Raw genomic sequence first — 115,343 nt, 5'->3', positions numbered from 1 at the left:
GACCAGGGACGTACGGTGGCCGTACTGGATGGTGTACATCCGCTTGCCGCCGAAGACGACCTTGGTGGCGGCGGACGGGAAGTAGTCGGTGGTCAGCCGGGGCGGCGCCGTCGTGACGTAGGCCTGGCCCGCCGGCACGGTGTACATGCTCAGGGGCGCCTGCGTCGACGGTGAAAGGCCCGCCGGGATCTCGGCGGGGTCCGGGTAACTGGTGCCGTAGACCTTCACCGGTTCGACGCCCACGGGGCCGACGACGGTCGCGTCGGGCGCCGGAACGGTGTGCGCACCGTGCGGGTTGTGGAACCACACCTTGCTGCCGCTGAACCAGATCGCGGTCCAGTCGCCCTTCTTGTCCGCGACGACGAACTGCTGTCCGGCCTGCGCGGTGCTGCCCCAGTCGTCGACCCGGGTGGTCCCGGGCTCGTCCGGGTGCAGGGCCTGGTCGCCGAAGAGCGGTGCGGACGCCCGGGGTGCGGTGCGCAGGTGGACGAAGTTCGACGCCCGCCGCACGTCGGCGCACTCGGGGGTGGCGCCGCTCGGGTCGTCCTCGGGGCAGATCCGCACGGTGTTCCGGTTGTGGGCGAACCCGGGCGCGATGGTGACGGCGGTCCCGATGTCACCGACACCGTGCCTGCCGTCGACGGGCGCGCCGAGCAGGTCCATGAAGTGGTCCCAGTCCCAGAACGGTCCCGGATCCCAGTGCACCCCGGACGCGAGCGAGGAGTTGGGCCCCACGACGTTGTCGTGCCCGACGACGTGCTGGCGGTCGAGCGGTACGTCGAAGCGTGCGGCCAGGTACTTCACCAGGTCGGCCGTCGCCCGGTACTGGGTCTCGGTGTACCAGGTGGCGCCCTGGGCGGCGAAGCCCTCGTGCTCGATGCCGACCGAGTGCATGTTGGTGACGTAGTTGCCCGCGTGGTACGCGAGGTTCTGCGTGGGGACCATCTGTGTGACCGCGCCGTCGGCGGAACGGATCACGTAGTGCGCCGAGGCCGTGCCCGCGAGTTGGGCGTTGGCGATGGCGGACGCGTAGGAGCCCTCCGTGTCGTGGAGGACGATCTGGTCGATGACGGTGCCGTTGGCGGGCCGGTCGGCGGCCTGGCCGTTCGACGGGTGGGCGGGAACGAACGCGCACGCCAGGGTCGGTGGGCACTCGGTGGCCGTGGCCGCGGCGGCGGGCAGCTTCAGCTCGCCGCGCTGCGTGGCGGCCGGCGCGACCGCGGGGTCGGCGGCGAGCCGGACCCGCTGTCCGTCGGACGTCCTGCGGGCGGTGCCCTTCTTCATCGTGGCGAACACGTGGTTCGCGTAGGCGGCGGCGCCCCGCTGGTCGCGTGCCTGGGCGTAGCGGGCGACAGCCGCGTACCAGTCGTCCGGATCGTCGGACAGCCTGCCGTGGAGCTGCTTCTCGTACGACGCGAGCAGCGCCGCTCCGCCACGGATGTTCGCCGCGGGGTCGTCGCGCAGTGCACGGGTCGACCGGCCCGTCAGCTGGGCCGCGGCCCGGAGCGTGTGCAGCGCGTCGTCCGCCGCCAGCTTCTTCACGTCGGACCGGCCGGCCGCGCCCGCCGCCCCGCCGGCCATCATGTCGGCGGTGACGTCGGTCAGGTGCATGGGGCCGTATCCACCGGAGGTGCTGTGTCCGCCCTGGTGGGTCTCCCAGGCCGACTGCTGGTAGGCGACAGCGAGCAGGACGTTCCGAGGGACCTGGTACTCGTCGGCCGCCTGCGCGAACTCCTGTTGCAGCGTTGTCTCTTGGGCCGGATCGTCCTGCGTCGCCCGGGCCACCGCCGGGACGGCTATCGCGCCCGCCACCACCAGGGCCGCCGCGCCGAGCGCGACCGGCCTGCGGCGCAGGGCGTGTTTGCGGCGAGATGCCTGAGTAGGCGATCTGTCTGTCATGTCAGTCCCACTGTTGAACGAGCCGAATGATGTCTTCGTCACGAGGCGCGGCGGGGCGGTGATACGCCCATGAGGGGCCTGCGCCAGGGGAGTTGTGCGGTCGCCGGGGCGAGGAGGCCCGAACCCCGGCGTTCACACTGTTTCGTGTTGAACGTATCAGACGGGCCACTCGGTCAACACAGTGGTAATTCGGCCAGTGCGGACCGTCCCTGTGGTCGTCAGTCGGCGGCGTGCGCGCTCCAGTGGCCTTCCAGCAACTCGGCGACCTCGGCGGGACGTTGGAGCACCGGCCAGTGGTTGCAGTCCATCTCGACCACCGAGGAGGCGTGCAGCGAAGCGCCGAGCTTGCGTCCGAACTCAATCTGGCACGCGGGGTCGAGCGCTCCCCAGAAGACCAGGCAGGGCGCCGACACGGCCTTCAGTCCCGGTTCCCACTCCGCTCCCATGGTGACGGCGGAGCGGTACAGCTTGAGGACGGAGTCCTTCATCGGCTCGTCCACGCGGCTCGCCATCTCCTTGGCCGGCCGGATGGGCACGTCGAAGCCTGCCGCCAGGTCCTGGGCGAACGGCTCGGGGCGCAGTTCGCGCATGAAGCGGTCGCCCTCGACCCGGTCCTGCCAGATCTTGGCCAACGGGTGCCACACATATGCGGAGTTGACCGGCCCGTTGCCACCGGCCCAGGTGCGGACCAGATCGGGGCGCAGGCAGGCGACGCGGAGGGTGAGGATGCAGCCCCAGTCGTGGCCGACCAGGTCGACCGGCTCGCCGACCCGTTCCAGTCGTCGGATCAGCCAGTCGACGTACTCCTCCTTGGTGGAGCCGAATCCGTTCGGACGCGGGGCGCCGAAGCCGGGCAGGTCCCAGGCTTCCACGTCGGTCCTGGTCAGGTGCTGTCGCACGCCGTCCCATACGTGATGGGTGTCAGGCACGCCGTGGATCAGGATGGCAGGCATGAGCGATTCCTTCTTCATGAGGCGGCTGCGCCTCGCGGGCGAAAGAGGAGACACATCTTGTCACATCGTGTTTCTTCGGCCCGCCCTCCGGAGCGGTGGCGGTTGACGCGCCGGGAGGCACGCAACCGTTGCGCTTTGCCATGACAGTGGCAACAATCGGTGGACAAGTCCTTTGCCCGCGGCACGCGAGTGGGATGAGAGGGAGACATGGTTTCGGCATCGCGCACTGCACGCTCGGCCCGCTCGGCCCGCACCATCGAGAGCACCGCTGAAGGTCTCCAGGGGGACCTCGACCGTCTGGAGCTGCAGAAACGGGCGCTGGAGAGGGAACTCGCCGCCGTCGCCGCCCATCTCGACACCGTGCGCCGGGCCGTGCACGCCCTGGAAAGCGTGATGACGGGCCCGGCGGATTCAGTGGGCTCGGAGGGGCTGGAGGAGGCGGAGAACGCTGCGAACCCGGTGCCCGCCGCGAAACCCGCCGCCCCGCGGCCGCCCAAACGCGCCACGAAGTCCGGTAAGCGGGCGCCCCGCTCGAAGAACACCTCCCGGGTGAAGAGCAGCACCGCCACGGACACGGACACGGACACGGACACGGACACGGACACGGACCGCCCGTACGGCCGGCTGACCGAACAGATCCTCGCCTACCTCGCGCAGGCCGGTGACACCGACGTGCGCGCCCGCGACGTGGCGGCGGCACTGGGCCGCGCCACCGACAGCGGGAGCATCAACGCCATCCGCAGCACGCTCGACCGTCTCGTCGGCGCCTCCCGGGTCCAGCGCACCGGCCGGGGCCTCTACCGTGCCCAGCGGTCCTGACCCCGACGGACCGGATGGCGAAGGCGGGTCATGGTTGTCATGGCCCCGGACGCCGGTTCGCGGGGGATCGAAAGCGTCCGGGGACCACAGCACCCACCCGGTTCGGTGGAGCGGGTGCGACAGTGTGTCCGACGCCTTCCGGGTGGAATACGCCTCGGCGTCGGAAACACTGAATTCACCCTACCGCACGTCTGCACGCCCATTGACACCGTATGCTCGGAGAAGTGAGTCGGTCGGTAACAGTGTCATCAACAGTGGCAGATTCGCTTGAAGCAGGGCCGTCACGCACGGATCATCGGACGGCGTGAAGCACCCTCACCCTCACCCTCACCCTCACCAGTCGGCACCGCTGTCTCCCGGCACCCATGCGCTCACCGTCCCCCACGGCACCGCCCGCGTCGTACAGCGGTACCACGTCGCCGGTTCGGGCCCCGTGTGCGTCGCTCATTCAGGCGGACCGGGAATCGGCTGGGAGTACCTCCGGACGCCCGAGCTGGAGAAGCGTCTGACCATGGTCTACGTCGAGCCGGTCGGCACGGGCCGGTCCGGGCGGCTGCCGGACGCCGGCGACTACACCGTGGCCACGTACGCGAACCTCCTGCACCACGTCGTCGACCACCTCGGACAGCCGCGCGTTCACTTGCTCGGGCACTCCCACGGCGGTTTCGTCGCCCAGCGGTACGCACTCGACCACCCGGACCGCCTCGCCTCCCTCGTCCTGTACGACACCTCCCCGGTGGCGGACGGCGCGTTCTGGTCGGCGGCGGTCGCCGCCATGGAGCGGTTCGTGGCACGGAACGTCGAGGCCCATCCCGAGGTAGCCGGTTACACCGCCGCCCTCACCACCCCGCTCGGCCCCCTGGACGACGACGGAGCCACCACCGTCCTGCGGCAGATCATGCCGGCCTACGTCTTCAACTACTGGGGCCGCGAAGGGGAGTTCGGGCCTGCCCGCCGGACGCTGCGGATGTACGCGGCTCCCAACCGGGGCGAGGGTGCCCCGTTCGACGTGCGGGCGGAGCTGTCCCGTGTCACCGTTCCCACGCTGGTCCTGGCCGGGGAGGACGACTTCATCTGCGGTCCTCGCTGGGCCCGCCTCCTGGTCGAGTCGATGCCCGCTGCCGCGTTGTCGGTCCTGAAGGACACCGGGCACCTCGGACACGTCGAGCGGCCCGCGCTGTTCGGTGCCGCGGTGCTGGGGTTCCTCCAGGAGCACGGCGTTCCGTCGTCGTAGCCATCCGCGCAGCCGCGGTCGTGGCTGTCACAAAGTGAGCCGCTGTCCGGTCATTCATGCGAGCACGGATGATTCACCGGTGGTGACTCGCACCGTTAAATATGCATCTCAGTTGCCAGTTTGGAGTCGACATGCTGTCCGAACGGTCCGCACAGATCGTCCGCACCACCCTCCCCGCCGTGGGAGCCAACCTCGGCACCATCACCGAGCTGTTCTACCGCCGCATGTTCGAGGAACGGCCCGAGCTGCTCAGCGACTTGTTCAACCGGGCGAACCAGGCCAGCGGCGCGCAGAAGGAGGCGCTCGCCGGTGCCGTCGCCGCGTTCGCGACCGCGCTCGTGGAGCACCCCGACGAGCGCCCCGACGCGGTGCTGGGCCGCATCGCGAACAAGCACGCCTCCCTCGGCATCACCTCCGACCAGTACACGCTGGTCGCCCGCCACCTCCTCGGAGCCGTCGCAGAGGTCCTCGGTGACGCGGTGACCCCGGCGGTGGCCTCCGCCTGGGACGAGGTCTACTGGCTGATGGCCAACGCCCTCATCGCCATGGAGGCCCGGCTGTACGCGCAGGCCCAGGTCGAGGACGGTGACGTCTGGCAGACCATGGAGGTCGCCGAACGCCACGAGGAGACCCCTGACACGGTGTCCCTCGTCCTGCGCCGCGCCGACGGGTCGCCGGCCGGGCCGTTCGTCCCCGGCCAGTACGTCAGCGTACGGGTCGAACTGCCCGACGGGGCACACCAGATACGGCAGTACAGCCTCGCCTCGGCCCCCGGCCTCAAGACCTGGCGCATCACCGTCAAGCGGGAGTACTCCGCCGACGGCCGGGTGCCCGAGGGCGAGGTCTCCTCCTGGCTGCACGCCCACGCCAGGGCCGGCGACACCCTCCGGGTCTCGCTCCCCTTCGGCGACCTCCTGCTCCCCGAGGGCGACGGCCCGCTGCTGCTCGCCTCGGCGGGCATCGGCGTCACCCCCATGCTGGCCATGCTGGACCACCTGGCCACCACCTCGCCCGACCGGCCGGTGACCGTCGTCCACGCGGACCGCTCCCCCGCCGATCACGCCCATCGCCTGGAACTCGTCGAGCTGGTCGACCGGCTCCCCCGTGCCTCGCTGCACGTCTGGTACGAGGACACCGACCACCCCGACGCCGCCGCGGACCACGTCAACGAGGGCTGGGCCGACGTCGCCCGTCTCTCCCCCTCGCCCGACACCACGGCGTTCCTGTGCGGGCCGCTGGCCTTCATGAAGGCCGTCCGCGGCGACCTGCTCGCCCACGGGCTGAGCCCCAGGTCCATCCACTACGAGGTGTTCGGCCCTGACCTCTGGCTCAGCAAGTGAGCGAGAAGGTGTGCTCGCCGCTGCGGACCGACGCCGAGCGCAATCGCGAACGCATCGTGGCGGCGGCCCGCCGTCTCGTCTCCCGCGAGGGACTCGGCGTCTCCATGACCGCCGTCGCCCGCGAGGCAGGCGTCGGCAACGCGACCCTGTTCCGTCGCTTCGGCACCAGGGAACGTCTCATCGACGCCGTGTTCCTGGACCGTGTGGAGGCCCATCACCGCCTCGTGACGGCCTGTTCGGACGATCCGGACCCGTGGCAGGGATTCGCCGACTACGTCCGGTGCGTCTGCGCCCTGCAGGCCGCGGACCCGACCTTCGTAGAGGCCCTGACGATGACGTTCCCCGCCGGAGTCGTGGAGACCCGACGCGCCGCGGCGGCCCGCGGCGCGCTGGGGCTCATCTCCCGTGCCCAGCAGGCCGGTTGCCTGCGCGAGGATTTCAGCGACCGCGACCTGACCGTCCTGCTGCTGGCCAACGCGGGCGTCGTCGGAGCGGCCGGAACCGCGGCCGGGATCGCCTCGCGTCGCCTCGTGGCACAGATGCTGCGCGCCTACGCCACCCCGGACGCACCCGTCACACCACTGCCGGAGGCTCCGCCGCGCCCGGCGCTCTACCACGCCATGATCGGCCTCATCCGCTCGCGGCCCGCATGAGCGGGGCGGTACAACCGGGACTACGGCAGGGACAACAGGCCCGCCGTCACGGCACGCGGCAGTGACGGGTTCGCGGCCGCGGCTTCCACCACCTGCCAGTCGGCGTCCGTCAGCAACTCCTCGATGAGGTGGGGCGGCAGGGCCGGGTGGCCGGCGGCCAGGGGGCGCGCCTGTTCGTCGGGCAGGCAGTCGCGCAGCGCCGAGCCGGTGGCGTTGGGGTGCCGGGCGACCGCCCGGAGCGCCTTCCGTACCGGGGGATCGTGACGGGCCAGGTCCTCCAACAGTGCGGGAGACGCGTCCGGGTTGGCCGCCACCCGGGCGACGACGCGGACCCCGTGCCGGCCGACCATGGCCCGCAACTGCGCTTCGGACAGGCCCGGGTGCGCGGCGACGGACGTGACCACCTTCGCGTCGGGGTCGGCGGCCAGCGCGTCGCGGATCCCGGGCGGCAGGTCGCGCCGTTGGGCCAGGAGCATCCGCAGGGCGGGATGCGGTGACCGCGCCAACTCCTCGACCTCGGTGGGGGATGCAGTGGCGATCCGCGGCAGCAGGGTGGGGCCGGTCCTGGTGGTGCGGGTCAGGTCGACGAGGACGTCGAGCGGTACGTGCGGGTGGTGCGCGAGCGCGCGCCGTACCTCGGAGTCACGGTCGCCTGCGAGGGCGCGGATCAGCGTGTCGTCGACGGCGGGGTTCTCGGCGAGGTCGGCCCGGACGCCGGGGGTGGGATCCGCGGCGAGTCGCGCGTACACCTGTGAGGGCAGGTCGGTGCGCGTGGCGAGCGCCCAACGCAGCAGGGCGGAGCGGTGGTCGGCGAAGCCGACGACGGCTGCGGTGGGCGTGGCCGGGTTGCGCAGTGCGGCCTGCCGGAGGTCGTGCAGGGTGGACGCGTGGGAGCCGTCGCAGGAGGCGCCCGGCAGCAAGTCGCAGTCGAACCGCGGGCAGTTCCGGTCGTGGACGAACGGTGTCTCCTCCCGGTCGCAGACCAGGCACCGCTGTGCGGGCGGCAGGCCCTCGCCCGTGATCAGCATGGCCAGGACGGCCGGGGGCGTCGCCTCGTTGGCGGCGAGCGCGCGACGGACCTCGGCGTGCGGGTGCCGGGCGAGGCCCGCAGCCCGGTCCGGCGTGGCCCACAGCGCGAGCTCGGCGACGACCCGTACGTCGGGATCCGCGCCGAGCGTGTCGACGACGTCGGCCGGGAGCCCGGGGCAGGCTGCCAGCTTCTCCCGGCGCTCGACGTTCGGATCGGTGGCGAGGAGCCTCGTCCACTCCGGGTCGCCCGCGCCTTCGTCGAGCACGGCGAGCGCGGCGTCCGGCTGTGTCGCGGGGTCGACGTCGGCGGCCGTCAACCGGCCCAAGTGGGCGAGCTGCACGGCGTTTCCCTCGCTCCGGGCCGCCAGCGCGACCGCCTGGGCGTGGCTGAGGTCGGGGCGGCGGGCGAGGTGCGCGGCGACGTCTTCGTCCGCGACGGCGATCAGCCGGTCGACGAACTCGGCCGGCAGGGCGGCGTTGTCGGCGAGACCGCACAGGACATGGTGCACAGGGCGCATCCTGCCCGGTGAGCGGCCGAATGGCCCGCCGTTTTCGACGGGACCGAACACGGTTGGCGGCACGCGAGCTGCTGCTGCGCCCCGGTGTTCCGGTGCCTCTGCACGGCCGGTACGGACGGCGTGTCGTGCTCCAGTAGTCTTCCGGTCGATCACACGCCCGACTGTGAGGACCAAGCGAGTTGACCGGCCTGTCTGCTTTCCCGCTGCCCTTTCACGCCTCCCGCTCCATATCGTTCGCGACGCCCCGGACGCTGCGGGAACTGCAGATGATGCAGTGCAGTGCCCACATCCGTGCGAAGCCCGACTGGTTCGACAAGAAGGACGACGCCGGCATCGTCGCCCGGTGGACGCAGGAAGCGATCGGCCAGGGTCTCACCGAGGCCCAGGTGCGTTACGTCCTCGCCGAACTCGCGCACTACGCCGCGCTGCGGGACGGCCGGACCGGCATCGAGGTGTCCGCCGTGGACGGGGTGTGGCAGTCGGACACGTTGATCGACGAGGAGTTGCGCTCCCGGCTGCGGGAGGCCGTCCGGGTGCTGGAAGAGGTGCCCGACGCGGAGAAGGACTGGCACCCCGGGTCGGACGGCCAGGTGCTGGACCTGGTGCACCCCTCGCTCTTCTGCCTCGTGAACGGGGTGAGCGGGGCGCCCGAGCGGGCCTGGCGGAATCCGACGGACCGCTACTCGAAGTACGAGTTCTCGGAGAAGTTCCAGTGGCTTCCCACGGACGTCGACGTCCGTGCCGACGGCGACGTCGCCTTCCGCTCGTACGTCAACAACGTCCACCCGGAGCAGCACCGCGCCCTGAACGCCGTCCTGCCCGAGTTGTTCGCGCGCATGCGTCCCCTGTGGGAGAACGTCCTCACCGATCTGCGCCACCCGCGGCCCCTGCGGATCGAGACCGATCCTTACGGTTGGTACGACGCGGAGCCGGTCTACCCGCGCAAGACGGCCGACGGTGACGACGAGGCCTACAAGGAGGCCTACCAGGCGTGGGAGACCGCCTACGACGCCTGGCGGGAGAACCGCCACCCCGTCGTTCCGGACGCCCCCGCCTTCACCGCGCCCGAGGCGCCCGAGGACTCCGCCCGGGTCGATCTGCGCGGCCGCCGTCTCCAGGTCATCGCCAAACTCGCCACGATCCACCTCACCCCGGAGCGGCCCGAGTACCCGGGCGGTTCCTGGCACGTCGAGGGCATGCTGAACGAGCGGATCGTCTCGACCGGCATCTACTACTGGGACAGCGAGAACATCACCGAGAGCCGGCTGAGCTTCCGGACGGCGCTCGACGACCCGGAGTACGAGCAGAACGACGACGACGGCATGCGTGAGGTCTACGGCCTGGAGAACGAGGACGCCCTCAACCAGACGCTGGGGTCGGCCTCGACGCCCGCCGGCCGCTGCCTGGCGTTCCCGAACGTCCTGCAGCACCGCGTCAGCCCGTTCCGTCTCGCGGACCCCGCGCGCCCCGGGCATCGCAAGATCCTCGCGTTCTTCCTGGTCGACCCGTCGGAGACGATCGTCTCGACCTCCGACGTGCCCCCGCAGCAGCCCTGGGCCGCCACGTCGACCATGACGCTCGACCAGGCCAAGAGCTACCGCGAGGAGCTCATGCGGGAACGCAAGTTCTTCGTCGCCGAGCACAACGAGCAGCTCTACGAGCGGGAGTTCTCGCTCTGCGAGCACTGACCGAACTGACTGGGGCGGGTACGTCTGAAGCTCCGCCGAAAGTGACGTGGCGGAGCTTCGGACGTACCGCGGCTCCTCCCGTCCACCCGCCCCATGAGGAGCACTTCAGATGGCTCGCACCACTCCGTCACGCCCTCTCGACGTCGAGGCGCTGTTCCCGGAGGTGAGTGTTCACCGTCGGGACGCCGTCCGACTGCATCCGCGTGCCGGTGACCCCGGCATACGGGAGAGCTCTCTCGGTGGACCGCTGCTGTGGCCGGGTCCGCAGCCGTGGCCGCACTGCGACGACGACCACCCGCGCACGGCCCTCTCCCCGTCGGGACCAGGGCCGATCCCTCTGGTCCCGGTCCTTCAACTCTTCGCCGCCGACGTGCCTGAGCTGCCGTACCCCGCCGGAACGGATCTGCTGCAGGTGCTGTGGTGTCCGTTCGACCACGAGCACGGCTACGTGCCGCGCCCCGAGGTCTTCTGGCGGGACAGTTCCCTGATCGACGTCGAGGCGGCCGCCCCGCCCCGCCCGACCGACACCCACGACGACTACCTCCCGAACCCCTGCGTCCTGCATCCGGAACGGGTCACCGACTACCCGAACTGGGATCTGCCCGACGACGTCGCGGAAGCGCTGGAGGACAGGTTCGAGGAGCTGGAGGAGGAGACCGGCTGGTCCTACTGGTCGCACCTCTCCGTGTCGGAGGGAATCAAGGTCGGCGGCTACCCGACCTGGACGCAGGACCCGTACTGGCCCACGTGCCCGAGCTGCGCCGAGCGCATGGACCACCTGCTCACCATCAACTCCGCGGAGTTCGACGGCGAGAGCTGGCGCACCTGGCTCCCCGTCGAGGACACCCCCGCCACGGGCACGATCTGGGACCTGCCCTACGAGGAGCGCTCACGGATCCAGTGCGCACCGGGGCTGATGCTCGGGGACATGGGCGGCATCTACCTCTTCGAGTGCCTGCGCTGCCCCGACCGGCCTTTCGCGTATCACTCCGACTGTTCCTGACCTTCGTCTCGGCAGCAGAGCCACGTCCTGCACCCGCACCCCGTGTTGTGAACACCGCATTGCGGTAACGGAGTTGGCCTGGGCCGCAGGATGTGGGCTTCCTACACTCGCCGCGTGACGATCTCTACGGACGTACGTGAAGCGGTGGTTGACGAGGCGGCCTACGATCGGCGGCGGCTGCGGCAGTGGCTGAGTGGGCGGGCCCGTGCCGATGGGGTGGCCCGGCGTGACGTGATGCGGCTGCTCGCCGCCGCGGGGCTGGCGACCGGGCTGCCGGTGGCGGCCGCGCGGGGTGCGTCGGCGGCCACGGCGGCGGCCGGGATCGTCAAGCCGCTTCCCGAGGCGTGGTTCACGGCGCGGGGCACGAACGCGGAGACGAACTTCGCGGCCCTCGCGGACAGCGGGCACCACACTCCCGTCTCGCACTTCTTCGTCCGGAATCACACCTCCAGTCCTCAACTCGATTCCGCGGACTGGGCGTTGAAGGTGTGGGGTGGCGGGCTTGAGGGGGGTGGTCGGGAGTTCTCCCTCGGCGATCTCAAGCGTCTGCCCGCCGTGACCCGGTCCTGCGTCGTCGAGTGCGCGGGCAACGGGCGCAGCTACTTCACCAGCCAGCAGGGGCAGAGCGTCTCGGGTACGGCCTGGACGCTGGGGGCCATCGGGTCGGCCCGGTGGCGCGGCGCGCGGCTGGCCGACGTGCTGCGGCTGGCGGGGCTGCGGCGCGACGCGGTGGACGTGCTGCCGCGCGGTCTCGACGCCGACTACGTCACCGCGGACGGCATGAACCTGGGGCGGGTTCGGCGCCCGTTGCCCGTCGCGAAGGCGCTGGACGACGTGATCCTCGCGTACGAGATGAACGGTGAGCCCCTGCCGCCCGACCACGGAGCCCCGGTCCGGCTGATCGTGCCGGCCTGGATCGGCATCGCCTCGATCAAGTGGGTCGGTGACATCGAGGTCTCCACCGAGCCCCTCTTCTCGCCCTGGAACACCGACTTCTACCGTCTGTTCGGCGACGCGTACCCGCCCGGGGGCAGCACACCGCTGTCCCGGCAGACGATCAAGTCGGCCTTCGAACTCCCGTGGAACGCAAGCCTTCCCGCCGACACCAGCCACCGCCTCACCGGCCGCTCCTGGTCCGGCGCGGGCACCATCGCCCGCGTCGAGATCAGCACGGACGCCGGTCACACCTGGCGGCGCGCCCGCCTCCACGACACCCCGCGACGCGCCGACTGGGTCCGCTGGTCCGCGAGTTGGCGTCCCACCACCCCCGGCCCGGCCACCGTCCTCGCCCGCGCGACCGACACGACGGGACGTACGCAACCGGCGGCCACGCAGCACAACACGCAGGGCTATCTGTTCGACGCCGTGGTGCGTCACCCGGTCACCGTCGTCTGACATCACCGGTACCGGTGAAGAGTCCAAGTCCCCTTGCTCGTTCGTCCATGGAGCCACCTGGTACGGGCGAGTACAACCGGTGTGGAAGGAGCCCTGAGGGACCGCCACGGTGCGTCCCTCGGGTGAACGGCGGCACGGGCAGGCGGGTGGGCCGAGCTCCCCCACGACACACGTGCCTCCTTCTCCGGACAGTGCGTCCTCGCGGCCGTCGCGCCCCTCGGGTGCGGTGGCCCGCGAGCCCCTGATGCCCCACACATCGAGAGAGGGACGGCACATGTCACACCACGTCAGATCGACTCTGCGCCGCTGGGCCACCGTCGGCGCGACCGCAGGTCTGCTCGCGCTCGCCCCCCAGGCCGCGTCCGCGTCCGTGGGCGGCGGCAACGTCTCCATCGGATGGTCGATCGCCGGCGTCCCGTCCGGCGGGATGAGCAACATCACCTTCCCCATCACCGTGAACCCCGCGACGGCGCACCAGAGCGGGATCTACTTCGCCCAGCAGTTCGACTTCGCGAACGCCTTCGGCTACACCGGCCTCCAGCCCCGGGAGAACAGCGGCGGTCACGAGCGGCTCTCGGCCCGGTTCTCCACCTTCACCGACGGCGCGACCACGACCGACCCGCTCTGCCACGCGGGCGCCGACGGCGGGCCCGGCGTGACCTGCGCGGTCGACTTCGACGCGGTCTACGGCCACCGGTACGACATCAAGGTCGAACAGTCCGGGACCGACACCTGGAAGGGAACGGCGCGGGACTCGGTCACCGGCACGTCCGTGCACCTGGGTTCCTGGCGCCTGCCGTCGGGCAGCGGAAAGCTCCAGGGCTCGCAGGGCGGCTTCGTCGAGTACTACGCCGGGATCCCGAGCTGCGCGCAGATGCCCAGGTCCGACGCCGTGTTCGGCGGCCCGACCTCCACGGACGCGGGCGGCCTGAGCGGCACGTCCAGAGCCAACTACGAGTACAGCGACTGTGTCGGCACGTCCAACTACCAGGCGGAGAACGCCGGAACGGGCACGCACGTGACCCGGGGCTTCGTCTCGTAGCCCCTGCCCTTCGTGGCCTCCGGCGGGCGTCGGTCGAGGCGGGACCGGCGCCCTCCTACGCCGCACCCGAACGCAGCCGCTGCCCCTGCCGGTAGCGCAGGGGCGACTGGCCGACCTGGCGTTTGAACGCGGTGCTGAAGGCGCTCTCGGAGGTGTACCCGAGCTGGGACGCCAGGGCTCCGACGGACACGTCCTGGTCGCGCAGCGTCTGCTGCGCGACCAGCATCCGCCAGCGCGTGAGGTAGGTGAGCGGCGGGACGCCCGCCACGGCCCTGAAGCGTTCGGCGAACGACGTGCGGGACATGGCCGCGGCGCGGGCCAGTTCGTCCAGGTGCCAGGCCCTCGCGGGATCGGCGTGCATGAGGCCGACGGCCGGCCGCAACCGTTCGTCAGTCAGTACCCGCAGCCAGCCCGGGGGCAGTTCGGCCTGGCCGACGTAGGCGCGGACCATCTCCAGGACCAGGAGCTGGACGTGCTGGCGGATCGCGAACTCCGCGCCGATCCGGCCGCCGCTGACCTCGTCGAACAGCCGGTGGACGGTGGCGCGCAGGCCGGCCGCCTCCCGGACCGACCCCCGGATGTGGCCGACCGGGGGGAGCGCCTGCGCCAGCAGCATCCGGCCCGCGGGGTCCAGGTCGACCCGGCCGCCGACCAGGACGTCGTCGGTGTCGAAGTCGACTCCCGCGAGATCGATCGCGGGGGCGTCCTCCTCGGGCCGGATCTCACGACGCGGCCCACCGCCGGTGCCGGTGTCAGTGCCGCCTTCGAGTTCCAGCCACGACCGGTTGTTCAGGACCGCGACGTCGCCCGGCTCCAGCTCGATCGGCGCGTCGAGGCCGTCCGTGGTCAGCCGTGCACGCCCGCTCACCAGCGCGAAGAACTTGAACGTGGTCCCCAGCTCCCCGCGCGAGACCCACGGTCCACGCGCGGCGAAGCCACCGGACAGCACTCCGCGGACCTCGATGAGGTCGAACACCTGGGACAGCTGGTCTCTCTCCATGTCTGTACTCTCGCGAAGAAAACCCGGATCTACAAGTATTCAGAGTCCGGTCGAGGTGGCGCACGCTGAAGACATGACGCTCATCACCGCACACAAGCAGCGCCCCATCGCCTCCGGATTCACCCCGTCGTCGACGGCCGCCGACGTCATGGCGGGCATCGACCTCACCGGCAAGAACGTGATCGTCACCGGGGGCCACTCCGGGCTCGGCCTCGTCGCCACCCGCGCCCTGTCCGGCGCGGGCGCCTCGGTCACCGTCGGCGCCCGCGACACCGACCGTGCCGCGCGGGCGGTCGCCGGGCTCGCGGGCGTCGAGGTCCGCCGCCTCGACCTGCTCGACCCGGAGTCGATCGACGCCTTCGTCACCGGATACCTGGACTCCGGCCGCCCGCTGCACATCCTCGTCAACAACGCGGGCTTCCCCGGCGCCGCCGCCCTCGTCCACGACGCGCGCGGCTACGAAGCACAGTTCGCCGTGAACCACCTCGGCCACTTCCAGCTGACCTTGGGCCTGCACGCGGCGCTGCGCGCCGCCGGAGGGGCCCGGGTCGTCACCACCAGCTCCGGCGCCCAGCGCATGTCCGACATCCTCTGGGACGACCCGCACTTCACCACCGGCCGCTACGACCCCGGCCTCGCCTACCCGCAGTCCAAGACCGCCAACGTGCTGTTCACCGTCGAGCTGGACCGGCGCTGGGCCGCCGACGGCATCCGCGCCTACGCCCCGCACCCGGGCATCGTGCCCGCCACCGCCTTCAACAAGTCGGTGGGTGAGGACGCGCAGCGAGCCATGGGTCTCATCGACGCGTCCGGCGAGCCGGTCATCGCCCCCGAGCGTGGGCAGAAGACGCCCGAGCAGGGCGCGGCGACCATCCTGTTCGCTGCCACCAGTCCCCGGCTCGACGGCATCGGCGGCGTCTACCTCAACAACAGCGACATCTCACCGCTGGACGAGGACACCCGGCCCGTCGACCTCACCGCTCCGGACGCGGGTACGGTTCCGGCCGACGTCGCGCCCCACTCCATCGACCCCGGTTCCGCCCGCCGCCTGTGGGAGTTGAGCGAGCGTCTGATCGCCCGGCCGTCGGGTGGGGCTGTCTGAGAGTGGTCGGGTGGGCGAGACTTGCGCCCTACCCGCCCGCGCGCCGAGGAGCCCCCTGGATGAGCAACGTACTGACCATGTACAACGGCCCGAAGAGCATGAAGAGAGCCGACGACCGCGGGCCCGAGAGGGTGGCGGCCATGGTCAGCTTCGCCGACACCTCGGGACCGGCCCCTTCGGCCGTGTACGTGGAGCGGGACCTGCCGCCGGGTGGCGTCCCCGCCTATCTCGCGGCCCGGGGCGGCGGAGTCCGTAACTTCGCGCTGTGGTCCGACGACCGCCGCCGGGAGCGGGTGGCGACCGTGGTGACCAGGTCGGCCACCGGCGGCGTCGCGACGTTCCAAGTCCTGGGCTCGCAAGGGGAGTTGATCGGCACGGTCGTCCGCGAGAAGGCGCTGCGCGGCCGGCGGCTGCGCACCCGCTGGACCGTGAGTCAGTCCGGCGGCCCCGACGCGGTGGGCCTCAAGGGCCGGATCGTGTGGTGGTGGTTGTGGTGGCTGGCGCTGCCCTTCATGGTCCTGGTCCTCGTGTTCTCCGTCTTCGACAGCGTTCCGGGCAACGAGGGCGGCCTCGCACGCGCCCCGCGGCGCATCAGGTGGCGTGCGCACGGACAGGTCCCGCTGGAGTTCAGGTCCGGCGGCGACAAGCTGCACCTGCACGCGCCCGGCGTGGACTGGCGGCTCGGCGCCGCGCTGATCGCCCTGCTGCGCAGCTTCAACAGCGGGTCGTGGGACAAGACGAAGGGGTGACCGGCGGCTCCCGCCCGGGAGCGCGGGTGGTGTTCCGGGGCCGGGCACAGTAGAACTGGGCCTCATGTCCGATCAATGGCCACCCCGCCGCCCGGTGCCGATGCCCGCACCGCCCGGCTGGTACCCGCCGCCACCGGTCCCGGAGGTCAGCACCGGCTATCGGCGGTGGGCCCGCGTTCTGCTGGCGCTCGCGATCGTCGTCGCGAGCCTCATGGCGGTCGCCCTCGTGGCCAGTGTCGTCCTCCTCGTGCACGCGGACGCGGACACCGAGAACGCCGCGTCCGGCTATCTCGCCCTCTTCCTCTGGTTCGGGATCGCCGCCGCCGTCCCGGTCCTCCTGGCCCTCGGCATCCCCGGTGTCGTCATGACGCGGCGCGTCCGCCGGCACCAGCGGGCAACGGCCGCCCCCGAGTAGACCTCTCGGGCCGTACGCGTTCGCCGCCGCCGATGACGACGACGGCGCTCCTTCCCCACCAGCCGGTACGCGGGGGAAGGAGCGCCGTCGTCCGGTCGCCGGGACCGTCGTTCGGGTCAGCGGGTGCCCAGCAGGGCGCGCCAGGTCTGCGGGCCGACGACGCCGTCGACCTGGAGGCCGTGCTTCTTCTGGAAGGCGGTCGTCGCGGACTTGGTGTTCGCGCCGAACGCGCCGTCGACCTTGAGGCCGTAGCCGTACACGTTGAGCTGCGTCTGGGCCGCCTTCACCGCCTGGCCGGAGGAGCCGGACCTGACCGTCTTCACCAGCTTGGACCAGGTGTTGGGGCCGATGACGCCGTCGGCGGTCAGGGACCGGGACTTCTGGAACTTGAGGACCGCGGCACGGGTGTTGGGGCCGAAGCTGCCGTCCGCCGTGAGCGAGTAGCCCTGCGCGGCCAGCAGTTGCTGGGCGGAGCGCACGTCCGCGCCCTTGGAGCCGCTCTTCAGGATCGGCCAGGAGGCGCTCGGCGCCGGGACCTGCCCGCCGCCACCGCCACCGGTGCCGCCACCGCTGAGCTTGACCGGGCGGAAGGGGTCGTAGTTGTCGCTGCCGATCCCGTACTTGAGCTGGCGGTGCGTCGTGCCGTACGTGCCGCGCTGCTCGTACGCCCAGTAGGCGCTGTGCGAGGCGTTGGCCCACTTCTCGAAGATCACCACGTGGCGGAAGTCGCCGTCACTGGTGCTGTAGTCGATCAGCAGGTCGCCCTTGAGGAGCTGGCTCACGCTGCCGAGACGCTTGGTGACTCCGTTGCGGGAGTCGGCGAGGCCGACGGTGTTCAGGCCCGGCTTGCCCAGTCCGAGCGCCATGGAGACGTAGCCGGAGCAGTCCTGGCGGTAGCCGTCCTTCCAGTTGCGCTCCATGCTGTAGGGCACCGGGCCGCCGTTGTTGGCGGTGAGCCAGGTGCGGGCCCGGTTGATCATCGTGTCGCGCGAGAGGCTGGCCGTGGCCATCGACGCCAGCTCGCTGGTCTGGGTGACGAGCTTGCTGTCGGCCTCGGGCTCGGGCCCGTAGGCGGCCGCCTTCTGGACGTCGATCGTCGTCGGTCCCGACGAGTCGCTGTCGGCGATCGACGGGACGACGGCGATCGCGGCGGCCGCGACGCCTCCGGCGGCGACGCCGATGAGAGTGATCTGCGCGCGGCGAGTGAGCCTGTTGCGAAGAGACATGATTCCCCCGAATTCCCGTGTGTCGTGGCTCGCCGGCCCTGGTGGGCCAACCGGGACGCGACGTGCTGGACGTCCCCCAGTCGCCGTCTGCGGCTCCTGGTGCGACCTCACGATGGCAAGGTCCGCGGTCCTGGCCCAGCCCTGTGCGGAAGCCGCACCGGTCGGTGACGTGACCCCGACAATGTTCGGAACGTGCGACCGGGCGCGTTACGAACCGTGGTGCGCGGCGCGATCCTCCCTGCTGAGCCGAGCCGAGCAGAGCCGGGCCTCCGGCGTCCGGCGTCGGTCGGCATACGTATGACTCAGTCCGCGTGGCTCCGGCGCTTTCGTCGGCGTACGGACCCGGCACGGTCGGCAGTAGAACGACGGAGGCGTCGCCCGGCGTTCACGGCGACAGTGAAGTCACTGCACCGGACGCCCCGCTCACACATGTGCGGCGCCTCGTCGTCCGGCATCGACGAAGGATTCAGCATGACTCGTACGTGGTTGATCACTGGCGCCTCCCGGGGGTTCGGGCGCGCCCTGGCGGAAGCCGTACTGGCGGGCGGTGACCGGCTGGTGGCGACGGCGCGCCGCCCGGAGCAGCTCGCCGACCTGGTCCCGCTGCACGGGGACCGGGTGCGGACCGTCGCCCTCGACGTCACCGACCCCGCCGCCGCGCAGCGTGCCGTGCAGGTCGCCGTGGACGTCTTCGGCGGTCTCGACGTGGTCGTGAACAATGCCGGCTACGCCAACAGCGCCCCCATCGAGGAGATGACCGAGGACGACTTCCGAGCCCAGTTCGAGGCGAACTTCTTCGGCGTCGTGAACGTCACCCGGGCCGCCCTGCCAGTGCTGCGCGCACAGCGCTCGGGGACGTTCCTGCAGTTCTCCTCGCTCGGTGGCCGGGTGGGCGGCACGGCGGGCATGGGCGCCTACCAGAGCGCGAAGTTCGCGGTGGAGGGCTTCTCCGAGGTCCTGGCCACCGAGGTCGCGCCGTTCGGCGTCCGGGTCGTCATCGTGGAACCGGGCGCGTTCCGCACGGACTGGCAGGGCTCCTCGATGGAACTGCACGCCGTGGGGCCCGACTACGAGGAGACCGTCGGCGCCATGAACGCCTACCGGGCGGCGAACAGCGCCACCCAGCCCGGCGATCCGGCCCGCGCCGCCCAGGTCCTCCTCGACGTCGCACGCCACGACGACCCGCCGCGACGGCTCCTGCTCGGCGCCCAGGCCGTGGCCATGGCCCTGGAGGCCGGCGACGCCCGTGCCGCGGAGACGCGGAAGTGGGCGGAGGCCAGCGGCGCGGCCGACTTCCCGGCGTAGGCCCTTTCCTGCGCAGGCCCTTTCCTGCGTAACCGCCTTCCCGCACAACCGCCTTCCCACCTCACCGCACTCACCCCTCGCTCGAACCCGTTCAAAGGAGACCCGTATGTCCCGCAAGACCTGGCTCATCACCGGCGCGTCCAGTGGCCTCGGCAAGGCCCTCGCCGAACACCTGCTGGACCAGGGCGAGCAGGTGGTCGCGACCGCCAGCTCGACGCAGGCCACCACCGAACTGGCCGCGCGCCACCCGCGGACCGCGCTCGCCGTGAAGCTCGACGTCACCGACCCCGCGGACCGCGAGGCCGCGGTCCGCGCCGCGGAGGAGCGGTTCGGCGGCATCGACGTCCTGGTCAACAACGCCGCGATCGACTTCATCGGCGCCCTGGAGGAGCAGCGGGAGAGCGACTACCGCCGGCTGTTCGAGGTCAACTTCTTCGGCGCGGTGGCCCTCACCCGCGCGGTGCTGCCCGGCATGCGGGCCCGCCGCAGCGGCACCGTCGTCAACGTCTCGTCCATGGACGGTCTCGCAAGCCTTCCGGCGAACGGCTACTACTCGGCGAGCAAGTTCGCGCTGGAGGGCTTCACCGAGGCTCTGTGGCAGGAGATCGAGCCCATCGGCCTGCACGCGATGATCATTCAGCCGGGTTCCTTCCGTACCGGCATCGAGAACCGGACGCGGGCGTCCGGCGACACCATCGAGGACTACGCCGCCACGGCCGGCGGCTTCCGCGCCATGATGGGCAGCCTGACCCCTGAGATGTTCCCCGGTGACCCGGCGCGCGCCGCGGTGGCAATCCAGCAGGCCGTGACCGCCGCGCAGCCGCCCCACTGGGTCGTGCTCGGCAGCGACGCGCAGCGGCGGATCGGCGTCAAGCTCGACCTGCTGAAGGCCGAGTTCGAGGCCGGCAGCGAGCTGGCGTACAGCACGGACTTCCCGGGGGCCGCCGAGCACGCGGTGCTCTGACCCCCGCCACCGCCCCCGGGACCCGGCCGGACAGGAGAAGAAGGCCTGGCAGGAGGTGTCCGAGGCGTCCTCTGCACTCCGGTGCATGCAGGGGCCGTACGGGACCGGGGGCGGGCGCGGCCGGGTCCACGCGCCGCGTCGGGCCTGCCTCGGCCGGCCGTGGGAGGCGGCGTGACGGATCGTCCGGACCCCGTGGCCGGTGGGTCGCCCGCCTGAAACGGCGCGCGGAGAACGCCCGGGCCGGGCCCGGTCCACGTGTGAGCCGACGGGACGGTTGACACCCGAGCGAGAGACATGTCGCACACGTCGGGCAGCATTTTTCGGCCACACAGAATGACGAAACCTGCGCGTGCATCTAGGCTTCTGCGCAGGGTGGGGACACACCGCGCGGACACATGTGCCGGGCCGGGGTATGCACACCCACTGCGCTTGGCGCATTCGGTACGGGTGACCCCGACACATCTCGGGGCGCTCTCCTCCAGCGGGGAAGGATGTGGGGGGACGATGGAGTCGTTCGACGGGTCGATGGTGGGGCGCGAGCACGAGCAGGAGGTGCTGTCCGACTTCGTACGGGGCGCCGGCTCCCAGGCCCTCGTCCTGCGGGGCGAGACGGGCGTGGGCAAGAGCGCCCTGCTCGACCACGTCGCCCGGCTGGCCGGGGACGAGGACCACAAGGTGATCAGGGCGGCGGGCGTCGAGGCCGAGTCGGAGCTGCCGTACGCCGGACTGCACCAGTTCCTCTACCCGCTGCTGCCCAGCATCGACCGGCTGGACGAGGGCCAGCGCGGGGTGTTCGACGTGGTCTTCGGCCGGAGCGGGGGCACTCCCCCGTCGGTCATGACGCTCGGCATCGCCGTCCTCGACCTGCTGTCGCTCGCCGCGTCCGAGCAGCCCCTGCTCCTGGTCCTCGACGACGGCCAGTGGCTCGACACGTCGAGCACCGAGGTGTGCGGCTTCGTGGGCCGCCGGCTCACCGGCAGCTCGGTGCGCCTCACCGTCGGCCTCCGCTCCGACGTGCCCTCGGGCTTCGACACGGCCGCGCTGCCCCGGCTGCCGGTGACCACGCTCACGGACGAGGCCGCGCAGCGCCTCCTCGACCTGCGCCACCCGGGCCTCGCCCCGAAGATCCGCGCCCGCGTCCTGGCCGAGGCGCAGGGAAACCCCCTCGCCCTGCTGGAACTCCCGCCCCACGTGCAGCGCAGCGCCCTGACGGCGGACGACGAAGCGGCGCTGCCCGGCGGTTACACGGGCACCCCGCTGCCGCAGCGCCTGCAGCAGGTGTACGGCGCCCGCATCGCGGCGCTCGACGGCGCCGTGCGCGGGGAGTTGCTGCGCGGCGCCCTGGACGGCGGCGGGGCAGGGACGGCGACCGGCCGCGGCCGCCACCGCATGACGGGCGTCGACGAGGCGGCGGCCCGCGGCCTGCTGGACCTGGATCCGCTCTCCGGCGACTTCGTCTTCCGGCACCCCCTGGTGCGCTCGACCGTCGTGCAGATGTCGACGCCGAACGAACGGCGCGCGGCCCACTTGGTCCTGGCCGGGGTGCACCGCGACGACCTGGAGCGGCACGCCGTGCACCTGGCGGCGGCGACCGTCGACCCGGACGAGGAGGTCGCCGCCGTCCTGGAGGCCGCCGCGGACTCCGCGACCCGGCGCGGCGGCTCGCGGGCGGCCGTGGCCTGGCTGACCCGGGCCGCCGAGCTCAGCCCGGGCCGCGATCTGCGGGCCCGCCGGCTGGAGGACGCCGCGTTCATCGCCTCGCACGCCGGACTCCTCGACAAGGCACGGCAGTTGGTCCACCACGACGCGGTGGGCGGCTCCGCCGAGTCCCCGGCGGCGGTGATCGCGTCGGCCTACGTCGCGCTGTACGAGGACGGCGACGTACGGGCCTCCCACCACCAGGTGCACGCGGCGATCGAGACCGCCCGGGACGCCGGCGTGACCGAACCGAACGACGTGCTGACCCGGCTGGTGAACCTGCTCCTCGCCATCAGCCAGTACACGGGCGACGCCGCCGCCTGGCAGCGCACGCACGAACTCCTCGGCTCGCTCGGCGACCTGGTGCCCCCGAACTCGCGGATCTACGAGGACGCGTGGGGCGACGTCGTCCAGCGGGGCGCCGGCGTACGGGAACGGGTGGAGCGCGCCTTCGCCGAACTGCGCGACCACGAACCGTGGGACATCACCCGCCTGGGCGCCGCCGCCTACCACGTGGACATGCTCGGCCCGTACCGCCCGCGCTTCCAGCGCGTCGTCGACCGGGAGGTGGAGACGGGCGCCGTGTCGACGGGCATGACCATGCTGCACCACATCATGCTCGACCAGATGGCGGCCGGTGAGTGGGACGACGCCGAGCGCACCGGGCAGCGCAACCTGGAGGTCACCACCTCCCACGGCAACGTGCTGTTCGCCCAGCACACGCGCGCGTACCTGGGACTGGTGGCCGCCCTGCGCGGCCGCGGCGACGACGCGCGCGAGCTCCAGGCCGGCGTCGACGCGTGGGCGCGGCCGCGCGGGGTCGGCTTCCTCACCCAGATCGCCGACGCCATCGGCACCACGGCCGCGCTCGCCGACGGCGACTACGAAGCGGCGTACCTGCACGCCATCGGCATCACCCCGCCCGGCACGTTCGCCGCCTACGCGCACCAGGCCCCCCGCACCCTCCTCGACCTGGTCGAAGCGGCCCTGCACACCGGCCGCACCGAACAGGCCCGCCGGCATGCCGTCGCCGCTCGCGACGCCGGGCTGCCCGCCGTGTCGCCGCGCCTCGCGCTCGTCACCGAGGGCGCGCTCGCGCTCACCGCGACCGACCCCGGCGAGGCGGAGGACCACTTCCGGCGGGCCGAGGCGCTGCCGTCCGCGGCCGGATTCCCGTTCGAGCTCGCCCGTATCCGGCTCGCCCACGGCATCCACCTGCGCCACACCCACGACCGCAAGGCGGCCCGCGTCCCGCTGACCGCCGCCGCCGAGACGTTCGAGCGCCTGGGCACACCGCCCTGGACCGAACGCGCCCTCGCCGAGCTCCGCGCCACCGGCACGCCCACGCCCAGCGGGGCCACCCAGCTGACCGAACTCACCTGGCAGGAGCGCCGCATCGCGGACCTCGCGGCCGGCGGCCTCACCAACAAGGAGATCGGGGCGCGGATGCACCTGTCGCCGCGCACGGTCAGCTCCCATCTGTACCGCGTGTTCCCCAAGCTCGGCATCACCTCGCGGGCCGCGCTGCGCGACGCCCTGGGGAGGCTGCCGGCGGACCAGCACGTGTGACCCGTACCGGTCCGCCGGGCGTCAGTGCTCGGCGGGGCCACCACGGATGCCCTGCTCGTGGAGCCAGCCGAGCACGTGGTCGGCGACGGACCGCCAGCCGTCGTCGATGACGAGCGAGTGGGCCCGGTTGGCGAACTGCTTCAGGTCGGTCACCGCCGCCGTGTCGCCGTAGAGCTTGTACACGGCGCGGGTGGCCGCGTCGGGGACGAGCCGGTCCTCCTGGCCCGAGACGAGCAGCAGCGGGCCGCGGGCCGAGCGGCCGACGTCGGCCACGGCCGCGGGACCGAGCGGCCCGGCCGGCCGGCCGAGGTCGGTGAGCAGCCGGTACGACGTCGGCACCGCGAACGCCTCGTGGAGCCGGCCCGCCTCGGCCGCGGTCAGGGTGTTCGCCACGAAGTGGTGGAACTGTTCCGGCGTCAGCGTCACCAGCCCCTCGCCGGGAACGGCCGGGACGTCGTTGACCGGGACGTCGTTGACCGGGACGTCGTTGACCGGGACGTCGTTGACGGGGACCGGCGCGATGGCTACCGCGGCTCGGCCGATGTCGGACGTGATGAGCTGCTGGGCGACGAGTCCGCCCACCGAGTGCCCGACGATGACCGGCGCGGTGTCGAAGGAGCGCACGATGCCCGCGTAGTGCTCGGTGAGGTCGTCCAGGCCGAGGGCGGCGAGCCCGCCCGGTACCGCCCTCACCTCCCGCACAGTGGCGGCCTCGCCCGGCCAGCCGGGCGCGACGGCGCGGAACCCCCGGCCGGTGAAGCGTTCCACCCATGGCTCCCAGGACAGCGCGTGCAGCCACGCGCCATGGATGAACACCACGGGAGTACGTTTCACGGTTGGCTCCTGTCGACCACGATCGTCCGGCGCCGGCATCGGCGCGGCGGCGCCCGGTCCAGGATCGTCCAGGCGCGGCCCCCCGGACGACAGTCGAATGACTGAACCTGGCGCGGCGGAGGAACCTCGCCACTGGTCGAGCGGTCTCGGTGACGTACGGATCCGGCTGTCGGGTCCGCCGGGCCGGGGGACCGCGCCCGCAAGCCTTTTCGGGGGCGGCCGCTCCCGCCCCGGTGTCAGCGCCTGGTCCCGATCGTCTCGCAGTCGGCCGCCCGCGCCTCTTCCATGAGGGCCCGCAGGCCGGCCGGCGGCGGGGAGATCCGGCGGGCCTGCACGTCGACCCACGCGCCGAGGGTGCGGACGACGGCCGCCCGCTCCCCGCCCTCCCGGGTGAAGACGTGCTCGAAGCGCCAGCGCGCCCGGTCCACGGACAGTCCGGCGATCCGCGACGTGACCGTCACCGCGTCGAGCGGGAACACCTCGCGCAGATAGCTCACTTCCTCACCGAGCGAGACGGCGGCGAGGCCCGCGCCCCGCAGCTCCCGCGGTCCCCACCCCGCCTCGACGAGGAACCCGAGCCGGGCCGTGGCGGCGTACTCCAGGTACCGCGTGTTGCGCAGATGCCCGTTCAGGTCCACGTCGTCCCACCGGACCTCGAAGGACTTCTGCCATTCCGTGGGCATGACCGCACCCGCCTTCCGTGTCGTGGCCGACGACCGCTGTGTGCCGTCGGCCGCTGGATCCCTCCCTTCCACGTGGGTGAGGCGCCCGTGGGTTCAGACACGTATCTCACTGCCGACGGCGGTGACATGTCTTCCGTCCGGATGCCTTCGGGAGCGTCATCCGCCGGCCGCCTCGTGGTCGAGGCGTCTGCGCTCGTCGCGGGAGAGACCGCCCCACACGCCGTAGGTCTCGCCGTGCCGGAGGGCCGTCGCCGCGCAGACCGTACGGACCTCGCACCCGGCGCAGATGCGGCGGGCCCGCTCCTCGCGGACGCGGCGCGCCCGGCCGCGCTCGCCGGTCGGGGAGAAGAAGGTGGCGCTGTTCATGCCACGGCAGGCGGCGCGCTGCTGCCACTGCCAGTCGACGAGGAGGGGCCGCGGGGCGTTGTGCATGGTCGTCCTTCCGGAGAGGGGGTGGGTGTCGTGGGGTGCGGTGCGGCGGGTCATTCGGTGAGCTCGGCGACGAGCGCGTCCCAGTCCACGCCGTCCAGTTCGGTGCCGGGCGGCACCAGCGCGCAGGTGTCGGCGAGCCACTCGGCGACGGGTCCCGCGTCGATCTCGACGAGCGCCCGGCGGGCGCCGCCCAGCAGCACCTGGAACGCGTCCGGGTCGCCGCCCTCGCCGTGCACCGGCCAGAGCGCCACGTCCCCCTCGCCGGTACGGGCGGTCATCCCCTCGGCGAGCAGACTGCGGGCGAACACCCAGCGCACCGAACGCGTCCCGTCGGTGGCGAAGTCCAGGGAGACGGCGAGCGGGTCGTCGGAGTCGTACCCGAAGTCGCAGTCGAGCGCGAGGGCGAGCTCGTCGGTCACCCACTGCGTGACCTGGAGGGAGAGGTGGGACTGTGGCACGGGTGCCTCCTGGGGCACGGCCGGTCGACCGGCCTGGACGTGTGGGTGGGGCGGCTCCCGCGGCGGTCGGCGCGGGATGTTGCTGCGGATGTCGGTCGACGCGGCGGCCGGGACCGGTCCGTCGAGCGCCAGTCTGTGACGGCGTCGCAGCAGGGTCTGTCGTGTGCTCCCTCGGACCGGCTCGGGGCTGCCCCGCACCGGTGTAGGGCGTTCCCTACAAGGGGTGCGGCGCCAGGCCGGTGACCTGCGGCGACGCGCTCGCGTCCACCGGGCCGGTGCGATACCGGCTCACACGTGCAAGTCCGTTGCTCCCCCTGGCGTCGGGGTTCGTCCGGACGGCTTCGGGCCGGCAGCGGCGGGTGCCGGCGGTGCTGCGCCGCCTCGGGCAGCAGGGGCCGGGAGGATCGGGGCGCGGCGGCGCGTCCTCCCCGGTGAGCCGACGGGCCACGCTCAGCCCGTCCACGTCACTGACCAGTCACGCCACCGTGGTCCGGTAGCGCACCGGAAGGGCCACCACGCCCCGCACCATGCCGGCGGGGAACCACTCCAACGAGGCGGCGGGCACGGCCAGTTCGAGAGCGGGGACGCGGGTGAGGAGGGTGTGCAGGGCGACGCGGGCCTCCAGGCGGGCCAGCGGGGCGCCCAGGCAGTGGTGGATGCCATGGCCGAAGGCGAGATGGCGGGCCCCGCGGCGGGTGACGTCGAGCGCGTCCGGGTCACCGTCGTCGGCCTGCGGCAGGGCGCGGCCGGCGGACGTCCCCGTACGGGTTCATTCGTGTGCCGGTTGTCATGTGCCGAGGCGCCGGGCGCCGGGCGTGCGGTGTCGCGCGGGACCGCGTGCGGCCGTGCGTTCCCGCGCCGGCGGGCGCTCCTACAATGGCGGGGCGCCGAAGGAGGCCCAGGCGAAACGCCCCGCGGTCCCCTCCCCCTCGGCGTGCGCCGCCCGGCGCCGTACGCCCTGCGGCCCGGCTCAGTCGTCTCCTTCGTACGGACAGGGCCGGGAAGGGGCGGTGACCGGTGGGTCCCGACGACGCGTCGCACGCCGGACCGGCCGACACCCTGGTGGGGCGCGAGCGCGAGCTGCGGCGAATCCGCGCCTGGTGGGACGGACCGGGAGCCGGGGCATTGCTGCTGTCCGGCGACCCGGGGGTCGGCAAGTCCGCGGTCCTGGACGCCGTGGCCGACGCCGCGGCCGGGAGCGGTGCGCGCGTGCTGCGCGCGGCGGGCGCCGAGTTCGAGGCGGACATCAGCTACGCGGCGCTGAACCAGATCCTGCTGCCGCTGTACGACGGTTTCGAGCGGCTGCCGCCCGCGACGAGGGAGGCGCTGGGCGTCGCCCTGGGCTTCGGGGCGGGGCCGCCGCCCGAGCGCCTGGTCGTCTGCAACGCCTCGCTCGCCCTGCTGCGGGCGGTGGCCGGGGACGGTCCCGTGCTGCTGATCGTGGACGATCTGCCCTGGGTGGACCGGGCGAGCGCCGCCGTCTTCGGCTTCCTCGCCCGGCGCCTGTCCGAGGACGCCGGCCGCGTCCGGTTCCTCGGCGCCTCGCGCACCGGCGTGGACAGCTTCTTCGACGGCAGCGGCCTGCCGTCGTACGAACTCCCGCCGCTGGACGCGCAGTCCGCGGCCCGCCTCGTCGCACTGCGCTTCCCCGACCTCGCCCACCCGGTGCGCCACCGGCTGCTGGACGCCGCGCAGGGCAACCCGCTGGCCCTGCTGGAACTCCCCGGCGCGCTGCGCGCGGACCAGCGCAGCGCACGGGAGGTGCTGCCCGCCGTGCTGCCGCTGGGCGAACGCCTCCAGAGCCTGTTCGTCGCCCGGGTCAACTCCCTGCCGGCCGCGACCCGCACCCTGCTGCTGCTCGCCACCCTGGACGGCACCGGCGACCTCGGCGTCCTGTCCGCCGCCGCCCGCGAGAGCGACGGGCACGCGGACCTGCGGGACCTCGATCCCGCCGAGCGGGACGGCCTCGTACGGGTGCCGGAGTCGCCGCGCCGCCTGGTCTTCCGGCACCCGCTCATCATGTCGGCGGTCGTCGAGGCGGCGCCCAGCAGTGCCCGGCGGGCGGCCCACCGCGCCCTCGCCCGCGTACGGGTCGACCAGCCGGAGCAACGGGCCTGGCACCTGGGCGAGTCCACGCTCCGGCCCGACGAGGACGTCGCCCTGCTCCTGGAGCAGACGTCCCGGCGGGTCCTGGAGCGCGGCGACTCCGTGGCCGCGATCGGCGCGCTCACCCGGGCCGCGGACCTCAGCCCGCTGGACAGCGACCGCGCCCGCCGCCTCGCCGAGGCCGCGTACGTGGGCGCCGAGGCGATCGGCGCCCTGCACAGCGCCTCGGAACTGCTGGAGGACGCGCGGCGGGCGGATCCCCGGCACGGTGCGTCGCTGCGCTCGGCGACCGCCGCCGTGCAGCTCGTGCTGAACGGGGACGGGGACCTCGCGACGGCCCACCGGCTGCTGGTCGGTGCCATCGAGCAGGGCGACCACGGGTTCGACGCGGACGATCCGGCGCTCGTCGACGCGCTGCACTTCCTTCTGCTGCTGTGCAACTACGGGGCGAACGAGGAGTTGTGGGCGCCGTTCTACGCGGCCGTCGCCCGGCTGCGTCCCGCTCCCCCGCCGCTGCTCCTGGTCGCCGCGCGGACGTGGGGCGACCCGGCGCACGCCGACGCGGAGACGCTCAAGGCCCTGGACGAGATCATCGACGGCACGACGGCGGAGACCGACCCGGCCCGGGTGGTCAGGGTGGGGACCGCCGCGGTGTACCCGGACCGGCTGCCCGCGGTGCGGGAGGCGGCCTGGCGGCTGGTCCGGCAGGGGCGGGAGGGCGGTGCGGTGCGCCGGCACATCGGGGCGCTGCTGCACCTGTGCCTGGAGGACTGGCACCGCGGCGCGTGGGCCGAGGCGCTGGAGCTGTCGGAGGAAGGGCTGACGGCGTGCGCGACGTCCGGGTACACCGTGTGCACCTGGTTCTTCCAGTACACCAAGGGCCTGATCACCGCGTCCCGCGGCGACTCCGGTACGGCGCACGCGCTCGCCGACGCGATGACGAACTGGGCGGCGCCCCGGGGCATCCGGGAGGCCGTGCACTGCGCGCTGCACGTGCACGCGCTGGCGCACATCGCCGACGGCGAGTTCGACGCGGCGTTCGGGCGGGTGAGCGCCATCAGCCCGGCCGGCGACTTCCCGCCGTACGTCGCCCACGCGTCGTGGGTGTTCTTCGACCTGGTCGAGGCCGCCGTGCGCACGGACCGCCGGGCCGAGGCGCTCGCCCACGTACGGGCGCTGGGCGAGACGAACGTGGCGGGCCTCTCGCCCCGGCTGGCGCTGCTGGCCTGCGGCGCGCGGGCGCTGGTCGCCGAGGACGACGCCGACGCGGCCCGGCTGTTCGGCGAGGCGCTGGCCACGCCGGGGGCGGAGCGGGCGCCGTTCGCGCTGGCGCGGGTGCGCCTGGCGCAGGGGGAACGGCTGCGCAGGTCCCGGGCCCTGTCCGACTCCAAGGTCCCGCTGGCCGCCGCCCTCGACGCGTTCGAGCAACTGGGCTCCGCGGCCTGGGCGGAGCGCGCCCGCAAGGAACTCCGGGCGGCGGGCCGGGCGACGCCGAGCACGGCCGACGGCCACCGGACGGCACTCACCGCCCAGGAACGCGAGATCGCCGAACTGGCCGCCGCCGGGCTGACGAACAAGCAGATCGCGGAGCGGCTCTTCATCTCCCACCGGACCGTCGGCACACACCTGTACCAGATCTATCCGAAGCTCGGCATCGCGTCCCGGGTGGCGCTGCGGGACGCACTGCACCGGATGAACGACGACGACCGCCACCGGTGATCGGGCAAGATGTGTGTCACCGCCCCCACACACGGCACGTATCGCCCGGAGGAAACATGTCCGTATCCAGTCCCGCGCCCGTCGACCTGCCGTCCAGTCACCGGGCGATCGAGAACCTGCTCGCGCGGTACGCCGAGCTCGTGGACGACGGTGACTTCGCCGGTCTGGGCGTGCTTCTCGAACATGCCGTCTTCACCGGCAGCGGCGATCCGGTGAGCGGACGCGACGCGATCGAGGAGATGTTCCGGGACATGCTGATCGTGTACGCCGACGGCACGCCCCGGACCCACCACGTGACCACCAACATCGCCATCGACGTCGACGCCGCGGCGGCCACCGCGTCCTCGCGTTCCTACGTCACCGTGCTGCAGGCCCTGCCCGGCTCCACGCTGCAACCGATCGCCGCGGGCCGCTACCACGATCGCTTCGAACTCCGCGCCGGGCAGTGGTACTTCGTGGAGCGGCGGGCCCGCATCAACCTCGTCGGCGACGTGCGTCACCATCTGCGGGCGGCGGCCGGGGACCGCTAGCCGACGCCGCGGAGAACCACAGTTGACGCACTGACATGCGGCGGTGGCCCGTGACTGTCCCGGACGCTCGGCGTCATGTGACTGATGTGCGCGTTCGTCCCCCCGATGAAGAGTGGGGGACACACGCAGACATCACTTCACGAAGGGGAACCCCGTCATGCACCGTGATCAGTCACCTCTGCGGGCGCGTCCGGTGCCCGGACACGTACCGCCGCTGCTCCTGGACGTCGACCAGATGCTCGACGAGTTCACCCGGCGGCCCGTGCGGGCGGCCTTCCACTTCGACCCGGACGCGCCCGCGGTGATCAGCGTCGAGTTCCTCGCCGAACGCGGCCCCGGCCTCCTGTGGCGGATCGGCCGCGAGCTGCTGCACCGCGGCGTGACGTCGATGAGCGGGTCGGGCGAGGTCCGGATGTGGCCGACGCTGTCCCGCGAGCGGCCCTCGTCGTGGCTGCTCCTCGAATCGCCGGACGTGGAGGCCCTGTTCGAGCTGCCCACCGCCCGGCTCGCGGAGTGGCTCGACGCCACGTACCGGATCGTCACCGCCGAGGCGGAGATGGCCGGTCTGGACTGGGACGCCTTCCTGCGGAGGCTCCTCGGCAGCCCCGGGGCGACGGCCGACTGACGACGGCCGCGGCCGGCCACGCATGACCTGCCGGTGCTCACCACTCCACACGTATGCCGCCGCACACGCGGCGGCCGACGCATGGCCGGGCAGCCACCCCCTGACCAACCCGTACGCCCCGGACCGGCTAGGCGGCCTCGCGGCGGGCCACGGCGCGGAGCTTGCGCAGGGCGTTGTGGTGACGGCTCTTCACGGTTCCGGTCGGCACGCCCAGGATGCCGGCGGTCTCCTGGATGCTGCGGTCGCACAGGTAGATGTGCACCAGTACGGCGCGGTGTTCGGGGGAGAGCCGGAGCAGCAGCGGCCTGACCACCAGGGTGTCGTGGACGAGCGCCGTGCCGTCCGGGCCCGAAGCGCGCTCGTGGTGGGCCTCCCCGACGACTTCCCGTCGTACGTGCGCCCTGCGGACCCGGTCGATGACCAGGTGGCGGGCGACCGTGAAGAGCCAGCCCCGGACCGACCCCTCCATGCCGAGCAGCCGGTCGATGTTCCGCCAGGCCCGGATGACGGTCTCCTGGGCGATGTCCTCGGCGAGCCCGCGATCGCCCAGCATCTTCTCGGCGTACGAGACCAGTCCGGCGCGGTGCTCTCCCACGATGGTCCGGAGAAGTTCCGACCCGGCGGCCTCGGACCGGGGGACGCCGGCCCCGGAGAGGCCGGATCGCGAGGTGCCGGTTCGGGTCACAGCCGTGACGGACGTGGCCATAGCGTTCTGAGCCATCCTGGTTCTGTGTCGTGCGGCGACGTGACGCGGCGACGAGCCGTCGTGGGGGCCGCGGACAGCGGCGAGCGGTAGGAACCCATTGTAGGTGGGTGTGCCGGGATCACACGTGTGACTTATCTCGCCGCATTCGGGGAAACCCCACACCCCGTGACGTCAGAGGAACTCCGACGGCGCCGGCCCGTAGCCCCAGGTGACCGCCGTCGTGGACCACGCCGACACCTGAGTGGCGTCGGGCCACCGGCGGCCCACCGCGGTCGCGGTGGTATGGAGCGCGGGACCGTCGCACGCCACTGGTGTCGCGGTGGGTTCGGAACGGCGACGCCACCGCCGGAGAGCGCCTGTGTGGTTCTGCTTCTTCATGAACATGATGTGTCGTCCCTCGTCATCGGCGTGACCGCCCGGTCCGGTGCGGGCCCCGTGCCGGGGGAAGTGGCACGGGACCCGCGGTCTGGGTGCTCCCCGTTCGGGTCGAGAGGTGCTCGGTTGCCTGCCGGGCCGACAGTGGATCCGTCGTCACCGGTTGAGGCGGTGATACGAGCATGGCAGCACATTCGTCACCCGTCAAGCTGGTGACGAGTGAATGCGCGACGCGAGGGCGGAAGCGAGACACATGTGAACCCGGAACGGGCCCGGGACCGTTCTCATGTCGGACGCCCGGACCACAGCTGTCTCGGGGCCGCAGCCGGCACATCGCCCGCACCCGACGACAGGAGACCCGGATGACCCCCACCACCGCAGACACCCACGACCAGGGACCGGCCGCCACCGGCCCCCTCTCCCCCGGAACCCACACGCACCACCACGACGGCCTCGTCCAGCGGTACCACGTGCATGGGAACGGGCCGGTGTGCGTCGTCCACCCCGGTGGCCCCGGAATCTTCTGGGAGTACCTGCGGATGCCCGCGCTGGAGGAGCACCTGACGATGGTGTACGTCGAGCCCATCGGCACCAGCGAGGGCAACCGCCTGCCCTCACACCCGCACGGCTACACCCGCGCCCGGTACAGCGAGGCCCTCGACCGGCTCATCCAGCACCTGGACGTGCCCGCGGTGCACCTGTTGGGGCATTCGCACGGCGCGTTCGTGGCCGCCCACCACGCCCTGCACCACCCCGAGCAGCTGGCAGGCGTCGTGCTGTACGAAGGCGCGCCCGTCACCGGACCGGAGCACGGCGCGGAAGCGGGGCGCAGGGTCGAGGAGTTCGCCGCGAAGCACAGTGAACAGCCCGGGCTCGGCGAGGTCCTGGCGGCGTTCGGCGCGATGTCCTCGATGGCGAGCGACGCCGACACGGTCGCCGTGGCCCGCGGCGTCTTCCCCTCGTACTTCGCCGACTACTGGGCCCACGAAGCGGAGTTGTCCCAGGTCCGGGACGCGATCAGGGCCACGTACATCTCCGGTCTGGACGAGCACGGCGCCCCGGACGTCATCGACGACCGCGCCGCGCTCAAGGAGCTGCGGGTGCCGGCCTTGGTGATCGTGGGCCGCCACGACGTGATCTGCGGCCCGCGCTGGGGCCTGGAACTGAGTGAGCTGATCCCCGGCTCACGGCTGCTGATGCTGGAGAACAGCGGTCACTTCGGGCACATCGAGGAGCCGTCGGTCTTCGCCGACGCCGTGCGCGACTTCGTGGCGGGACGAGCCTGAAGCGCTGCGACCCGAAGCGCGGCGCGGGGGATGCGCGGGCACGTGACGGTGACCGGGAGGTGTCCCGCTGGAGGGTTTCCAGCGGGACACCTCCCGGTCGCGACGGGCGCTGCCGTCGACGTCAACGGCTGTTCGCGGGCGCCTCGTTCAGGGCCGTGACCGCCTCGGCGGAGGGCTGCGGCGCCGCGGTGGCCTGCGCGGGCCTGGACTTGGCCAGCCAGAGGCCGGTGAACACGGCGGTGACCAAGGTGACGGCTCCTGCGGCGAGGAAGGCGCTGTTGAGGCCGGACTCGAAGGAGGCGCCGCCGGACTGCCGGGCGCGGACGATGGCTCCCAGGACGGCCACGCCGAACACCGCGCCGATCTGCCGGGTGGTGCTGCTGATGCCGGACGCGAGGCCGCCCTCCTGCGGGCTGACCGCCTGGATGGCGGCTCCCGTCAGCGGGGACATGGCCAGGGCGAAGCCGGCACCGGCGATGCCGAGCCGCCACCACACGTTCCCGTAGCCGGTGTCGGCGTGCACCGTGCCGAGTGCCAGCAGGCCGAGACCGGCCAGGGCCATGCCGACGGTGACCACGATGCGGAAGCCGTACCGCGCGGCGAGCCGGCCCGCGTACGGGCTGACGACCACCATCGCGAGGGACAGCGGCAGCGTCTGCAGGCCGGCGCGGAGGATCGAGCTGCCCTGGACGTACACGAAGAACTGGGAGAAGAAGAACGACGAGCCCATGAGCGCGAACCCCACCACCGTCATGGCGGTGTTGGACACGGTGAACAGGCGCCGGCGGAACAGGCCCAGCGGGAGCATCGGAGCGGACCGGCGTGCCTCGACGGCGATGAAGGCGGCGAGGAGGACCGCCGCGGCGGCGAAGCTGCCCAGGATGACCGGGGAGGTCCAGCCGCGGGCGGCGCCCTCGATCAGACCGTAGGTCAGGACGCCCACGGCCAGGACGGACAGCACCGTGCCCGGGACGTCGATCGCGGGAGCGTGCGGATTGCGGGACTCGCCGAGGTGGCGCACGCCGACCAGCAGCAGGACCACGCCGATGGGCAGGTTGACGAGGAAGATGGCGGGCCAGCCGAAGGCCTCGGTCAGCACGCCGCCGGCCACCGGGCCCGCGGCGAGACCGATGCCGCTGAACCCGGCCCACATCCCGATCGCCTTCATCCGCTCCTGCGGTACGGGATACGCGGCGGCGAGCAGGGCGAGCGAGGCGGGGCTCAGGGCCGCGGCTCCGACGCCCTGCAGCACGCGGCCGACGATCAGCCAGCCGAGCGAGGGCGCGAGGGCGCACAGCAGGGACGCGGCGGTGAACACCGCGACGCCGGTCAGGTACACCCGCTTGCGGCCGAAGCGGTCGGCGAAGACGCCGCCGGACAGCAGCAGCATGGCGACCAGCAGGACGTACGCGTCGACGATCCACTGCAGACCGGTCAGTTCGGTGTGCAGCCGGTGCTGCATGTCGGGCAGCGCGGCTCCGACGATCGTGTTGTCGAGCAGGACCATGAACTGGCCCAGGCAGGTCACCGTGAGCAGCACGGCCGGGTTCGACCGGCTGCCTGCGGTCGCGGGCGATGCAGCCATGGGGATTCCTCTCACTTGTTGGTTGAGCCTCTCCACGGCCGACGTGGTCAGCCCCGAGCGCCCTAAAGCAGTCAGGGACTGCGTTAGGCGACTATAGAACGGGTCACCTCACAAACGCAAGTCCTGACTGCGTTAAGGTGGAGGGATGAACGAGCGACAGCCGGTCCGGCGGCCCGGCGGACGCAGCGCGCGCGTCGGCGCGCAGGTGCACCAGGCCGTCACCGACCTCATCAGTGAGCGCGGCTACGGCAACTTCACCGTCGGCGAGGTCGCCACCCGCGCGGGCGTGGCCGACAGCAGCATCTACCGCCGGTGGGGCAGCCTGGAGGCCCTGCTCAGCGACGTGGCGCTCACCCGCCTCAACGCGCAGTCGCCGATGCCCGACACCGGGAGCGTCGCCGGCGACCTGCGCACGTACGCGGCCCAAGTGGCCCGCGAGATCACCGGACCCGACGGACTGGCGGTGGTGCGCCTGGCCGTCGCCCTGTCGGCCGACGGCCGGCAGGGCCCGCAGGCGCGCGACGGCCTCCTCGCCGAACGGACGCGGCAGATGCAGGCCATGCTCGATCGCGCCACCGAACGCGGTGAACGACCGCCCGGTGTGCTCGACGTGCTCGACCACGTCCTGGCCCCAATGTACATCCGCGTCCTGTTCGGCATGGAGCTCACTGCGGACTACGTCGACGGGCTGGTCGACCGGCTGCTGTCCTGACCGACCAGGTCCGCCGGAACCGGTTGGGCGGTGATGGTGCAGAGACGTTTGGTGGCCCGGGTGAGCGCCACGTACAAGTCCCTTTCCCCGCCCGGCCGGGCCGTGATGATTTCCTCGGGATTCATCACGACGACTCCGTCGAATTCCAGTCCGCGCGCTTCGGACGCCGGGACGATGCGGGCGTGCTGCGCGACTCCCTGGGTCGTCAGTTCGCCCACCCTGTCGTCCGCGCAGATCACTCCCAGCAGTTCGTCCGGCTGGGCGCTGTTCTGGGCGCGGAGTTCCCGCAGGACGGCGGTCGCCAATTCGTCGTGAGGTGTGGTCACGGTGCGCGGGCTTTCGCCGCTCCGCAGTGACCGGGTGGGTTCCTGGTCGGGGGCGATCCGCGTGAGCAGGTCCCGGACGCTGTCCAGGATCTCCTGCGTGGTGCGGTAACTGACGGTCAGGTTGTGCAGTTTGAACCGCGGTCCGACGTGCGGAGCCAGCGCTTCCTTCCAGTCCCGTGCGGTCGCGACCGGGCCCGCCTGGGCGAAGTCGCCCACCAGCGTCATCGCCCGTCCCGGACAGCGGCGCACGATCATCCGCCACTGCATGGCGGTGAGTTCCTGCGCCTCGTCGACGACGACGTGCCCGTACGTCCGCTCCGGCGGGCCGTCGACCAGGCTCGCCGCCTCGTCCAGCAACGGCACGTCGGCCTCGGTCCACGGGTCGTCGGGACCGCGCAGCAGAAGGTCTCGTTCGGGCGCGGTCAGGCGGGGCAGGTGCTCGGCGAGGGCGTCGGCGTCCGTCAGGAGCGCCTGCACGAGGGCGTCGGGGGCCAGGCGCGGCCACAGCTCCTCGACCGCTCCGTCGAAGCCCGCGTCCCCGAGAAGGTCGGCGCGCAGGGCGTCCAGGTCCAGTTCGTGGGCGGGACCCGGCTCGGCCGCGCCTTCGGCACGGCGCTGGGCGGCGCCCGTGAACCGGTCGAGGTTCAGGCCGGTCATCCTCTCGGCATCGGCGTCGATCTGCTCCAGCAGGTCACCCATGTCCCGCTGCATCGCGTCGGTGACGGCGTCGGCCAGGAGCTCCTTGAACACCTGGCGCGCGGGGTTGTGCCCCGGCACGGCCGACACGGCGGCGGCGCGGGCCGTGGCGACGTCCTCCTCGGACAGGTGGACGAGCTCCTGTCCGACGCGTACGGCGAAGTCGCCGTCGGGGGCCTGGTGGGTGCGCAGCAGCCCGGTCAAGGCGTCGGCGAGGTCCGAACCGCCCTTGAGGCGCGCCGTGTCGAACGAGTCCGTCACCATGTCCGCCGGGTCCGCCGGGTCCGCCGGGTCCAGAGCGGTCACGGTGTCCGTGGCCGTCGCGGCCAGTTCCCGGCAGGTCGCCAGGACGACGTCGTTCTCGCCGAGCGAGGGCAGGACCTGCGAGATGTAGTCGAGGAACCGGGCGTTGGGGCCCACCACCAGGACGCCCTCCTCCGCTGCGCGCGGGAACGCGTACAGGACGTAGGCCGCCCGGTGCAGGGCGACCACTGTCTTGCCGGTGCCGGGTCCGCCCTGCACCACGGTCACGCCGCGGTGGCGGGAGCGGACGATCTCGTCCTGCTCGGCCTGCAGCGTGGCGACGGCCGCGTGCATCCGGCCGGTGCGCCGGGCCGACAGCGCCTCGGTGAGCGGGCCGTCCCCCACGACGTCCTCGTCGGTCGGGTCGGTCCCGTCGAGCAGTTCGTCGCTCACCGAGACGACCGTGCGCTCGTCGAGGCGCAGGTGCCGGCGCCGCCGCAGGTCCATCGGGTGGACCGGCGTCGCCTCGTAGAAGGGCCGCGCCGCGTTCGCGCGCCAGTCCACGAGCAGGGGCAGGTCGTCCTCCTCGGTGTGCAGTCCGATCCGCCCGATGCGCAGGGCCGTGCCGTCCGTCCAGTCGATGCGGCCGAAGACGAGTCCTTTCTCGGCGCCCTCCAGCCGGCCGATCTCCTTGGCGAGGCGCTCGGCGGCGATTTCCCTCTCGTACGCCTCGCCTGCGCTGTCCGTCGGCGCCTTCAGCACACTCGCGCGCTGCGCTCTCGCCTCGGAAAGGCGCTCGCCGAGCACGGCGTACAAGGAGGACACATAATCCTGCTCCGATTCAACCGCACGCACAGCAGAATCATTCTTCTTCGACAACAAAGGGCTCCTTCGATTCGAGCCACACCATAGGGCCACAGCTCCCCAAAGGTAAGTCTTGACTTACCTGTTGGAGCCGTGCCCCCATGGCTGAATCCATGACGGCCGAACGTATTGCTCGTCGCTTACTTGTCGTGCATTTCGCTGTTCCGGATTTCGCTCATTGCACTCCCGGAGTTTGTGTGCCTCATTCCTTGAATTCGAGCCAGCGGCGGAGGTGCTCGGCGGTCCGTGCCGCGCCTTCCTCGATGATCGAGAAGTGGTCCCCCTCGATGTGCTCGGCCGGTCCGCGGTGCTGCCAGCCGGGGACGGGGTCGGCGTCCCCGAAGCCGCTCAGTGTCACGGTGGCCCGCAGGTTCAGCGTCGGCGCGGCGATCGGCTCGGCCACGCGCTCGGGGTAGATCCGCACGTAGCCGCCCATGGCGACCAGGCTGTGGTCGTCGACGGGGGTGAGTGCGTTGTCCCGGGTCAGGATCTGGCCCAACGCGTCGGTGAGCACACGGCGGTTGAGCTCGGGCTCCTGCGGGGAGTACGTGTCGATCATCGCGACGCCCGCGAGTTCGGCGCCGTCGTCCTCAAGGCGCCGGGCGACCGCATGGGCGAGCGCACCGCCCGCCGAGTAGCCGACGAGCGCCACCGGGCCGTGCCGCAGTTCCGCCGTGACGGCCGCGGCCAGGCTCCCGATCGCCGCCGCCCAGGTCGCCGGGAGGTCGTCGCCCGCGCGCATGCCGGGCAGCCGCAACGCGCTGACCTGCCGCTCGCCGGCCAACTCGCGGGCCAGGCGGGCGAACTGGTGCGGCCCTGAGCCCGCCAGGAACGAGGGGATGCAGATCAGCGCGGGTGCCGCCGAGCCGCGCGCGAGGAGTTGCGCGGCCGGGCGCTGCGCGGCGGCCTCGTCGGCGGTGTACGTGGGCATCAGCGCGGCGCTCGTGGTGAGCAGGGGCAGCGCCCCGGCCAGATCGCCGCGGCGATGGGCCGCCGCCACCAGGTCGGTGATCGTGCCGCGCACACCGGCCGGGGTCTGCTCGACCGCTTCGGTGGCGGACTCCTCGATCCGCGAGCCCACCAGTTTCGCCGCGTCGGCGGCGGTCGGGTGGTCGAAGATCAGCGTCGTCGGCAGGGTGAGCCCGGTCAACTGCGCGAGCCTGTTGCGGAATTCGACGGCGCCGAGGGAGTCGAAGCCGAGCTCGGTGAACGGCGCGTTCGGGTCGATCGCGTCGCCGGACGCGTGGCCGAGGACCGCCGCGGCGACGTTGCGCACCTCGCGCAGGATCACGGTGTCGCGGTCGGCGCCGGGCAGTGCGGCGAGCTGCTGCGCCAGGCCGGCCCCGGCACCCGCCTCGGCCCGGGGAGCCCGGATCATGCCGCGCAGCACCGCGGGCAGGGTGCCGGCGCGCGCCAGGTCGGTGAGCGCCGCCGTGTCCAGCAGCGCCGTCATCGGGGTCGCCCGGCCGGTGGCCAGGGCGCTGTCGAACAGCGCCATCCCGGAGTCCGGTTCGATCGGGACGAGGCCGAGCCTGGCCCGGATCTGGCGGGCGTACTGCTCGGCGCCGTCCCCGCCGAGCGCCCCCGCCATGCCGACGGTCCACAGGCCCCAGGCCAGCGAGTGCGCGGGCAGGCCCGCACTGCGCCGCACGCGGGCCAGCGCGTCCAACGCGCTGTTCGCGGCGGCGTAGTTGCCCTGTCCCTGGCCGCCGAGCAGCGGCGCCGCGGACGAGAACAGCACGAACGCCGACAGGTCCAGGTCGCGGGTCAGCTCGTGCAGGTGCAGGGCCGCGTCGACCTTCGGCGCCAGCACCCGGGTCGTCTGACCGGTGGTGAGGGACGCGAGGGTGCCGTCGTCCAGGACGCCCGCCGCGTGGATGACGGCGGTCAGCGGCGCATCGGCGTCGATGCCGGCCAACAGGGCCTGTACGGCGCCGCGTTCGGTGACGTCGCACGCCTCGACCCGGACGTCGGCGCCGAGGCCGGTCAGCTCGGCGACCAGTTCGGCGGCGCCGTCGGCGGCGGCGCCGCGCCGCGATGCCAGCAGCAGCCGTCGGGCGCCGTGCGCGGTGACCAGATGCCGGGCGACGATCGCGCCGATGCCACCGGTGCCGCCGGTGACGAGCACCGTGCCGTGGTCGAACGACGGTGGTGTACCGCCCGGTTCGGTGGCGGGCAGCTGGTGCAGTCGCGGTGCCAGGAGGCGGCCCTCGCGTACCGCCAGGTGCGGTTCGTCCTGGGCCACGGCGTCGGCGAGCGTCGTGAGCGGCAGGGCGTCACGGTCGTGGTCGACGAGCAGGAACCGGCCCGGGTGCTCGGACTGGGCGCTGCGCACCAGACCCGTCACGGCGGCCGCGACCAGATCGGGTTCCTCGCCGGGCAGTCCGGCGGCCGTGTGCGTCACGATCGCGAGCCGGCCGGGGAGTTCGGCGTCCGTCCAGCCCTGGAGCAGGGCGAGCGTCGTCAGCACGCCGGCGTGTACGTCCGCCGCTCCGGCGCCGGTCGCGCGCGGCGCCGACCACACCACGGTGTCGGGGGCGTCCGGCAGCGCGGCGAGTTCCGCGAGATCGGCGCAGTGGGTCAGGGGCTCGGAGGCGTCGACGGTCGCCGGGTCGCCGAGCACGGCGACGCGTCCGGTGTCCGCCGGGGAGGCGGCGGGCACGGCGGTCCAGTCGACGTCGAACAGCGGTGCCCCGCCGCGCAGTCGGGCCAGTGCCTGCCGCTCGACGGGGCGGGTCCGCACCGACTCCACGCTCAGCACGGGGCCGCCGGTCGCGTCGACCGCGGTCACGCCGAAGGTGTCCGGTGCGGTGCGGACGACGCGGACGCGTACGGCACTCGCACCGGCCCGGGCCAGCTGGACGCCGTCGAAGGCGGACGGCAGGGGCACCCCTGCGTCGGGCCCGGCCGCGGCGAGCGGGTCGACCGCCGCGTGGAACACGGCGTCCAGCAGCGCCGGGTGGAGTCCGAAGGCGGCGGCGCGCGCCGCGGTGTCGGTGTCGAGCGCCAGGTCGGCGAAGACTTCCTCGCCCCGCGTCCACGCGGCGCGCACGCCCTGGAACACGGGGCCGTATCCGAAGCCGAGGTCGGCGAGGGCGCGGTACATCTGCTGTCCGTCGACCGGTTCGGCCGCTGCCGGGGGCCACGTCCGGGCCCAGTCGGGCGCCGTGGACGGTGCGGTCGGTACGGCGGGGGTGAGCAGGCCACGAGCGTGCGGCACCCAGGTGTCGGCGGCGCGGGAGTGGACGGCGACGGTCCGGTGCCCGTCGGCGTCGGGTGCGCCCACGGCGAGCTGGAGGTCCGCGGCACCGTCGGCCGGGAGGACCAGCGGCGCTTCCAACTCCAGCCGTGCCAGGCGGGGCACGTCGAGCCGGGCGCCGGCGGCCAGCGCCAGCTCCACGAAACCGGTGCCCGGCAGCAGGGTCGTGCCGAGGACGGTGTGGTCGGCGAGCCACGGGTGCGTACGCAGCGAGAGCCTGCCGGTGAACAGCCACTCGTCCGTGCCGGCGAGCTGCACCTGAGCGTGCAGCAGTGGGTGGTCGGCGGAGTCGGCGCCGGCGAGCGGCGCGACGGCCTCCGCCGGTCGCAGCCAGAACCGTTCGTGCTGGAAGGGGTAGGTGGGCAGCGGTATCCGGGCCTGCGGCCGTACCCCGAAGTAGGCGGCCCAGCGCACCGGCCGGCCCGCGCCGTGCGCGGCGGCCAGTGCGGCAGCCAGCTGCTCGGGCTCGGCGGCCGTGCGCCGGGACGTCGCGACCGCCGAGGCGCGTGCGGCGGGGTCCGTCGCCAGGGTGGCGCGGGTCATGGCCGTCAGCACCGCGTCCGGCCCCAGCTCCACGAACAGGCTCACGCCCGCGTCGTGCAGTGACCGCACCGCCGGGGCGAAGCGCACGGCCTCGCGCACCTGCCGCACCCAGTACTCGGGCGTCGTCACGGAGTCGTCGCCGAGGGTGCCGGAGACCGTGGAGCACAAGGGGATGCGCGGCTGGTGGTACGTCAGGTCCGCGGCGATCTCCGCGAAGTCGGCCAGCATCGGATCCATCAGGGCGGAGTGGAAGGCGTGGCTCACCCGCAGCCTGCTGGTCCTGACGCCCTCGGCCGTCAGCCGCGATGCGAGGGCCGCCACCGCGTCGCCGTCGCCGGAGAGGACGACGGCGTCCGGGGCGTTCACGGCGGCCAGCGAGACGGTGCCGCCCGCCGGACCGGCGGCGGCCTCGGCGAGGAGTTCCTCGGCCCGTGCCTCCGGCACCGCGGCGGCCAGCATGCTCCCGCCCGTCGGCAGCGCGCCCATCAGGCGGCCCCGGGCGGCGACGAGGCGGCAGGCGTCGGACAGTGACCACACCCCGGCCACGTGGGCCGCGGCCAGTTCGCCGATCGAGTGACCGGCCAGCGCGTCCGGCGTCACGCCCAGCGACTCGACGAGGCGGTACATCGCCACTTCGAACGCGAACAGGGCGGGCTGGGCGTACTCGGTGCGGTCCAGCAGGGTCTCGGCCGTCGTGCCGGACATGACGTCCCGCAGCGGGTGTTCCAGGTGCGCGTCGAACTCCGCGCACACCTCGTCGAGCGCGGCGGCGAAGACCGGGAACTCCCGGTGCAGTCCGGCGCCCATGCCGGTGCGCTGCGCGCCCTGGCCGGTGAACAGGAACGCGGTCGTGCCCGTCCGGCCGATGCCGTCGGTGATGCCCTGTCCGGCTTCGTCGGCCGCCAGGTGCGCGAGGGCCGTCAGCAGCGTCTCCCGGTCGGGGCCCACGACGGCGGCGCGCCGTTCGAGTCGGGCGCGGTGCAGCGCCAGGGTCGCCGCGACGTCGGTCAGGTCGAGGTCCGGGTGTGCGCGCAGGGCGTCGTGCACTCGGCGTGCCTGGGTCCGCAGCGCGGCGGGCGTCCGTGCGGACAGCAGCAGCGGCAGGGCCGCCGGGCGCTGCGGGTCGACCGGCTGCGGCGGGGCCGCGGGCGCCTCCTCGATGATCACGTGCGCGTTGGTGCCGCTGATCCCGAACGAGGACACGCCCGCCCGGCGCGGCCGCTCCCCGGCCGGCCACGGCTCGGCCTCGGTCAGGATCCGTACCGCGCCCTCCGCCCACTCCACGTGCGACGACGGGGCGTCGACGTGCAGGGTGGGCGGCAGCACCTCGTGCCGCAGCGCCTGCACCATCTTGATCACACCGCCGACACCGGCCGCCGCCTGCGTGTGCCCGATGTTCGACTTCAGCGACCCGATCCGCAGCGGTTCGGCGCGCTCCTGCCCGTACGCGTTGATCAGCGCCTGCGCCTCGATGGGGTCGCCCAGCGTGGTGCCCGTGCCGTGCGCCTCCACCGCGTCCACGTCGGCCGCGGCGACTCCCGCGTTGACCAGCGCCTGCGCGATCACCCGCTCCTGGGAGGGGCCGTTGGGCGCGGTCAGGCCGTTGCTCGCGCCGTCCTGGTTGATGGCGCTGCCGCGGATCACGGCGAGCACCGGGCGCCCGTTGCGCCGCGCGTCGGAGAGCCGCTCAAGAGCGAGTACGCCCACGCCCTCGGCCCACGAGACGCCGTCCGCGGCGTCCGAGAACGCCTTGCAGCGCCCGTCGGGCGACAGCGCCCGCTGCCGGGAGAACTCCAGGAACAGCAGCGGGGTCGACATGACCGTCACCCCGCTGGCCAGGACCAGCGACGTCTCCCCCGCGCGCAGTGCCTGCACCGCCAGGTGCAGGGCCACCAGCGACGACGAGCACGCGGTGTCCACGGTCACCGCGGGCCCTTCGAGGCCGAGGGAGTAGGACACCCGGCCGGAGACGACGCTGCCGGCCGATCCGGTCGCCAGATAGCCTTCCGCGGCGCCGTCGGCGGCGTCGCGCGCCGTGTGGCCGTAGTCCTGGTACATGACGCCCGCGTACACCCCGGTGTCGCTGCCGCGCAGCGAGGTCGGGTCGATGCCTGCGTCCTCCAGGGCTTCCCAGGACGCCTCGAGCAGCAGCCGCTGCTGCGGGTCCATCGCGGCCGCCTCACGGGGGCCGATGCCGAAGAATGCGGCGTCGAAGTCGCCCGCGGCCTGCAGGAATCCGCCTTCGCGGGTGTAGATCCTGCCGGGTTTGCCGGGGGCGCTGTCGTAGAGGCGGTCGGGGTCCCAGCCGCGGTCGCCCGGGATCGGGGTGATCGCGTCGACGCGCCCGTCGATCAGGTCCCAGAGCTGGTCGGGGTTCTCCACGCCGCCGGGGTAGCGGCAGCTCATGCCGACGATCGCGATCGGCTCGTCGTCCCCGGCCCTGGCCCTGGACCCGGTCGCGGCGGGGCGCGGTCGCGCCGGCTCGGAACCGTCGACCCGGGTGCGCAGGAAGCCCGCGACGGCGGCGGCGGTCGGATAGTCGAAGACGAGGGTGGACGGGAGCTGGACGCCGGTCGCGGCGGTCACCTTGTTGCGGAACTCGACGCCGCCGAGCGAGTCGAAGCCCAGCTCCGTGAAGGGTGTCTCGGGGTCGACGGCGTCGGCCGACTCGTGGCCGAGGACAGCGGCGGCGATCGCGCGGACCTCGTGGCGGATCAGCGCCTCCCACTGGTCGGCGGGGGCGTCGAGCAGCCGCTGGCGCAACGGGCTGTCGGCGACCCGGCCGCCGCGCGACGGTACGTGGATCAGGCCGCGCAGCACCGCGGGCAGCGTGCCGAGCCGGCCCAGCGCGGTGAGGGCGGGGGTGTCGAGCAGCGCGGTCATCAGCAGCGGTTCGCCGGTGCTCAGCGCGTCGTCGAACATCCGCATGCCGGCGTCCGGTTCGATCGGGGCCAGGCCGAGCCGGGCGCGGATCTGCCGGGCCAGGTGGTCGCCGCCCGCGTCGTTCAGCGCGTCGGCCATGCCGCGCTTCCACAGGCCCCAGGCCAGCGAGTGCGCGGGCAGACCGGCGCTGCGGCGGACCTGCGCCAGGGCGTCCATCGCGGCGTTCGCGGCCGCGTAGTTGCCCTGGCCGTGCCCGCCGAGCAGCGGTCCTGCGGAGGAGAACAGGACGAACGCCGACAGGTCGAGGTCGCGGGTGAGTTCGTGCAGGTGCCAGGCGGCGTCGGCCTTCGGGGCGAGCACCCGGTCCACCTGCGCGGCGGTCAGGGTCTCGATCGTGCCGTCGTCGGCCACGCCCGCGGTGTGCACGACGGCGGTCAGCGGTGCGTGCGCCGGGACGGACTCCAGCAGCGCGGCGACGGCGGCGCGGTCGCTGACGTCGCACGCGGCGACGCGTACGGCGGCGCCCAGTCCGGTCAGTTCGGTGACCAGGTCCTCGACGCCCGGCGCGGCGGAGCCGCGGCGCGAGGCGAGCAGCAGTGCGCGTACCCCGTGCCGGGTGACCAGGTGGCGTGCGGTGACGGCGGCGAGGCCGCCCGCGCCGCCGGTGATCAGGACGGTGCCGTCGCCGAAGGGCCGGTCGGCCGGTTCGGCGGCGGTCGCGCGGATCAGCCGGGGCGCCAACGCGCCGCCGTCGCGGAGGGCGAGTTGGGGTTCGTCGGTGGCGATCGCTGCGGCGATCCGGCGGTGCAGGTCCGCGGAGTCGTGGCCCGTGTCGTCGTCCGGGTCGCCGGTGTCGAGGTCGACGTTCACGATGCGGCCCGGGTGTTCCGATTGCGCACTGCGGACCAGGCCGCGGACGGCCGCCGCCGCGGGGTCCGGCGTCTCACCGGGCAGGCCCGCTCCGTTGCGGGTCAGGACGGTCAGCGTCGCGTCGGCGCAGCCCGGTTCGGCGAGCCAGTCGCGCAGGACGGCGAGGGCGCGGTGCACAGCGGCGCGGACGGTCGCGGGGACCGCACCGGCGCGGTCGCCGTCCGCCGGCTCCGTATCGGGCGACCAGAGAACGGCCGCACCGGTGTGGTCCCCGCTCGCCGCGAACGCCGCGACGTCCTCGAACGTCTCGGCGCAGCCCGCGAACGGGCTTCCCAGCGCGACCAGTTGGCGGTCCGGCGCGGCGGGCGCGGTCACCGGCGTCCAGTCGAGGGCGTAGAGCGGGGTGCGGGCCCCGGCGAGGGCGCTCGCGTCCGCGGGGCGGGCGAGCACGGCGTCGATCGACAGCACCGGGGCGCCTGCGGTGTCGCAGGCGTCGATGCGCACCTTCTCGGGACCGGAGCGGATGATGCGGGCGCGGACCGCGGCGGCGCCGGGCCGGAACACACGGACGCCGCCGAAGCAGAACGGCAGGGGCAGCCTGCCGTCGGGCAGGTCCTCGGCGAGCACGTCGATGGCGGCGTGGAAGACCGCGTCCAGGAGCGCCGGATGCACCCCGAAGCCCGCCGCGCGGCCCGCTGTCGTCTCGTCCAGGGCCACCTCGGCGAACACGTCGTCGGCACCGGTCCAGGCGGCGCGCACGCCCTGGAAGCTGGGTCCGTAGCCGAATCCCAGGTCGGTGAGCCGGTCGTACAGGTGCGTCGCGTCGACCGGTTCGGCGTCGGCCGGCGGCCAGTCGGGGCCGGACCACTGCGGGGTCCGGCCGTCGTCGGGGGCGAGGGTGCCGGTGGCGTGCAGCGTCCAGTCCGGCTCGCCCGGCTGTGCCGGGCCGGTGCCGGTGGCGGCCCGCGAGTGGATCGACAGGCTCCGGCGGCCGGTGTGGTCGGGCTCGGTCACCGAGAGCTGTACGTCCACGGCGTCGTCGCCGTCGAACAACAGCGGTGTCGCCAGGACGAGTTCGTCCAGGACGGGCAGGTCCAGGCGGTGGCCCGCGGCCAGCGCGAGGTCGACGAACCCGGTGCCGGGCAGCAGCACGGAGCCGAAGGCCGTGTGGTCGGCGATCCACGGCTGGCCGGTGGCGGAGAGCCTGCCGCTGAACAGCCACTCGTCGCGGCCGGCGAGCGGCGCGGCGACGCGCAGCATCGGGTGGTCGAGCCCGGCGAGGCCGGCGCGGCCCAGGTCACCGAGGGCGCCGTCGTCGGACTGCACCCAGTAGCTGCGGTGCTGGAAGGCGTAGACGGGCAGGTCGAGGTGGGTGGCCGGCCGTCGGGGCGACAGCAGCGTCCAGTCGACGGTGACGCCGGAGCAGTGGGCGTCGGCGAGCAGCCGCAGGAACTGGTCGGCCTCGTCGACGGTGCGCCGGGACGCCGCCGCGACCAGCGAGCGGGACGCGAGCTCGTCGCCCAGCGTCTGACGGGTCAGCGCGGCCAGCACCGCGTCGGGACCGACCTCGACGAAGCGGCGCACGCCCGCGTCGGCGAGCGACCGCACCGCCGGGGCGAACCGCACGGCCTCGCGCACCTGCCGCACCCAGTACTGCGGCGTCAGCAGTTCGGGACCGGCCGGCGCACCGGACACGGTGGAGCACACGTCGATGCGGGGCGTGCGGTACTCCACCGACGCGGCGACCTGCTCGTACTCGGCGAGCATCGGCTCCATCAGCGCCGAGTGGAAGGCGTGACTGACCGTCAGCCGGTGGGTCTTCACGCCCTCTTGGGACAGTTGGTCGTGCAGGGCGTCGATCGCCGCCGTCCCGCCGGAGAACACGGCCGCGGCGGGCGCGTTCACGGCCGCCAGCGAGACCGTCCCGGCCGCGACCAGTTCCCGTGCCCGCTCCTCCGGTACGGCGGCGGCGAGCATCGCTCCCCCGGCCGGCAGCGCGCCCATCAGCCGGCCGCGGGCGGCGACGAGCCGGCAGGCGTCGGCCAGCGACCACACCCCGGCCACGTGGGCCGCGGCCAGCTCGCCGATCGAGTGCCCGACGACCACGTCCGGGGTGACGCCGAACGACTCCAGGAGGCGGTACAGCGCGACCTCGTACGCGAACAGCGCGGGCTGCGTGTATTCCGTCCGGTCGAGCAGGGCAGCCGTGCGCCCGCTGTCGTCGGCGCCGGTCCCGGAGGCGTCGGTCCCGGTGGACATGACCGTACGCAGCGGCACCTTGAGCAGGGGGTCGAACGCGGCGCACACCTCGTCGAGGGCGGCGGCGAACACCGGGAACGCGGCGGCCAGCTCATCGCCCATACCGGCGCGTTGGGCGCCCTGCCCGGTGAACAGGAAGGCCGTGTCACCGGCGGTGGCGACGCCCGACACGACGTGCGGGGACGCCGCCCCGGTCGACAGGGCGGTGAGGCCGGCGAGCAGGGCGGCCCGGTCGGCGCCGAGCACCGCGCCGCGCCGGCCCAGCTGGGCGCGGGTACCGGTCAGCGCGGCGGCGACGTCGGCGTCGTCCGCGTCGGGGTGGTCGGCGAGCCAGGCCAGCAGTCGGCCCGCCTGGGCCTGGAGCGCGGTCTCCGTCTTGGCCGAGAGCAGCCACGGGGCAGGCCGCGTCGGCCGCGCGACGACATCCGGCCCCGTCTCCGGTCCGGTCGCCGGGTCTGTCTCCGGGTCGGCGGCGCGGTCGCGCGGCGCCTCTTCGAGGATCACGTGGGCGTTGGTCCCGCTGATGCCGAAGGACGAGACGCCCGTCCGGCGCGGCCGGTCCAGCTCCGGCCACTGCTGAGCCTGCGTCAGCAGCCGTACCGTGCCCGCCGACCAGTCGACCTCGGGGGTGGGCTCGGCGACGTGCAGCGTCGTGGGCAGGACGCCCTCGCGCATCGCCGTCACCATCTTGATCACGCCCGCGACGCCCGCGGCGGCCTGCGTGTGACCGATGTTCGACTTGACGGAGCCCAGCCACAACGGGTTGTCGTCGCCGTGGGCCTGCCCGTACGTGGACAGCAGCGCCCGCGCCTCGATCGGGTCGCCAAGCCGCGTGCCCGTGCCGTGCGCCTCCACGGCGTCCACCTCGGACGCCGACAGCCGCGCGTTGGCCAGCGCGTCCCGGATGACCCGCTCCTGCGCGGGTCCGTTCGGCGCGGTCAACTGGCTGCTCGCACCGTCCTGGTTGACGGCGGTGCCGCGGACCACCGCGAGCACCCGGTGCCCGTTGCGCCGCGCGTCCGACAGCCGCTCCAGGACGAGGACGCCGACGCCCTCGGCCCAGCCCGTGCCGTCCGCCGACGACGAGAACGCCTTGCAGCGGCCGTCCGGCGCCAGGCCGCGCTGCCGGGAGAACTCCACGTACGTGCCCGGGGTCGCCATCACCGTCACCCCGCCGGCGAGCGCCATCGAGCACTCGCCCTGGCGCAGCGACTGCGCGGCGAGGTGCAGCGCGACGAGCGAGGACGAGCAGGCGGTGTCGACGGTGACCGCCGGGCCTTCGAGACCGAAGGTGTAGGCGAGGCGGCCCGACGCGACGCTGCCCGCGCTGCCGGTCAGCAGGTAGCCCTCGAAGTCCTCGGGCGCGTTGGGGCGGGAGCCGTAGTCGTCGTACATGACGCCCACGTACACGCCGGTACGGGTGCTGCGCAGCGCGGTCGGGTCGATGCCCGCGTGCTCGAACGCCTCCCAGCCGGTCTCCAGGAGCAGCCGCTGCTGGGGGTCCATCGCCGCCGCCTCGCGGGGGCCGATGCCGAAGAACTCGGCGTCGAACCGGTCCGCCTCGTGCAGGAAGCCGCCTTCGCGGGCGTACGAGGTCCCGAGGTGGTCGGGGTCCGGGTGGTACAGGTTCTCCAGGTCCCAGCCGCGGCCCTCCGGGAACGGGCCCACGGCGTCGCGTCCGGCGCTCAGCAGCTCCCACAGGTCGTCGGGGGAGGCGATGCCGCCCGGGAGCCGGCACGCCATGCCCACGATCGCGATCGGCTCGTGCGCGCGCTCCTCCAGGTCGTGCACGCGCTGACGGCTCTCCCGCAGGTCGACCGTCGCCCGCTTGAGGTAGTCGCGGAGTTTCTGCTCGTTGCTCATGTCTACCTGCCGAGTTCGTTGTCGAGTGCGGCGAAGAGGTCGTCGTCCGTCGCCAGGTCGAGGTCGGTGCCGTCGGGGGCGCCGTCCACCGTCCGGAGCAGGCCGCGCAGCCGCGCGGCGTACGTTCCTGACGGCCCGTCACCGTCCGGCGGGCCGGCGGCCGCGAGCGCCGTCTCCAGTGCGTCGAGGGCGGCCTGGACCGGGTCCGGTGCCTCGCCGACCAGCTCGCTCCACAGGAATTCGGCGACGGCCCTGGTGGTCGGGTGGTCGAAGACGAGCGTGCTGGGCAGCCGCAGTCCGGTGCCGTTGTTCAGCCTGTTGCGCAGTTCGACGGCGGTGAGGGAGTCGAGGCCCAGGTCCATCAGTCCGCGCTGGACGTCGATCGTCCGCGGGGCCGGGTGGGCCAGGACGGTGCCGACCTGTTCCCTGACGAAGTCGAGCAGCAACTGCTGCTGCTCTTCGGCGTCCAGGCCCGTGAGCCGCTGCGCCAGCGGGATCTCCGTCGGGGCGGTGGCGCTGCGGCCGGCTCGGCGTTCGGTGCGCACCAGGCCCCGGTACAGCTCGGGCAGTGCGTCGCCGAGGCCGCGCAGTGCCGCGAGGTCGAGGGCCACCGGTGCGAGCACAGGACGGGTGCCCGCCGCGCCGTCGGCCTGGGGCGCCGCGGCCCCGGTCAGGGCCGTGTCGAGGGCCGCGAGCGCCCGGTCGGTCGGCATCGGCAGGATTCCGTTGCGGGCGAGCCTGGCGCGGTCGGCGTGGTCGAGGTCGTTCGCCATGCCGTCCTGCCACATGCCCCAGGCGAGGGAGACGGCGGGCAGGCCGTCCGCGCGCCGGTGTTCGGCGAGCGCGTCCAGGAAGGTGTTGCCCGCCGCGTAGTTGGCCTGTCCCGCGTTGCCCACCAGACCGGCGACGGAGGAGAACAGGACGAAGTCCGTCAGTCCGAGGCCCGCGGTCAGCTCGTGCAGGTTCCAGGCGGCCGCCACCTTCGGCCGCAGGACCCGGTCGAGGCTCTCCGGGCCCATGGCCTCCAGCGTGGCGTCCTCGACGACTCCGGCCGCGTGCACGACCGCGGTGAGCGGGTGCTCGGCCGGGACCGAGGCGAGCAGTGCGGCCAGCGCGTCGCGGTCGGCCGCGTCGCAGGCGGCGACCCGTACGTCAGCGCCGAGCGCCGTCAGTTCGGCGACCAGGTCGTCCGCCCCGCCGCGCCGGCTGGTGAGCAGCAGGTGGCGGGCGCCGCGGGCGGTCACCAGGTGCCGGGCGACCTGGGCGCCGAGTGCGCCCGTGCCGCCGGTGATCAGCACCGTGTGCTCCGGGTCGAACGCGGCGTCGGCGTCCGGGGCCTGGGGCTGGGTCTGGTTCTGGGCCGGGTGCGGGACCTTGGCGAGCCGGGTCACGCGGGCCTGTCCGTCGTGGAGTTCGAGCTGCGGCCGGGGGTCGGCCAGGGCGGCGGCGAGCAGCGCGCGATCGGCCGGCAGGCCGTCCGTGACGACGTGCTGGAAGCGTCCCGGGTGCTCCGACTCGGCGGTCCTGAGCAGCCCGGACAGCGCGCTGTGCGCCAGTTCCCCGGTGCTGACCACGGCGAGCCGCGCTCCGTCCGGCAGGTCGGTGGCGAGCCACTCCCGCAGGACCGCCAGCACCTCCCGCGTGACCCGGCCGGTCTCCTGCACCGGGGCCGGGCGCACCGGCAGGACGACGACGTCGGGTGCGCTCGCGCCGTCCGCCGTCGCGGCGGCCAGGGCGGCGAGGTCGGCGTGCTGCTCGGCGGCGAGTCCGGTGTCGGTCCCGCCGAGGACCACGACGTACGGGTCGCCGCCGTCGGCGAGTGCCACAGCGGCCCGCTCCACCGCGTACAGGTGCGGGGCGGAGGGGCGTTGCAGCGCGCTGCCCGCCGGGAGGGCCCGCAGGGCGAGGGAGGCGACGTCGGCGACCGGCGCGCCCGTCTCGTCGGCGATGGTGACCGCGACCGTGCCGTCCGGGCGGGTCGACAGCTTGACCCGCAAGGCACCGGCCGGGGACCCGGTCAGCCGGACGCCGCCGAAGGAGAAGGGCAGCCGCAGTCCGGCCGGCTCCTCCAGGAGCAGGGCGTGCAGCGCGGCGTCGAACAGGGCCGGGTGCAGGGCGAATCCGCCGGATTCGGCGTGGTCGGCGGGCGGCCGTACCTCGGCGTAGAGGTCGTCGCCCGACCGCCAGGCCGCCGTCAGGCCCTGGAAGGCGGGGCCGTAGCCGTAGCCCTGGTCGGCGAGGCGGTCGTACAGGTCGTCGACCGGCTGGGGTTCGGCGCCGGCCGGCGGCCAGGACGCGAGGTCGGGTGCGGGGCCGGGGTCGGGGACGGCGGCCGTCACGGTTCCGGTGGCGTGCCGGTTCCAGACGTCGCCCTCCTGGTCGCCGCGCGAGTGGACGGCGACGGGCCTGCGGCCGTCGTCGTCGGGGCCGCCGACGGTGATCTGGAGCTGGAGCGCGCCCTCGTCGGGGAGGACCAGGGGTGCCTGGAGGGCGAGTTCCTCAAGCCGCTCGCAGCCGAGTGCGGTGCCCGCGTGGAGCGCGAGCTCGACCAGGGCCGTGCCCGGGACCAGCAGGGTCCCGGCGACGGCGTGGTCGGCGAACCAGGGGTGGCTGCGGGCCGAGATCCGGCCGGTGAAGAGGACGCCGTCGGAGTCGGCGAGCGGCACCGCGGCCCCGAGCAGCGGGTGCCGCGCGGAGTCGAGTCCGGCCGAGGTGACGTCGCCGCCGCCGGGCCCGTCGGTGAGCCAGTGGCGCCTGCGCTGGAAGGGGTACGTCGGCAGGTCCGCTGCCGGTGCGGTGCTCCCGCCGAACAGGGCGGGCCAGTCCACCGGTACGCCCCGTACGTGGGCGTGGGCCACGGCGGTGACGGCGGTGTGCGGCTCGGGGCGCCCGCCGCGCACCATCGGGACCAGGACCGACGCGGGGTCGAGGAAGTCCTGTCCCAGCGCGCTGAGCACGCCGTCGGGGCCGAGTTCCAGGTAGGTCCGTACGCCTTCGGCCTCCAGGGCGCGGGCCGCGTCCAGGAAGCGCACAGGACGGCGGACGTGCTCCACCCAGTACTCGGGCGTGGTCAGGTCCTCCGCGCCGACTCGCCGCCCGGTCAGGGTGGAGACGACCGGGATGGCGGGCGCGGCGTAGGTGAGGCCCTTAGCGACCGTCTGGAACTCGTCCAGCATCGCGTCCATGTGCGGGGAGTGGAAGGCGTGGCTGACGCGCAGCCGCTTGGTCTTGCGGCCCAGGGCGGCGAGTTCGGCGCCGACGGCCTCGACGGCTGCCGCGTCGCCCGACAGGACCACGGAGGCGGGGCCGTTGACGGCGGCGACGTCGAGCTGGTCCTCGCGTCCGGCGAGCAGCGGCAGCACTTCCTGCTCCTCGGCCTGGACGGCGAGCATGGCGCCGCCCTCGGGCAGGGCCTGCATCAGCCGGCCGCGGGCCGCGACGAGCCGCGCCGCGTCCGGCAGGGAGAGGACGCCGGCGACGTGTGCGGCGGCCAGTTCGCCGATGGAGTGGCCCGCGAGGAAGTCCGGTCGTACGCCCCAGCTTTCGAGGAGGCGGAAGAGCGCGACCTGGGTGGCGAACAGGGCGGCCTGCGTGAAGCCGGTCCGGTCCAGCGGCGCCGGGTCCTCGCCGAACAGGACGTCGAGCAGCGGTGTCTCCAGCCAGGGGTCGAGCTCCGCGCACACGGCGTCGAGGGCGTGGGCGTAGACGGGGTAGGCGGCGTACAACTCGCGGCCCATGCCGAGTCGCTGGCTGCCCTGGCCGGTGAAGAGGAAGGCGGTCCGGCCGTCCACGGGGGTGCCGCGTACGGCCGGTGCGGCGAGGGCGTCGACCGCTTCGGGGGCGGTGGCGGCGACCACCACGGCGCGGTGCGGCAGTGCGGCCCGTCCGACGGCCAGGGTCCGGCCCGTCGGTGCCAGGTCCTGCCGGTCGGTGCCGGTGAGGGCCGCGGCCACCTGGTCGGCCTGCGCCAGCAGGGCCGCTTCGTTGTGCGCGGACAGCAGCAGCGGCACGACCGGCATCGGTGCGGCCGGTTCGGCTTGCGCGTCCGGCGCATCGGCCGGCGGCTGCTCCACGATGACGTGGGCATTGGTGCCGCTGATGCCGAAGGAGGACACGCCTGCCCGGCGCGGCCGCTCGGACCCGGGCCACGGCATCGCGTCGGTGAGCAGTTCCACCTCGCCGGCGGACCAGTCCACGTGCGGGCTCGGCTCGTCGATGTGGAGGCTCTTGGGGAGCACCCCGTGCCGCATCGCCATGACCATCTTGATGACGCCTGCCACCCCGGCGGCGGCCTGCGAGTGGCCGATGTTGGACTTCAGGGAGCCCATCAGGAGCGGCGAGGGGCGGTCCTGCCCGTAGGTGGCGAGGACGGCCCTGGCCTCGATCGGGTCGCCCAGCGTGGTGCCGGTGCCGTGCGCCTCCAGCGCGTCGACGTCGGCGGTGGTCAGGCCCGCGTTGGTCAGGGCCTGGCGGATCACCCGTTCCTGGGCGGGGCCGTTGGGTGCGGTGAGGCCGTTGCTCGCGCCGTCCTGGTTGACGGCGGTGCCGCGGATCACGCCGAGGATCCTGCGGCCGTTGCGCCGGGCGTCGGAGAGCCGCTCCAGCAGGAGGACGCCGGCGCCTTCGGCCCAGGCGGCCCCGTCCGCCCGCGCGGAGAAGGACTTGCAGCGGCCGTCGGGGGCCAGGCCGCGCTGCCGGCTGAACTCGACGAACAGGGTCGGGGCGGCCAGTACGGTCGCGCCGCCGGCCAGGGCGAGGCCGCACTCGCCGTTGCGCAGTGCCTGCGCGGCGAGGTGGATCGAGACGAGCGAGGACGAGCAGGCGGTGTCGACGGTGATCGCCGGCCCCTGCAGGCCGAAGGTGTAGGCGACGCGGCCGGAGGCGACGGAGACCGTGCTGCCGACCGACAGATAGCCCTCCATCCCTTCGGGGGCGTCCTTGAGGCGTGCCGCGTAGTCGTTGGCCATCACACCGGCGAACACGCCGGTCTGGCTGCCCTTGAGCGAGGTCGGGTCGATGCCGGCGCGCTCGAAGGCCTCCCAGCAGATCTCCAGCAGGAGGCGCTGCTGCGGGTCGATGGCGGTGGCCTCGCGGGCACTCACCCCGAAGAGTTCGGGGTCGAACTGCGGCGCCTCGTAGAGGAATCCGCCGTGCCGGGTGTACGAGGTGCCCGCGTGGTCGGGGTCCGTGTCGTACAGGCCGTCCAGGTCCCAGCCGCGGTCGTCGGGGAACGGACCGATGGCGTCCCGCTCGTCGGACAGCAGCGTCCACAGCTCCTCCGGGGAGCTGACCTCGCCCGGGTAGCGGCAGGCCATGGCGACAATCGCGATCGGCTCGTCGGAGGTGTCGGCCACCGGTCCTGCGACGGCGGCTCCGGCGTCGGTCGTCCCGTCGGCCGGGCCGAGCAGTTCGGTGCGCAGGAAGGCGGCCAGCTCGGCCGTACTCGGGTGGTCGAACAGCAGCGTCGCGGGCAGCTTCAGGCCCGCGGCCGCGTTCAGCCGGTTGCGCAGTTCCACCGCCTTGAGCGAGTCGAAGCCCAGCTCGTTGAAGGCCCGTTCGGGTGCGATCCCGTCGGCGTCGGCATGGCCCAGTACGGAGGCCACTGCGCCGCGGACCAGTTCGAGGAGCGCGCGCTCCTGGTCCGTGGGGGGCAGGGGCGCCAGGCGTTCCCTGAGCGAGTTCCCGCCCGTCCGCTCGTCGGCGCCGGAGGCGGCGGCGCGCCGCGCGGGGCGCACCAGGCCGTGGAAGAGCGCGGGCAGCGTGCCGTCCGCGCTCCGGGCCCGCAGCCCGGTGTGGTCGAGGAGCGCCGGGACGAGCACCGGCCGGTCGTTCGCGAGGGCCGCGTCGAACAGGGCGAGGCCCTGCTCGCTGCCGATCGGGGCGATGCCGCCGCGGGACAGGCGGGCGAGGTCGGCGTCGGTCAGGTGACCGGTCATCCCGCTGCCCTCGGCCCACAGGCCCCAGGCCAGCGACGTACCGGGCAGGCCCAGGGTCGTGCGGTGCTGCGCGAGGGCGTCCAAGTAGGTGTTGGCCGCCGCGTAGTTGGCCTGCCCGGCGGTGCCGACCGTGCCGGCCAGCGAGGAGAACAGGACGAACGCGGCCAGGTCCAGGCCGGCCGTCAGCTCGTGCAGGTGCCGGGCGGCATCGACCTTGGGGCGCAACACGGTGTCGAGCTGCTCCGCGGTGAGGGCGGGCAGCGTGCCGTCGTCGAGGACGCCCGCGGTGTGCAGGACCGCGGTGAGCGGGTGCTCGGTGGGGATCGCGTCCAGCAGCGCGGCGACCGCGGCCCGGTCGGCCGTGTCGCAGGCGACGACGGACACGTCGGTTCCGTGGGCGGTGAGTTCGGCCTCCAGCTCCAGCATGCCCGCGGCGTCCCGGCCGCGGCGGCTCGCCAGCAGCAGGTGCCGTACGCCGTGTTCGGCGACGAGGTGGCGGGCGAAGAGCCGGCCGAGGGTGCCGGTGGCGCCCGTGACGAGCACGGTGCCGTCGGGGTTCAGGGTGGGCGCGGTGGAGTCCGCCGCAGGCGGCGTGGCCGTGGCAAGGCGCGGTACGAGCAGGGTCCCGTCACGCAGGCTCGCCTGCCCGTCCGGTACGGCCAGCGCGCGGCCGAGCTCGGCTTCGGAGAGGTCCCAGTCCGTCAGGTCGAGCAGGCCGAACCGGCCCGGGTTCTCGGCCATCGCGGTGCGTACGAGACCCCAGACGGGAGCCGCGCCGAGTCCGGCCTCCGTGCGGGCGGTGGTCGCGTCACGGGTCACGAAGACCAGGCGCGCGTCGGCGAACCGCTCGTCGGCGAGCCACTCCTGGGCCAGCCGCAGGGCGCGGTGCGCCCCGGCGCGGGGGCCGTCGTCGCCGGGGAAGGGGACCACGACGAGCGGCGGGACGTCGGCCAGGCCGGTGAGGTCGGGGGAGCTGCCCAGCGGCGCGGGCAGTCCGTGGCCGGCGTCGTCGAGGACGGCCCACGCGGTGGCCGGTTCCGCCTTGGGGGCGGTCGTCCACTCCACCTGGAGCAGCGGCTGACGGGGAGTACCCGCACCGGCCAGCTGTGCGGGGTCCACGGGCCGCAGGCCGAGCGTCTCCACCGAGGCGATGGGCATGCCGCTCGTGTCGGTGAGGGACAGGGCGGCGCCCGAGCCGTGCGGGGTGATCCGTACGCGCAGCACGTCGGCGCCGGTCGCGTGCAGCCGTACGCCGGTCCAGGCGAACGGCAGCACCAGGCGGCCGTCGGCCGCGAGGGCCAGGGGGTGCAGGGCGGCGTCAAGGAGGGCCGGGTGGATGCCGAACTCGCCCGGGGGGACGTCCGTCGGCAGCGCGACCTCGGCGTACGTCTCCTGTCCCGCGCGCCACAGCGCCCGCAGGCCCTGGAAGGCGGGGCCGTACTGGAAGCCCCGCTCGGCGAGCGTGTCGTACGCCGCCGTCAGGTCGACCGGCTCGGCGCCGGCCGGCGGCCAGGCGGTGACGACGGGCGGGTCAGCGGGTCCGTCCGCGTGGCCCAGGACGCCGGTGGCGTGCAGGGTCCACGGGTGGGTCGCGGCGTCGTCGGACCCGGGCTCCGGGCGGGAGTGGACCGACAGGGCGCGCCGGCCCTCCTCGTCCGGGGCGTCGACCACGACCTGGAGCTGTACGGCGCCGCGGGCGGCCAGCACCAGCGGTGCCTGGAGGGTCAGTTCGTCGAGCCGGTCGAGGCCCGTGTGGTCCCCTGCCCGGACGGCGAGGTCCACGAAGGCGGTGCCGGGGAGCAGCACGGTGCCGGCCACGGCGTGGTCGGCCAGCCAGGGCTGGGTGTCGAGGGCGATCCTGCTGCTCAGGACGAGCTTGTCCTCGTCGGCGGTGCGGACCGCGGCCCCGATGAGCGGGTGCCGCTCGGTGGCCATGCCGAGTCCGCTCGCGTCCCCGGCCGTGGCCGGGCCCTCCAGCCAGTGGCGGCGGCGCTGGAAGGGGTAGGTCGGCAGGTCGACGGCCGTGCCGGGGCCGCCGGTCACGGCGGCCCAGTCGAGCGGGGCGCCCGCGACGTGGGCCTGCGCGGCGGAGGCCAGGAAGTCGTCGAGTCCGCCCTCGCCGCGGTGGAGCGAGGGCACGGTGACGGCGGTGTCGTGCGCCGTGTCGTCGATCGTCTCCTGGAGGGCGATGGTCAGCACCGGGTGGGCGCTGGCCTCGATGAAGACGCGGTGGCCCTGGTCGAGCAGGGTCCGGGTGGCCTCCTCCAGCTGGACGGTGTTGCGCAGGTTGCGGAACCAGTACGCGCCGTCGAGCTCCGTGCCCTCCAGCGGCTGCCCGGTGACGGTGGAGAGGAAGGGCACCTCGACGGGGCGCGGGGTGAGGGAGGTCAGGGCGTCGAGGAGTTCGTCGCGCAGGCTCTCGACGTGCGCGGAGTGGGAGGCGTAGTCGACCGGTATGCGCTTGGCGCGCTTCTTGTTGTCCTTGCAGTGGGCGACGAGCTCTTCCAGGGCGGTCACCTCTCCGGCGACCACGACGGATCGCGGACCGTTGTGGGCGGCGATGTCGATGGCGCCGTCCCAGCGGGTGACGAGTGCGCGGACCTCGTCGGCCGGCAGGGCCACCGAGACCATCCCGCCCGTACCCGCCAGCCGTACGATCGCCCGGCTGCGCAGCGCGACGACCTTCGCCGCGTCGTCCAGGGACAGCGCCCCCGACACGACGGCCGCCGCGATCTCGCCCTGCGAGTGGCCGATCACCGCGTCGGGCTCGATGCCCACCGAACGCCACAGCGCGGCCAGGGACACCATCACCGCCCACAGCGCCGGCTGCACCACGTCCACCCGGTCCAGGCCGGGCGCGCCGTCCGCACCGCGCAGGACGTCCAGCAGCGACCAGTCGGTGAACGGTGCCAGCGCCCGCTCGCACTCGGCCAGCCGGGCGGCGAACACCGGGGAGGAGCCGACGAGTTCCAGGGCCATGCCCTGCCACTGCGAACCCTGCCCGGGGAACACGAACACCGTCCTGCCCCGGCCGGTGACCGCGCCCTGCACGAGGTTCGCCGCGACCTCGCCGGAGGCCAGCGCGTCGAGACCGGCCAGCAGTTCGTCCCGGCCGGTGCCCGAGACGGCCGCCCGGAAGGGGAGGTGCGGGGCCCGGGTCGCGAGCGCCGAGGCGACCCGCGCCGGGTCGGTGGTGTCCGCGGCCAGCAGCTCCCGCACCTGGCCGGCCCGCGCCGCGAGGGCCGCCTCGCTCTTCGCCGACAGCACGAGCGGCAGCCCGGGCAGCTCCGCCGCCACCGGCCCGTCGGTCACGGCCTGCCCGGGACCTTGCTCCAGGACCACGTGCGCGTTCGTGCCGCTGATGCCGAACGAGGACACGGCCGCGCGCCGCGGACGCGTCACCTCCGGCCACGCCCGGTGCTCGGTGACCAGCTCCACCGCGCCCGCCGACCAGTCGACGTGCGGCGTCGGCTCGTCCACGTGCAGCGTCGCCGGAAGCTCTCCGTTGCGCATCGCCATCAGCATCTTGATGATGCCCGCGACGCCCGCGGCGGCCTGCGTGTGACCGATGTTCGACTTGATCGAACCGAGGCGCAGCGGCTCGTCGCGGTCCTGGCCGTAGGTGGCCAGCAGCGCGTTGGCCTCGATCGGGTCGCCGAGCCGGGTGCCGGTGCCGTGCGCCTCGACCGCGTCGACCTCGTGCGGGGCGAGGCGGGCGTTGGCGAGGGCCTGGCGGATGACGCGTTCCTGGGAGGGCCCGTTGGGGGCGGTGAGGCCGTTGCTCGCGCCGTCCTGGTTGACCGCGGAACCGCGGATCACGCCGAGGACGTGGTGCCCGAGCCGCTGCGCGTCCGACAGCCGCTCCAGGACCAGCATGCCGGCGCCCTCGCCCCAGCCGGTGCCGTCCGCCGACGCGGCGAACGACTTGCAGGTCCCGTCCGGCGACAGGCCGCGCTGCCGCGAGAACTCGACGAAGGTCGTCGGCGTCGACATCACCGTGACACCGCCGGCCAGGGCCATCGAGCATTCGCCCTGGCGCAGCGCCTGCGCGGCCAGGTGGACGGCCACCAGCGAGGAGGAGCACGCGGTGTCCAGCGTCACCGCGGGCCCTTCGAGACCGAACGTGTAGGCCACCCGGCCCGACAGGACGCTGGAGATCGTGCCCGTCAGCAGATGTCCCTCGAAGCCCTCCGGCGCACCTCCGAGCCGCGACCCGTAGTCGTTGTACATGACGCCCGCGTAGACGCCGGTCGAGGAGCCGCGCAGCGCGGCGGGGTCGATCCCCGCACGCTCCAGCGCCTCCCAGGCGACCTCCAGGAGGACCCGCTGCTGTGGGTCGGTCGCGATCGCCTCGCGCGGGCTGAGTCCGAAGAACTCGGCGTCGAACTCGGCCGCCTCGTAGAGGAATCCGCCCTTGCGCGTGTACGAAGTGCCGGTCTTGTCGGGGTCCGGGTCGTAGAGGGTTTCCACGTCCCAGCCGCGGTCGGACGGGAACGTGTCGATGGCGTCGCGGCCCTCCGCGACGAGCCGCCACAGGTCCTCGGGCGAGGAGACTCCGCCCGGGTAGCGGCAGCCCATGCCGACCACGGCGATCGGCTCGTCGAGTCCCGGGGAGTGGGCGGTCGTCGCCGGGACGGCGGCCGATCCGGTGGCGTCGAGCCGCTCCAGCAGGAAGTCCGCCACCGCCTGCGGCGACGGGTGGTCGAAGACGAGGGTGGTGGGCAGGCGCAGCCCGGTCACCGCGTTGAGGCGGTTGCGCAGTTCGACGCTGGTGAGGGAGTCGAAGCCGGTGTCCTTGAACGCCCTGGCCGGGTCGATGTCGGCGTCGGCGCCGTGGCCGAGGACCAGTCCGACGGTCTCCCGCACGGTCCGGAGCACGGCCCGTGCCCGCTCCTCCGTGGTGAGCGCGGTCAACTCCTGTGCCCACGACGAGTCGGCGCCGGGGGCGGTGCCGGCCGCCTGCCTGCGGCGGACGCGGACCAGGCCGGTGAACAGTTCGGGCAGCGCGTTCTCCGTGGCGCGGGCGCGCAGGGCGGCCAGGTCGAGTTCGGCGGGGACCAGCAGCGGCTCGGCCGAGGCGAGCGCCGCGTCGAACAGGTCGAGGCCCAGGTCCGGGGTCAGCGGGACGATGCCGCTCCGCTTCCACCGGGCGACGTCGGCGTCGGCGAGGGTTCCGGCCATGCCGTCGGCGCTGTCCCACAGGCTCCAGGCGAGGGAGGTGGCGGGCAGGTGCCGGGCGCGGCGGTGCTGCGCGAGGGCGTCGAGGAAGGTGTTCGCGGCGGCGTAGTTGGCCTGGCCCGCGTTGCCCATGAGACCGGCGATGGACGAGAACAGGACGAACGAGGCGAGGCCGAGGGACTCGGTGAGGCGGTGCAGGTTCCAGGCCGCGTCCACCTTCGGGCGCATCACCCGCTCCAGGCGGTCGGCCGACAGCGACGCGACCGTCACGTCGTCGAGAACGCCCGCCGTGTGCACCACGGCGGTCAGCGGACGCTGGGCCGCGACCTCGTCCAGCAGCCCCGCCAGCGCGTCGAAGTCCGCCACGTCGCACGCCGCCACCCGGGCACTGGCCCCCAACTCCCCCAGTTCGGCGACGAATTCGGCAGCTCCCGGAGTGTCACTCCCACGCCGCGACACCAGCAGCAGGTGCCGTGCGCCGTGCCGCGTCACCAGCCGGCGTGCCACCAGCCGGCCCAAGGTACCCAGGGCGCCGGTCACCAGGACCGTGCCCTCCGGGTCCAGAGCGTCCACCGCGCCTTCGACGGCACCCGGGGCACGCGTCAGGCGCGGCACGAGCAACGCGCCGTCCCGCACGGCCACTTCGGGCTCGCCGGAGGCCAGCACGGCCGGCAGCAGCTCGGCGCCGCTCTCGTCCAGGTGGGCGAGGACGAGCCGGCCGGGCTGCTCGGTCTGCGCGGTGCGGACGAGGCCGACGAGCGGGGCCGTGTGCAGCGCGCCGTCCGGTACGACGAGGACGAGGCGGCTCTCCGCGAACTGCGGGGCGGCCAGCCATGCGCGCACCGCGTCGAGGCCGCGCGCCGCGGTGGCATGGGTCCGGTCGAGTACGTCGTCGGAGGCACCTACGACGAGCTGCTGCTCGCCGAGCACCACGAACTCCGGTGCGGCGGTGCCGCCGTCGACGGCGGCGCCGAGCGCGGCGAGGTCGGCGTAGGGGGCCCCGCCGATGCTGACCCAGCGCTGGTCGGCGACCGGCTCGACCGCGGGGAGGGCCTCCCAGGCCACCCGGTACAGGGACTCGACGGCCGGTTCGGCGACGGCGAGCCGGTCACGGGCGATGGGCCGCAGGGCGACCGATTCGATCGCCGCCACCGGGGCGCCGGTGCCGTCGGCGAGCGCGAGACGGGCCGTGTCCTGGCCGGTACGGGTCCAGCGGACGCGCAGCACCGTGGCACCGACCGCGTGCAGCGCGAAGCCCGAGAACGAGAACGGCAGCCGGATCGTGCCGTCGTCCCCCGCCGGGTCCGCGGCCTCCAGTACAAGGGGGTGCAGCACGGCGTCGAGGAGGGCGGGGTGCACGCCGCAGCGCGCGGCCTCGGTGTGCAGCCGGTCGGGCAGGGCGACCTCGGCGAACACGTCGTCGCCCGCGCGCCAGGCGGCGCGCAGACCGTGGAAGGCGGGCCCGTAGCCGTAGCCGAGGTCGTCGAGGCGGTCGTAGACGCCGTCCAGCGGGACGGGGGTGGCGTCGGCCGGGGGCCACTGGTCGAGGGCGATGCCCGGCGCGGGGACGGCGGAGGTGAGCAGTCCTGCCGCGTGGGCGGTCCACTGCTCCTCGCCGGTGCGGGCGTACACGGTGAACCGGCGGTCGCCGCGCGCGTCGGCCCGGTCGACGGTCAGCCGCAGTTGGGCAGCCGTCCGCCGCGGGAGGATCAGGGGTGCCTGGAGGGTGAGTTCCTCCACGGTGGCGTGCCCCAGCTGTTCGGCCGCGGTGCCCGCAAGTTCCAGGAACAGGGTGCCCGGGACGAGAACCGTCCCGCCGATCGCGTGGTCGGCCAGCCACGGATGCGAGGACAGCGACACGGAGGCCGAGAACTGCACCGCGTCACCGTCGGGCTCCGTGATCACGGCGGCCAGCAGCGGATGGTCCACGGCCGTCAGGCCCAGGCCGGCCGCGTCGCCGGAACGCGGTGCGTCCAGCCAGAATCGCTCGCGCTGGAACGCGTACGTCGGCAGCTCCACCACGCCGGAACCCGGCAGGAAGCCCGCCCAGTCCACCTCCACGCCGTGGGCGTGCACGGCGCCAAGGGCGGCGAGCAGGGAGCGCTTCTCGGCGCGGTCCTTGCGCAGGACCGGGGCCACGACGACGCCCTCGGTGTCGGCCAGGCATTCGCCCGCCAGACCGGCGAGCGTCGCGTCGGGGCCCAGCTCCACGAACGCCGTCACGCCCCGTCCGGCCAGGGTGGCGACGCCGTCGGCGAACCGCACCGCCGAGCGGGCCTGCACGGCCCAGTACTCCGGCGTGAACTCCTCGATCACCTCACCGGTCACGTTCGACACGACCGGGATGCGGGGTGCCGCGTGGATCAACTCCTGTGCCACTGAGGTGAGTTCGTCCAGCATGCCGTCCAGATGCGCGGAATGGAAAGCGTGGCTCACCTTCAGCCGTGTCGCCTTCACGCCTTCCCCGCGCGCCAGCTCCAGGACGTCGAGCACGGCCGCCTCGTCACCCGAAATGACCGTGCCGGCCGGGCTGTTGAGCCCCGCCACCTCCACGCCCGAGCGGCCCGCGAGCCACTCGGAGACCTGCTCCTCCCCCGCGTTCAGGGCGGCCATCGCCCCGCCCTCGGCGACCTGCTCCATCAGACGGGCCCGCGCACACACCAGACGCGCCGCGTCCGGAAGCGACAGCACACCCGCCACATGAGCCGCAGCCAACTCACCCACCGAGTGACCCACCAGATAGTCCGGCGTCACCCCGTAGTGGGCCAGCAGGCGGAACAGCGCCACCTCGATCGCGAACAGCGCCGGCTGCGTGAACACCGTCCGCTCCAGCAGCTCCGGCTCACCCTCGATCACGCCGGCGAGCGAACGGTCGAGGTGGACGTCCAGCGCCGCGACCACGTCGTCGAACGCCGCGGCGAACACCGGCTCGGCCGCGTACAACTCGCGCCCCATGCCCAGGCGTTGACTGCCCTGGCCGGAGAACAGGAACGCCAGCGAGCCCGTCGTGGCCGTCTCGCCCGGGGTCAGCGCGCGCAGTGCGTCGAGGAGTTCCTCACGAGTCTCGCCCACGACCACCGCACGGTGGTCGAAGCGGGCCCGTGCCACCGCGAGGGAGCGGCCCACGGCCGCGACGTCCAGCTCCGGCCGCTCCGACAGGAACGACACCAGCCGCTCCGCCTGCTCCGACAGGGCGGCCCCCGACTTCCCGGACACCACCCACGGCACCGGACCCGGCGCCGACGGCTCCTGGGCGGCAGCCGCGGTCGGCGTGGCCTGCTCGATGATGAGGTGGGCGTTGGTCCCGCTGATGCCGAAGGACGAGACGCCCGCCCGGCGCGGCCGGTCGAGCTCGGGCCACTGCTCGGCCCGCGTCAGCAGTTCCATCGTGCCGGCCGACCAGTCGACGTGCGCGGTCGGCTCGGCCACGTGCAGCGTCGCGGGCAGGACGCCGTTGCGCATCGCCATGACCATCTTGATCACGCCCGCGACGCCCGCGGCGGCCTGCGTGTGACCGATGTTCGACTTCAACGAGCCCAGCCGGAGCGGCTGTTCGCGGTCCTGGCCGTAGGTGGCCAGCAGTGCGTTGGCCTCGATCGGGTCGCCGAGGCGGGTGCCGGTGCCGTGCGCCTCCACCGCGTCCACGTCGGACGCGGACAGGCGGGCGTCGGCCAGCGCGGCGCGGATGACCCGCTCCTGGGAGGGACCGTTCGGCGCGGTCAGACCGTTGCTCGCGCCGTCCTGGTTCACGGCGGAGCCACGGATCACCGCGAGCACCTGGTGCCCGTTGCGCTCGGCGTCCGACAGCCGCTCCAGGACGAGCAGGCCCACGCCCTCGGCCCAGCCCGTGCCGTCCGCCGTCGAGGAGAACGCCTTGCAGCGGCCGTCCGGGGAGAGGCCGCGCTGCCGGGAGAACTCCACGAACATGCCGGGGGTGGCCATGACGGACACACCGCCGGCGAGGGCCACGGAGGACTCGCCCTGGCGCAGCGACTGCGCCGCGAGGTGGAGTGCGACGAGCGAGGACGAGCACGCGGTGTCGACGGTGACCGCCGGGCCTTCGAGTCCGAAGGTGTAGGCCAGGCGGCCGGAGGCGACGCTGGCGGTGTTGCCGGTCAGCAGGTAGCCGTCGTGGCCGCCGGACGGCTCGTGCAGCCGCGGCCCGTACTCCTGTGCCGTGGCGCCCACGTACACACCGGTGCGGGTGCCGCGCAGCGCGGCGGGGTCGATGCCCGCCTGTTCGAAGGCCTCCCAGGCGGTCTCCAGAAGCAGCCGCTGCTGGGGCTCCATCGCGGCGGCCTCGCGGGGGCTGATGCCGAAGAAGTCGGCGTCGAACCGGTCCGCGTCGTGCAGGAAGCCGCCTCGGGCGGCGTACGTCGTGCCGGGGCCGTCCGCGTCGGGGGCGAGGAGCGCGTCGAGGTCCCAGCCCCGGTTGGTCGGGAATCCGTCGACGGCGTCGACCTCGTCGCTGACCAGCCGCCACAGGTCCTCGGGCGAGGCGACCCCGCCCGGCAGCCGGCACGCCATGCCGACGATCGCGATCGGCTCGTCGAGGCCCACGGCTCCGTACGCGTCGTCGCCCTGGTCCACGTACTCGTCCGGGTCCTGGTCCTGGTCCTGATCGTCGTCCTGGTCCGCGCCGAGGAGCTGGTCGGCGAGGTGGTCGGCGAGTCTGGCCGGGGTCGGGTAGTCGTAGAGGAGTCCGGCGGGCAGCGCGAGCCCGGTGGCCGTGTTCAGCGCGTTCCGCAGTTCGACGGCCGAGAGGGAGTCGAAGCCGAGTTCCTTGAAGGTCGTGTCGACGGGCACGTGGCGCGCCGATCCGTGGCCGAGCACCGCCGCGACGTGCGCGCGCACCAGTGCCAGCTCGTCGCCGCGCGGCGCGGGCCGCTTCGGCCGGCTCCGCCTCGCCGCGGATGGGCGGGCCTCGGCGAGCCGGACGTCGGCCTGCGCGGTCGTCGGGCCGTCCAGCCAGAAGGGCCGGCGCTGGAAGGCGTACGTGGGCAGGTCCACCAGGCCCGAACCCGGCAGGAGCCGCTCCCACTGCACGCCGACGCCGTGCACGTGCGCCGTGGCCAGCGCCGTCACCAGGGAGCGCCGCTCCGGACGCCCCTTGCGCAGGACCGGGGCCACGACGACGCCCTCGGTGTCGGCCAGGCACTCGCCCGCCAGACCCGCGAGCGTCGCGTCCGGGCCCAGCTCGACGAACGCCGACACCCCGAGACCGGCCAGCGTGGCGACACCGTCGGCGAACCGCACCGCCGAGCGGGCCTGCACGGCCCAGTACTCCGGCGTGAACTCCTCGATCACCTCACCGGTCACGTTCGACACGACCGGGATGCGGGGTGCCGCGTGGATCAACTCCTGTGCCACTGAGGTGAGTTCGTCCAGCATGCCGTCCAGATGCGCGGAATGGAAAGCGTGGCTCACCTTCAGCCGTGTCGCCTTCACGCCTTCCCCGCGCGCCAGCTCCAGGACGTCGAGCACGGCCGCCTCGTCACCCGAAATGACCGTGCCGGCCGGGCTGTTGAGCCCCGCCACCTCCACGCCCGAGCGGCCCGCGAGCCACTCGGAGACCTGCTCCTCCCCCGCGTTCAGGGCGGCCATCGCCCCGCCCTCGGCGACCTGCTCCATCAGACGGGCCCGCGCACACACCAGACGCGCCGCGTCCGGAAGCGACAGCACACCCGCCACATGAGCCGCAGCCAACTCACCCACCGAGTGACCCACCAGATAGTCCGGCGTCACCCCGTAGTGGGCCAGCAGGCGGAACAGCGCCACCTCGATCGCGAACAGCGCCGGCTGCGTGAACACCGTCCGCTCCAGCAGCTCCGGCTCACCCTCGATCACGCCGGCGAGCGAACGGTCGAGGTGGACGTCCAGCGCCGCGACGACCTCGTCGAACGCCGCGGCGAACACCGGCTCGCTCACGTACAGCTCACGGCCCATGCCGAGACGCTGGCTGCCCTGCCCCGAGAACAGGAACGCCACCGCGCCGTCCGGCACCGCACGGCCCGACACCACACCGGCCGCGGGCGTGCCGGCGGCCAACGCCCGTGCCCCCGCCAGGAGTTCGTCACGGGTCTCCCCCACGACCACCGCTCGGTGATCGAAGCGGGCGCGCGACACCGCGAGGGAGCGGCCCACGGCCGCGACGTCCAGCTCCGGCCGCTCCTCCAGGAACGACACCAGCCGGTCCGCCTGACCGGCCACGGCCTCGGCCGACTTGCCGGACACGACCCACGGCACCGCGCCCGACGCGGGCTGCCCGGCGCCGGGCAGTTCCTGGGGCGCCGCCACCTCGGCGGGCCGGTCCGACAGCACGACGTGGCAGTTCGTGCCGCCCATGCCGAAAGAGCTGACGCCCGCGTAGAGCGGCTCGTCCGGCCGCGGCCACGGCTCGCGGCTCTGCTGGACGGCGAGCTTCAGCGCGTCGAACTCGATGTCCGGGTTGGGGGTTTCGAAGTTCAGGCTCGGCACGAGTTCGCGGTGCCGGATGCAGAGCGCCGCCTTCAGCAGGCCGACGATGCCGGCGGCCCCTTCGAGGTGTCCGACGTTGGTCTTCACCGATCCGACCCGCAGCTCGGCCCCGTCCGCGCGGCCGTCGCCGAGGACCGCGCCCAGGGCCGACGCCTCGATCGGGTCACCCACCTTGGTTCCGGTGCCGTGGAGTTCGAGGTACTGCACCTGCTCGGCGGGCACCCGGGCGCGTTCGTACGCCTGCCGCAGGACGTCCTGCTGACCGGCCGGGCTCGGCACGGTGAGGCCCTCGGTCGTCCCGTCGTTGTTCATCGCGCTGCCGTGCAGCACGCAGTAGACCGGGTCGCCGTCCGCCAGGGCGGCGCGCAGCGGCTTGAGCACCACGAAGGCGCCACCCTCGCCGCGGACGTAGCCGTTCGCCCGGGCATCGAAGGTGTAGCTGAGGCCGTCCGGGGACAGCGCGCCGAACCGCTCCGCGCCGAGAGTGCTGTCCGGCACCAGATTGAGGTTGACTCCGCCGGCGACGGCCGTGGCGGACTCGCCGCGGCGCAGGCTCTCGACCGCGAGGTGCACGGCGACCAGCGAGGAGGACTGTCCGGTGTCCACGGCCGCGCTCGGTCCGTGCAGACCGAGGGTGTACGAGATCCGGTTGGCGATGACGCCACGGTTGAGGCCGGTCAGCGTGTGGTGGGTGATGCCGTCGGCCCCGCGCCGGTGCGTGAGGGCGGCGTAGTCGTCGGCGATGACGCCGACGAAGACACCGGTCCTGGTGTCGGCGAGGTCGGGCGGCAGGATCCTGGCGTCCTCCAGTGCCTCCCAGGCCAGTTCGAGCATGAGCCGCTGCTGCGGGTCCATCGCCGACGCCTCGCGCGGGCTGATGCCGAAGAAGGCGGCGTCGAAGCCGCTGACGTCCTCCAGGTAGCCGCCCGGTCGCGCGGGCAGTTCGGGGCGGCCCGCCGGGGGCGCGCCGATCGCACTGCGGCCGTCGCGCAGCAGCTGCCACAGCTGCGCGGGATTCTCCGCGTGCGGCAGCCGGCAGGACATACCGACAATGGCGATCGCCTCGGTCGAAGTCGACGTGTCCGCTTGGAATTCAGCCATGGTCGAGCCGTCCTGCCTATTGTCACGTACGAAGCCTGAGCGGAGACGTAGCACCCGCAGCCGTGCCGCGGGTGCTACGTCAAGGTGATGCTGTGGCGGCCGGTCCAGCCGGCTCGTTTCGTTCTGTTGCTACGACAACTGCTACGACACGGCGGTCGGCTCGTACGTCGCGACGAGCTCCCGCTTGAGGACCTTCCCGCTGGACCCCACGGGGAGTGCGTCGGTGAACTCCACGCGGCGGGGGTACTTGTAGGCGGCCAGACGCTGTCTGGCCCACTCGACGATCTCCTCGTCCGATCCGGCGGTGACGTCCTCGGGCCGGGCGGGCACGACGATCGCCCACACCTCCTCGCCGAGCACGGGGTGCGGCACACCGATGACGGCCACCTGCGCCACGGCCGGATGGCCGACGAGGAGTTCCTCTATCTCGCGCGGATAGACGTTGTAGCCGCCGCGCAGGATCAGGTCCTTCTTGCGGCCGACGACCGAGAGGTAGCCGTCGTCGTCCAGCCGGCCGAGGTCGCCGGTGCGGAACCAGCCGTCGGTCAGCACCTCGGCGGTGAGGTCCGGGCGGCCGAGGTAGCCGGCCATGACGCTCGGGCCGCGCACCACGATCTCGCCCACCTCACCGACGGGCAGCAGCTCGACGCCGTCGGCGTTCGGCCGGGCCGTGCCGACCGTGACGCCGGTGATCGGCACGCCGACCGTCCCGGGGCGGAACGTCAGACCGGGATAGTGGTAGGCCACGCTGCACGAGGTCTCGGTCATCCCGTAGCCCTCGTAGACCGGGCATCCGAACGTGTCGCTGACGTCGTCGAGGGTCTTGACCGGAAGCGCCGAACCCCCGCTGAACACGCGGTCGAGCCGGGGAACCGGCGCGCCGTCGGCCACCGCGTCGAGCAGCTTGAAGTACATGGTCGGCACGCCCATGAACACCGTGCAGCCGTGTTCCGTCATCAGATCGAGGGCTTCCCGCCCGGAGAACCTCGGCATCATGACGATGGAGATGCCGGCCCGGAAGCCCGTCAGCATGCCGCAGATCTGACCGAACCCGTGCGACAGCGGCAGACAGCCGAGCAGGACGTCGTCGCGCCGGAACGCGTACGGCGTGGTGACCATCCGCTCGACGTTGTACAGGATGTTCCGGTGGGTGAGCATCACCCCCTTGGGCTGTCCCGTCGTCCCTGACGTGTAGAACACGACCGCGACGTCGTCGGGTTCCCGCGTCGCGGACTCGTCGATCGGTGCCGCGTCCTGTGCCGCGGTCTCCAGGTCGACGGTGTCCGCGGAGCCCGGGCCGACGGTGAGGAGCACCGTGCCGAGCGGCCCGGCCGCCTCGCGCGCCCGGGTGAGCAACGAGGCGTCGCACACCAGGAACCGGGCGTCGGCGTCGGACAGTACGTGCGCGATCTCCGGCGCGGTCGCCATCACGTTCAGCGGGATCGCGACGGCGCCGGCCGCCAGGACGCCGAAGTACACGACGGGGAACTGCGGGGTGTCGGCCAGGAGCGTGGCGACACGGTCCCCCGGCCGTACCCCGTTGGCCCGCAGCACGGAGGCGTAGCGCTGTGCCCGCTCCCACAGCCACCCGTAGGTGACGTGCTCGGACTCGTGGATGAGAGCGATGTCGTCGGGGCGCTGCGCCGCCGTGTCGGACAGCACGGCGGCAACGGACCTGGTCATCGGGACAGCAGTCCGTCTTTCGCGGTGGTGCCGGCCCAGCCGCCGCGGAGTGGGGAGGTGGACCAGTCGCGGGCGCTCGCGGTCGGGATGTCGAGTTCCTTCCAGATCCCGTGCAGGGCGTGGGCGAAGTTCTCGACCTCGCTCTGGTCGTGCACGGCGGACGGCGCGATCCGCAGGATCTCCTCGCCCGCGGGCACGCTGGGGGCGTTGATGGACTGGACGTAGATCCCGTGCTGCTCGAACAGCAGCTGGGACGCCCGCTTGCACAGGCGGTCGTCGCCGACGAACGCCGAGACGATGTGGGAGTCCGTCGAGATGAACGGGATGTCGGCCTCGATCAGCAGGCTGTGCAGGAGCCGGGCGTTCTCCGAGAGGGACTTGCGCTCCACGTCGGAGGAGCGCAGGTACTGGACCGACGCCAGCGCACCGGCCGCGACGGCCGGCGGCAGCGAGGTGGTGAAGACGAACGAGCGCGAGTAGGTGCGCACCGCGTCCACGAGGGCGGCCGGTCCCGCGATGTAGCCGCCGATCGTGCCGAAGCCCTTGGCCAGGGTGCCCATCACGACCGTGAACCGGTCGGCGATGCCCTCCTGCGCGGCGATGCCGGCGCCCTGCGGGCCGTACATGCCGACCGCGTGGACCTCGTCGATGAAGGTCGTGGCGCCGTACTTGTCCGCGACGTCGGCGATCTCGGCGAGCGGCGCGACGTTGCCCGACATGGAGTAGACGGTCTCCGCGACGACGAGCTTCGGGGCGTCGGCGGGAGCGGCCGCGAGCAGCTCTTCGAGGTGGGCGACGTCGTTGTGGCGGAAGATGTGCTTCTTCGCGCCGCTGTGCCGCAGGCCGTCGATGATCGAGGCGTGGTTCTTCGCGTCGGAGAACACGATGGTGTCCGCCGGCATCCCCGCCAGGATGGAGAGCGAGCCTTCGTTGGCCGTGTATCCCGAGGTGAACAGGAGCGCGGCTTCCTTGCCGTGCAGGTCCGCCAGTTCGTTCTCGAGACGGACGTGGAAGTGGTTGGTCCCGCCGATGTTCCGGGAGCCTCCGGAGCCCACGCCGTGGGTGTCGATCGCCTCCTGCACGGCCGCGATGACCTGGCGGTTCTGACCCATGCCCAGGTAGTCGTTGCTGCACCAGACGCTTACTTCCGAATCCACCCCGTCGCGTCGCGCGGTGGCCAGCGGGAAACTGCCGGAACGACGTCCGATCTCCAGGAATTCACGCTTGCTCTCGGCGAGATCGTCAGCGGTTATCCCATTCACATATGATGCCAGATGCGCGTTCATTCGTTCGCCTTCTCGATGGAGCGGTTGGATTGACATGCGGCCAATAGGCCTGCGCTAGACGCCCTGCGCCCGCAGAAGCGCTTTGTCGGGCTTTCCGTTGCTGTTCATCGGCAGCGCGTCGAAGACGGCTATGTTTTCCGGCACGTGAATCGGGGACAGCGCCTCGGCGATGCGTGCACGAATGTCTTCCACGTCGACCTTCTCGGCCGGATCGCATTCGATCGCGGCGTGGATGTGGTCACTGCCGTCCGCGTCCCGCACCGCGTAGACGGCGGCGTGCCGGACACCCGGATGGGAAAGGATTTCCCCCTCCAGGACGATGGGGTGAACCTTGACGCCACCGACCTTGATGACGTCGGCCACCCGGCCCAGGAGGGTCAGATATCCCCGCTCGTCGAGAAAGCCGATGTCCCCGGTGAAATACCAGCCGTCACGGAGAGCGCGCGCCGTCAGTTCCGGCTCGCGGTTGTAGCCGTCCATCAGCTGAGGCGAGCGGACGCACACCTCACCGACTTCTCCCACCGCCAGTCGCGCACCCGATTCCGAGTTGCAGACGACGACCTCCACCTTGGGGAAGGGCCGCCCGACCGTGACCGCGAGCTCCGGGTCGCCGTGCTCCGCAGGTGTCAGGGTCGTGACCTTCCCGGACTCGGTCGTGGCATAGCCCTGCGCCAGCACAGGGCCGAACAGCTGATACCCCTGGGCGATGCGAGCGGGTGCCGCGGGGCTGCCGCCGTAGACGATCCGCTTCAGTGCGGACAGGCCGGCGGCCGCCACCGCGTCGGGGTCACGGATGCCCCGCTCCAGCAGGAGGTCGATGAGCTGGAACACGTGGTTCGTCGCCATGAAGGTCCACGAGACCTCCCGCTCAGCGGCGACGGCGTCCACGAACTTCTCGACATCGAAGGTCTCGTGGACGTGGAGCGCCGCGCCCGAGGCGAGGACCGCGTCGGCCAGCGGGGCGACGCCGTGGCTGAGCGGGGTCGACACCAGGAGCGACGCACAGCCGTACTCACGGCCGAGTTCCACCCACGCACGCAAGGTGGCGTCCCACGCGCGGCCCGCCAGCCGGATGCCCTTGGGCCGGCCCGTGCTGCCGCTCGTGAAGCTGATGACGGCCAGGGCGTCCGGCTCCCACGCCACGACGGCCGGGGCGTCGGCGCCGTCGGCGCGGCCGGGCACACGCGTCACGGGGAGCCCGCTGCCCTCGGCGAGTTCCGCCGCGCGCTCCGCGCTCTCGGCGTCGGCGAAGACGGTCACGGCTTCGGTCTCGCGCAGGATCTGGATCTGGTGATCCAGCGGAAGGACCGTTGCCCGGGTACCGGGATTGGTGGTGCGCACGTAGCAGACGGCGCCGCCGAGCAGATGTGTCGCGTACCGCACGGTGAGGGTCTCGGGGCTGTTGGGTGCGACCAGAATCGCCACCACATCGCCCTTGCCCACTCCGCGCTCGCGCAACGCAAGGAATGATTCCGTCACGGACCGAATCAGGTCACCACCGGAGAAGGCTTTATCACGCCAATAGAAAACTTCTCGCTCCGGCGCGGCTGCGAGCAGTGAGAGGATCTCCGAGACATAACTCCGATGTGCACTCCACCAATGCTCGGGCAGGCTCATGTGACCTTCCTTTTGTTCTCCAACTAACGGCGTCATCTGATTGAGCGGTTCAACCTTCGTCGGGCCATTGGAGCCGGTCAACCCTGTTCCACCGGCACTCAAGCGATCGTTATGCGCTTCTTGAGCAAATGCCGCTTCCCCCGGGTCGCATATACGCGACCTTCGACAAAGAGAAAGTGTGCTCTTCTTAAAAGCCTCCTAAAACCCGCCGCCGCCCCGGCCCCCGCAAGGGTCCGCGCAAGAGGCCACTTCGACGAAGAAAAAGCAACTTCGACATGGCTCGCGGGGGCGGCTACGTTCACCTGGCCTTCGGAGTTCGCGAACGGCCAGGCCCCCCAACCTGGGAGAGACGCATGCCCCAACTCGCTCTGTACACATTCGGCGTCCTGAAGTCGCCCCTCGCCGATCCCGGACCGCTCACCCGCGCGTTCCACGACAGCAGCGAGGCCGTCTACCGGACGATCAGCCGGCATCCCGGATACCTCGCCCGCGCCGAAGCGGCGGCCGGCAGCCGCGGCACGCTCTTCGACCTGGACTGGGGCGACTGGGGCGAGTTCGCCGTACCGGCCTGGTACGACAAGGGCCGCACCGCTCAGACCGCCGCCCTGGCCGCGACCCTCTCCCTCTGGACCGGCCTGCGCCCCGCCTTCGACGCCGTCTACACCGGTCTGCACCGCCAGGCACTGAACCGGCGCTACGACTGGTTCGAGCGGACCGGCCACCCCGGTCACGTGTTCTGGTGGGTCTCCGGGGGTGTGAAACCCACCTGGCAGGACGGGGTTTCCCGGCTGGAGCACCTGCACGGCCACGGCTCCGCACCGCACGCCTTCACCTTCCAGCACGCGTTCGCCCCGGAGGGGACTCCGGCCAGGATCAAGGACGTCGGGCGGCAGGCGGCCACGGCTCCCGAATGAGCTCCCCCGCCGGTCGTCACCGGCGACCGGCGACGGGCTCCGGCTCCTGCGACCGACGGACGGTGACGCGCACCGCACGCCCTGGCCGACCGATAGGGCCAGCGGTACCATCGGTACCATGGCGAACAGTCCCAAGGCCCTGAACCTGCGGTTCCCCGACCCGGCCCAGCGCGCGGCGATCGAAGCCGCGGCCCGGCAGGAGGGCAAGAGCCTGCAGGAGTACATCCTCTCCGCCGCGATCGACAAGGCGACCGCGGTCGAGCGGAAGTTCCTCGCGGCGTTCGAGGCGTCGAAGACCCGCAGCGGAGAGGCGTTCCGCACCGCGTCCGACGGCCTCGACCCCACCCCGGAACAGCGGACCGCCGAGCAGCGCGCCCGCCGAGACCTGGAAGAACGGGAACGGGAACAAGGTCAGAAGCAGGGACAGGAACAGGGGCAGGGGCATGCCGCGTGAGCCAGCCCGTCCCCGAGCATCCGCTCGACGTGACCTTCCTCCTCCACGCCGCCGAGCTCCTCGACGATGATCCCCAGGTAGACGACTACGGCCCCCTGTACGCGGCCGTCGCACGGGTCAACGCGCGGGCGCTGGAACACGACATCTACGGCAGCCTGAACCTGAAGGCGGGCGCCCTCCTCCAGACCCTGGCCCGGCTGCCGTGCCTGGAACACTCGAACGCGGCGTTCGCGTGGCACGCCACGGAGGCGTACCTGGCACTGAACGGCCGCCGCCTCGACTACCCCCTCAAGGCCGCGGTCGAACTGGTCCACGACGCCGCCGCGGGCAGGGAGGGCGTGGCGGGCATCGCGCGGCGGCTGCGGGACTGGACGGTCGGCTGAGAGACGTTCAGTCGAGGATGGACTCGTCGAACACGGCCCTCGTCCACCTGCGGGTGTTGAGATCCTGCTTCCACGCCCGGCGTTCGAGGCCGATGGTGGCGATGGTGCGGAATTCCTTCCCGTCGATCCGGAACTCGGTCGTCTTCGTCTCTCCGTCCTTGGACCAGACGATCTCCGGGATCCATACGCAGTCGCACGTACGCGTCTCCACAGCGAGATCGATGTGGAGCGACCTCCCGCCGACGAGCTCCTGAGGAAGATGACTGCCGCCCGCGAACCGTACGGTGGCGAAGTCGGCGCCTCCGTCAAGATCTGCGTAAGCCAGTAGTTCCTCCGGACCGCCACCGCACTGACCGTTCCGCAAGCCCACCAAAGTCGCCCGGTCGGCGCTCGGAGCTGCCTTTCGTTCGAGGACTTTGATCCGTAATTCCTTTACCTGCAAGGGCCTGTTGTCCACCGGTTGGATGTCGATACCGAGATGGGTGGCGGAAGGATCTCCCGCGGTCTTGTCGTTGATGAGACGCGGATCAGGCGTGCCGCCTTCCAGAACGGGAAGTTCCTCGAACTCACTTGGGGGCCTGGTCACCACCCATGCCTCCCAAGGGCACAGATAGCCGCTCCGTAAGTACCGGATGCCTTGCGCCTCTGCTTCGGACTGGCCGGGGGCAGAAGAGGCGCCTGTCGGCGGTGTCGTCCACACGGAGCCGGACGGCTGCGCCTTCGGAGGCCCGGTGGAGACCGCCACCCTCGGCGAGCGGGAACCGGACACGTACACGGGTGGCTTCTTCGCCTTGAACTGATCTCCGATCCACGAGAAGCCGCCGGTCAGCCCGAGGACGATGAGTGAGACGACCACAGGGGCGATGATCGCCGTGGTGACGAAGTTCCGGTCACGCAACGGGAAGCGATGCTGCCTACCAGCCGACCGGTCAGATGAGTCGGGTCGGTCAGGTGGGTCAGATGGGTCAGGTAACTGAGAAGTGTCGTCGGACATGCAGGCCTCCCCCGAAGCTGATTGATCCTCCTATGGCATTCATCTAGCACTCACGGACCAAGGTATCGGACAAGCAATCTCGACGGGTGCCCAGGAAAAAGATCTCCGAGTAAATTCAATTGCCGCCACCCATGCCGAAAGCGCAGGGAAAGGCAACATGCCGAGGTTCGGGGGAACTGTGAGTCCAGAAGATGCAGCCGTCACCACGCGGTATCGCAGCAGCGTGCGCGTCAAATTCCTGATCGCCGCGCTCACCGCATCCCTGATGGCCAGTTCGCTGGTCATCTGGCAGCGCGAAACGGTCATCGAATCGACCCGGAAGGAACGCGAAGATCGGGACCGTTCCATCTCGCGACTACTCGCGCTCGAATCCAGCGAGATGCTGGACGCTGACCCGGATCTCGCTTCGCTGCTCGCCGCTCGGGCCTTTCGTGTCAGCCCAACCAGAGAAGCGGAGACGAGTCTTCGCAATGCCGGGGCCCTCCCGCTCGCACACCGCTTGACCGGACACCAGGACGCCGTTCTGCGGTTGGCGTTCAGCCCGGACGGCCGTGTCCTTGCCACTGCCGGGGGATCCGCGGACGGTTCACGGGCGGTGCGACTGTGGGACACGGCGAGCGGGCGGACCCGAGCGACCGTCCCTTACGCCCCGGAGAACCTCGTACAGGGGGTGGCGTTCAGTTCCAGCGGTGAAACTCTCGCCGTCGGCCAGAGCGACAAGACAGTGCAGTTGTGGGACATGGCGACCGGACACCCGCACCCGGCCGTCACTCTCGACTCATCCGGCATCGACGCGGCGGATTTCACTCCTGACGGCCGCCTCTACGCCACCAGCGGCTCCCACCGGATCCAGGTCTGGGACACCGCGACCGGCCGTCTGCGCAACAGCTTCCGCCACCCCACCGACGCCCTCGTCGTCGGGATCAAGTTCGCCCCGGACGGCCACACGCTCGCCACCACGGACAACGGCTTCAAGACGGTGCGGCTGTGGGACGTCGATCGTGGCCGGCTTCGCACCACCCTCACCGGACGTCAGGACAGTGTGTCGGCCATGGCGTTCAGCCCGGACGGCCGTGCCCTCGCAGTCGGTGGCTCCAGTAGCGTCGTCCAGGTCTGGGACACCACAACCGGCCGCCGTCGCACCGCGCTCACCGGCAACCAGGACAGTGTGGATGCCGTCGCCTTCAGCCCGGACGGTCGCACTGTCGCCGCCGGTGGCTGGGACAACGTCATCGAGGTCTGGGACTCCAGGAACCCCGCCAGGACCACGGCCCGCAAGCCCAACCGGCCGCACACCACCCTCACCGGACACGCCGGCAGGGTCACGTCGCTCGCCTTTAGCCCCGACGCCAGCACCCTCGCCTCCGGCAGCGACGACCACACGGTGCGACTGTGGAACACGCCCGTGGGCCGGACGATCAGCCGATCCCGCAACTTCGTGTACGCGATCGCGTTCAGCCCGGACGGCCGCACGCTCGCGACCACGGCAGGCACGACGGTGCAGCTGTGGAACACGCGAACCCGCCGCCTACGGGCCACCATCGGCGCACAGGAGAACGGCGTCGACGCCTTCGCGTTCAGTCCGGACGGCCGAACCTTCGGCGTCGCGAGCGATGACACGGTTCGGCTGTGGGACACGCGAACCCGCCATCTGCGCTCCACTCTCACCGCGCGCCAGAAGGGCGTCTACTCCATCGCATTCAGCCCCGACGGGCACACCCTCGCCACCGGTGGCGGCGACCACGCCACCCGTATCTGGGACACCGGAACCGGCCGCGTCCGCGCCACTCTCACCGGACACCAGAACTCCGTCGGGTCAGTGGCGTTCAGCCCCGACGGTCGCACGCTCGCCACCGCGGGTGACCTCACCGTACGGCTGTGGAACATGCGCACTATGCGCTCACGTGCCGTCCTGGAGTACCAACTGGGGCTCGACGGCGACACAAAGGTGGCGTTCAGCCCTGACGGCCGGACCCTGGCCGGTAGCGCCGACGGAGTCGTGTGGTTCTGGGACACGGCCACCGGGCAGCCCCAACGAAGCCGTAGCGAGGGACTCGGAACGATCGCCAGTCAGAACGGCACGATCATGGCGCTGGCCTTCAGCCCGGACGGCCACACCTTCGTCACCGCGAACACGGATCGCCGAACTCGCCTGTGGGACACGGCTACTGGCCGCCTGCGCAGCACTCTCACCGGCCACACCGGCCCCGTCATCGCCATGTCATTGAATCGGGGCGGCCGCACACTGGCCACCGCCAGCATCGATCACACCGTACGGCTGTGGGACGTCGGTCTTCCTGCGCTCGAGAAGACGATCGCCAAGATCTGCCGGTCCCTGGGCCGCGACTTCACGGCTGACGAGCGCGCCACATACCTCTCCGGCCAGCCGTCGGATCCGACGTGCCGTCAGGACACGAAGACGTCGTAGTGCGATCGGTTCACGTCGGCGCGACGTACCGTGCCGCGAGCGCGGCCGCACGGCGACGCAGAGAAGTACGGAGTGAGACCGGGCTCAATGCCTCGGCGTCCAGGCCCAGTTGCCACAGGGCCCACTCGGCGTGGCGGGTGTCCTGGAAGGGCGCTTCGAGTCGGAGCCAGCCGTCGGTGGCGGTGTCGGGGGTTTCGGCGCGGACGGCCAGGGCGGTGTCCAGGAGTTCTTCCCGGCGGGACGGGGCGAGCCGCAGCAGGACGGTGAGGTGGTCGCTGCTCGCGAAGAACTGGTCCGAGCGTTCCCGCCAGATCCGGTCCAGGTCCACCGAGTCGGGGCGCTGAGCCGGTTCGGGAAGTGTCTCGGCCGCTCGTATCCGGGACAGGCGGTAGGTGCGGTCCGCGCCCTCCCGTGTGGCCAGCAGGTAGCCCTTCTCGCGCACGGTGACCAGGCCGATCGGGTCGATCGTGCGCCACTGGGGTGCCCGGCCCGTGGCCTCGTAGTGGATGCGCAGGCGGTGGCCGGTGAGGACCGCGCGCCTGACCTCGGTCATGGTGGTGGCGGGTACGTCCTCGGTGGCCGGCCTGCGGGACAGCAGATCGGTCTCCGGGTCGACGAGAAAGCGCCGGGCCGCGTCGCTCGCCGTGGTCCCGTGACCGGCGGGCAGCGCGTCGACCACCTTGCGCACGGCCGAGGCGAGCGCCGGGCCGAGGCCGAAGACCTGGTCGCCGCGGCCCGGTCCGGCGGCGAGCAGGGCGAGTGCCTCGTCGTGGTTGAGGCCGGTGAGTTCGGTGCGGAAGCCGGGCAGCAGCTCGAAGCCGCCGTACCGGCCGCGTTCGGCGTAGACCGGCACCCCTGCCGAGGACAGCGCCTCGATGTCGCGCAGCACCGTGCGCGTGGACACCTCCAGTTCGGCGGCGAGGGTGTCCGCGGTCATCCGGCCGCGCTGCCTCAACAGGAGGACCAGCGAGACCAATCGGTCGGCGCGCATCCGCGAACCGTAGCGAACGAGCGCATACATGACGGAGGGTGTCGTGAATTGTCGCGAGGCTCGTTCCACGACGGCGCAGCCGAATACGAATGGAGCTGATGCGACGATGCAGCGAACAGCGGTCAACCCGGTGCCATGGTCGGTGGAGTTGGGGTTCAACCAGGGGGAAGTCGTCTCCGGGCAGACGCGCACCCCGTACGCCTCCGGACAGACCGCGACGAGCGACGACGGCAAGCCCCTGCACGACGGTGACATGGCGGCGCAGTTGGCGCTGAGCGTCGACAACCTGGAGGCGGTGCTCGCCGAGGCCGGCATGACGCTCGCGAACCTGGTCCGCCTGAACGTCTGCACGACCGACGTCGACCTCCTCCTCCAGCACTACGGCGTACTGGCGGCGCGCCTTGCCGCCGCCCGGGTGGCACCGGCCTCCACGATGCTCGGCGTGAGGCGGCTGGCGATGCCCGGTCTGTTGGTCGAGCTGGAGGGGACCGCGGTCGAGTGAGGTGAGAGAGCGGGGTGGGCCGGACCTATGCACCGGGCCGGGTAGGGGCGGCGATCACCACCGCGATCGACTCGCCCCTCCCCGTCGGTCGTCAGTCGCAGCTGTTGTGGCCGTAGGCCACGTACGCGAAGGAGTTCTGTCCGGTGTGGAAGCGGTAGCGGCCGGTGTCGTCCCGGTAGAACGTGAGCGTCTCGCTCTTCCCGTAGTACCTGAGCTTGTAGTACTCGTCGGGGTCGCTGGTGTCGGTCCCGACGTGCAGCAGCCTTCCGGTCCACTCGCCGCCGATCTGCTGCCGCTTGGTGTCCACCTTGCCGAAGGTGCCCTTGCCGACGACACCGTCGGCGGTCAGGCCCCAGCGCTTCTGCAACTGCTTGGTGGCGTAAGCCGAGTTGGCACCGAACCGGCCGTCCGCGTCCGACTTGTCGAAGGCGGTCCCGTTGCTCTCCTTGACGCCCTCGGCCCACAGGATCTGCTGCCACAGGCAGGCGACGTTGGAGTTCCGGTAGGCCGACGTCGTCGAGATGGTGCCCTCGTCCCCGAAGTCGTCGTACACCGAGCCGCCGCCGCTGATGAACCCGCCTGCCGCGGAGGCGGACGCGGCAGGGGCACTTATGGCCAGCGCTCCGGCCGCGAGCGCGGCGATGACACCCGCCGCCCGGCGGGCTCGTGTCGTGGTGAAGATCAAGGTAGGTCCCCCGTCCGTTCGGCCGGGAACAGGCCCCGGCCCGAGCGTGCGGCCGGGGTGATGTGCCCCGCCGCACCTGGTCGGGTCCGATCGTCCCGTAGCCGGGGACACCCCTGCCAGGCACTTCGGCTCAGCCTGAAAAGCCCAGGTCACCTTGGCGGAACGGGCAGTTCCGTTCACTGCAGGCGGGCGTGGTGCGTGACGTCAGGCCACGGGTGAACCGACCGCGACCGCTGTGGAGTTGAGACCGGCCGGTACCAGGAAGTCGTGGTACTCGCTGACCGCGCCCTGCGCGTCGAACCGGAACTCGGCGACGAGGGTGCGGGGCGCGGGGCCCGTCGTGAGGGTGATCCGCGCGCTGACCCGGTCGCCCTCGGCGAGCAGCGACTCGTAGTGCGGCCGGTGGTGGCCCGCGGCGAGCAGGGCGCGGGCGAGCGTCTTGTTGCGTTCCTGGAGGGCCTGGGCGGCGAGCAGGCCGGACAGTGTGGCGCTCATGGCGTTGTGTGGTGTCGCGTCCATCCCTGGACCTCCTGTCGGAGCGGCACGCCACCGCGGGTGCCGCTCCCCCACGGTGTCGTACGGGAGTAGAGGCCCGTTTGAGCGGCGGTGGGGACCCCCGCTGCTCCGGTGGTGACGGCCGCGCCCTTTGCCTGATACGCGCCCTGTGCCGGGGTCGCCCGGTGGGCCGCGTTCGTTCGCCGCCCACGCACTCCGCGCAAGCTGGTGACATGCAAGATCGGCGCTCTGCGTACAGAGCGCCGATCTTGTGCGGATCACGCGGCAACGTGTATCCGCTGGGTTCCTGATCGCATGGGTGGAGCCCGTGACTCACAGGAGTGACCTGACGATTCCCACGTCGGGCCTGTTCGACGCAGAGAAGCGTCTCCCGGAGCAGCAAACATTTGCTGAACGGCCGGTCCGGCCGTCAGCTCCACGAGGCGGCTACTGCCAGGTCAGGGGTCGAGATGATCGCTGGAAGGATCTGCGCCGACGCCCGGCCGGGACGATCGTCGGAAGGCCGATTGGGATAGCGCCGCATCTATCTTCCGACGGGCCGGATCCCCACGGGTGCCCTGTGGTGCCTATGGCCAGATCACAGCCGCGATCGCCCTGGACGCCGATTGCTGCGGGCAGGGCCGCGCCGTGGACACCGGCGCATCAATGGTTGCGGAGGGCTGGCCCGGCGCGATCGGACGGTGCCACGATGCAGGCCCCATCCCGGTGTCGGCAAACACCGGTTGGGTGACGTACCTGGAGCCCGGAACACGCCGACGCGCCCTGAGCGCGGGCGTAGAACTCAGGAGGCAGGACATGCCCCGCTCATCTCACGCGGTGGGGTGCGTCGTGAACGACGCACCCCACAACAGGCTCTCGACCCCCGATGCGGTGGTCATCGTCGTCATCACGGTCCTGGCCTGCCTGTTGTCACGCAGCGGCCTGGAGACATCGGCGACCCTGACGGTGCTGGGCGGTGCCGGTCTGGTCGCGGCGGGCACCCTCCTGGCCCTGCGGGGCGGAGGGAAACAGCTGGGGTCACTGATCGTGCGTGTGGCGCGCGCGGTCCCGGCACCCTAGGTGCGCACCGGCCGTGGGGCGCAGGGAGAAACCGATAGCCACGTCCAACGGGGCCCTGGACAGACTGGCCAGTTGGCTGCGCGCACAGCGCACGGCCGGCGGATGGTCCTATGCCCGGCTGGCGGAACGTGCGGGATGTCATGCCACGACGCTGCAACGCGCGGCGTCGGGACAAGGCGTACCCAGCGCGCGCATCGTTCAGGCGTACGCACGGGCCTGCGATGCACCGGTCGACGTGGCGATGGACCTGTGGAGGCAGGCTCGTAGAGGCGAGTCTTACGGGTCTGCCTTCGGTCGGCCGGCGCCAAGTCCGGTGTACGTCGACGGAATCGGCACGTTCACGGCCGGCCTGCAGGAGCTCTATGCGAGGGCGGGCCGGCCCACGGTGCGTGAGATGGAGCAACGGGCCGGCGGTCTGGGCAGGCTGCCGCACAGTACGGCGCATCGCATCGTGAAGGGCCGTACTGTGCCCCGCGACGAGCATCAGCTGATCGGGTTCCTGGTGGCCTGCGGGGTCACCGAGACACAGCATCCTCCGTGGATTGACGCGTGGAGACGTGTTCTCGGGCGTGCTCCGCGCGAAGTCGCGCCACGTGCAGGAGAGACGGCACCCCTTGCAGCACTTGCACCCCTTGCACCCACGACGCCCACGACGCCCACGACGCCCACGACGCCCACGACGGAGGTTCGGGGATCGGGTCTGCGGTTCAGCGTGCTCGGACCGGTCCGGGCCTGGCGCGACGGGGAGCCGCTCGCGACGGGCTCGCCCCAGCAGCGAGCCCTCCTCGCCGCTCTCCTCCTGCGCGAGGGCCGCACGGCCACGGCCGGCGAACTGATCGACGCACTGTGGGGCGAGGAGCCCCCGCAACAGGCCCTCGCGGCCCTCCGCACCTACGCCTCCCGCCTCCGGAAGGTCCTCGACCCGGGCGTCCTGATCAGCGAGTCGGGCGGCTACGCGATCCGCTCGCTCAGCACCGACGCCCTCGACCTGGCCTCGGCGGAATCCCTCTGGTCGGACGCGGAGCAGGTCAGACGGACCGGCGACCTGTGCCGGGCGAGGTCCCTGGTGAACGAGGCGCTGAGCCTGTGGGACGGCGAACCACTGGCGAACGTGCCCGGCCCCTACGCCGAGACCCAGCGCACCCGCCTGGAGGAATGGCGTCTCCAACTCCTGGAATCCCGCCTGGACATGGACCTGGAGCAGGGCAGCCACGCGGAGGCGGTCTCGGAACTCACGGCCCTGGTCGCGGCGCACCCGCTGCGCGAGCGGCTGCGCGAACTGCTGATGCTGGCCCTGTACCGGAGCGGCCGCCAGGCCGAGGCCCTCGCGGTCTACGCGGACACGCGGCGCCTGCTCGCCGACGAGCTGGGCGTGGACCCGCGCCCGGGCCTCTCGGAACTCCAGCAACGCATCCTCCAGGCGGACCCCGCCCTGGCCGAACCCTCGTCCCCGGCCGCGGCCCCCTCCGCCGCCCCTATCAAGCCCACCCAACTCCCCGCTACCGTCCCGGACTTCACCGGCCGGGCCTCCTTCGTACGCGAACTGAGCGACGTGCTCTCGTCCGCCTCGTCGGAGACGGGCACGGGCTCGGTCATGGCGGTGTCGGCGGTCGCGGGCATCGGCGGCGTGGGCAAGACGACGCTGGCGGTCCATGTCGCACACGCGGCCCGACCGGCCTTCCCCGACGGCCAGTTGTACGTGGACCTCCAGGGCGCGGGAGCACGGGCGGCGGAACCGGAGACGGTCCTCGGCTCGTTCCTGCGGGCCCTCGGCACGGCGGACTCGGCGATCCCGGACTCACTCGAAGAACGGGCGGCCCTGTTTCGCGCGGTGCTGGACGGCCGCCGGGTCCTGGTCCTGCTGGACAACGCCCAGGACGCCGCCCAGGTACGGCCGTTGCTGCCGGGCACCGAGGGCTGCGCGGCCCTGGTGACGTCCCGGACCCGCCTGGTCGACCTCGTGGGCGCCCACCTGGTCGACCTGGACGTGATGTCACCGAGCGAGGCGCTGTCGCTCTTCACGAAGATCGTGGGCGATGAGCGGGTGGCGTCGGAGCGCAATGCAGCCCTGGACGTGGTCGCGGCCTGCGGCTTCCTCCCCCTCGCCATCCGCATCGCGGCGTCCCGCCTCGCGGCCCGCCGCACCTGGACGGTCTCGGTCCTCGCGGCGAAACTGGCCGACGAACGCCGCCGCCTCGACGAACTCCAGGCCGGCGACCTCGCGGTCAAGGCCACCTACGAGTTGGGCTACGGTGCCCTGGAGCCCGCCCAGGCACGTGCGTTCCGGCTGTTGGGGCTGGCCGACGGTCCGGACATCTCCCTGGCGGCCGCCGCCGCGCTGCTGGACCTGGACGCCGAGGAGACGGAAGACCTCCTGGAGTCCCTGGTCGACACCTCACTGCTGGAGTCGGCGGCGCCAGGGCGGTACCGGTACCACGACCTGGTGCGGCTCTACGCGCGCGCGTGCGCGGAACGGGACGAGCAGCCGCCGAGCGAGCGCGACGCGGCGACGTCGCGACTGCTGGACTTCTACCTGGCCACCGCCGCGGCTGTGTATGCGATCGAGCGGCCCGGCGACCGGCTCGTGGCCGACCTGGAGCCGACCACCCGTCCCGGGCTGAGCTTCGCCGGCGAGTCCGCGGCTCTCGACTGGCTGTACTCGGAGGCATCCTGTCTGTTGGCCTGCGTACGCCAGAACGCGGGCGCGGACCGGCTGAGGCGTGCGGTCGACCTGCTCTGGGCGGCCAGGGACCTCAGCGAATCGGGGGCCATCTCCCACCAGTACGAAACGACCAGCAGGGCCATGTGCGACGCTGCCAACGCTCTCGGTGACGCCCGGGCCGAGGGCAGGGCACGCACGATCCTGGCCGACGTTCTCCTCGACTCCGGCCACGCCGGGCAGGCGGAGGAACAGGCGGCGCTCGCCGCCCGACTCGCGGATTCCGCGCACGACGACACCGCCCGCAGCCGGGTGGCCAACAACCGAGGCCTCATCTGTCTGCGCCAAGGCCGCCACGCGGATGCCAAGGCCTTCTTCGACCAGGCCATCAGCGGGTTCCAGGCACTCGGAAACCGGCCGTTCGAGGCAACCAGCCTGGGCAACCTCGCACAAGCCCATCTCGGCCTCGGCGACACCTCCGACGCGGTCGAGATCGCGCGGCGCAGTCTCGCCGTGCACGCCGGATTCGGCCGGACGGTGCGCCTCGCAGACGGCCACTACGTTGTGGGGGTCGCGCTCACCCAGGTCGGTGAGTACTCCGAAGCCCTGTCACAGTTCAGCGAGGCCCTGGCAGTCTTCGGCACCCACCGGCAGCGGCTGTGGGAGGGAACGACCCACTTCCGGATCGCCGAAGTCCACCTCGCCGACCGTCGACCCGCGCAGGCGGCCCGGCACGCCGAGCAGGCCCTCGCACTGCGCTGCATCGGGGGAGAGCCGATGCGCGGAAACGTCCTGACCCTCCTGGGGCGTGCCCTCGCGGCGCTTGGTCAGGCGGATCGGGCCAAGGCCTGCTGGCATGAAGCTCTCTTCCTCCTCGAGCAAACAGGGAGTGCGGGGGCGGCCGAACTTCGGGCACTCATCGAACGAGGGCCTGAACCGCCAGAGTGCCCGTCCTGAGTGGGCGGCCAGGTGCTGCCCACGTGATCAGCAGCACGGTGCCGGCGCTGCGCGCGGATGTGGTGCCGCCCGTCGCGGGCCTGACCGGTGGAAAGGCGCAGGCCACCGCAGGCGCCGCGCGTTCAGGGCGGGGAGACGGGGTGGGCATGAAAATGTCATGGGGGTGGCCCCCGTGAACTCACGGCGGGTCCGTGCCCCGTTCCCTGTCCGGCCCCTGGCGCGTATGCGACCGTCACTTTTCAGACGCCTGCGACTGGGGGAAGGAGCAGCAGCTATGGAGGTCGACGTCCTCGGGCCGCTCGTGGTGCGGACGCACGGTGTGTCGCTGGTGCCCAGTGCCGCCAAACCCCGCCAGGTGCTCGCGCTGCTGTCGGCCAATCTCGGGCAGCACGTTTCGCTGGGCGCCATCGAGCGGGAGTTGTGGGACGACTCGCCGCCGGGTGGGCCCGCGGGGGTGGTGCAGACGTACGTGAAGCAGTTGCGGCGTGCGTTGTCCGCCGCGCTGGCGCCGTACGGCGGGCCCGACGCGAAGACGGTGCTGCGCCGCACGCACACGGGTTACCTGTTCGAGTTGCCGGGGGCCGATCTGGACAGTCAGGTCTTCGAGCAGCTGACGCTGCGCGGGCAGCGGGCGCTGGCCCGGCGGGAGCCCGAGGAGGCGGCGGCGCTGCTGGACCGGGCGCTGGCGCTGTGGCGCGGGCCGGTGCTGGCCGACGTGCGGACGGGGCCGGTCCTGGAGTCCGAGGTGCGGCGCCTCGACGAGGTGCGGCGCGGTGCGCTGGAGCGGCGGACCAGCGCGTACCTGCTGCTGGGGCGGCACGCCGAACTGATCGGCGAGTTGAGCGTGCTGACCGCTCATCATCCGCTGCAGCAGAACCTGCACGCCCTGCTGATCCTGTCGCTGCACCGCTGCGGCCGTTCGGACGAGGCGCTGGAGACGTTCCGGCGGTTGCGTGCCTCGCTCACCAGCGAGTTGGGGATCGAGCCGTCGCAGCAGTTGCAGCAGTTGCACCGGGCGATCCTCAACGGGGACCCGGCGCTGTCGTCCAGCGCATCCGATTTGGCTGTCTTTTAGCGGTCGACCGCATGCTCGTGGCGTGCCTGCCGGGGCCCGCTCCACCGTGCGTCGAGGCGTCCGGCCGGTCGGGCGGTGGACCCGTCCGTGTCCGCACGCCGGGACCCGGACGTCCGCCGCCCCTCCGGTCCGACCGCCGTCGTCACGCCCGGTGCCGCGGCCCCGGCGGGCTGCGGATGCCGGGCCGCAGCACGCCGGTGCCGGGCCGGTGTTCACGGTGACCTGGAGGCCGAGGCCGTGCGTCTCGGCGCCGTCGGCGGCGGTGGGGCCGGCGGCCGACCAGGAGCTCGCGCCCAGGAGGAGGCCGATCAGCGGCCGCCGTCCGGTGTGCGGTGCCCTTGGTAGGCGATGGTGGATTCAGGCTGAGGTCTTGAGGTCCTGAGCAATCCCCCAAGCCGTGTGTTCGCTGCGCGCGGCGATCTGGATCATCCTGCTGAGGAGTTCTGACTGCCGCAGGGTGTCGCTGGTGTCCGGCGGGGTTCCGGCACGCGCCGCGGCGGCGAAGGCGGCTACGGTGGCCGCCACCTGGTCGTGCGGCTCCAGGCGGATCTCCTCGGCCTTCGCGCCACGGTGGAGACTGATCACCGGGACATCCTCGGCGGGCGGGGTGAACGCCCGGTCGACGGTCAGGCTGCCTTCGCTGCCCCGCAGTTCGTAGGCCGAGCGATAGGTGTGCTCCATGCCGAAGGTGATCTGGGCCGTGACGCCGCCGGGCGTGCACAGCAGTGCGGCGCCGGAGGTGTCGACCTGTCGTCCCGTCCCCTGGGTCAGGGAGGCGCCGATGATGTCGAGCTCGGGGCCCAGGAGGTGCAGTGCGGCCCGCAGGGGATAGATCCCGACGTCCATCAGGGCCCCGCCGCCGAGCTCCGGCCGGTACCTGATGTCACTGTCCGCAAGCGGCGGGATGGTGAATGCCGCGTAGAACGACCGCAGTTCGCCCAGTGCCCCGTCGGCGAGCAGGCGCCGCACGGCTGCGTGCCGGCGGTGATGGACGAACATGACGTTCTCCATGAGCACCAGGCCACGAGAGGCGGCGAGCTCGAACAAGTCTCTGGTGCAGGCGTATTCGGTCGAGATGGGCTTCTCGGCGAGGACGTGTTTGTTCGTGCGCAGTGCCGCTTCGACCCATCGGGGTCGCACGGCTGCGGGCAACGGCACGTAGACGGCATGGATGTCGTCCCGTGCCAGGAGCTCTGCGTACCCGTGGACGGCACGGCAGTCGAAGCTGTCCGCGACCCGCCGTGCCTTGTCCGGGTCGCGGCTGGCGACCGCCACGACCTCGATGTCGGGACTGGCTGCGAAGGCGGGGAGCATCCGGCGTACCGCGATGTTCGCGCATCCGATGACCCCGACCCGGAGTGGGGCGGTCATCGGGTTCCGGTCTTCATCGCGTTGAGGCAGGCGAGCATGGTGCGGGCCTGGACGTTGAGGTAGTGGCTGTGCTGGACCAGGGAGGTGAGTTGCGCTCGGGTGACCCAGGCGTAGCCGGGCGGAGGATTCAGCGGGGCGTCCGCCTCGACGATGAGGCAGCGGTTCTCGGCGTTGAGGAATCGGCCTCCCTCCTCGGCGTGCACGACGTCGTAGCGGATTCGGTCGCCGGCGGCGTGGAGCACCGATTCCGTGAACGGGGGGCGCTCCTGCTCCGGCAGGTGGGCGTAGTTGTGCGGGGTGTACTGCACGGTCGGTGCCAGCTCGACGGTGTCGACGAGGCCGGGTTCGACCCGGGCCTGCACCAGGACGTGCGGGGTGCCCTCGATCTCGCGGGTGAGGAAGGCGAGGACGCCCTGGTCGGCCGGCTCGAACAGGGGCTGGGTCCAGCCGGTCACCTCGCGGTTCCCCGCCTGGACGGACACGGCCACGACGTTGAAGTAGCGGCCCGTCTCGTGTTCGATGACGCTGTCGCGGCGCTTCCAGCCGGGGAGCTGGTCCAGGGGGGCTGGTGCGGTGCGCACGCAGTGCCGGGTGCGCTCACCGGTGATCCACGAGAGCAGTTCGGTGTCGGTGAGCAGGGCGTCGTCCGATGTGTCGTCGGTGGGCAGGCACGACAGCACCGTGCGTGAGTCCATGTTGATGACGTTGTCCCGGTGCAGCAGCTCATTGATCTGGCCGAGGGTCAGCCAGCAGAAGTCGTCGAGCAGCGGCACATCGCCCACCGCCTCCACGACCATGTTGCGGTTGGACTTCCGCGAGAACCATGAGCCGTGTTCGGACTGGCGCACGTCCACGATGACGCGGCCGCGGTCCGGACCGACGAAGTGCTCGATGTACTTGACGTCTCCGCCCTGGTGGGCCTTGGTGTAGTTGCTGCGGGTCGCCTGGACCGTGGGCGAGAGCTGGAGCAGGTTCGGATTGCCCGGTTCCATCTTCGCCTGCATCAGGAAGTGCAGCACCCCGTCGAACTCCTTGACGAGGATGCCGAGGACACCTACCTCGTGCTGCCGCATGATGGGCTGGTACCAGTCGCTGTGCGGGCCATCGCCATGGGGCGGGCCGTCCTCCGTGAAGTGCAGTCCTTCGACGGTGAAGAAGCGGCCGCTCCGGTGCACCAGATTCCCGGTGTGCTCCTGGAAGGACCAGCCCTCCATTTCCGCGAAGGGTATGCGGTCCACGCGGAAGGTGTTGGCTTTGCGTCGTTCGGCCAGCCAGCCGTCGAAGTGCTCGGTGGGCAGCTGCACTCCTTGGTTGGTCGTGGCCGACGCGGCGATACGTGCCGGCAGGCTCTGGACCGCACGCCTCTGGAGGACATGGGACGGCATCGACGTAACTCCCCTGGCTCTCTGGTGATGTGGGTGTGGCAGGCTCTCAGCCGCGCTCGGCCACGAACTCCTTGATGGTGGCGACCACGTAGTCCAGCATCTCGTCCGTGAGCCCTGGGTAGACGCCGATCCAGAAGGTGTGCTCGGTGATGATGTCGCTGTTGGTGAGGTCGCCGACGATGCGGTGGGGGCGGCCGATGTAGGCCGGCTGCCGGGTGAGGTTGCCGGAGAAGAGCCGCCGGGTTCCGATCTTCCGTTCTTCCAGGTGTGCGACCAGTTCGGCACGCGTGAAGCGGGCCTTCGGGTCGACGGTGATGACGAAGCCGAACCAGCTCGGTAGGGACCGTGGGGTCGGCTCGGGGAGCAGCAGGCCCGGAAGGCCGTCCAGGCCCTCGCGCAGACGGCGCCAGTTGCGGCGTCGTGCCTCGACGAAGCCGTCGAGCTTGGCGAGCTGGGTCAGGCCCAGTGCCGCCTGGATGTCGGTTCCCTTCAGGTTGTAACCGACGTGGGAGAAGATGTACTTGTGGTCGTACCCTGCGGGCAGGTTGCCCATCTGGTACTCGAACCGTTTGAAGCAGGTGTTGTTCTTGCCCGGTTCGCACCAGCAGTCCCGTCCCCAGTCGCGCAGTGACTCCACCACGCGGGCCAGGCGGAGGTTGTTGGTGAGGACGCAGCCGCCCTCGCCCATGGTGAGGTGGTGCGCGGGGTAGAAGCTGACCGTGCTCAGGTCTCCGAAGGTGCCGGTGATCCGGCCGTCGTAGAGGGTGCCGACCGCGTCGCAGTTGTCCTCGACGAAGAAGAGGTCGTGGTCCTTGGCGAGCTGGGCCACCTCGGCCACCTCGAAGGGGTTGCCGAGCGCATGAGCGATGATGATCGCCCGGGTCCTGGGACCGATCGCCTGTGCCACCCGGTCGGCCGTCGTGTTGTACGTCGTCAGGTCCACGTCCACGAAGACAGGGATGAGCCCGTTCTGCAGGATCGGGTTCACGGTGGTGGGGAATCCCGCCGCGACCGTGATCACCTCGTCCCCCGGTTTCAGGCGTCTGTCACCGAGCGTCTCCGAGGTGAGGGCGGAGATCGCGAGGAGGTTCGCCGACGAACCCGAGTTCGTGAGATGGGCCTTGCGCCGCTTCAGGAGCTTGGCGAAGTCGGACTCGAACTTCTTGGAGCTGGGTCCGGCCGCGATGCGCATGGTGAGTGCGGCCTCGACGATGGCGACCCGGTCCTCTTCGTCCAGGACCGCGCCGGACGGCCAGATCTCCGTCACTCCGGGCTTGAACCCTGTGTCCGATGCGGTCGCCCGGTGGTAGTCGCGGACCGCGTCCAGCACGATGTCCTTGTTGTCAGTCATCGTCATTCCTTTCCGTTGGCCGGCACTCCGCGGTGCTCAGCCCGCCGCACCTTCAGTTCGGTACTTGGCGGACTTCCACCAGCCCGGGTTGTCGCGGTACCACTGCGCTGTGGCGGCCAGGCCCTCGTCGAAGCCGGTGAGCGGCGCATAGCCCAGTTCTTCGCGGATCTTGGAGTCGTCGATGGCGTACCGCAGGTCGTGGGCCTCGCGGTCGGCGACGTGCCGGATCATCTCCGGCCCCAGGCCTGTCAGATCGAGCAGGCGCTCGGTGATGGCGCGGTTGGTCCGGTCGTTGCCGCCGCCGATGTTGTAGATCTCGCCGGGCCGGCCGTGGTCGAGTACGAGCTGGATGCCGCGGCAGTGGTCGTCCACGTGCAGCCATTCGCGGATGTTGCGTCCGTCGCCGTAGAGCGGCACTTGCTTGCCCTCGAGCAGGTTGGTGACGAACAGCGGGATGAGCTTCTCGGGGTGCTGGTACGGGCCGTAGTTGTTGGAGCAGCGGGTGACGGAGAGGTTCACCCGGTGTGTGGTCCAGTACGTGCGGGCCACCAGGTCGGAGCAGGCCTTGGAGGCTGCGTAGGGGCTGTTGGGCAGCAGCGGGCAGTCCTCGGTCCAGGAGCCCTCTTCCACCGATCCGTACACCTCGTCGGTGGAGACGTGCACGACCCGCTGGACACCGCTGTCCAGCACGGCGTGGAGCAGCGTCTGGGTGCCGAGGACATTGGTGCGGTAGAACGCTCCCGCGTCGGCCAGTGAGCGGTCCACGTGGGATTCCGCGGCGAAGTGCACCACGGCGTCGTGTCCGGGCAGCAGTTCGCGCAGCAGTTCCGCGTCGCAGATGTCGCCCTGGACGAACTCCAGACGCGGGTGCGAGGCGGGGAGATTGCTGCGGTTGCCCGCGTAGGTCAGCTTGTCCAGGACGGTGACCCGTGCGTTCTCCCAGTCCGGGTAGTTGTTGGCGAGGAGGTTGCGGACGAAGTGGGAGCCTATGAAGCCGGCTCCGCCGGTGACGAGGATCTTCATGCAGCGACTTCCACTTGGGTGTGGTCTCCGACGACCAGGCGGTAGCCGTCCGTGCTCTGCGTGGTGATGCCGACGGAGGCGGAGCGGCCGACGAGGGAACTGTGCAGGCCCTGCACGCCGGTGACCGATGCCCCGTCCAGGACGATGGAGTGCGCCAGGCGGCTGTTGACGACCGCGCAGCCGCGTCCCACGGACGTGTGGGGGCTGATGTGGCTGTCCTCCACCACGGTGCCCGCGCCGATGATCGCCGGCCCCTCGATGCGGGAGCGGACGATGCGTGCCCCTTCTTCCACGACGACCGGCCCCACCAGCACGCTGGTGTCGTCGGCGGTGCCGTGCACGGCGGGCCGGAGGCTGTCCAGGACGCGTGCGTTGCACTCCAGGACGTCCGCGACCTTCCCGGTGTCCTTCCAGTAGCCCTCGTACTCGCTGGCCCGTACGTCCGCGCCTTGTGTCACCAGCCACTGGATCGCGTCGGTGATCTCCAGCTCGCCGCGGGCGCTGGGCGTGATGGCCCCGATCGCCTCGTGGATCGCGGCGGTGAAGAAGTACACCCCGATCAGGGCCAGGTCGCTGCGTGGCCGCTGCGGCTTCTCCACCAGGCGCAGTACCTCGCGGTCGGGCCCCAGCTCGGCCACGCCGAAGGCTCGCGGGTCCGCGACCTTGCGCACCACGATGTGGGCTGCCGGGCGGCAGGCGGCGAAGTCGTCGGCGATGTCGGAGATTCCGTCGGGCAGCATGTTGTCGCCCAGGTACATCACGAAGTCGTCGTCGCCGAGGAAGTCCTGGGCGATGGCGACGGTGTGCGCGAGACCGAGGGGGTCCTCCTGGCGGATGTAGGTCAGCCGGGCTCCGAACCGCGACCCGTCCCCGAGGACCTGCTGGATCTCGTTGTCGCGGCTGTTGACGATGATGCCGATCTCGTTCACGCCCAGGTCCAGGATGTTCCGCACGACGTATTCCAGGACCGGCCTGTTCGCTATGGGGATGAGCTGCTTGGGCATCGAGTAGCTGAAGGGCCGTAGACGGGTGCCCGATCCGCCGGCCAACACCAGGGCTTTCATAGTGGTCCTCTCGCTTCGTGGGTGCGGACGCTCAGCCGCGATGCTCCGCAGTCAGCCTCTCCAGTACCGGAATCACGTCCTTCGGTGCCGGGGCGGCCAGCATGTCCTCGTACAGGTCGTGGGCCCCGGTCTGGAACGACGGTTCCGTCAGCAGCCGGACGAGGTCCTTGCGCATGCTGTCGACGTCGATCGCCGCGGGGTCGACGACCAGTCCCGCGCCCCGGCGGCTGATGTGCTGCGCGATGACCTTCTCGTCCCACAAGGGGATCGGCACGATCAGCTGCGGTACCTGGAACGCCACACAGGCACCGGAGGTGCCTCCGCCGCCGTGGTGGATGACCGCCGAGCTCGTGGGCAGTATCTGATTGAGCGGTACGTATCCGATGGCGCGGATGTTGTCCGGGAGCGTACCCACGGTGGCCAGCTGGTCGCTGTTCAGGGTCGCGACCATTTCCAGGTCCAGGTCGGACACGGAGTCGAAGAACTCCCGCAGGGGGAAGCCACCCTGCGGACCGTCGATGAGCCGGCGGGTCTGGCCGAGTGTGAACACCACCCGGGGCCGCTCGGGCCGGGTGTGCAGCCACTGCGGAAACGCGCTGCCGCCGTTGTACGGGATCCAGCGGACCGGTACGTACCTCAGATCCAGCGGGTACTGCATCCGCGCCGCCGTCAGGTCGACGGTCCACTGGCCGAGCAGCGTCTCCTCGGTGAAGTCGAGACCGTACCGCTCCAGCACCGGCTCCAGCCACGGCAGCCACGGGTCCTCCGTCAGGCCGGAGGCCGGATCGGCCAGCTCCTGCAGCGTCTTGGACCGGACCAGACCGACGTTGTCCATGCCGAACAGGAGGCGGGCGTGGGCGGCACCGCAGGCACGTGCGGCCACCGCGCCGGTCGGCGCCAGTGGGTCCCACAGCACCAGGTCCGGGCGCCAGTCCCGGGCGAACTCCACCAGCGTGTCCAGGACCGGCCGGCGACCGCCGCCGACCGACTCCGGCGGATAGTGCGCGTCGAGCAGGTCGGTCAGCATGCCCCGGCAGGTGCGCCAGGTGTCCTCGTCGTCCGGGTCGATCGACGCGGTACGTCGGTCGGGGCGGTTCGCGGCAGCGAGCAGGGGCGCCAGCGAGTCGGCGAGTTCCTCCTTTCCGCCCAGTGACACTGAGGTGAGGCCGGCCGAGGCGATGTTCGTGAACAACTTCGGGTCGAGACCGGCCTCGGTGGTGGCCATCACGACTTCGTGACCGGCGCTCTGCAGTGCCCATGCCAGTGGGGCGATTGGATATACATGCGACGATGCCGGAAAGACGTTGAAAAGAATACGCATCGCTGACCTTCCTCGAGATTGTCGGTGCGACGCCGACAGCTGCCGTTCGCCAGCAGAGTGCAGGCCGGTTCTAAAGGTTCACTTGCGCTGTGCGGCCACCCCGCAATTCCCTGCGGCAACTTCTCGCTTACCTGGCCACCCGTCGGAAAGTCCGCTTCATGAAAGCGTGCGGCGCCGGTTCTCTAGAGACTTGCGCACGGCCGCCGCGACCGTGCGCACGTCGCCGTCGCTCAGGCCGGGATGCAGGGGCAGGCACAGGGTCCGTTCCTCGGCCCAGTCCGAGTGAGGCAGCTGAAGGCTCTGGGAGCCGAAGGCGGGGACCTTGTGCAGCGGTGCGTAGCGGAAGGTCGTGTAGATGCCGTCCTGGTAGAGGTCGCCGGCCAGCTGGTCCCGGACCTCGGGGTCTGTCTGCACCCAGTAGAAGTAGTGGGTGGACTCGTGGCCGTCCGGCAGGGCGGGGGGCAGCAGCACCCCGGGCACCTCGGCCAGTTCACGGTCGTAGAGCGCGCAGATCTCCTGGCGGCGGCGTACGAACTCGGGGAGCCGGCGCAGCTGTACGGCGCCGATCGCGGCGGTGAGGTCGTTGCCGATGACACGGCGGCCGGGCTCGGGGATGTCCAGCTCCCACCAGCGGGAGGAGACTTTCGCGTGGCCGAAACCGCTGGGCTGGGCAAGCCCGTGGTACGCCAGCCGCCTGGTCCGGACCGCTCGTTCCCGGTCCTTGACGTAGATCATTCCGCCGTCGCCGGTGACCAGGACCTTCATGGCGTCGAAGCTCCACATGGCGATGTCGCCGAACGAGCCCACGGCCCGGCCGTCCACCCGGGAGGCCACCGCGCAGGCGGCGTCCTCGACGAGTGTGACGCCCAGCTCCCGGCAACGGTCCGCGATGCGGACGATGTCACCGGGCGAGCCCCCGTAGTGCAGGACGACCACTGCCCTGGTCCGGGGCGTGAGCGCCTGCTCGATGTCCTCGACCGTGGGATTGAGGGTCCGGGGGTCGACGTCGCAGAAGACCGGTCGGGCGCCACAGCTGAGTACGGCGTTCGCGGCCGCGACGAAGCTGAGGGACGGCAGCACCACCTCGTCCCCGTCCTGCAGGTCCATCGCCTCCAGGGCGAGGAAAAGCCCTGACGTTCCCGAGTTGATGAAGACGACGTGTTCGGCAGGCACGTCGATGTGCTCCGCGAAAGCAGCCTCGAAGGCCCGGGTACGCGGGCCGTGTCCCAACCACTTGTCATCGAAGGTCTCGGCAATCGCGGCGAGTTCCTCCGCTCCGACTTGGGGCTGAAAGAGATTGATCATGACTACCTTTCGTGTATCCGGCTGATAGCGACGGCAGAACGATTCGAGTGGTTTTCCCGAACGTGTTCGCTCCGTACGAGCACACGGTGCCGGGGCTCCATCGTGTGCGGCTGCGCTAAAAGTCCGGCAAAGCGCCGACCCCGGTACACCACGGAATTCGACTGTTCTTCAGCCGTGAGCATTCAGGAGTTCTGTTCGGGTGGCCGTGGGACCGGTTCCACAACCGGGACTTCAGCGGCCGGGGCCACGCTCGTCGGGGCGCGCACCGGCGCCGGCCCCCGTGAGCTCGAGGAGAGGACCAGCGATGCGGTCGACGTACGACGAGGATGTCCACACGTCCGGGCTCGCGGGCCCACCGGACCCGCGCCGCTGGGCGGTGCTCGCGGTCCTCTCCCTCGCCCTGTTCGTGATCATCCTCAACAACGGGCTGCTCAACGTCGCGCTGCCCAGCATGATGCACGACCTGGACATCGGCATCGGCACCGCCCAGTGGATCGTCGACGGCTACTCGCTGGTCTTCGCGGCCTGCCTGCTCACCGCGGGCACCCTGTCCGACCGGTACGGCCGCAAGCGGGCCACCCTGCTCGGCGTCGTGCTGTTCGGCGTCGGCACGCTCCTCGCCCTGGCCGCGGACGGAGCGGCCCAACTGGTCGTCGCGCGGGCGGTGATGGGCGTGGCCGCGTCCCTGGTCATGCCCGGCACCCTGTCCATCCTGGTGGACGTGTTCCCCGAGCACGAGAGGCCGCGCGCCCTGGCCGTCTGGGGCAGCGCGTCCGCGCTGGGGGTGGCCGTGGGGCCGGTGTTCGGCGGCGCCCTTGTGGGCCACTTCTGGTGGGGCTCGGTCTTCCTGGTGAACCTGCTGCCGGTCGCCGTCGTCCTGGCCGCGGGTCTCCTGTTGCTGCCGGAGTCGGCGGCGCCCGTGCCCCGGCCGCTGGACCCGGTGGGCGCGGTGCTCGGCTCCGCGGTCATGGTGGCCCTGGTGTTCGGCGCCATCCACGCCTCGGGCGACGGGTGGACATCGGCCGCCGTCCTGGGTGCGTTCGGCGGCGCGCTGGTGTGCGTCACCTGCTTCGTGGCGTGGGAACGGCGGCACCCCAGCCCGATGGTCGATTTCGCGCTGCTGCGCCGTCCCGCCTTCCTCGGCGCGAGCGCCGGCATCATGCTGCTCTTCAGCGGGCTCGCCGGCACGCTGTTCACCCTCACCCAGTTCCTTCAATTCGGCCTGGCATACGGCCCGTTGAAAGCCGGTCTCGCGCTCGCCCCGATCGCGGTCGCGGTCGGCGCGGGCTCGTCCCTCGCCCCGTGGCTGGCCCGTCGCACCGGCCCGCGCGGCGGCGTCGCCACCGGTCTGGCAGCCGCCGCGGCCGGCGCCCTGACACTCGCGGCGGCCGACGGCTACCCGGGTGTCCTGCCCGGGCTCGCGCTGCTCGGCGTGGGCGTCGGCCTGGCCCTCGGTCCCGCGACGGACACCCAGTTGTCCATGGTCACACCCGAACGGTCGGGCAACGCGGCTGCCCTCAGCGACACCATGATGGAACTCGGCAACGCCGTCGGAGTCGCCGTCGTCGGCACCGTCCTCGCGCATGGCACGGTCGGCGCCGCGGCGCCCGGCGCCGGCGTCGAAGCCGCCGCGACAGCGGGCTTCGTCACCGCGGCGGTCGTCGTCGCGGCGGGCGCGGTGCTCGCCGGACTGCTGCTGCCCGGTCCGGCCCGCCCCGCGACGGACGAAGGGACGGGAAAGCCGGTCGTGCGCACCCCGCACACGGGGAAAGAGGCGCCGGTCCGGCCGGCCTGACCCCGGACAGGGACGCACCCGTGAAGATCTCATGTGCCGCACCCCACGGATTCAGCGTCTGTCACGTGTTCCTTTCCCTGTCGGTGGTGGCGCCCTCGTGCGACTGTCACCGCGGAGGCCTGAAGAAGGCCTGCACAGTGCGGAAGGAGAAAGGGAGATGGAGATCGGTGTCCTCGGGCCGCTCGTGGTGACGGTGCACGGTCGGTCCTTGTGCCCAGCGCGGCCAGGGCACGGCAGGTGCTCGCCCTGCTCGCGGCCGACCTCGGCCGGCAGGTGTCACTGGATGCCATGGTCCGGAAACTGTGGGACGGCACGACTCCCGGCTCCTCCACGGGCACGGTGCAGACGTACGTGAAGCAACTGCGCCACGCTCTGGCCGCTGCGCTCGCACCCGCCGAAGGGACGGTTCCCAAGGAGCTGTTGAGCCCCCCCTCCAGGAGGGTCTGCACGCCCTCTGGATCGTGTGCCTGTACCGCTGCTGCCGCTCCGGCGCACGGGTTTTGCTGCCTTTTAGCCGGAGGCCTCACGCTCCGGTTCACAGGGCTGGGGAGTCGGAGGGCGGGGAAGGATGCGGCGGGGATCTGGTTCAGAGACCCGCCGGCCGGCCGTTCCCCTGACCTACGACACCGTTCCACACACGCACTCTGGGAGCCACCTTGCCAGTCGCCTCACGTTCTTTACTCGGCCGCGTCCTCTACCGCGGACCCTCGCTGGATGAGCTCCGGCAGCACTACGCCAAAGGCGGCCTCATCGACGACCGGGCGCCCGTGACCGCCGTCAGCCGGGTGCGGATCGCAGCTCCCCCGGCCGCCGTGTGGCGGCTGCTGCACGATCTGCCGGGCTGGCCCTCCTGGGTGCCGGGAGTCACCTCCGTGCGGCAGGGACCGAAGGGCACCGTGCCGGACGAGCAGTTCCGCTGGAAGCTGGGCGGGATGCCCATCAGGTCGACGCTGGCCGTGGTCGAACCGCTGCAGGAGTTGTGCTGGACCGGCGTGCTCGCGGGCACCCGGGCGGTGCACCGCTTCCGGCTCGCCCCCGTCGACGGCGGGCACGCCACCGACGTGCTGTCGGAGGAGTCCATCGGCGGCCCGCTCATCGCCCTGTACTTTCCCAGTGCCAAGCTGCGCACCGTCCTGCAGAACTGGCTGGAAGCCCTCAGGACCACTGCCGAGACCGCTGAGACTGCTGAGACGGAGGTCCCCCGGTGAGTCACACGACTCTGGCGCTCGCCAACAACGACGTCGTGCTCGGCATCCGCTTCCTGCTCGAAATGACCTCGCTGGTCTGCTTCGGCATCTGGGCCTGGCGCACTGTTCCGTCGCCGTGGCGCTGGCTCGCGGTGGTCGTGCTGCCGGTGGCCGTCGGCTGGATGTGGGGCACCTTTGCCGTGCCGGACGACCCGTCGCGCTCGGGCGAGAGCGACGTCCACACGCCTGGCCCGCTGCGGCTGCTCCTCGAACTCGCGGTGTTCTTCGGCGCGGTGGCAGCTCTGTACTTCGCGGATCTGCGCCGGGCCGCCCGCTGGCTGCTGGCGATCATGGTCATCTACCAGGTGCTCGCCTACGACCGCATCGGCTGGCTGCTCAGCCACTGAGCACCTGGCGGCGGGCGTTCGCGCGGCGGAAGGTCGAGCCCTCGGTCTGCTCGGCGAAGGTCCGGCGCGGGCGGTGCGCGGCATCGCCGGGGAGACAGGCGCCCGCTCGGAGGTGTCGTCACAGCGCGGCCGCCGGCAGTGAGATCGATTTGGCTGTCTTTTAGCGGTCAATCACATACTCGTGGCGTGCCTGCCGGGACCCGCTCCACCGTGCGTCGAGATGTCCGGCCGGTCGGGCAGGTGCGCCGTGCGCGTCCGCACTCCTGGACCCGGTCGCCCGCCGCCCTCCGGTCCGTCCTTCCCGCCGCCCACGGTGCCGCGGTCCCGGCGGGCGTCCAGATGAACCGGACGAGCCCGAGGCGGAACGGAATGACACGATACTTGTCCCACACCTCCCCGACGGACGGCGCCGAGCCCGAGGTGCGGCTGTTCTGCTTCCCGTACGCGGGCGGCGGGGCGTCGGCCTACCGGCGCTGGCAGCACGGCCTCGACGCGCACGGAGCGGGCGCCCGGGTGCTGCCCGTCCAGCTGCCCGGCCGGGAGGGCCGGATGACCGAACCGCGCTTCACCGACCTGCACGCGCTCGTCGCCGAACTCGACGAGCAACTGGACGCGGAGCTGGAGCACCCGCACGTGTTCTACGGGCACAGCATGGGCGCCCTCGTGGCGTACGCGCTGACCGCCCGGCGGCAGCTCCGCGGCGCGCCGCTGCCCATGGCGCTGGCCCTGAGTTCGTACCGGGCGCCGCACCTTCCGGCGCCGAAGATCGCCGACCCGGGGGCGAGTGACGAGGAACTCGTGGCGTCTCTCGCCGGGTTGGGCGGAATCCCCCGGGTGATCCTGGAGCACCCCGAGTTCCTGGCGGCGCTGCTGCCCGTCGCCCGCGACGACCTCCAGCTGTGCACGGCGTCCTTCGCACCGGACGCGGAGGCCGTGCGGGTGCCGCTGCACCTGTTCATCGGGGCCAAGGACCGGCTCGTGTCGGTGCCCGAGGTGGTGGCCTGGCGGCGCCACGCGGGACGCGGCTGCGAGGTGCGGGTGGTGCAGGGCGGGCACTTCTTCATCCGCGCCCACGAGGACGCCTTCCTGCGCGAGCTCGCGTCCGTGGTCCGTCGGTACGACAGGGCTCCGGTGCTGGCCGGCGCCCTGTCCGCCTGACCGGCGGCCGCGCCCGGATCGCGGGCGGGGCCGGGCCGTCGGCCGGGGGCCCGCGGGCAGCCCGCCGGAGGGGCGGGCCGCACAACCGCCGCTACAGCCGAGGCCACCACGATGGCCGAAAGGCACCCCACAGCCGACGCACCACCAGCTTCTCCCGCGGTTTCGACCCACTTTTCTCCCCAGATATCCAGGAGCGGATGTGCAGGACGACCGGGCGCAAGCCTTCATGACGACCTTGACGCAACAACTCGCCGCCGTGCGCCCCGAGACGGCCCAGCGGCACATCACGGAGCGGAGCCGGCTCACCGGCGACCTCGGTCTGGACTCGGTGGAGCTGGCCGAGCTCTTCGAGCGCATCCGGGAGACGTACGCGGGAGTGGAGATCTCGGACTGGCTGGCGATGGCGACCCGGGCGGAGGGCGACACCGTCGGCAGCCTGGTGCGCTATCTGGCGCTGGCCGTGCCCGAGGAGCGGCCGCTGGTGGCCGGGGGCGCCCGATGACCGTCACCCAGGACGCGCCCGCGCGCACGGACTTCGTCGCGCTGGCCGAGGAGCTGGCGGAGCGGTTCGGCGGCCGGGCCGCGGAGCACGACGCGGCGGGCAGCTTCCCGCACGAGAACGTCGCCGAGCTGGTCTCCTCCGGCTACACCGCGATGACGGTGCCGCGTGAACACGGCGGTGGCGGCGCGGAGCTGGAGGAGCTGTGCCGGGCGCAGGAGACGCTGGCGACGGGCTGTGCGAGCACCGCGTTCGCGGTGAACATGCACGTCCACGGCATCGCGATGATCGCGGGCATCGGCGGTCCCGCCGCCGAGCGGGCCTACCGGGCGATCGTCGACGACGGCGCGGTGATCGCGGGCGGGTTCAGCGAGCCCGGGGTCGGCGGCAACTGGTGGCATCCCACCACGAAGGCCGAACCGGTCGAGGGCGGTTACCTGCTCAACGGGCGCAAGGGCTTCTTCACCGGTTTCCCGGCGGCCGACCTGCTGTTCCTGTCGGCGGCCAGGACCGATGACCGGGGGCTGCCGGAGCCGGTCGGTTTCCTGGTGCCGAAGCCGGAGCGCGGGGTGAGCGTCACGGCCGAGTGGGACGCGGCGGGCATGCGGGCGACCGGCAGTCATTCGCTGCTCCTGGACGACCTGTTCGTCGCGGACGCGCACATGGTGGGGCAGCCGGGCGCGCTGCCGCTGATGTTCATGCAGGGCGTGCACTGGGCGTGGTGCAGTTTCGCGTCCGTGTTCCTCGGGATCGCGCGCGGCGCGCTGGAGACCGTGGTGCGTGAGCAGCGCGGCCGCACCCTGCACGTGCTGGACCGGACGGTCGCCCATCTGCCGGGCGTGCAGTTCCGGGTGGCGGAGATGCGGACCCGGCTCGCGGCCGCGGAGGCGCACCTGTACCAGTCGGTGCGCGCCGATCACGACCGGGCGATCGCCGAGGATCCGCTGGGTCATTACATCGAGATGAGCGTGATGAAGAACAGCGTGTGCCGTCTCGCCCACGAGGTGGTGTCGCTGGCGATGCAGGTCCAGGGCGGTTCCGCGCTGATGTCCGCGCATCCGCTGCAGCGGGCCTACCGGGACGTGGTGGCCGGGCTGCTCGTCCCGCCGAACTCCGACGTGACCGCCGAGTGGGCGGGCAAGCACGCGCTCGGAGTGCCGGTCTTCGCCGAACCCCGCTGGGAGGGCTGATCGCCATGACCACCGCCACACCGGTGCGGGGCACCGAACGGGCCGTGCGCTGGGCCGAGTTGCAGGACAGCGCCCGGACCCTGGCCCGGCGTTTCGAGGAGCGCTCGCAGAGCGCGTACGGGGCCGGCGAGTTCGTCGGCGAGAACATCCGGGACCTGGTGGACGCCGGGCTCACCGCGATCAACGTCCCCGCGGACCTGGGGGGCTTCGAGGCGACGCTGGAGGAGAACACGCGGCTGCTGCGGATCATCGCGGGGGGCTGCGGGTCGACGGCGTTCACGCTGGCCATCCACGCGGTCCTGACCGGGTCGATGCGCAGCGATCTGAGCGTGGCCGTGCGCGAGCGGATGTTCGGCGCGGTGCGCGACGGGGCGTTCGTGGTGGGGCCGTTCACCGACGAGGGGTCGGGCGGCAACTGGGTGCGGCCGTCCACGACGGCCCGGCGGGTGCCGGACGGTTTCGTCCTGGACGGGCTGAAGCACTTCGCCACGGGGTTCGACGCGGCCACGCACCTGGTGGTGACCGCGGGGCTCGACGACGCGCACCTGGAGCCGCCGTTCAACCTGGCGGCGTTCTTCGTGGAGAAGCCCGCCGAGGGCATCGAGGTGGTCGCTCCGTGGAGCGGCTTCGCGCTGCCGATGACGGGTTCGCACTCGCTGAAGCTGGACGGCCTGCGGGTCGACGCCGACGATTCGGTGTTCCCCGACGGGCTGACCCCGCTGTTCGTGATGGCGCGTCAGCAGTGGGGGCACTACTGCTTCGCGGCGGTGTTCCTGGGGCTGGCCGAGCGGGCCTACGAACTGGCCGTGGAGCGGACCAGGGGGCGCGCCACGACGGCGGTGTCCGATCTGGCCCGGCTGCCCGGCATCCAGTTCGCGGTGGCGCGGATGCGGTCGTCGATCGCGACGATGGACGCCCTGCTCACCGAGTACGCGACCCGGCACGTGGACCCGGGCGACGACCTGCCGGCGTTCGTGGCCGACACCTGCATCCCGAAGTACCACATCACCAATGAGGCCGAGCACGTCGTGGCGACCGCGTTCGAGGTGATCGGCGGTTCCGGGATCCGGGACGGCTCGCGGATCGGGCAGATCTGGCGGGACGTCAAGGCGGGCCCGCTGCTGCCGTTCAGCAACGACATGTCCCGCGAGTTCATCGGCAAGGCGACCCTCGGCATCAGCCCGGTCGAGACCCCGAGGTGGGTGTGATGACGACGTCCGTACCGTCCACGCCGTCCGCGTCCGCGACCCGCGCCGGTGGTGCCCTCGACCCGGACCTGGTGCCGATCGACAACGCGTACTACGACGAGGTCGGCGACGACTGGTGGAACACCGAGGGTCCGCTGCGCGCGCTGCACGAGATGAATCCGGCGCGCACCGGGTACTTCGACCGCGTCCTCAGGGAGCGTCACCCGGGCCGGGCCGCCGACACGATCCGGGTGGTCGACCTGGGGTGCGGCGGCGGGCTCGTCGCGGAGGAGCTCGCCTCGCGCGGTTACCGGGTCACCGGCATCGACCTGTCGCCCGGCACCGTGGAGGCCGCCCGCAGGCACGCGGCGGCGTCCGGCGTCGAGGTGACGTACCAGGTCGGCTCCGCGTACGGCACCGGGCTGCCGGCGGGCTGCGCCGACGCGGTCGTCGCCTCCGACGTCCTGGAGCACTTCCACGACCTGCCGGCGGCGCTCGCCGAGATCGACCGGCTGCTGGTGCCGGGCGGCGTGCTGCTGTTCGACACGGTGAACCGGACGGTGCGCAGCTATCTGCTGCTCATCCTCGTCGCCGAGAAGCTCCTCGGGATCATCAAGCCCGGCACGCACAACTGGAAGATGTTCATCCGGCCCGCCGAGCTGCGGGTGCTGCTCGCCTCGGTCGGACTGCGGCTCGCCGACACCCGCGGGCTCGGCCCCGCCCGGTCGCTGCCGCTGCTGCTGCCCGGCCTGCTGCGCCACCGCCGCCTGGGCGAATTCACCCTCACCGGTGACGTCTCGGCCAGCTACATCGGCCACGCCGTCAAACGAAGCACCACGTGAAGGACAGGACAACCATGGTCTCCATACGCTCCGCCAGCGTCGCCGGCACCGAGGTGAAGGCCGAACCGGACGCCGTACGCGCGCTCCTGCTCGACGTCGTGGGCTGCGGCCTGCTGATGCCGGGCGTGGAAAGCCTCACGGCCGAGGACGGCGACGTCTACCACTACGTGCTGACCACCATCTCCAACGGTGCCGTCAGCCACACCCCCGACCACCGCACCCGCTTCGACACCGCCGACGAGGCCAGGATCAGCTGGGAGCCGGTCGGCGCGCACAACTTCCGTTCCTGGGGCGAGTTCCGCACCGGTCCCGGCAGCGAGCCCGGCACCACCTTCCTGGAGATCGACACGCGGTCCGAGGCCGACGTCGACATCGCCGCCGTGGTGCTGCCGCTGGTCGAGCCGTTCGCGCGGCAGCAGAGCGACCAGGTCACCGAGGGCTTCCTCACCGCCATCAAGGAGCGGGTCGAGTCGGGCGCCGGGGCTGCGTCATGACGACGGTGTCCGAGGCCCCGGCGGCCGCCCGCACCCGGACCCGCGGCGTGGCGAAGCTCCTCTCGCTGCGCACCGCGGCGCCCGAGACCGTCGTCCCGCAGCAGGACGCGTTCGAGACGTACTACCGGGACAGGTACCGGGACGTGGCGAAGGCCGAGGAGATCTTCCGCGGCTCCGGGGTGCGCACCCGGCACATGGCCTGGGACCCGCGCACCGCGTACGCGGACGGCTATCCGCCGATCAAGCCGCGGATGGCCGCCTGGGAGGAGAACGTCCTGGCGATGAGCCGCAGCACGGTGGGCGGCATCCTGGGCGCGGCGGGCGACGGGGGTGCGGACCGGCTCACCGACCGCATCGGCTCGTTCGTGATGGCCAGTTGCACCGGGTACGCGGGGCCGACCCCCGACATCCTGCTGGCCAAGGAGTTCGGGCTCCGGGGCGACCTGCGGCGCACCTTCATCGGGCACATGGGCTGCAACGCCGCGTTCAACGTCCTCAAGACGGCGTTCGACGCGCTGGCCGCCCGCCCCGACGAGCTGGTGCTGGCCGGCAGCGCCGAGGTCTGCTCCGTGCACCACCGCCCGGAGTTCACCGCTGAACAGGCCGTCGTGAACGCGCTGTTCGGCGACGCGGGCGCGATGACGCTGCTGGCGGCGGACGACGGCGGCGCCACGCCGGGGCCGGTGTTCCTCGGGACGCACACCGAGACCCACCCCGAGACCACGCACGCGATGAGCTGGCACATCGAGGACCAGGCGTTCCGGATGACGCTCTCCCCGTACGTGCCGTTCTACATCGGCGAGAGCATCGGCCCGTTCGTCGAGCGGCTGATCGCCCCGCACGGCCTGGACGTCGGCGACGTACGGCACTGGGGCATCCACCCCGGCGGCCCGAAGATCATCGACTTCGTGGGCGAGAAGCTCGATCTGACGCCCACTCAGCTCGCCCCGTCCCGGGCGGTCCTCGCCGACCACGGCAACTGCTCCTCCGCCACGATCCTGCTGATCCTGGACCGGATCCTGCGCGAGGAACGGCCCGCCCCCGGCGAGTACGGCGTGCTCATGGCCTTCGGGCCCGGACTGACCATGGAATCGGCGCTCGTCCGCTTCTGACCCCGCCCCGACCCGACACACTCGAACCGAGGGACTTCCCGCCATGACGATCACGACGACGAGCGCGCTCGAACCCCGCTGGACCACCCCCGACCTCCATGCCGCCATCAAGGACCACTACGACGGGCTGATCGAGCTGTACGAGGACCTGTGGGGGGAGCACATCCACCACGGGTACTGGGCCGACGGCGAGCCCGACCGCGGGCGGCACGCCGCCCAGGTGCGCCTGGTCGAGGAGCTCATCGCCTTCGGCCCGGTGCCGCCGATGGCCAAGGTCCTCGACGCCGGCTGCGGCATCGGCGCCTCCGCGGTGCACCTCGCGAGCCGGCTCGGCTGCACCGTCGACGGCATCACCATCAGCGCCGAGCAGATCGGCCGCGCCGAGGCGAAGGCCGGCGAGGCCAGCGTCACCGACCAGACCACCTTCCGGCTGCTCGACGCGATGCACACCGACTACCCCGACGACACCTTCGACGTCGTGTGGGCGCTGGAGAGCTGCGAGTTGATGCCGGACAAGAAGGCGTTCCTCGCCGAGTGCACCCGGGTCCTCAAGCCGGGCGGCACCCTCCTGGTCGCCACCTGGTGCGCCCGCGACGAGAGCCTGGACGCCGACGAGACCCGGCTGCTGCACCGCATCTACCGCGACTTCGTGGTCTCCCACGTCCTCCCGCTGGAGCGCTACGCGGAGCTCGCGGGCGAACTGGGCCTGGCCGACGTCCGCACGGCCGACTGGTCGGAGCAGGTGTGGGACACCTGGAAGCTGTCCACGGACATCGTCAAGCCCGTGGTCCGCGACCCCTCGGTGATCTGGAAGCTGGTCCGCGCCAAGGGCATGGACATCTTCCGGTTCCTCAACTCGGTGCCGCTGATGAAGCAGGCGTACGAGCGCGGGGTCATGCACTACGGCGTGCTGCGCGCGACCAAGCCGGCCGGGAGCTGACCGACATGACGACCTCCGCCCCCGCCGCGACGACCGTCGAGTCGCTCGTCGCCGACCTGCTGACCCAGCCGTGGCTGATCGACCTGTTCGGCGAACTCACCGAGCGCCAGAAGGCGTCGACCGCGGCGACCGAGCAACTGCGCGCCAAGGACGCCGCCACCCACGTCTTCTGGCCCTTCCACTCCCCGCAGTTCCCGCTGATGGTGACCGAGGCGCACGGCAGCCGCATCCTCGACGCCGACGGGAACACCTACACCGACTGTCACCTCGGCTTCGGCGCGCAGGCGCTGCACGGGCACAGCCCGCAGCCGGTGGTGGACTTCGTCCGCGACCACCTCACGACCACCACCGGCAACGGCTACTGCACCCCGGTCGAGGCCCAACTCGTCGATCTGCTGGGCGAGTTCGTACCGCACTGCGAGAAGTTCGCGTTCCTCAACTCGGGCACCGACGCGACCGCGGCCGCCATCCGGCTGGCCCGGGCGCACACCGGCCGCCGGATGGTGGCCAAGTTCGAGGGCGCGCTGCACGGCGTGCACGACCTCGGCATGCACAACACGGCCTTTTGGTACCACGGCCACCCGACCCAGCCCTTCCCCGGCAACGCGCCGGACGGCGGTATCGAGCGGCAGTCCGCCCTCACCGGGGTGCCGGTCGCCGAGCCGCGCGACCTGCTGGTGCTGCCCAACGACCCGGTGCGGGCCGTGGAGCTGATCGAACGCCACAAGGACGAGCTGGCCTGCGTGCTGACCGAAGCGGCGTCCTCGTCGTTCCCGTTCGTGGAGCACACGGTCCCGCTCCTGAAGACGGTCTCCGAACGCTGCCGCGCGCTGCGCGTGCCGTTCGTCCTCGACGAGGTGCTCACCGGATTCCGCTACGGTCCCGGCGGCGCCGCCGCGTACTTCGGCATCGAGGCCGACCTGTACTGCTACGGCAAGGTCCTCAGCGGCCTCGGCATCCCGCTGTCCGCGGTCGGCGGCCGGGCCGCGCTCCTCGACCACACCCAGACGTCCGGGCTGCCGCTGACCGACATCGGCCGCAAGACCTGCGTGCAGACCACCCATGCCGGCAACCACCTGGCGCTGTGCGCCTCGTACGCGAGCCTGCGGCTGCTGCACGAGCAGCGCGACACGTACTACACCGAGACCCGGGCGAAGGTCGCCCGGGTGCAGGAGCGGCTCGCCGCGTTCCGCGCCGAGACGGACATTCCGCTGCGGCTCGTCGGGTTCGGCGACTTCATCGGCTCGTTCGGCTTCCTGGAGCACGACTCGTACGACGACTACCGGGCGTTCGCCGGGTCGGTGAACCCCATCGCGTTCTTCCTGCTGACCCTGATGCTGCGCAAGCGCGGCTTCTACACGCTCAGCCTGCCGATGCTGTTCACCGGCGGCGCGCACAGCACCGAGGACCTGGACGCGCTGGTGTCGGCGGTCACCGACTCCGCGCGCGAACTCGACCGGCACGGCTTCCCGTTCATCCTGCCCGGGACCGGTCGGGCATGAGCGCCGGGGCCGACGAGCGGGCCGACGCCGTCGTCGTCGGGGCGGGTCTGACCGGCCTGGTGGCGGCCGTGCGGCTGGCCTCCGCCGCCGGCCCCGGACGCCGGGTGCTGCTCCTCGAAGGAGGCGGCGAACCGGGCGGGCGGGCCCGCACCACCGAGCACCAGGGCTTCCACCTGGGGCTCGGCCCGCGCGCCCTGTACCGCACCACCCGGGACCGGCTGCGGGCCCTTGGCGTGCGCGTCCCGGGCCGGGCGCCCGACCTTGGCGGGGCCCTGGCCCTGCGGGACGGGGCGCTGCACCCGGGGTACGCGGCGGCCGGGCCGCTGCTGCGCACCGGTCTCCTCTCGCCCCGTGAACGGATCGCGGTGGCCCGGCTGCTGGGCCTGGCCCGCGGCCGCACCGACCTGGCCGGCACCGACGCCGCGCAGTGGCTGGGCGACCGGCTGCCCACCGAACGGGCTCGGCAGGCCGCCTTCGCGGTGCTGCGCATGAGCAGCTACACGGGCCGCCCCGACATGATCGGCGCGGACGCGCTGTCGCTGCACTTCGCCGAGGTGCGGCGCGGTGTGGAGTATGTCGACGGCGGCTGGCGCACCCTGACCGACGCGCTGCTCGCGCGGGCCAAGGAGCTGGGCGTCGAGCTGCGCACCGGGGCCCGGTGCGCGGTCGTGGAGGGCGGGGCGCGCCCACGGGTGGTGACCGCCGAAGGGCATCCGGTGCGCGCCCGGTCGGTGGTGCTCGCCGGTCTGTCGCAGCGCGCGGCGGGCCGGCTCCTCGGTCTGGCCGGGCCGGGCACGGGTGCTCCCGTCGCCCGGCCCCTGCACACCGCCTGCCTGGACGTGGCGCTGAGCCGGCTGCCCGACCCGCGCCGCACGCTCGTCTTCGGCGTCGACGAGCCGCTGTACCTGTCGGTCTTCTCGCGCACGGCCCGGCTGGCCCCCGAGGGGGGCGCCGTGCTGCACCTGGCGCGCTACGACGACGGCTCCGGGCTCGGCGCGACCGAGGTCCGCAAGCGGCTGTACGAACTCCTCGACCAAGCCCAGCCCGGCTGGCAGGACGCCCTGGTGCACGAGCGCTTCCTGCCGCGCATCACCACGATGACGGCCCTGCCCGAGGCGCGCACCGGCGGTCTGACGGGCCGTCCCGGCGTGCGGGTCCCCGGCCATCAGGGGGTCTTCGTGGCGGGCGACTGGGTCGGTCCCTCCGGTCTGCTCGCGGACGCCTGCGTACTCAGCGGGACCCGGGCGGCCGAGGCCGCGGCCGCCCGGCTGTGAGGCCCTCAGACCCGTCAGAAACTCACGTCCCTTCAGACCCAACGGAGTTGCCATGCGTCCGATCCGTATCGCCGCGCTCGGGGGCTCGTTGCGCTCGGGCTCGGTCTCCGCGGCCGCGCTGCGGGCGTGCGCGGCGCGGGCCCGCCGGGCGGGAGCCGAGGTCACCCTGGTGTGCGGCACCGAACTGGTGCTGCCGCCCTACGACCCGGACACCACGAACCCCTGCGCCGCCGAGCTGCGGCTGCTGTCGGCGCTGCGCGCCGCGGACGGGGTGCTGCTGGCCAGTCCGACGTACCACGGCGGCATGTCCGGGCTGCTGAAGAACGCCCTCGACCACACGGAGGGGCTGGCCGGTGACGTGCCCGGCTACCTGGACGGGCGCTCCGTGGGCTGCCTGAGCGTGGCGTGGAACGAGGTGGCCGGCGCGTCCGCGCTCGCCGCGCTGCGCACCTGCGCCCAGTCGTTGCGCGGCTGGGCCGTTCCGATGGGCGTCGTGGTGCCGGCCGGCACGGAGTTCGCCGCGTCCGGCGCCTGCGCCGACCCGCGCACCGCGCGCCGCCTGGACATCCTCACGGACCAGGTGCTGGAGTTCGCCGCGATGCGCCGGGGCGGCGCGTCAGCCGAGGCTGTCCAGGTCCCGCAGCTGTCGGTCTAGGGCCCGCTCGACCGGGCTCAGCGGAATGTCCGGCCTGACCCTCTCCAGCGGATACGAGAGCGTGGACCGGGGGTGCTCGTCGGGCAGGTAGAGCCACATCTGCCCATAGGCGACCAGGCAGTTGTACGCCTCGCCCAGGACGCGGGCGATGACACCCAGGGGCCGGAACATCGGGGCTCCTCTCGGCAGCCGCACACGACGGTGCGGCGCGGAGCCCCGATGGTCGGGGGCGGCGCTAAACGGCCACTAGGGCCGGTCATCGGCCGCATGTGAAAACGTCACCCCCCACAAGTGAAGGCAGCACTGTCCGCGTCCGGCCGGAAATCGCAGAATTCTGGCCGTGAGACAGCGGCCCCCGCACGGAGAGTCTCCGTCCGCACCTCGCAACGTCCAGACATTCACTGCCCGGCACATTCAAGGGAGAGGTTTCCCCATGGTCAACGCAGTATCGTCCGGCTCTCACCACCTCGACGACACCACCCAGGCCCGCGGGGCCGGCCGGTCACTGGTGATCGAGGACCTGGACGGCGCGGGACAGTGTGACGTCGCGCTGTTCAGCATCTGCATCGTCTCCGTCCCGGCGAACGACGCCACCGGACAGTTCGCGGCATGACCGGTGCCGGGGAGCACAGAACCGGGACGGTGCGCCCGGACGTCACTGCGCTGGTGGGCTTCAAGCGTCATCTCAGCCCGGTCGTGGTTCCCGGCGAAGCCGCCTATCTGGTCTCGCGGCGCGGTGTCACCGCGCTGCGCGGCCCGCAGGCGGAGGTCCTCGTGCCCCTGCTCGACGGTACGCACACCGTCGACTCGGTGCTGCGCGAGGCGTCCCTCGCGATGCCCGCCGAAGAGGCGGGGCAGTCGCTGGACGCACTGACCCGGTCGGGGTTGCTGGGCTTCCGCCCGGCGGCCCCGGCCGGCACCCGGGACGAGCAGGCCGACCCGATGGCCGAGGCGTACTGGGACCTGGCGGGCCTCGACGGCCACCAAGCCTCGGCCGAACTGGCGGGCGCCGCCCTCGGGTTGGAGGCGCTGCCCGGCATCGAGGCGGAGCCGGTGCGCGCCGCGTGCCTCGAGTCGGGGCTCTCGGTCGCCGTCGGCGCCGCCCCCACCACGTCGACGGGACTCTCCCTCGTCCTGTGCGACGACTACCTCTCCCCCGAACTCGCCGACGTCGACGCGCGGCACCGCGCCGACGGGACGCCGTGGCTGCTGGCCAAGGTGTGCGGCACCGACCCGTGGGTGGGGCCGATCTTCCGTCCGGGGCAGGGCCCGTGCTGGTCCTGTCTGGCCGACCGGCTGCGCGGACACCGGCGTTCGGAGTGGCCGGTGCAGCGCGCGCTGGGGCTGGCGGGGCCGCCGACGCGGCCCGCCGCCTCGCTGGCCGCGGGCCGCGCCATCGCCGTGCACCTCACCGTCCTGGAAGCCGCCAAGTGGCTCGCGGGGATGCGGTATCCGGCGCAGGGCCTGGTGCACACGCTGGACACCATGCTGCTGCGGGCGTCCGCCCATCCCGTGCACCGGCGCCCCCAGTGCCCGGTCTGCGGCGACCCCGACCTGGTGGCGCGGACGGTGGGCGCGCCGTTCGTCCCGTCGAGCCGGCCGAAGACCATGCGCCACGGCAACGGTCACCGGGCCGAGGAACCGGCCCGGACGCTGGAGCGCTACAGCCACCTCGTGGGCCCCGTCACCGGGATCGTGAAGGAGATCCGGCGGGCCCCGCGCACCCCCGACTTCGTCGACAGCTATCTGTCCGGCCACAACCTCGCCTTCAGCCCGCACAACCTGGCCGGTCTGCGCGCGGGCCTGCGGGCCCTGAGCGGAGGCAAGGGGCTCGACCCGACCGAGGCGCAGGTCAGCGCCCTGGGCGAGGCAGCGGAACGGTACAGCGGTACGCGCCAGGGCGACGAGCCCGTCGTCCGGGACAGCTACCGCGCGCTCGGCGCTGACGCCGTGCACCCCAACGCCTGCCAGCTCTTCGGGGAGCGGCAGCTGCGCGACCGCGACGCGTGGAACGCGCGGGGCTCGCACTTCCAGTACGTGCCGCGGCCGTTCGACGAGACGCGGCCCACCGACTGGACCCCGGTGTGGTCGATGACGGCCGGGCGGCACCGGCTGCTGCCCACGTCGATGCTCTACTTCTCCAGCGGTGCCCCGGCCGAGGACGGGCTGACCTGCGACTCCAACGGGAACGCGGCGGGCAGCAGCCCCGAGGACGCGCTCCTGCAAGGGTTCCTGGAGCTGGTGGAGCGGGACGCCGTGGCCCTGTGGTGGTACAACCGCACCCGCCAGCCCGCCGTGGACCTCGACGCGTTCGGCGCGCCCGAGGTGGACCGGGTCCGCGAGGGGTGCGCGCGGATGGGGCGCGAGGTGTGGGCCCTGGACCTCACCTCCGACTTCGGCATCCCCGTCGTGGCGGCGCTCAGCCGGCGCACCGACGCCCCCACGCAGGACGTGGTCTTCGGCTTCGGCGCCCACTTCGATCCCCGGGTCGCCCTGCGCCGGGCACTGACCGAGATGGGCCAGATGCTGCCGGCGGTGCTGCCGCGCCGGCCCGGCGGCCCCGGCTACGGGATCGACGACCCCGACGCCGTCCACTGGTGGCGCACCGCGACGCTCGCCAACCAGCCGTACCTGACCCCCGATACGCTCAACCACCCCAAAGTTCCCGGGAGTTGGGCCTACTCACCATGTGCCGATCTCCTGGACGACATCACCGCGGTGCACGATCTGGTGCGCGCCCGGGGCCTCGAACTGCTGGCCCTCGACCAGACCCGGCCGGATCTGGAACTGCCCGTGCTCAAGGTGATCGTGCCCGGCCTGCGGCACTTCTGGGCGCGGCTGGCACCGGGGCGGCTCTTCGACGTACCGGTCGAGCTCGGCAGGCTGGCCCGTCCGACGGAGTACGCCGACCTGAACCCCGTCCCGCTGTTCGTGTAGAAGTGCCCCCGGCAGTAAGAGACTTCGCGCCCCTGCCCCAAGAGCAACCCGGCCACTCGGTCAACATTCTGTCAACACAAGTCACCCACAGTCTTCACGCCAGTCCCATATGATCCGAGACGAACTCTCTCCGGTCGGAGCAGGAGTCCATGAAGGCTGGTATACGCGGGGGGACGGGGCATGGGTCATGGGACTGCGTGAGCGTCTGGCGGACGCGTCGATAGGCACTCCCGCGACAGGAACCCGGTCCGGCCTCGCCCTGCCCGGGCCGCGGCTGGCCCGGGTCATCCTGCGCGTGGCCCTGCTGTGCTACACGTCCATCACGGCACTGAACGTGTTCAGCACGAACCTGAGCCCCACCGGCCGGGCCGGTGCCGTCGCGGGACTCGTCGTGGTCTTCCTCATCCAGCTGCGGCACTCCTCCTTATGGGCCGCACGCAGGCCGCCGCTGGACAAGGCGCTCACCCTGGGCGCCCAACTCCTGCTCACCTACCTGCCGTTGTTCGTGTACCACGCACAATGGGGAGCGCTGGGCGGGTTCTTCGCCGGTTCGCTGCTGCTCCTGCTGCCGTCCCGGGCCGGCTGGACGCTGTTCGCCGCCACCGGCCTGAGCATGTTCCTGCCGCCGCTCCTGGCCGGCCAGGGGATCGTCGACTCGATCTACCTGTGCCAGTCCACGCTGCTGACCGGCCTGGTGGTCTACGCGCTGTCGCGGCTCAGCGAGGTGATCCAGGAACTGGCCGACGCCCACGGTGAGTTGGCCCGGCTCGCAGTGGTGCGGGAGCGGCTCAGGTTCGCCCGGGACCTGCACGACCTCCTCGGTTTCAGCCTGTCGGCGATCACGCTGAAGAGCGAGCTCGTGCACCGGCTGATCCCGGCCCACCCCGAGCGGGCCACGCAGGAGGTGACCGACATCCTGTCCATCTCCCGCCAGTCGCTCGCCGACGTGCGGCGGGTCGCGAGCGGCTTCCGCGACATGTCGCTCGACCAGGAGGTCACCTCGGCGGAGTCGGTGCTGCACGCCGCCGACGTGGAGGTGCGGCTGCGCGTGGTGGCGGAGCCGGCCGACCGCCAGGTGGAGAACGTCCTCGCCGCGGTGCTCCGGGAGGCCGTGACGAACGTCCTGCGGCACAGCAAGGCGACCCGGTGCGCGATAGAACTCACCGCCGAGCGCGACGAGATGACCCTCACGGTGGTCAACGACGGCGTTCCTGACGAGCCGACGGCGCCGTCCCCGCACGGCGGCAGCGGCCTGGAGAACCTCGCCCTGCGAGTGTGCGAGATCGGCGGAACGCTCAGCTCCTGTGTCCTGGCGGACGGCTCCTTCGAGGTACGGGCCGTGGCCCCGCGACAACCCGCCGCGTGAGCACGCCCGGCGCGCCGGTGTTGGAACCCTGAACTTTCCATACTCGTACTGGCGTTCTGTTGGTAGAGTCCCCGCCGTTCGGGGCCCACGGAAAGCGGGCCGGGGGGACGAAACGGGGCGGCACGTTGATTCGTGTACTGCTGGCCGAGGACATGCACATGGTGCGTGGCGCACTCGTGGCCTTGCTGAATCTGGAGCACGACATCGAGATCGTGTGTGAGGTGGAGAACGGGGACGACATCGTCCCCGAGGCACTACGGCACCGCCCCGACGTGGCGGTCATCGACATCGACCTGCCCGGCACCGACGGACTGACGGCCTCCGCGAACCTGCGGGAGGAACTGCCGCAGTGCCACGTCCTCATCCTGACCAGCATGGGCCGTCCCGGCACCCTGCTGCGGGCGATGGCCGCCAAGGTGGACGGCTACCTCCTCAAGGACGCCCCGCCGGCCGAACTGGCCTCCGCGGTACGGCGGGTGGGCGCGGGCATGCGCGTGGTCGATCCGCAGCTGGCGGTGGCGGCCTGGGGCGGGCAGACGAACCCGCTGACGGAGCGGGAGACCGAGGTCCTGCGGCTCGCCTCGAAGGGGGCCGAGCCCTCGGAGATCGCCGACAAGCTCCACCTGTCCACCGGCACGGTCCGCAACTACCTGACGAACATCACCACCAAGCTCAACGCCCGCAACCGCCTGGACGCCGTCCTGATCGCACAGGAGTCCGGCTGGCTGCTGTGAGGACGCCACTGCTGTGAAGACGCCGATGCCGGGTCAGCAGTCCTCCGTCATCCCCGCGGCGATCAGATAGCTGAGCACGGCCTCGGTCACCTCCGGCGGCAGCGGCAGGATCGCCGCGGCCCGGGACGGGGTGACCGGCCAGGCCAGCAGACCGACGACCCAGACGGCCTCCGGCCTGTGCAGCTGCACCCAGTGCGCCGACCCCGCGGACCGCAGGGCGAGACCCGCCGACTCCAGGGTCATCGACACATCGCTCATCAGCCGGATCAGCCGCTGCGCGGACACTCCGACGGGCGTGAACCCGGCGCCCTGCCGGGTCGTGATGACGGACAGCAGCGGCCCCTTCAGGTCCTCCAGGCTCAGGGTGCGCACGATCAGGTGGGACAGCCGGCGCAGCATCGGCCACAGCACCAGGTACGCGCCCCGGCCCCCACCCGTCCCGTCGGCCGGCAGCTGGCGCGTGCTGATGTTGGCCAGCAGGACGGGACCGAGCTGCATCCTCCGGAGCGCCTCGCGCACCACGGGTGTGGGCGCGCTGATCCGCTCGGTTCCGAACCGGCTGCGCAGTACCAACTCGTCGTCCGTGTCGCCCTGTTCGACGGTCACGTCCTCGTGCAACGACCAGAGATGGAGCGCGCGGCCCTCGACGACCCGCGACATGTCATCCCCTTTCGTCGGGCCCGATTCTCACCGAGTCGCCGTGCCCCCGACAGACAGGTCGTCATTCGTCCCCCATGAACTTCTCATGTCCGTGCGGTGCGGCGTCGTCCCTCGTCGGCGGCCCGGCTTTGGCCGGTCGCAAGGGGTGCTTCCTACGGTTCCGCCATGACCGTGCAGACAGCAGACAGCCCGCCGGTGCGGCAGCCGCACCGGTCCGGCCAGGTGAGGCGT

The 115,343-nt window shown here is 72.3% G+C and carries 77 protein-coding genes and 2 pseudogenes (1 of these 79 running past the window's edge); 48 read left to right on the top strand and 31 right to left on the bottom strand.

What is annotated here, in order from left to right; translation table 11 throughout:
• Both M4J07_RS02370 and M4J07_RS02365 read right to left on the bottom strand, forming a co-directional pair.
• A protein-coding gene (locus M4J07_RS02370) for an N-acetylmuramoyl-L-alanine amidase (protein ID WP_255966587.1) crosses the window boundary here: on the bottom strand, positions 1-1,899 show its 5' portion. Its footprint begins 54 nt before the window's first position; the window shows 1,899 of its 1,953 coding nt (coding positions 1-1,899); the start codon lies at positions 1,897-1,899; the stop codon falls past the left edge of the window.
• 218 nt (positions 1,900-2,117) lie between these two features.
• Positions 2,118-2,852 (bottom strand): alpha/beta fold hydrolase, encoded by a 735-nt coding sequence (locus M4J07_RS02365; protein WP_255966586.1) that lies wholly within the window; start codon positions 2,850-2,852, stop codon positions 2,118-2,120.
• A 207-nt stretch (positions 2,853-3,059) separates the two neighbouring features.
• Between M4J07_RS02365 and M4J07_RS02360 the strand changes: the two genes are divergently transcribed.
• From M4J07_RS02360 to M4J07_RS02345, 4 genes are all read left to right on the top strand, one after another.
• Entirely contained in the window at positions 3,060-3,671 is a 612-nt protein-coding gene (locus M4J07_RS02360; protein ID WP_255966585.1) for a hypothetical protein, read from the top strand.
• 304 nt (positions 3,672-3,975) lie between these two features.
• Complete coding sequence (locus M4J07_RS02355; protein ID WP_374214981.1) at positions 3,976-4,905, top strand: alpha/beta fold hydrolase; 930 nt, start codon at positions 3,976-3,978, stop codon at positions 4,903-4,905.
• A 131-nt stretch (positions 4,906-5,036) separates the two neighbouring features.
• Positions 5,037-6,245 (top strand): globin domain-containing protein, encoded by a 1,209-nt coding sequence (locus M4J07_RS02350; RefSeq protein WP_255966584.1) that lies wholly within the window; start codon positions 5,037-5,039, stop codon positions 6,243-6,245.
• Positions 6,242-6,898: a TetR/AcrR family transcriptional regulator gene (locus M4J07_RS02345; RefSeq protein ID WP_255966583.1), complete on the top strand. Its 657-nt coding sequence runs from the start codon at positions 6,242-6,244 to the stop codon at positions 6,896-6,898. The genes M4J07_RS02350 and M4J07_RS02345 overlap by 4 nt, the downstream gene beginning before the upstream one ends.
• Positions 6,899-6,918: 20 nt before the next feature.
• Here M4J07_RS02345 and M4J07_RS02340 read toward each other — a convergent pair whose 3' ends face one another.
• On the bottom strand, positions 6,919-8,436 hold the full coding sequence (locus M4J07_RS02340) for a hypothetical protein (RefSeq protein WP_255966582.1): 1,518 nt from the start codon (positions 8,434-8,436) through the stop codon (positions 6,919-6,921).
• Between the two features lie 188 nt (positions 8,437-8,624).
• Here M4J07_RS02340 and M4J07_RS02335 point away from each other — a divergent pair, with 188 nt between their 5' ends.
• The 4 genes from M4J07_RS02335 to M4J07_RS02320 all read left to right on the top strand — a co-directional run bounded on the left by M4J07_RS02335 (position 8,625) and on the right by M4J07_RS02320 (position 13,573).
• Positions 8,625-10,133 (top strand): DUF4246 domain-containing protein, encoded by a 1,509-nt coding sequence (locus M4J07_RS02335; protein WP_255966580.1) that lies wholly within the window; start codon positions 8,625-8,627, stop codon positions 10,131-10,133.
• Positions 10,134-10,242: 109 nt separating this feature from the next.
• Positions 10,243-11,136: a DUF1963 domain-containing protein gene (locus M4J07_RS02330; protein ID WP_255966578.1), complete on the top strand. Its 894-nt coding sequence runs from the start codon at positions 10,243-10,245 to the stop codon at positions 11,134-11,136.
• A gap of 114 nt (positions 11,137-11,250) precedes the next feature.
• Positions 11,251-12,531 carry a sulfite oxidase gene (locus M4J07_RS02325; RefSeq protein ID WP_374214980.1) on the top strand — a complete coding sequence of 427 codons (1,281 nt, stop codon included), beginning with the start codon at positions 11,251-11,253 and terminating at the stop codon, positions 12,529-12,531.
• A 274-nt stretch (positions 12,532-12,805) separates the two neighbouring features.
• Positions 12,806-13,573, top strand: coding sequence for a hypothetical protein (locus M4J07_RS02320; protein ID WP_255966576.1), 768 nt, complete (start codon positions 12,806-12,808; stop codon positions 13,571-13,573).
• A gap of 55 nt (positions 13,574-13,628) precedes the next feature.
• Here M4J07_RS02320 and M4J07_RS02315 read toward each other — a convergent pair whose 3' ends face one another.
• Complete coding sequence (locus M4J07_RS02315; protein ID WP_255966574.1) at positions 13,629-14,573, bottom strand: AraC family transcriptional regulator; 945 nt, start codon at positions 14,571-14,573, stop codon at positions 13,629-13,631.
• A 73-nt stretch (positions 14,574-14,646) separates the two neighbouring features.
• Between M4J07_RS02315 and M4J07_RS02310 the strand changes: the two genes are divergently transcribed.
• The 3 genes from M4J07_RS02310 to M4J07_RS02300 all read left to right on the top strand — a co-directional run bounded on the left by M4J07_RS02310 (position 14,647) and on the right by M4J07_RS02300 (position 16,839).
• Positions 14,647-15,675, top strand: coding sequence for an SDR family NAD(P)-dependent oxidoreductase (locus M4J07_RS02310; RefSeq protein ID WP_255966572.1), 1,029 nt, complete (start codon positions 14,647-14,649; stop codon positions 15,673-15,675).
• A 59-nt stretch (positions 15,676-15,734) separates the two neighbouring features.
• A complete protein-coding gene (locus tag M4J07_RS02305; RefSeq protein ID WP_255966570.1) occupies positions 15,735-16,424 on the top strand; it encodes a hypothetical protein in 690 nt (229 codons plus the stop codon).
• Between the two features lie 64 nt (positions 16,425-16,488).
• Positions 16,489-16,839: a hypothetical protein gene (locus M4J07_RS02300; protein ID WP_255966568.1), complete on the top strand. Its 351-nt coding sequence runs from the start codon at positions 16,489-16,491 to the stop codon at positions 16,837-16,839.
• A 116-nt stretch (positions 16,840-16,955) separates the two neighbouring features.
• Here the strand turns inward: M4J07_RS02300 and M4J07_RS02295 are convergent, their stop codons facing one another.
• Complete coding sequence (locus M4J07_RS02295; RefSeq protein ID WP_255966566.1) at positions 16,956-18,065, bottom strand: peptidoglycan-binding domain-containing protein; 1,110 nt, start codon at positions 18,063-18,065, stop codon at positions 16,956-16,958.
• Positions 18,066-18,536: 471 nt separating this feature from the next.
• On the opposite strand from M4J07_RS02295, the gene M4J07_RS02290 reads away from it, so the two are divergent.
• From M4J07_RS02290 to M4J07_RS02280, 3 genes are all read left to right on the top strand, one after another.
• Positions 18,537-19,370, top strand: a complete 834-nt coding sequence (locus tag M4J07_RS02290) for an oxidoreductase (RefSeq protein ID WP_255966564.1) — start codon at positions 18,537-18,539, stop codon at positions 19,368-19,370.
• Positions 19,371-19,476: 106 nt separating this feature from the next.
• Positions 19,477-20,334: an oxidoreductase gene (locus M4J07_RS02285; RefSeq protein ID WP_255966562.1), complete on the top strand. Its 858-nt coding sequence runs from the start codon at positions 19,477-19,479 to the stop codon at positions 20,332-20,334.
• Between the two features lie 504 nt (positions 20,335-20,838).
• Positions 20,839-23,601 (top strand): AAA family ATPase, encoded by a 2,763-nt coding sequence (locus M4J07_RS02280; protein ID WP_255966560.1) that lies wholly within the window; start codon positions 20,839-20,841, stop codon positions 23,599-23,601.
• A 21-nt stretch (positions 23,602-23,622) separates the two neighbouring features.
• Here M4J07_RS02280 and M4J07_RS02275 read toward each other — a convergent pair whose 3' ends face one another.
• The 5 genes from M4J07_RS02275 to M4J07_RS02255 all read right to left on the bottom strand — a co-directional run bounded on the left by M4J07_RS02275 (position 23,623) and on the right by M4J07_RS02255 (position 26,747).
• Complete coding sequence (locus M4J07_RS02275) at positions 23,623-24,435, bottom strand: alpha/beta hydrolase (RefSeq protein ID WP_255966558.1); 813 nt, start codon at positions 24,433-24,435, stop codon at positions 23,623-23,625.
• A gap of 236 nt (positions 24,436-24,671) precedes the next feature.
• Entirely contained in the window at positions 24,672-25,118 is a 447-nt protein-coding gene (locus tag M4J07_RS02270; protein ID WP_255966556.1) for an acyl-CoA thioesterase, read from the bottom strand.
• 156 nt (positions 25,119-25,274) lie between these two features.
• The gene (locus tag M4J07_RS02265; RefSeq protein ID WP_255966554.1) at positions 25,275-25,550 is read right to left on the bottom strand and encodes a WhiB family transcriptional regulator; all 276 of its coding nucleotides are present in this window, start codon (positions 25,548-25,550) and stop codon (positions 25,275-25,277) included.
• Positions 25,551-25,600: 50 nt separating this feature from the next.
• A complete protein-coding gene (locus M4J07_RS02260; RefSeq protein WP_255966553.1) occupies positions 25,601-26,008 on the bottom strand; it encodes an SsgA family sporulation/cell division regulator in 408 nt (135 codons plus the stop codon).
• A gap of 475 nt (positions 26,009-26,483) precedes the next feature.
• Complete coding sequence (locus M4J07_RS02255) at positions 26,484-26,747, bottom strand: cytochrome P450 (RefSeq protein WP_445276294.1); 264 nt, start codon at positions 26,745-26,747, stop codon at positions 26,484-26,486.
• 278 nt (positions 26,748-27,025) lie between these two features.
• Here M4J07_RS02255 and M4J07_RS02250 point away from each other — a divergent pair, with 278 nt between their 5' ends.
• From M4J07_RS02250 to M4J07_RS02240, 3 genes are all read left to right on the top strand, one after another.
• Positions 27,026-29,833: a helix-turn-helix transcriptional regulator gene (locus M4J07_RS02250; RefSeq protein ID WP_255966552.1), complete on the top strand. Its 2,808-nt coding sequence runs from the start codon at positions 27,026-27,028 to the stop codon at positions 29,831-29,833.
• A 56-nt stretch (positions 29,834-29,889) separates the two neighbouring features.
• Positions 29,890-30,363: a nuclear transport factor 2 family protein gene (locus M4J07_RS02245; RefSeq protein WP_255966551.1), complete on the top strand. Its 474-nt coding sequence runs from the start codon at positions 29,890-29,892 to the stop codon at positions 30,361-30,363.
• Between the two features lie 157 nt (positions 30,364-30,520).
• Positions 30,521-30,988 carry an SsgA family sporulation/cell division regulator gene (locus M4J07_RS02240; protein WP_255966550.1) on the top strand — a complete coding sequence of 156 codons (468 nt, stop codon included), beginning with the start codon at positions 30,521-30,523 and terminating at the stop codon, positions 30,986-30,988.
• Positions 30,989-31,115: 127 nt separating this feature from the next.
• Here the strand turns inward: M4J07_RS02240 and M4J07_RS02235 are convergent, their stop codons facing one another.
• Positions 31,116-31,709 (bottom strand): sigma-70 family RNA polymerase sigma factor, encoded by a 594-nt coding sequence (locus M4J07_RS02235; protein WP_255966548.1) that lies wholly within the window; start codon positions 31,707-31,709, stop codon positions 31,116-31,118.
• A 722-nt stretch (positions 31,710-32,431) separates the two neighbouring features.
• On the opposite strand from M4J07_RS02235, the gene M4J07_RS02230 reads away from it, so the two are divergent.
• Entirely contained in the window at positions 32,432-33,355 is a 924-nt protein-coding gene (locus tag M4J07_RS02230) for an alpha/beta fold hydrolase (protein ID WP_255966546.1), read from the top strand.
• A gap of 121 nt (positions 33,356-33,476) precedes the next feature.
• On the opposite strand, the gene M4J07_RS02225 is transcribed toward M4J07_RS02230, so the two are convergent.
• Complete coding sequence (locus M4J07_RS02225; protein WP_255966544.1) at positions 33,477-34,940, bottom strand: MFS transporter; 1,464 nt, start codon at positions 34,938-34,940, stop codon at positions 33,477-33,479.
• Positions 34,941-35,085: 145 nt separating this feature from the next.
• Between M4J07_RS02225 and M4J07_RS02220 the strand changes: the two genes are divergently transcribed.
• The gene (locus M4J07_RS02220; RefSeq protein WP_255966542.1) at positions 35,086-35,652 is read left to right on the top strand and encodes a TetR/AcrR family transcriptional regulator; all 567 of its coding nucleotides are present in this window, start codon (positions 35,086-35,088) and stop codon (positions 35,650-35,652) included.
• Here M4J07_RS02220 and M4J07_RS02215 read toward each other — a convergent pair.
• The 6 genes from M4J07_RS02215 to M4J07_RS02190 form a co-directional block, all read right to left on the bottom strand.
• Complete coding sequence (locus M4J07_RS02215) at positions 35,616-37,742, bottom strand: HelD family protein (RefSeq protein WP_255966540.1); 2,127 nt, start codon at positions 37,740-37,742, stop codon at positions 35,616-35,618. The genes M4J07_RS02220 and M4J07_RS02215 overlap by 37 nt on opposite strands.
• Positions 37,743-37,983: 241 nt before the next feature.
• The gene (locus M4J07_RS02210; RefSeq protein ID WP_255966538.1) at positions 37,984-49,458 is read right to left on the bottom strand and encodes a type I polyketide synthase; all 11,475 of its coding nucleotides are present in this window, start codon (positions 49,456-49,458) and stop codon (positions 37,984-37,986) included.
• Between the two features lie 2 nt (positions 49,459-49,460).
• A complete protein-coding gene (locus M4J07_RS02205) occupies positions 49,461-68,150 on the bottom strand; it encodes a type I polyketide synthase (protein WP_255966535.1) in 18,690 nt (6,229 codons plus the stop codon).
• Between the two features lie 141 nt (positions 68,151-68,291).
• Positions 68,292-69,833: a long-chain-fatty-acid--CoA ligase gene (locus M4J07_RS02200; RefSeq protein WP_255966533.1), complete on the bottom strand. Its 1,542-nt coding sequence runs from the start codon at positions 69,831-69,833 to the stop codon at positions 68,292-68,294.
• Positions 69,830-71,119, bottom strand: a complete 1,290-nt coding sequence (gene hemA, locus M4J07_RS02195) for a 5-aminolevulinate synthase (protein ID WP_255966531.1) — start codon at positions 71,117-71,119, stop codon at positions 69,830-69,832. Before hemA ends, M4J07_RS02200 begins: the two co-directional genes overlap by 4 nt.
• A gap of 54 nt (positions 71,120-71,173) precedes the next feature.
• The gene (locus M4J07_RS02190) at positions 71,174-72,736 is read right to left on the bottom strand and encodes a class I adenylate-forming enzyme family protein (RefSeq protein WP_255966529.1); all 1,563 of its coding nucleotides are present in this window, start codon (positions 72,734-72,736) and stop codon (positions 71,174-71,176) included.
• Positions 72,737-73,089: 353 nt separating this feature from the next.
• On the opposite strand from M4J07_RS02190, the gene M4J07_RS02185 reads away from it, so the two are divergent.
• From M4J07_RS02185 to M4J07_RS02175, 3 genes are all read left to right on the top strand, one after another.
• On the top strand, positions 73,090-73,650 hold the full coding sequence (locus M4J07_RS02185; RefSeq protein WP_255966527.1) for a DUF3291 domain-containing protein: 561 nt from the start codon (positions 73,090-73,092) through the stop codon (positions 73,648-73,650).
• A gap of 118 nt (positions 73,651-73,768) precedes the next feature.
• A complete protein-coding gene (locus M4J07_RS02180; RefSeq protein WP_255966523.1) occupies positions 73,769-74,104 on the top strand; it encodes a type II toxin -antitoxin system TacA 1-like antitoxin in 336 nt (111 codons plus the stop codon).
• Positions 74,101-74,487: a fic family toxin-antitoxin system, toxin component gene (locus M4J07_RS02175; RefSeq protein ID WP_255966522.1), complete on the top strand. Its 387-nt coding sequence runs from the start codon at positions 74,101-74,103 to the stop codon at positions 74,485-74,487. Before M4J07_RS02180 ends, M4J07_RS02175 begins: the two co-directional genes overlap by 4 nt.
• A gap of 7 nt (positions 74,488-74,494) precedes the next feature.
• On the opposite strand, the gene M4J07_RS02170 is transcribed toward M4J07_RS02175, so the two are convergent.
• Positions 74,495-75,385 (bottom strand): hypothetical protein, encoded by an 891-nt coding sequence (locus M4J07_RS02170; RefSeq protein ID WP_255966521.1) that lies wholly within the window; start codon positions 75,383-75,385, stop codon positions 74,495-74,497.
• A gap of 253 nt (positions 75,386-75,638) precedes the next feature.
• Between M4J07_RS02170 and M4J07_RS48440 the strand changes: the two are divergent.
• Both M4J07_RS48440 and M4J07_RS02165 read left to right on the top strand, forming a co-directional pair.
• Positions 75,639-76,208, top strand: a pseudogene (locus M4J07_RS48440) (WD40 repeat domain-containing protein); the annotation flags it as partial.
• Between the two features lie 12 nt (positions 76,209-76,220).
• Positions 76,221-77,909: a WD40 repeat domain-containing protein gene (locus tag M4J07_RS02165; RefSeq protein WP_255966519.1), complete on the top strand. Its 1,689-nt coding sequence runs from the start codon at positions 76,221-76,223 to the stop codon at positions 77,907-77,909.
• 10 nt (positions 77,910-77,919) lie between these two features.
• On the opposite strand, the gene M4J07_RS02160 is transcribed toward M4J07_RS02165, so the two are convergent.
• The gene (locus tag M4J07_RS02160) at positions 77,920-78,900 is read right to left on the bottom strand and encodes a helix-turn-helix transcriptional regulator (protein WP_255966517.1); all 981 of its coding nucleotides are present in this window, start codon (positions 78,898-78,900) and stop codon (positions 77,920-77,922) included.
• 106 nt (positions 78,901-79,006) lie between these two features.
• On the opposite strand from M4J07_RS02160, the gene M4J07_RS02155 reads away from it, so the two are divergent.
• The gene (locus M4J07_RS02155) at positions 79,007-79,402 is read left to right on the top strand and encodes a RidA family protein (protein ID WP_255966516.1); all 396 of its coding nucleotides are present in this window, start codon (positions 79,007-79,009) and stop codon (positions 79,400-79,402) included.
• Between the two features lie 91 nt (positions 79,403-79,493).
• Here M4J07_RS02155 and M4J07_RS02150 read toward each other — a convergent pair whose 3' ends face one another.
• Complete coding sequence (locus M4J07_RS02150; RefSeq protein ID WP_255966515.1) at positions 79,494-80,087, bottom strand: peptidoglycan-binding domain-containing protein; 594 nt, start codon at positions 80,085-80,087, stop codon at positions 79,494-79,496.
• 204 nt (positions 80,088-80,291) lie between these two features.
• On the bottom strand, positions 80,292-80,606 hold the full coding sequence (locus tag M4J07_RS02145; RefSeq protein WP_255966513.1) for a hypothetical protein: 315 nt from the start codon (positions 80,604-80,606) through the stop codon (positions 80,292-80,294).
• A 792-nt stretch (positions 80,607-81,398) separates the two neighbouring features.
• On the opposite strand from M4J07_RS02145, the gene M4J07_RS02140 reads away from it, so the two are divergent.
• The 4 genes and pseudogenes from M4J07_RS02140 (at position 81,399) to M4J07_RS02130 (ending at position 86,353) form a co-directional block, all read left to right on the top strand.
• Positions 81,399-81,662 (top strand): hypothetical protein, encoded by a 264-nt coding sequence (locus tag M4J07_RS02140; RefSeq protein WP_255966511.1) that lies wholly within the window; start codon positions 81,399-81,401, stop codon positions 81,660-81,662.
• Positions 81,634-81,885 (top strand): annotated as a pseudogene (locus tag M4J07_RS48435) (helix-turn-helix domain-containing protein); the annotation flags it as partial. The gene M4J07_RS02140 and the pseudogene M4J07_RS48435, both read left to right, overlap by 29 nt.
• Before the next feature lie 477 nt (positions 81,886-82,362).
• Entirely contained in the window at positions 82,363-85,278 is a 2,916-nt protein-coding gene (locus M4J07_RS02135) for an AfsR/SARP family transcriptional regulator (RefSeq protein WP_255966588.1), read from the top strand.
• A 274-nt stretch (positions 85,279-85,552) separates the two neighbouring features.
• The gene (locus M4J07_RS02130) at positions 85,553-86,353 is read left to right on the top strand and encodes an AfsR/SARP family transcriptional regulator (protein WP_255966509.1); all 801 of its coding nucleotides are present in this window, start codon (positions 85,553-85,555) and stop codon (positions 86,351-86,353) included.
• Positions 86,354-86,710: 357 nt separating this feature from the next.
• On the opposite strand, the gene M4J07_RS02125 is transcribed toward M4J07_RS02130, so the two are convergent.
• From M4J07_RS02125 to M4J07_RS02095, 7 genes are all read right to left on the bottom strand, one after another.
• The gene (locus M4J07_RS02125; protein WP_255966507.1) at positions 86,711-87,724 is read right to left on the bottom strand and encodes a Gfo/Idh/MocA family protein; all 1,014 of its coding nucleotides are present in this window, start codon (positions 87,722-87,724) and stop codon (positions 86,711-86,713) included.
• Positions 87,721-89,109 carry an NDP-hexose 2,3-dehydratase family protein gene (locus M4J07_RS02120; protein WP_255966505.1) on the bottom strand — a complete coding sequence of 463 codons (1,389 nt, stop codon included), beginning with the start codon at positions 89,107-89,109 and terminating at the stop codon, positions 87,721-87,723. Before M4J07_RS02120 ends, M4J07_RS02125 begins: the two co-directional genes overlap by 4 nt.
• Positions 89,110-89,155: 46 nt before the next feature.
• A complete protein-coding gene (gene rfbH / locus M4J07_RS02115) occupies positions 89,156-90,460 on the bottom strand; it encodes a lipopolysaccharide biosynthesis protein RfbH (protein WP_255966503.1) in 1,305 nt (434 codons plus the stop codon).
• A 36-nt stretch (positions 90,461-90,496) separates the two neighbouring features.
• Positions 90,497-91,483 carry a dTDP-glucose 4,6-dehydratase gene (rfbB, locus tag M4J07_RS02110; RefSeq protein WP_255966502.1) on the bottom strand — a complete coding sequence of 329 codons (987 nt, stop codon included), beginning with the start codon at positions 91,481-91,483 and terminating at the stop codon, positions 90,497-90,499.
• Positions 91,480-92,547: a glucose-1-phosphate thymidylyltransferase gene (locus M4J07_RS02105; RefSeq protein ID WP_255966500.1), complete on the bottom strand. Its 1,068-nt coding sequence runs from the start codon at positions 92,545-92,547 to the stop codon at positions 91,480-91,482. The genes rfbB and M4J07_RS02105 overlap by 4 nt, the downstream gene beginning before the upstream one ends.
• A gap of 31 nt (positions 92,548-92,578) precedes the next feature.
• A complete protein-coding gene (locus M4J07_RS02100; RefSeq protein ID WP_374214979.1) occupies positions 92,579-93,868 on the bottom strand; it encodes a nucleotide disphospho-sugar-binding domain-containing protein in 1,290 nt (429 codons plus the stop codon).
• A gap of 156 nt (positions 93,869-94,024) precedes the next feature.
• On the bottom strand, positions 94,025-95,173 hold the full coding sequence (locus tag M4J07_RS02095; protein WP_255966496.1) for a DegT/DnrJ/EryC1/StrS family aminotransferase: 1,149 nt from the start codon (positions 95,171-95,173) through the stop codon (positions 94,025-94,027).
• 304 nt (positions 95,174-95,477) lie between these two features.
• Here M4J07_RS02095 and M4J07_RS02090 point away from each other — a divergent pair, with 304 nt between their 5' ends.
• The 15 genes from M4J07_RS02090 (at position 95,478) to M4J07_RS02025 (ending at position 109,415) form a co-directional block, all read left to right on the top strand.
• Complete coding sequence (locus M4J07_RS02090) at positions 95,478-96,968, top strand: MFS transporter (RefSeq protein ID WP_255966494.1); 1,491 nt, start codon at positions 95,478-95,480, stop codon at positions 96,966-96,968.
• 210 nt (positions 96,969-97,178) lie between these two features.
• On the top strand, positions 97,179-97,739 hold the full coding sequence (locus tag M4J07_RS48430) for an AfsR/SARP family transcriptional regulator (RefSeq protein WP_374214978.1): 561 nt from the start codon (positions 97,179-97,181) through the stop codon (positions 97,737-97,739).
• Positions 97,625-98,176 (top strand): SRPBCC family protein, encoded by a 552-nt coding sequence (locus tag M4J07_RS02085; protein ID WP_255966492.1) that lies wholly within the window; start codon positions 97,625-97,627, stop codon positions 98,174-98,176. The genes M4J07_RS48430 and M4J07_RS02085 overlap by 115 nt, the downstream gene beginning before the upstream one ends.
• Positions 98,173-98,562: a YrdB family protein gene (locus M4J07_RS02080; protein WP_255966490.1), complete on the top strand. Its 390-nt coding sequence runs from the start codon at positions 98,173-98,175 to the stop codon at positions 98,560-98,562. The genes M4J07_RS02085 and M4J07_RS02080 overlap by 4 nt, the downstream gene beginning before the upstream one ends.
• A gap of 369 nt (positions 98,563-98,931) precedes the next feature.
• Positions 98,932-99,720: a thioesterase II family protein gene (locus M4J07_RS02075; RefSeq protein WP_255966488.1), complete on the top strand. Its 789-nt coding sequence runs from the start codon at positions 98,932-98,934 to the stop codon at positions 99,718-99,720.
• Positions 99,721-99,946: 226 nt separating this feature from the next.
• Positions 99,947-100,222, top strand: a complete 276-nt coding sequence (locus M4J07_RS02070; protein WP_255966486.1) for an acyl carrier protein — start codon at positions 99,947-99,949, stop codon at positions 100,220-100,222.
• The gene (locus M4J07_RS02065) at positions 100,219-101,409 is read left to right on the top strand and encodes an acyl-CoA dehydrogenase family protein (protein ID WP_255966476.1); all 1,191 of its coding nucleotides are present in this window, start codon (positions 100,219-100,221) and stop codon (positions 101,407-101,409) included. Before M4J07_RS02070 ends, M4J07_RS02065 begins: the two co-directional genes overlap by 4 nt.
• Before the next feature lie 5 nt (positions 101,410-101,414).
• Positions 101,415-102,617 (top strand): acyl-CoA dehydrogenase family protein, encoded by a 1,203-nt coding sequence (locus tag M4J07_RS02060; protein ID WP_255966474.1) that lies wholly within the window; start codon positions 101,415-101,417, stop codon positions 102,615-102,617.
• Entirely contained in the window at positions 102,617-103,438 is an 822-nt protein-coding gene (ubiG, locus tag M4J07_RS02055; protein WP_255966472.1) for a bifunctional 2-polyprenyl-6-hydroxyphenol methylase/3-demethylubiquinol 3-O-methyltransferase UbiG, read from the top strand. The genes M4J07_RS02060 and ubiG overlap by 1 nt, the downstream gene beginning before the upstream one ends.
• Before the next feature lie 14 nt (positions 103,439-103,452).
• Entirely contained in the window at positions 103,453-103,932 is a 480-nt protein-coding gene (locus M4J07_RS02050; protein WP_255966470.1) for a hypothetical protein, read from the top strand.
• Positions 103,929-105,044, top strand: a complete 1,116-nt coding sequence (locus M4J07_RS02045; RefSeq protein ID WP_255966468.1) for a type III polyketide synthase — start codon at positions 103,929-103,931, stop codon at positions 105,042-105,044. Before M4J07_RS02050 ends, M4J07_RS02045 begins: the two co-directional genes overlap by 4 nt.
• Positions 105,045-105,087: 43 nt before the next feature.
• Positions 105,088-105,984 carry a methyltransferase domain-containing protein gene (locus M4J07_RS02040; RefSeq protein WP_255966466.1) on the top strand — a complete coding sequence of 299 codons (897 nt, stop codon included), beginning with the start codon at positions 105,088-105,090 and terminating at the stop codon, positions 105,982-105,984.
• Between the two features lie 5 nt (positions 105,985-105,989).
• Entirely contained in the window at positions 105,990-107,486 is a 1,497-nt protein-coding gene (locus M4J07_RS02035; protein WP_255966464.1) for an aminotransferase class III-fold pyridoxal phosphate-dependent enzyme, read from the top strand.
• Positions 107,483-108,760, top strand: a complete 1,278-nt coding sequence (locus tag M4J07_RS02030; protein ID WP_255966463.1) for a phytoene desaturase family protein — start codon at positions 107,483-107,485, stop codon at positions 108,758-108,760. The genes M4J07_RS02035 and M4J07_RS02030 overlap by 4 nt, the downstream gene beginning before the upstream one ends.
• Positions 108,761-108,812: 52 nt before the next feature.
• Positions 108,813-109,415, top strand: coding sequence for an NADPH-dependent FMN reductase (locus M4J07_RS02025; protein WP_255966461.1), 603 nt, complete (start codon positions 108,813-108,815; stop codon positions 109,413-109,415).
• Here the strand turns inward: M4J07_RS02025 and M4J07_RS02020 are convergent.
• Positions 109,377-109,586 carry a DUF6059 family protein gene (locus M4J07_RS02020; protein ID WP_255966459.1) on the bottom strand — a complete coding sequence of 70 codons (210 nt, stop codon included), beginning with the start codon at positions 109,584-109,586 and terminating at the stop codon, positions 109,377-109,379. The two genes, M4J07_RS02025 and M4J07_RS02020, sit on opposite strands and share 39 nt — an antisense overlap.
• Positions 109,587-109,848: 262 nt before the next feature.
• Here M4J07_RS02020 and M4J07_RS02015 point away from each other — a divergent pair, with 262 nt between their 5' ends.
• From M4J07_RS02015 to M4J07_RS02000, 4 genes are all read left to right on the top strand, one after another.
• The gene (locus M4J07_RS02015) at positions 109,849-110,028 is read left to right on the top strand and encodes a hypothetical protein (protein WP_255966457.1); all 180 of its coding nucleotides are present in this window, start codon (positions 109,849-109,851) and stop codon (positions 110,026-110,028) included.
• The gene (locus M4J07_RS02010) at positions 110,025-112,352 is read left to right on the top strand and encodes a TOMM precursor leader peptide-binding protein (protein ID WP_255966455.1); all 2,328 of its coding nucleotides are present in this window, start codon (positions 110,025-110,027) and stop codon (positions 112,350-112,352) included. The genes M4J07_RS02015 and M4J07_RS02010 overlap by 4 nt, the downstream gene beginning before the upstream one ends.
• A 187-nt stretch (positions 112,353-112,539) precedes the next feature.
• The gene (locus tag M4J07_RS02005; RefSeq protein WP_255966453.1) at positions 112,540-113,718 is read left to right on the top strand and encodes a sensor histidine kinase; all 1,179 of its coding nucleotides are present in this window, start codon (positions 112,540-112,542) and stop codon (positions 113,716-113,718) included.
• A gap of 125 nt (positions 113,719-113,843) precedes the next feature.
• The gene (locus M4J07_RS02000) at positions 113,844-114,452 is read left to right on the top strand and encodes a response regulator transcription factor (protein WP_255966450.1); all 609 of its coding nucleotides are present in this window, start codon (positions 113,844-113,846) and stop codon (positions 114,450-114,452) included.
• 33 nt (positions 114,453-114,485) lie between these two features.
• Here M4J07_RS02000 and M4J07_RS01995 read toward each other — a convergent pair whose 3' ends face one another.
• Positions 114,486-115,112, bottom strand: coding sequence for an NADH oxidase (locus M4J07_RS01995; RefSeq protein WP_255966448.1), 627 nt, complete (start codon positions 115,110-115,112; stop codon positions 114,486-114,488).
• Positions 115,113-115,343: the final 231 nt, after the last annotated feature.

This window comes from Streptomyces longispororuber (assembly GCF_024448165.1).
Taxonomy (GTDB): Bacteria; Actinomycetota; Actinomycetes; order Streptomycetales; family Streptomycetaceae; genus Streptomyces; species Streptomyces longispororuber_A.
The sequence above is the reverse complement of the archived record's forward strand: the minus strand, read 5'-3'. Positions and strand labels throughout refer to the sequence as shown.

Bases quoted from the DNA above. Each gene is read 5' to 3' on its own strand.
- M4J07_RS02365 (WP_255966586.1), bottom strand. From the start codon at position 2,852: ATGCCTGCCATCCTGATCCACGGCGTGCCTGACACCCATCACGTATGG.
- M4J07_RS02360 (WP_255966585.1), top strand. From the start codon at position 3,060: ATGGTTTCGGCATCGCGCACTGCACGCTCGGCCCGCTCGGCCCGCACC.
- M4J07_RS02350 (WP_255966584.1), top strand. From the start codon at position 5,037: ATGCTGTCCGAACGGTCCGCACAGATCGTCCGCACCACCCTCCCCGCC.
- M4J07_RS02330 (WP_255966578.1), top strand. From the start codon at position 10,243: ATGGCTCGCACCACTCCGTCACGCCCTCTCGACGTCGAGGCGCTGTTC.
- M4J07_RS02320 (WP_255966576.1), top strand. From the start codon at position 12,806: ATGTCACACCACGTCAGATCGACTCTGCGCCGCTGGGCCACCGTCGGC.
- M4J07_RS02315 (WP_255966574.1), bottom strand. From the start codon at position 14,573: ATGGAGAGAGACCAGCTGTCCCAGGTGTTCGACCTCATCGAGGTCCGC.
- M4J07_RS02310 (WP_255966572.1), top strand. From the start codon at position 14,647: ATGACGCTCATCACCGCACACAAGCAGCGCCCCATCGCCTCCGGATTC.
- M4J07_RS02305 (WP_255966570.1), top strand. From the start codon at position 15,735: ATGAGCAACGTACTGACCATGTACAACGGCCCGAAGAGCATGAAGAGA.
- M4J07_RS02300 (WP_255966568.1), top strand. From the start codon at position 16,489: ATGTCCGATCAATGGCCACCCCGCCGCCCGGTGCCGATGCCCGCACCG.
- M4J07_RS02295 (WP_255966566.1), bottom strand. From the start codon at position 18,065: ATGTCTCTTCGCAACAGGCTCACTCGCCGCGCGCAGATCACTCTCATC.
- M4J07_RS02290 (WP_255966564.1), top strand. From the start codon at position 18,537: ATGACTCGTACGTGGTTGATCACTGGCGCCTCCCGGGGGTTCGGGCGC.
- M4J07_RS02285 (WP_255966562.1), top strand. From the start codon at position 19,477: ATGTCCCGCAAGACCTGGCTCATCACCGGCGCGTCCAGTGGCCTCGGC.
- M4J07_RS02280 (WP_255966560.1), top strand. From the start codon at position 20,839: ATGGAGTCGTTCGACGGGTCGATGGTGGGGCGCGAGCACGAGCAGGAG.
- M4J07_RS02270 (WP_255966556.1), bottom strand. From the start codon at position 25,118: ATGCCCACGGAATGGCAGAAGTCCTTCGAGGTCCGGTGGGACGACGTG.
- M4J07_RS02265 (WP_255966554.1), bottom strand. From the start codon at position 25,550: ATGCACAACGCCCCGCGGCCCCTCCTCGTCGACTGGCAGTGGCAGCAG.
- M4J07_RS02245 (WP_255966551.1), top strand. From the start codon at position 29,890: ATGTCCGTATCCAGTCCCGCGCCCGTCGACCTGCCGTCCAGTCACCGG.
- M4J07_RS02240 (WP_255966550.1), top strand. From the start codon at position 30,521: ATGCACCGTGATCAGTCACCTCTGCGGGCGCGTCCGGTGCCCGGACAC.
- M4J07_RS02235 (WP_255966548.1), bottom strand. From the start codon at position 31,709: ATGGCTCAGAACGCTATGGCCACGTCCGTCACGGCTGTGACCCGAACC.
- M4J07_RS02230 (WP_255966546.1), top strand. From the start codon at position 32,432: ATGACCCCCACCACCGCAGACACCCACGACCAGGGACCGGCCGCCACC.
- M4J07_RS02225 (WP_255966544.1), bottom strand. From the start codon at position 34,940: ATGGCTGCATCGCCCGCGACCGCAGGCAGCCGGTCGAACCCGGCCGTG.
- M4J07_RS02220 (WP_255966542.1), top strand. From the start codon at position 35,086: ATGAACGAGCGACAGCCGGTCCGGCGGCCCGGCGGACGCAGCGCGCGC.
- M4J07_RS02210 (WP_255966538.1), bottom strand. From the start codon at position 49,458: ATGAGCAACGAGCAGAAACTCCGCGACTACCTCAAGCGGGCGACGGTC.
- M4J07_RS02205 (WP_255966535.1), bottom strand. From the start codon at position 68,150: ATGGCTGAATTCCAAGCGGACACGTCGACTTCGACCGAGGCGATCGCC.
- M4J07_RS02200 (WP_255966533.1), bottom strand. From the start codon at position 69,833: ATGACCAGGTCCGTTGCCGCCGTGCTGTCCGACACGGCGGCGCAGCGC.
- hemA (WP_255966531.1), bottom strand. From the start codon at position 71,119: ATGAACGCGCATCTGGCATCATATGTGAATGGGATAACCGCTGACGAT.
- M4J07_RS02190 (WP_255966529.1), bottom strand. From the start codon at position 72,736: ATGAGCCTGCCCGAGCATTGGTGGAGTGCACATCGGAGTTATGTCTCG.
- M4J07_RS02185 (WP_255966527.1), top strand. From the start codon at position 73,090: ATGCCCCAACTCGCTCTGTACACATTCGGCGTCCTGAAGTCGCCCCTC.
- M4J07_RS02180 (WP_255966523.1), top strand. From the start codon at position 73,769: ATGGCGAACAGTCCCAAGGCCCTGAACCTGCGGTTCCCCGACCCGGCC.
- M4J07_RS02165 (WP_255966519.1), top strand. From the start codon at position 76,221: ATGGCGACCGGACACCCGCACCCGGCCGTCACTCTCGACTCATCCGGC.
- M4J07_RS02160 (WP_255966517.1), bottom strand. From the start codon at position 78,900: ATGCGCGCCGACCGATTGGTCTCGCTGGTCCTCCTGTTGAGGCAGCGC.
- M4J07_RS02155 (WP_255966516.1), top strand. From the start codon at position 79,007: ATGCAGCGAACAGCGGTCAACCCGGTGCCATGGTCGGTGGAGTTGGGG.
- M4J07_RS02145 (WP_255966513.1), bottom strand. From the start codon at position 80,606: ATGGACGCGACACCACACAACGCCATGAGCGCCACACTGTCCGGCCTG.
- M4J07_RS02140 (WP_255966511.1), top strand. From the start codon at position 81,399: ATGCCCCGCTCATCTCACGCGGTGGGGTGCGTCGTGAACGACGCACCC.
- M4J07_RS02130 (WP_255966509.1), top strand. From the start codon at position 85,553: ATGGAGGTCGACGTCCTCGGGCCGCTCGTGGTGCGGACGCACGGTGTG.
- M4J07_RS02125 (WP_255966507.1), bottom strand. From the start codon at position 87,724: ATGACCGCCCCACTCCGGGTCGGGGTCATCGGATGCGCGAACATCGCG.
- M4J07_RS02120 (WP_255966505.1), bottom strand. From the start codon at position 89,109: ATGCCGTCCCATGTCCTCCAGAGGCGTGCGGTCCAGAGCCTGCCGGCA.
- rfbH (WP_255966503.1), bottom strand. From the start codon at position 90,460: ATGACTGACAACAAGGACATCGTGCTGGACGCGGTCCGCGACTACCAC.
- rfbB (WP_255966502.1), bottom strand. From the start codon at position 91,483: ATGAAGATCCTCGTCACCGGCGGAGCCGGCTTCATAGGCTCCCACTTC.
- M4J07_RS02105 (WP_255966500.1), bottom strand. From the start codon at position 92,547: ATGAAAGCCCTGGTGTTGGCCGGCGGATCGGGCACCCGTCTACGGCCC.
- M4J07_RS02100 (WP_374214979.1), bottom strand. From the start codon at position 93,868: ATGCGTATTCTTTTCAACGTCTTTCCGGCATCGTCGCATGTATATCCA.
- M4J07_RS02095 (WP_255966496.1), bottom strand. From the start codon at position 95,173: ATGATCAATCTCTTTCAGCCCCAAGTCGGAGCGGAGGAACTCGCCGCG.
- M4J07_RS02090 (WP_255966494.1), top strand. From the start codon at position 95,478: ATGCGGTCGACGTACGACGAGGATGTCCACACGTCCGGGCTCGCGGGC.
- M4J07_RS02075 (WP_255966488.1), top strand. From the start codon at position 98,932: ATGACACGATACTTGTCCCACACCTCCCCGACGGACGGCGCCGAGCCC.
- M4J07_RS02070 (WP_255966486.1), top strand. From the start codon at position 99,947: ATGACGACCTTGACGCAACAACTCGCCGCCGTGCGCCCCGAGACGGCC.
- M4J07_RS02065 (WP_255966476.1), top strand. From the start codon at position 100,219: ATGACCGTCACCCAGGACGCGCCCGCGCGCACGGACTTCGTCGCGCTG.
- M4J07_RS02060 (WP_255966474.1), top strand. From the start codon at position 101,415: ATGACCACCGCCACACCGGTGCGGGGCACCGAACGGGCCGTGCGCTGG.
- ubiG (WP_255966472.1), top strand. From the start codon at position 102,617: ATGACGACGTCCGTACCGTCCACGCCGTCCGCGTCCGCGACCCGCGCC.
- M4J07_RS02050 (WP_255966470.1), top strand. From the start codon at position 103,453: ATGGTCTCCATACGCTCCGCCAGCGTCGCCGGCACCGAGGTGAAGGCC.
- M4J07_RS02045 (WP_255966468.1), top strand. From the start codon at position 103,929: ATGACGACGGTGTCCGAGGCCCCGGCGGCCGCCCGCACCCGGACCCGC.
- M4J07_RS02040 (WP_255966466.1), top strand. From the start codon at position 105,088: ATGACGATCACGACGACGAGCGCGCTCGAACCCCGCTGGACCACCCCC.
- M4J07_RS02035 (WP_255966464.1), top strand. From the start codon at position 105,990: ATGACGACCTCCGCCCCCGCCGCGACGACCGTCGAGTCGCTCGTCGCC.
- M4J07_RS02030 (WP_255966463.1), top strand. From the start codon at position 107,483: ATGAGCGCCGGGGCCGACGAGCGGGCCGACGCCGTCGTCGTCGGGGCG.
- M4J07_RS02025 (WP_255966461.1), top strand. From the start codon at position 108,813: ATGCGTCCGATCCGTATCGCCGCGCTCGGGGGCTCGTTGCGCTCGGGC.
- M4J07_RS02020 (WP_255966459.1), bottom strand. From the start codon at position 109,586: ATGTTCCGGCCCCTGGGTGTCATCGCCCGCGTCCTGGGCGAGGCGTAC.
- M4J07_RS02015 (WP_255966457.1), top strand. From the start codon at position 109,849: ATGGTCAACGCAGTATCGTCCGGCTCTCACCACCTCGACGACACCACC.
- M4J07_RS02010 (WP_255966455.1), top strand. From the start codon at position 110,025: ATGACCGGTGCCGGGGAGCACAGAACCGGGACGGTGCGCCCGGACGTC.
- M4J07_RS02005 (WP_255966453.1), top strand. From the start codon at position 112,540: ATGGGACTGCGTGAGCGTCTGGCGGACGCGTCGATAGGCACTCCCGCG.
- M4J07_RS01995 (WP_255966448.1), bottom strand. From the start codon at position 115,112: ATGTCGCGGGTCGTCGAGGGCCGCGCGCTCCATCTCTGGTCGTTGCAC.